The organism is Pandoraea oxalativorans, assembly GCF_000972785.3.
In the GTDB taxonomy this organism is placed as follows: Bacteria; Pseudomonadota; Gammaproteobacteria; order Burkholderiales; family Burkholderiaceae; genus Pandoraea; species Pandoraea oxalativorans.
In genome coordinates this window covers 4,600,168-4,715,510 of record NZ_CP011253.3, presented here as the reverse complement: position 1 = coordinate 4,715,510, position 115,343 = coordinate 4,600,168, and the positions used below count along the sequence as shown (strand labels likewise).

Sequence of the window (115,343 nt, the reverse complement as noted above, 5' to 3'; positions counted from 1 at the left end):
GTCGTTGCAGGCGGTCATGCAGCACCTTTCCGTGCTGGAGAGTGCGGGGCTGGTGCGAACGGAAAAGGCGGGACGTGTGCGCACGTGCCGGATCGAACCTCAGGCGCTGAGCCTTGCAGAGCGATGGATCAACCAGCGCCGTCACGAGTGGGAGGGCCATCTCGACCGATTGGGCGAGTATCTGGCCAGCCTGCCGCCCGAAGGAGACCTTCATGACGACAGCAAGTGAAGCAAAAGCGAGCGCGCAAGCGCGTCCGCTCACCGTTGGCCGCACGTACGCCGTGGCGCGTGACGTGGTGTTTCGCGCATGGACCTCGACCGACGCCGTCAAGCGTTGGTTCTGTCCGACCGGTTACACGGTGCCCGAAGCGCAGATCGACGCTCACGCGGGCGGCGCTTTCGACCTGCGCATGCAGTCGCCCGAAGGCGAATCGCACTGGATTCGTGGGCGTTTCATCGAAGTCGATGCACCGAAGCGTCTGGTCATCGACATGAAAGTGACCGACGAGAAGGGACACGCCTTGTTCAGCGCCCTCACTACGGCGAGCTTTACCGACGTGGCGCAAGGCACGCAGCTCGATGTCGAGCAGCGCTATACGGTGCACGATCCCGCATTCGCGTGGATGCCGGAAGGCGCAGGGCAGGGGTGGACGCAAACGCTCGACAAGCTGGGACGCGAAGTCATGAAGGAAGCCGAAGCGCCGACGCAGCGTAGCGTCGTGCATTCGACGTTTCGTCTCGAACGCCAATACCCGGCATCGCCTGCCCGTGTGTTCCGCGCACTGGCGGAGCGCGAGGCGAAGGACCGCTGGTTTGCGCGCAGCGAAGGTCTGACGCTGATCGAGCGATCGATGGATGTTCGTCCGGGTGGCCGTGAAACGGCGAAGGCTCGGTGGACGAGCGGCATGGTGTCGACTTTCGATGCGCTCTACTACGACGTGGTCCCCGACACGCGTCTGGTCTACGTGTACGAAATGCATCTGGATACGCGCAAGATTTCGGTCTCGCTCGCGACCATCGACATCAAGGCGCGCGATGGCGGTACCCATCTCGTCATGACCGAGCAAGGCGCATTTCTGGACGGTTACGACGACGCAGGATCCCGTGAGCGCGGCACCAATTTGCTGCTCGACGCCCTCGGCGCGTCGCTCACGGACTAAGCCTTCGTCTCTAGCTTTCTCACCGCGTGCGATGCCGCTGCTCGCCGGGTCTTACCGGACGCAGCGGCATTTCCATTTCCCGAATGCCCCGAAGTGGTGCATTTATTCCCATCAAAAGACGCAATAGTTCCTCGACAAATATCGCGTTTTTCATTGTGAGAGCGAGTTCTAGACTTCCTTCCATCGACGGCGCAATTCAAAACAAAGTCGTCGCAACATGACAGGAGTTAGGAAAATGAACCGCAAGAACATCGCAATCGCACTTATCGCTGCTGTGGCTTCCCTTGGTGCCGTGGCTAGCAACGCTGCCGAAAACGGCAACAACTACCCCGAAATCGCTTCGCAAGGTCAGCCGCTCACGCGTGCTGCCGTGCAAGCCGATCTGGCTCAGGCTCGCGCCAACGGCCTGATCCCGCAAGGCGACGCCGACTACCCGGTGTACGTCGCTTCGGGTGAGAGCAAGACCCGCGCCGAAGTGAAGACGGAACTGGCGCAAGCCCGCGCCGAAGGTCTGATGGCACAAAACGATCAGGACTACCCGGTCGCCGTCGTCGCCCAAGGCTCGAGCGTGTCGCGCGCCGACGTCAAGCAAGAGCTGGCCCGTGCCCGCGCTGCTGGCCAACTGAACGAGTTCCAAGGCAGCTGATCGCCGTGCGGCTGATCGTGCCGCAGCAGTAGAAAGTTAAAAAGCCGTCCCGGGCGTGATGCCCGGGACGGCTTTTTTTGTGTTTGCGATCCGTCGCAATTCGTCTGTGTTCGTCGGTGTTCGTCGATGCAGAGGCCGTTCGTCAGGCTTTCATGAAGCGCAGCGCGATGCGAGCGAGCTTCGGCACGAACGTCGGACGCAACAGGCGCTTGTCGTAACCGTCCATGCGCCGGGCGTCCTCTTCAAGGCACAGCAGGATCAGATCGCGCGGCTTGAGCGATTCGCCGATGTCGGCCGTGCCCGTCGCCGGAAAGTTGGCGTCGCGTGCGACGCCGTCGGTGTCGATGCCTCGCGCGATCGCCATGCGATCCCAGATCAGCGTGACCCAGACGGACGCGACACGGGCGTAAAACCACGGACGCTTCCAGAGCGGCAGCGTGCGGCGGTACCAGGCGACCCAGTTTGCGAAAAAGAGGATGTGGCGCGCTTCTTCCTGAATCACCGGTTCGAACGTCTCGACCAGTGCTTCGGGAAAATAACCGGAGCGCTGCGCCGAACGGAACAGACCGAAGGCCACGAAGCTGTCGATGCATTCGCTGAAGCCGGTCTTCATCCATGCCCATTCGGCGTCTTTCGGCGGCGGGTAAGGCGGCTCGGCGGCGAGTTCGATGCCGTAGGCTTCGACGAGTTTGGAGAGCACGACCTTGCGACGCGCTTCTTCCTCGCCGTCCATGACGAGGGCTTCACGCAGCAGCGGGTCCTGAATCGTGGCCGCGTAAGTGGCGACGCGAATCGATGCGCGTCCTTCCGTCTGCACGGCGATGTCCCAGATGGGCAGCGCAGTCAGACGTTTGAGGGCGTCGGGCGGCAGCTTCGGCCACTCGATGACGGACGGCTTGTAGGGATTGTGAGACTCCAGCAGCATGCGGCAGAACATGCGTTTGTGGGAGTCCGAACCAATTTTCACGGAGCCGTCGACATCGTATTGCCAATGCCGCATGACATGGTCGGCCTGCGCTACGGCGGCCGCTAACGTGTCGGACATCTGGTCGGGATATCGCATTCGGTATGAGGTCTGTCGGCGTCGACAAAAATCATATCACCAAGCGCGATGCCTGCGCCGTGCAGATCGCATTCATGGCCGCTCGTACAGCGCTGCCTTGCACTGGCGGAAGGGGGCAGGACAGATTCATCCGCGCGTGGCGGGCGAAATATTTGGTAATTGTTGCGGCGCGTGCAACGCAGGTATTCGCGCGACGCGCTATATCGCGTGCGCGGACGTGACTAGACTGTAGAGCCGCTGTCGCAGTTTTCGCAGCTACCTTGCAATGGACTCATCATGTCGCTGACCCTTGAGCAACTCTTTCCGCAGCATCGTCCCGAAGGTGAAGCCGTGGCTACGGCTCTCGATAGTCACGCTGTCGTACAGGCGTTGTCGCTCGCCGTTGCCGACCATCCGCTCGCACTGCTGCGCATGATGTACCCGACCACCGATGCGAACACGCACCGCAGCCGCGACGAACTCACGGAAGTGCTGCACCGTCACGGCCTGCATCAGGTCGCCGGGCTGATCGAAGAAGAATCGCCGTATCTGATGTTCACGTCGGCCGAACACGCGCATCTCACGCTCGTGGAAATCCGCCGCTACTCGGCGGCCATTGCCGTGCATCTTTATTACCGTGGACTCGCGGGTGTGGAGGCGGAAACGCGTCTGCGCGCCGACGCCCGCGTGCCTGCCGACGGCCACTTCAAGCCGTTCGACTGATTTTCGTCTGATTGGCGGGATGGGGACGCACGCTATCGAGGCGATAGCGTGCGTTAGTGCAGACTGCTCAGGTGCGAGATTCGTCGCCTGAGCGCGATGTCGCAGTCCGGTTCGCGGACATTGCGGCGTCGCCGCTGGCTGGCGCCGGTGTCTTCTCGGGGGCGCTCTCGCCGTCCCAACCAAACGTGACCTGTCGCTGCGCGCGACGCGTCGCCCGTTCGCGCGCCATCTGCTCTTCGAACTGGCGACGCCCTTCCTTCGCGGTGGCGATCATCTTGTTGCGATCCTGGTAGGAGGGATACATTTCGTCCGTCAACTGCAAATTCGCGCGTCTGAACGCCATCGTCGCTTCACGGGCTTCGGATGCCGGCCACCCGAGTGTTTCGAGCACCGAGCGCGCGCTGCGCAGCGACGACTCGAAGACTTCGCGCTCGATGTGCTTCACGCCACGCTCGCGTAACTGGAACAAGTGTCCGACGTTGCGCGCTCTGGCGACGACGGGCACGTCGGGAAAATGCTCGCGCATCAGATCGGCGATTTCGAGCGACTGATCGATATCGTCCACCGCAATGACCACCGCCCGCGCGTCAGCTACGCCTGCAATTCGGAGCAGATCGAGGCGCGTCGCATCGCCGTAGAACACGCGAAAACCGAACTGACGCAGACTCTCGATGGTGTCAGGATCGTGATCCAGCACGGTGACCGACACGCCCTGCGGAATCAGCGTGCGGCCGACGATCTGGCCGTACCGACCGAAGCCGCAGATCACCACGTTCGCCGACTGCGGCTCCGAGATCTCCTCCATGCGCGGCGACCCCTTCACGCTGTAACGTGGCAGCAACCACTTGTCGATGGCCACGAGCAGCAGCGGCGAGAGCAACATCGACAGCGCGACCGCACCGATCAGGAACGACGACACCGCCGGTGGCAACACCTGCGGACCGGCCGACTGGAACACCACGAAGGCGAATTCGCCGCCCTGCGCGAGGAGCAGCGTGAAGATCGGACGCTCCTGATACGGCAATTGCATCAGGCGCGACAAACTGTAGATCGCGAGTCCCTTGAGCGCCATGAAGCCGATCACCACGGCGAGCATGCGCAGCGGTTGTGCCATCAGCACACCGAAGTCGATGCTCATGCCCACGGCGATGAAGAACAACCCCAGCAGCAGTCCCTTGAACGGCTCGATGTCGGTTTCGAGTTCGCGACGGTATTCGCTTTCCGCGAGCAGCACGCCTGCGAGGAAGGCGCCGAGCGCCATCGACAGGCCGACCAGTTGCATCAGCGTCGCGATGGCGACGACCAGCAACAATGCCGCTGCCGTGAAGATTTCGGGCGTCTTGCTGTTGGCAATCCAGCGCAGCAGCGGACGCAATGCGAGACGGCCGCCGAGAATGATGGCGGCAATCACGCCGACGATCTTCAGGGCTTCGAGCGCGCGCGCGGTACCCGTGAGGGCATGGCTATCGACCGAATCGGCGAGCAGCGGCAGCAACGCGAGAATCGGGATCGCGGCGACGTCCTGGAACAGCAGAATCGAGAAGCCTGCCTGACCGCTGGCGGTGGCGAGCATGTTGCGCTCGGCCATCACCTGCAAGGCAATGGCGGTGGACGACAGTGCGAGACCGAGCGCCGCGACGAGGGCGATGCGCCACGGCGCGCCGATCGCGATGCCCGCTGCAAACAGCAACACGGCGCACCCGATGACCTGGGCCGAGCCCCAGCCGAAGATCGGCCGTCGCAAGCTCCACAGGCGACGCGGTTCCAGTTCGAGGCCGACGAGGAACAGCATCAGCACCACGCCGAACTCCGCGAAGTGCAGAACGTCTTCCACACGCGAGACGAGGCCGAGGCCCCACGGGCCGATGGCGATCCCGGCGGCGAGATAACCGATGATCGCGCCGAGACCGAGTGCACGGGACAGCGGCACGACGATGACGGCCGCCGCCAGATAGATGAGGCTGGCGAGCAACCAGGACGGCACGTGTTCCATCAGGCGGCCCTCCCGGGAGCGGTGTCGGTGGTGTTCTGTGGGCTGTCGCCCGTCGCGCAGCGCGGTCTGTCGGTCGACGGGATCGCCTGACATTCGGCGGCGTCGGCCATCGAGATCAGTTCGGGCCAGTGCGGGTAAGTGGCGAGGCGTCCGGCGAATTCGCTCACGTGGGTGTCGAGTGCGGCGGCGTCGCAGCGGCGCGCGCCATAGAGCACGTGCGGTGGCAAAAAGCGCATGCCGCACAGATGCGACGTCTGCTCGTAAGCGGGCAGGAAGGCAGAAAATTCGTGCTGGTTGTACCCTTCGGGACGGTAGCTTTCGAGCGGCCCGCCGGTGCTGGCCACGAGCCAGAGGTCTTTGTTGGCGAGCGCGTGGCCGTCCTGACCGTAAGCCCAGCCCCAGGACAGCACGTCGTCGAACCAGAGTTTCTGCAACGGCGGCATGCTGTACCAGTAGATCGGATGCACGAGCACGATCAGGTCGGCGCGCGCCAGACGTTCCTGTTCGGCGGCCACGTCGATGCTGAAGTCGGGATACGTCGAGTAGAGGTCGTTGACGTCGACACCGTCGATGCCGCGTGCGGCTTCGAGCAGGCGTCGGTTGACGCGCGAGTCGCGCCAGCGCGGATGCGCCACGATAACGTAGACGGCACGCTGCGAGGCACCGTCGCGGGTGTCCTGTGCGGCTTGCTGGAGACGGGAGGAGGCGGGGGCTGTCATGCGGGGGAGGATACTCCATTCGCACGACGCACGGCATCACGCGAAGGTGTGGATTTGGCGCGGTAAGATGCAGGACGCACACGCCACGGTTGGCCGATGAGCGGCCGACGATCCGCTAAAGACTCGGCAACGGGCGCCGTTAGGAGTTAGGTGAGGAATTAAAGGACCGCGATGCGTTTCGATGCGCGCCGCGGAGAAAAATCGAATAACAAGACACTTCGCGCAGGCGGTGCAGTCATGCACACGTCAGTGCTTTTCCGACATGTCGCCGCAAGCCTTTCGCAATACCGTCAATCTGATCTATCACGGACGCAACGTGGCGCTCACGTTGCTGCTCGTCGCCTTGCTCTACAACCAGACGTTCTGGGTGTTCGCGAGTGCGGTGGCGGCGGCGCTCTGCACGGGCGCGCTGCATGAGGCGGGCCGTATGCCGCAGGACGACGAATTGCCGCCGCGTCCGCTCGTCATTCAGATCATCCGCATCTCAGTGCCCCTGCTGCTCACGATGTTCGCGCTGGGCTACGGGGCCGTCTGGCTCAATCGCTACTTCGGCTGACCTGTTGGTGCGGCGGTGCGTCGGCGCCACGCCGCCACGCCGCCACGCCACGTTAGTGACGGGCACGGGGCCGTCAGGCATCTCCGTGCCGAACCGTCATCGCGTCACTTCACCCACTGAATATCGGTCGGGGCCTGCGGCGGCAGCTTGATCGCCAGCACCTTGAACTCGCCGCTGGTGTTCTGCGAACCGGCGTGCACGGTGCCGCGCGGAATCACGATCAGATCGCCCGGATGGACCTCGCGCTGCTGATCGCCCAGCCAGAAGGTACCGCTGCCCGAAACCACGTATTGAATTTCATCGGCATCCTGATGGGTGTGACGCGGCACGTTCCCGCTTTGCACGGCGACGGTGCCGTTTTGCGTGGCGACGAGCGTGCGCGAGCGCAGCGTGCCCACATTGGGGACGAGCTTGCCGATCTGTTCGTCGGTCATCGCGCCGATGTCGATGATTTGCGGTGTGAGGGGCGCGGGCGGTGCGGCCTGCGCCACGGCGTTCGGCATCAGATGGGAAGAGAGCAAGCCCGCAGCGAACGCGGCAGGCACAGCGGCAAGCAGGACATAACGGCGCATGTTTTGATTCCTTGGCTAAGACGTGGGGTGACGACGGCAAGGGGCAAGCACGGACGAATGCGAGAGAGACGAAAGAGACGAAAGGCCTCGGCGGCACACCGATGTGTCCCGCGAGGCCCTGTGCCGGACTATACGCCCACTCGCGACGGCGCGCGAGATGGGAAAGCCGGTGTTGCGGGTATCAGCCGTGTTTGTGCAGCAGCGCGTTGCGGCGGGCGTAGGTGAAGTAGATCACCATGCCGATGGCGAGCCACACCAGGAAGGCGATCCACGTGGTCGCTTGCAGGTGCGCCATCAGGAACAGGCACAGACCCACGGAGATGAGCGGCACGACCGGCGCGCCCGGTACCCGGAACACGCGCGGCAGGTCGGGGCGCGTACGACGCAGCACGAGCACGGCGACCGACACGAGCGCGAACGCAGACAAGGTGCCGATGTTGATCAGCTCGGCGAGCACGCCCAGCGGCACGAAGCCTGCGATGACGGCGAACACCACGCCGATGATCCAGGTGCCCGCGAACGGCGTCTTGTGCGTGGGGTGAATGCGCGAGAGCAGCGGCGGCAGCAGGCCGTCGCGCGACATGGCGTAGGTGATGCGCGTCTGGCCGTAGGTCATCACGAGAATGACGGTGGTCATGCCGAGAATCGCCCCCAGATCGACGAAACCCGCGATCCAGTTCTGTCCGGCATATTGCAGCGCGAGCGACACCGGGTGATCGACCCCGGCGAACTGCGCGAACGGCACGATGCCGGTCATGATCGCGGCGACGGTGACATACAACAGTGTGCAGACGATCAGCGAGCCGATGATGCCGATGGGCAGGTCGCGTCCCGGGTTCCGCACTTCTTCGGCGGCCGACGTGACGGCGTCGAAACCGATGAAGGCAAAGAACACGAGCGCGGCGGCGTTGAACATGCCGCTGGTGCCGAACGGCATGAACGGTGTCCAGTTGGCCGGTTTGACGTGCCACACGCCCACGGCGATGAACAGCAGCACGACACCGATCTTGATGGCGACCATCAGGTTGTTGATGCGTGCGGACTCGCGCACACCGTACGACAGCACCCATGTGACGAGCAGCATGATCACGACGGCGGGCAGGTTGATGAACGTGGTGACGCCGGGGACGCTGCCGGGGGCTGCGGTGATCGCTGCGGGCAGGTGAAGGCCGAAGCCAGCGGCAAGCGACTGAAAGTAGCCGGACCAGCCAACGGACACGGCGGAGGACGCCAGTCCGTATTCGAGCATCAGATCCCAGCCGATGATCCACGCGACGATTTCACCAAGCGTGGCGTAGCTGTAGGTGTAGATGGAGCCGGAGACGGGGATGGTGGAGGCGAACTCGGCGTAGCACAGCGCGGCGAAGCCGCAGGCCATGGCGGCGATCATGAACGAGACGGTGAGCGCCGGGCCGGCGGTCAGCGCGCCGGTGCCGGTGAGAACGAAGATGCCGGTGCCGATGATGGCGCCGATGCCCATCAGGACGAGGTCGACCGGGCCCAGCACTTTCTTGAGATCGCCGGTGCGACCCGCGACCAGCATGTTCTCGATGTTTTTGGTTCGAAAAAGACTCATTGCCTGCAAAAGGTTCCTGCAACGTATGCCCCTGGCGTTCGCGTGGCGAGCGCCATCCGGGGAATCTGCGGGAGACGTGTCCCGCAACCTGGCTGCAAAGGGCACCCGGGCTTGTGGCCGCTCGTTCCCATGCGTGGCGGAAGGCCACAGGGATTGACGAACCACGTCGTTGCGCTAGCGCCGCCCGGACACAATGCACGGGCAATACGGCCGACACCGGCGGGCGCGGGTAGCGCGTGCCGTCGATGGGGGCATGGCGATAGGCATGCCTCGACGCCGCCGCTCGGTGGGAGGGCACGCCGGGGCCGGACGAACACAATCGAGACTTACTGAGGATCCTGTCGGACTGCCGTGACCGCCGCGATGCTTCGCTGCGGGCCACCGGAGATAGGTCTGCTGAAGGGTCTGCAATGTTGATGCACGGGGACGCCGGAAGGCGTCGGTGTGCAAGGGCTCGCTGTCCTGCGGTCCGGCCATCGGCGCCCGTTCGGCACCTCCGCCTGGCCGGAATTGCTCACATTTTAAGCGTTTTTCCCAAAGTGCGTGCAGTCGCTGCTTAATTAGGGGCGGATGTGGGGGCGGATCTCCTCAACACCACATCCCGATAATACCCCCTCGCCCCGGCCACCCTCCGGGCCGCGGGGCTTGCCGGTACCCTGACTGCGCTCCACCTGAAAGTCGCTCCGTCAGGGCACCGACAACCCCCGCCACTCACTTGCCCGAGTTCAAAACCTCGGTCCACATACGCTTTCCCTATCGGTTCGGGCCCCCCGGGCCCCCACCCGGCGGACGTCCCCCACCATGTCCTCCACCGTTTCCTCCACCATGCCCGCCGCCATTTCCGCCCCCCGGAGGACGCGGACCCTGGCCACCCCCGTGTCCGGGCGGACGCGGCCCCGGACCCGCACCGTGTCCCGGCGGTCTCGGCCCCGGGCCTGCGCCATGTCCCGGCGGCCTCGGTCCCGGGCCTGCGCCATGTCCCGGTGGTCTCGGCCCCGGTCCTGCCCCATGGCCCGGCGGTCGCGGACCCGGCCCCGGCCCCCAGTGCGGCGGTCGTGGTCCCGGCGGCGGACGATGCCAGTAACGCTGGTCGTTGTACCAGGGCCGATTACGGTAATAGTTGCCCCAGTACGAACCGATGGAGAAGGTGATGATCGGCAAGCCGATCATCGTCCCATAGTTCAGCACCGGTACCGGATTGCCCTGATAGGGGTAGCTCAGCAATGCGCCGTAGATCCATCCGCGTGCACCCGGCAAGCCGATGTCGCACCACGAATAGCCCGCCACACAGCCGTACACCGTCACCGGCATGCCAGGCCCCGCCTGAGCGACGATCGGGTAGTCCGACGCCGGGCCTGCCCGCACATTGGCCGATGCGTTGATGACGGCCTGCCCGGATTGCGCCGACGCCACCCCGGGTATGGCGGCAAGCGTCGTCAGCACGGTCGCGGTCGCGACGATCAGTGGCAAGGTTTGTTTGTTCATGTTCGTCTCCCTGATTCAGCGGTGCACGGCGATGTTCGGAATCCTTCCGTGCTCGCCATGCCGGTTCGACCTGCTGTTTTGTCAGATGGTTTGCGGTAATGCGTAACGAAACGTTGCCGGAATATTGTCGTCTGTTACGGGCGGGATAGCCGCTGCCGTCCCATGCGCGCGCGGCGCTCAGAAGAGTTGCCGAAAGCCCCAGTACAAGCCGCCCGCGAGCACGATGGCGGCTGGCAGCGTGAGCACCCACGCCAGTAGCAGATTGCGAATGGTGTCCCACCGGAGGCCCGACCCGTTGATGGTCATGGTGGCCGCGACACCGGAGGACAGCACGTGCGTGGTCGACACCGGCAGGCCGTACATGTCCGCCGCTCCGATGGTCAGCATGGCGACGACTTCGGCCGACGCGCCCTGCGCATACGTGAGGTGCTTCTTGCCGATCTTCTCGCCGACGGTCACGACGATGCGTCGCCACCCGACCATCGTCCCGAGACCGAGCGCGACGGCGACCGACACCTTCACCCAGAACGGGATGAACTTGGTCGCCTCGTCCAACTGCCCGCGAAACGCCTGAAGGTCACGGGCGGTGTCCGCCTGAAGATGCACGCCGTGTTGCCGTTCCAGCAGCCGGATGGTCTCGGACGCGATGTACATATCGTTGCGCACGTTGGCCACCGACGTGGCAGGCATGCGCGCAAACGAGCCATGCTCGGCCACCTCTCGGCCGATATCCCCGGTGAGTTCGGACAACGCCGGTACGACGTCGGGCGTGAAGCGCTCGGTGCGTACGAAACGGGTCAGCACGTCGCGGGCGGGAGTACCCGGCGCGGCATTCGATTCATCGGTGTCAGGTACTGCACCCAGCGGCGGGTGCGCCGCGAGCGAGCGTTGCGCGGTCTGCGCGCTGGCGGCGAACTGGGCGACCTGCGCGTCCGGCATGGCATGGTTGAGGGCATAGGCGATGGGCACGGTGCCGACCAGAATCAGCATGATGAGCCCCATGCCTTTCTGTCCGTCGTTCGAGCCGTGCGCGAAGGACACGCCGGTACAGGTGAGGATGAGCATGCCGCGAATCCACCACGGCGGCGGCTTGCGCGGCTCGGGCGAAGCGTACAGTGCCGGATTCCGCACGCAGAATTTGAGGGTGACGAACAGGGCCGCTGCCAGTCCGAACCCGATCACGGGCGAGAGCAGCAGCGAATAGCCGACGGTCGTCACCTGCGACCAGTCGATGCCGCTCGTGCCGTCGCGCCCGTGCATGAGCGCGTTGGCAATGCCCACGCCGACAATCGAGCCGATCAGCGTGTGCGAGGACGATGCGGGTAGGCCCAGCCACCACGTCGCCCCGTTCCAGACGATGGCGGCGATGAGCAGTGCGAAGACCATCGCAAAGCCCGCCGACGTCCCGACTTGCAGGATCAGTTCGACCGGCAGCAGGGACACGACACTGAAGGCCACCGCACCGCTTGAGAGCAACACGCCGAGAAAGTTGAACAGCCCGGACCACATCACGGCGATGCTCGGTGGCAGGGAGTTGGTGTAGATGACGGTGGCGACCGCGTTCGCCGTGTCGTGAAAACCGTTGACGAATTCGAAGCCGAGGGCGATGAGCAGTGCGACGACGAGCAGCAGGAACGGCAGTAGCGCGATGCTGTGCTCGCCTGCCCGGCCGACGTCGCGCACGAGACTGACGGTGGTGAAGATCAGCCCTGCCAGAAGCAGCGTGAGGAAGATCGCGAGACGAATGCGATGACGGCGGCGGCGCGCCCGTGCGAGCGGTCCGCCGACATCGTCGGCGGCGCTTCCGGGCGGGTCGAGCACGCCGCCGCGCATGAGGGGTGTGTGCTAGGTCAGTACAACACGACAGAGCGGATGGACTCGCCGCGCTTCATCAGATCGAAGCCTTCGTTGATCTGGTCGAGACGCAACGTGTGCGTGATCAGATCGTCGATGTTGATCTTGCCTTCCATGTACCAGTCGACGATCTTCGGCACGTCGGTGCGGCCACGCGCGCCGCCGAACGCCGAGCCTTTCCACTCACGCCCCGTCACCAGTTGGAACGGACGCGTGCTGATCTCCTGACCCGCTGCGGCCACGCCGATGATGAACGATTGACCCCAGCCCTTGTGGCAGCATTCCAGCGCCTGACGCATGGTCGTGACGTTGCCGATGCACTCGAACGAGTAGTCCGCGCCACCATCGGTCAGTTGCACGATGGTGTCGACGACGTTCTCCACTTCCTTCGGGTTGATGAAGTGCGTCATGCCGAACTTCCTGGCAAGTTCCACGCGGCCCGGGTTGATGTCGACACCGATGATCTTGTCTGCGCCGACCATCTTCGCGCCTTGGATCACGTTCAGGCCGATGCCGCCCAGACCGAATACGACGACGTTCGCGCCCGCTTCGACCTTGGCCGAATAGACGACGGCACCGACGCCGGTCGTCACGCCGCAGCCGATGTAGCAGACCTTGTCGAAGGGGGCGTCGGAGCGGACTTTCGCCACGGCGATTTCCGGCACGACGATGTAGTTCGAGAAGGTGGACGTGCCCATGTAATGGAAGATGGGCTTGCCGTCGAGCGAGAAGCGCGACGTGGCGTCCGGCATCAGGCCGCGACCCTGCGTGCTGCGGATCGCCTGGCACAGGTTGGTCTTGCGCGACAGACAGAATTTGCACTGACGGCATTCCGGCGTGTACAGCGGAATGACGTGGTCGTCTTTCTTGAGCGTGGTCACGCCGGGGCCGACGTCGACGACCACGCCCGCGCCCTCATGGCCGAGGATGGCGGGGAAGATACCTTCCGGGTCTGCGCCGGAGAGCGTGTAGTAGTCCGTATGGCAGATGCCGGTGGCCTTGACCTCGATCAGCACCTCGCCAGCACGCGGTCCTTCCAGATCGACTTCTTCGATCGTCAGGGGTTTGCCCGCTTCCCAGGCAATGGCGGCTTTGGTTTTCATGGCGTTATTCCTCGTTGCTACGTCGTTCGGGAGAATCCCTTCGCGACGTACCATACCGCGTTCTAAAGTCGCGCGCGAGTCTTGACACGCCATGTCGACAAAAAAGTCGTTGCTGGATACATGATTCGCTCAACGCCGCTCCGCCCCGCTCAGCCCTGCCTAACGACGCCTAACGACGCCTAACGACGCCTAACGACGCTTAACGCCGCGCACCGCTGCCCAGCGGTGCCACCATGTGATAGAAGCCCTGTGCGTCGACTGGCCGAGCGAACCAGTAGCCTTGCGCCTCGTCGCAGCCGAGTTCGGTGAGCCGCTGCGCCTGCCCCTGTGTCTCGACGCCTTCGGCCGTCACACGCAGGCCCAGCGAATGCGCCATGGCGACGACGGCGCTCACGATGGCATGGCTCGGTGCGTGCGTGAGCATGTCGCGCACGAAGCTCTGATCGATCTTCAGGCGATGCACCGGAAAACGCGTGAGATAGGCAAGACTCGCGTAACCCGTGCCGAAGTCGTCCACGGCAATCTCCACGCCCATGTCGTGCAGCGAGCGCAGACAGCCGACGGCGGCGCTGGAGTCGCCCAGCAAGACCGTCTCGGTGATCTCTATTTCCAGATGGCGCGGCTCCAGCGCATGGGCGTTGAGCGCCCGCTCGATCATGCCGACGACGTCCTGCCGCGCGAACTGCTGCGCGGAGACGTTCACGGAGATGCGCGGCAACTGGCCGCAGCGTCGCAGCAACCGGCTCGCCTCCCGGCAGGCGGTCTGCATCACCCACTCGCCCAGCGGCAAAATCAGCCCGGACGTCTCGGCAATCGGCACGAATTCCGCCGGGCCGACCGCGCCGAGAGACGGATGACGCCAGCGCAGCAGTGTCTCCGCGCTGCGGATCTCGCCCGTCGAAAGCGTGACCTGTGGTTGATAGACGAGGTGCAGTTGCGAATGCGACGCCTCGTGCACGGCCACGCGCAGCAGCGTTTCCAGTTCGTTGCGGCGTCGCGCCTGCGAATCCATCTCGCTGCTGAAAAAGCGCAATCCGCCGCCGGCGGCGCTGGCGATGCCAAGCGCCACGTGGGCGCGCCGCAGCAGTGTCTCGGGGGTATTGCCGTGATCCGGATAGCTGACCGCGCCGATGCTCGCATCGAGCGCGACGGAGTTCTGATCGACGTCCACCCACTGTGCTAGTCGCGCCTGAATACGTGCGGCGAGCAGGCGCGCGCCGTCTCCGGTTTCATTGGTGACGATCACGAACTGGCTGCCGCCCAGACAGGCGAGGGCGTCTTCCGGACCGCTGGCCTCGCGCAGCCGCTCGGCCGCGATGCGCAGCGCCAGCTCGGCGGCGGGCGGACCGAAGGTGCTGCGCAGTTTGCGCAGGTGATCGAGTTCGATCAGCATCACCGTAAGCCCGACCTGCTGAACCGCGCAGCGATGGATCGCCAGTTCAAGACGTTCGTCGAGCAGGGTCTGATTGGGCAGGCTCGTGACCGGGTCGTGATGTGTGACATACCAGAGCCGCGACGCCACCTGCACTTGCTGCGACAGATCGAGCGCGATGCCGACCCAGCGACGCTCGCCCGGTGCGTGTTCGACGCAGGAGAGCGCGAGACGGATCGGCAGCCAGCTACGGACGTGCGTGAGCAGGTGCCACTCGTCGTCATACGGCACGGCTTCATGCGCCGACAGACTGGCCAGCGCCGGCAGGCGGCGGCGTGCCAGTTCCGAGGGATCGAGCAGGGAGAGGAAGCTGCGTTTGCCCAGCAGGTCGTCGGGCGTATAGCCGGTCAGGCGCGTGAACGCCGCGTTCATGCGTTCGAGCATGCCGTCGTCGGTACAGACGAACATCGCATACGGCGCGCTGTCGAGCGCGGCACGGCTGAGTTCGCCCTGGACGTCGGGCACCGGACGAGGTACAGGATCGTTCACGTCCGTACCTCCGGAAAGGCGTTCCGGCCGGGATTCAGGAAAGTCATGCAACACCTCCCTGGCGTCGCGATTTTTTATCTCGAAAATCGAGCGATCCGGTCGCCCGATTCCTCTTGTTTTTCAATTGGTTATGAGCGTCATTCTGCCACGATGCAAGCGTCCTCGTGCAAGGGAAAACGCGGGGTCGGAAGGGGGTCCGAAAAGGCCGCGGCGCGCGCATGCTGTGGGCTGGCGTCATCGTTGTAGAAGTGCGTTGCCGCACCCGGTCCGTATGGCTTCGCGGGAAGCCGTTCGGTATCATGCGACCTGTTTGCGCCGGGACGACACCGAAATGGCGTCGATCTCGCGGTGGTGCCGACAGTGCACTTCGACGAGCAAGCGGACGACCGCGAACATTTGGGTACTGAGGGAAGGCGACGTTGCATAGCGTCCGGACAAAGACGACCGGGGTGACACGGGGCTTGCGGCAGGCATGCGGCGCAGGCCGGTCTGTGCGCGCGCGCTCGTGGCTGTGTCCGTTGCGGCGGTGCCTGATGTGCCTGAGCGTTCTCGTGTCCGGACTGGTGGGGCTGGTGGGAATGGCAGGGCAGGCAGCGGCGCAGTCGTCGGCCGCAAGCACTGCAAGCACGGCAGGCAACGCCGGCGCCACTTCCGTCGGCGTGCGCGACGCCAACGTTCGCCAGGTCGTTCTCGGCATCATCAGTTTCACCCGCTGGCCGACGCCGCCCGCGAAAGTGCGTCTGTGCGTGGCGGGCAACACCGACTACGCGCGCGACCTGCTGGCGGCGCAGCCGTCAGGCAGCGCGCCACCGGTGCAAGCGCAGCGCATCGCGCCTCTGGAGCCGGCCATCGGTTCGTTGTGCGACGTGTTGTACCTCGGCGCGACGAGCGACACCGAGCGTCGCCAGGTGCTGGCCAACCTCGCCGGTCATCCCGTGCTCACGATCAGCGAACGCAACGATTCGTGCACCATCGGCACGATGTTCTGCCTGAACGTCGATGCCGACCGGGTGACCTTCGATATCAACCTCGACACCGTCGCGCGCAGCGGCGTGCGTGTCCACCCGAACGTGCTGAAGCTGGCGCGAAAGCCGGCAACGCCATGACAACCCAATTCCCCCCAGCCCATCCACCGCCGTCCGGACCGGGGATACCCGTGGCCGGACTGCTGTCACCGCAGGCCGCGACGGACGCGGCGACCGGCGCAGCGGCGCATGAATCGACGCCGACGCCTGAGCCGTCGCCGGGTACCGCCACCGCAACGTCGACGCCGCGCGCCACGTCACCCGTGCGCCCGCGACGGCCTTCCTTGCAGCGCGTGCTGCGACGCACGCATCTGCGTCTCGCGGTCTCCGCCGTGGTCCTCGCCGCGCTTTTGCTCTCTGGCGTCGCGTGGATCGCGTTGCGCGCCTACGCAGAGAATAATCTGCTGCTGATCGGGCGCTCGCTGGCCTATACCGCCGAAGCGGCGGTCGTGTTTGGCGACAAGGTCGCGGCGCAGGAAGCGATTGCGCTCATCGCCAAAGACGAAGACGTGGTTCAGGTGCGTGTGCTCGATGCGCGCCGCGCGCAGTTTGCGATGTGGCGGCGTCCCGACGGCGGCACGCTGGCGCGTATCGAGCGAACCGTCGCCGACATCGCCATGCCCGGTCCGGTCACGTTGCCGATCCGTCACGAAGACAAGGTCGTCGGCACGATCGAAGTCCAGGGACAGGGCAATCAGTTCTTCGTGTTTCTCATGAGCGGGATCGGTGGCGTGCTCGCGTGTCTGGCCATCACGTTCGGCGTTGCGAACGTGCTCGCCAAGCGGATGCATCGCGATATCGTCAAACCGTTGCGTGCGCTGGCGGAAGTGGCGCATGCGGTGCGTCGCGAGCGGGCGTTCCATCAGCGCGTGGCTGCCACGCCAATTGCCGAACTCAAGGAGCTGGGCGACGACTTCAACGCGCTGCTCGATGAGTTCGAAGGCTGGCAGAACCATTTGCGCGCGCAGAATGCGACGCTCGCCCATCAGGCGAATCACGACCCGCTGACCGGCTTGCCGAATCGCGCGTATTTCGAGTCGCGACTGGTGCAGGCGCTCGACGAGGCGCGGGCGTCGGGCACACACGTCGCGCTGTTGTACCTCGACAGCAACCGCTTCAAAGACATCAACGATCAGCTCGGCCACGACGCCGGCGACGCAGTGCTCGTCGCGATTGCCGAGCGTCTGCGCCAGCCGCTGCGGGAGGGCGATCTGGTGGCACGTCTGGGCGGCGACGAGTTCGCGGTGATGCTGCCCGGCGTGCGGCAGACGTCCAACGCCGTGCGTCTCGCCCAGAATCTGCTCGCCTCGATGGAACGGCCTATTGCACTGCCTGACGGCAGCGAACTGGTCACGTCGATGAGTATCGGCGTGGCGTTGTACCCGACACACGCCGATGACGCGGTCGCGCTGCTGCGCGCGGCGGATTCGGCGATGTATCAGGCCAAGCGTGCCGGTGACGGCACCTGGCATGTCGCGGAAAGCCCCAAGGGTTAAGGCGGCAAGCAGGACCTAAGCTGTAAAAACATAAAGATAAATGACGACCGGATTTCACACCGCAATGGGGATTGGCTTTGGACTTCGCTGCTATCGCTGCTAATACTGCCGACGCCGTCGGCACGGGCAGCTCACAACATTCATCCGCCCGTCGTGGCGACTTTGGTGGCCACTTCGCCGCCGCGCTGAACCGCACTTTCTCGCAATACCGGACGCGCCTGCGTCGCGCGCTCGGGCTGTTGGTGCTGCTTGGCTTCGGTGCGCTCGCCGGTTGCCAGACCACGCCGGTGCACGGCCTGACGCCTGAGCAGATCGCAGCGCTCAAGTCGGAGGGCTTCACGCAGACGGACGAAGGCTGGGAGTTCGGGCTGTCGGATACGGTGCTCTTCGACACCGACAAGTTCGTGGTGCGCGACCCTGCGCGCGAGACGGTCACACGCATCGGGCACACGCTGGTGAAGGTCGGACTCGACGCCGTTCGCGTCTACGGTTACACCGACTCGGTCGGCAGCGACACATACAACGAGCAGCTTTCGGCGCGCCGTGCCGACGCCGTGGCCGGTGTGCTGGCCGAGGCGGGCGTCAGGCGCGCAGGCATCCAGACGATCGGGGCGGGCAAGCGTAATCCGGTCGCCGATAACAGCACCCTGGCAGGACGTGCGCAGAACCGGCGCGTCGCCATCGTGATCTCGACGCGCTGACTTGCCAACGGCCGCAATCAGGCACAATGGCGGTTGCTGCCTGAATCCCCCATGTTGGCCTACGCTGTTTTCATGCTCCCGACGTTGTCTACGTTTACGAACGACCGGTTTCCCGCTGCCGAGGGCTCGCCCCGAATGCAACGCGCCATACGCGTCGCGCTGACCGTGTTCGCGACCACTCTCGCCGGTGTGTGCGCGACGGCATTTGCGCAGAGTGCATCGAATGCGCCGAACGCACGCGTCGGGGCTTGGGCGACGGCGCCGCAAGCCGTCGCGCAGCATCCGGCTGCGCCTTCGTTCAACCGGGCACCGGCCGCAGGCGGGCGCACCGTTCGCCAGATCGTTTATCCGACGCTGTCCGGCAACGATGTCCGCGTGCGGTTCTCGAACGCCTACGGCACACAACCTCTGATCATCGAACGCGCAAGCCTTGCCGTGTCCACACGCGGTGCGGCCATCGACGCGGGCACGGTGCGAGGTCTGACGTTCGGCGGGCAAGCGTCGGCGCGCATTGCGCCGGGCGCATCGCTCGAAAGCGACCCGTTGCCGTTCACCGTGCGCGCCGGAACGCCGCTGGCCATCAGTCTCTTCACACCAGCATCCAGGACACCCACCACGTGGCACAAGATCGCGCAGCAAACTGCCTTTCTGAGCGGCGCGGGGGACTTCGTCGATAACGCGCAGGCGGCGTCGTTCCCCGCGCGGTTCACGAATACGTTGTGGTTGGCCGGATTGAGCGTCGTGCCGGATGCGCCGTCGCACGCCGTCGTCGCCATTGGCGATTCGATCACGGACGGCATGCGCAGCACGCTGAACGCCAATCGTCGCTGGCCGGATGCGTTGGCGCGTCGTCTGGAAGCCGCCGGGCGACGCGATATCGCCGTGCTCAATCTTGGCATCAGCGGCAATCGTCTGCTGCACGACTCGGCCTGCTACGGCGAGCGACTGGTGACGCGCTTTCGTCGCGATGCGCTGGAGCAACCCGGCGTGACGACGGTCGTCGTGCAGATCGGTATCAACGACATCAATTTCGGTTACATGCCGCCGCACGGCGGGCTCGATTGCGACGTGCCGCATGTGATCGTGAGCGCGCCCGAGATGATCGCGGGCTATCAGTCGCTGATTGCGGCGGCGCACGCCCGTAATGTGCGCATCCTCGGCACCACGATACCGCCGGGCAAACTGCCGCCCGAGCGCGAAGCCGTGCGTGAGGCCGTCAATCAATGGGTACGTACCAGCGGCGCTTTCGATGGTGTGATCGATTTCGACGCGGCATTGCGCGATCCGTCGCAACCGACACGTATGCTGCCGCGTCTCGATAGCGGCGACGGCACGCATCCGAGCGACGCCGGTTACGCCGCGATGGCGGACGCCGTGTCGCTGCCGCTGATTCTTGGTAGCGGTGCGAAGACGCAATCGTCCGGCGCTGCGCGCTGACGTCTGTCAGCGCACTACCGTCGCGATCAACGCTCGCGTTTCACACCGACCCTCACCTGTTGCAGTCGGCTGACGTCCGGCGACTGCAGCCATTCCGGATGCGCGAGGCAGTGGCGGAACATCGCCGTCGCATCGTCCCCCCAATACAACGATCCGTCATAAGCAAACGTCGGCACGCCGAACACCCCGGCGGCAATCGCCCCTTCGGTGTTCTCGCGAAGCGCCGCTTTGACCTCGGGCGATTCCGCACGCGCAAGCGCGTCGTCGGCCGACAGGCCCAGACGCTCGCTCAGATCGGCCCAGCCCTGCGGGTCGGTCACGTCGCGCCCCTGCGCCCAGATGAAGCGGAAGATCGTGCGCACGACATCGTGCGTCGCCCCCAACGCCACTGCCAGACGCAACACGCGAACCGGATGGAACGGGTGCACCGGCGGCATCCGGTACGCAATGCCGTCCTGCTCGGCGCGAAACTGCGCCATGCGATAGGTAAAGATGCGCTTGTGCGGCGTTTCGGCCGGTCCCTGCGTCTGTAAGTGCACGAGGATGGCGCCCAGCACGATGGGTTTGAGTTCGATGTCGAGCGTGCGCGGCAGCGTATCGAAGCGCTCGAATTGCAGGTACGCGAACGGGGAAGCGAAGTCGAAATACCACTGGGCGTGACGGGCGCGAGGGGCGTGAGGGGCATGAGGCGCATGAGGGGCGGGGGTGTCGGCAGTCTGCGACATGGGGTGCGGTCTCCTGTAGAAATTTTTCTCGGTGCGTCCGACTTGACGCTCCGGACAGTGTAGCGGGAGCGCGCGTACGACGCTAAAACCCTCATGGAATCAGCGGCTTATCATCGCTCAGAAGATTCATCGGAAATTTGGATGTTTTGTATCCGATATAACGATTTTCATTATTGTGGCGGAGTTTTTAGACTGGCACTCATTCGCAAGGAGTGCCCGACATGACAACAAAAACCCACGCTGCAACGTCCGCTTCGGCCAGCCGTCACGACACGCTGGTGCCGGATCGGCACAATCCCTGGGCGGGCCTCGTTCTCTGCACGGCGATTGCGTTCGTGGCGTTGTTGCTGGGGCGTCAGATGCCGCTCGTTGGCGGTCCGGTGTTCGGTATTCTGCTTGGCATTTTCGTGCGCAATATCTTCGCCCCGGGCGCGCGTTACGAGTCCGGCATCAAGTTCGCAGCGAAGTACGTGCTTCAGTGGTCGATCATCGCGCTCGGCTTCGGTCTCTCCCTGTCGCAGGTGGCGCATACGGGGCTCGAATCGCTCGCCGTGACTGCTGTGACGATCACCGCAGCCGGTCTGTCGGCCTGGGGGCTGGGCCGAGTGCTGGGCGTGCCCGACAAGCTCAAGCTGCTTATCGGCGTGGGCACGGCCATTTGCGGCGGTTCGGCGATTGCCGCCGTCACACCCATCGTGAAGCCGGACGATCACGAAACGGCGTTCGCGATCTCGACCATCTTCCTGTTCAATATCGCCGCCGTGCTGCTGTTCCCGGTGCTCGGTCACGCGCTGCATCTCTCGGATCTGGGCTTCGGCATGTGGGCTGGCACGGCGATCAACGACACGTCGTCGGTGGTGGCGGCCGGTTACAGCTATAGCAAGGAGGCTGGCGACTACGCCACGATCGTCAAGCTGACCCGTGCCACGCTGATCATCCCGATCTGTCTGACGCTGGCCGCTATCGTGGCTTATCGCGCCAAGCGCGCCGGTGCCGGTAACTTCAGCCTCGCCCGCATCTTCCCGTGGTTCATTCTCGGCTTTCTGATCGCCTCGGGCATCCGCACGGCAGGCCTCGTGCCTGCGGCGCTGCAACCGTGGATTCACGACGCTGCCGAATTCCTGATCGTCGTGGCGCTCACCGCTATCGGCCTGTCGTCGAATCTGCGCCGCATGGCCTCGACCGGCGCGCGTCCGATCCTGCTCGGACTGGGTGTCTGGGTGGCGGTGTCGGTGAGCAGCCTCGTCGTGCAACTGACGATGGGGCAACTCTGAGGGCGAGGGAAGGATGACGCCCCGACCCTAGGGCAGACCCGGCGGGCAAGCCGGGTTTCGTCGCCTAGAATGCAATCACGGACGGCCGCCGGTCGTCCGTGATTGCATTTTCGGGAGGCCGTTATGTCAAGCTCATTCGGCGAGATCTGGTACACCGTCGGCGCACTCGTGGTGATCGCCGTGCTTGCGGGCATGGTGTGGGAGATGGGTGTCTGGTGGACACGTCACCCGGACAGTCCAGCGGTGAAGCGTCTCGAGCACGCGTGGGCGCGCATCCGTCACCCTCGGCACTGATTCACGGTTTAACGGTGCTTTCGCGAGGCCGGACGCCTTAGTCCAGCTTCAGATGTTGCGGGACATCGGCGTCCCAGCGCGCGAGGTCTTCGAGCGGGTAGGGCTTGCCGCCGTGCAGCGCGCGTTTGATGCGGCTCTTGCCGCTGGGCGTCGGTACGTTCGGCAGTGCCGCGCCTGCGGGTGTGCCCGCGAGATCGAGATAGTCGCGCTTGAACTCGGCCTGCGTCATCCCCCACTTCATCAGGAATTCGCGACTGCCGCGATTCTTCACCACGCGTCCGGTCGAGCGGCAACCGAAGTGATAGACCACGCTCTTGCCGACGATACGGAACGTCCGGCAGCCCACCAGCCAGAGCTTCATCAGGAAGTCGTCGTCGCTGCTCATGCCGGGGCCGAACTCGATGCTGTAGCCACCCACCAGGTGCCATAGCGCGCGGCTCACGAGCGTGGGCTGCGTCGGCACGCCATTCACGTCACTGCGTCCCAGCGAGGCGGCGAACGCGAGCATCCCGGCTTCGTCGAACGTCTCCGGTGTGGTGCCGAAATCCTTCGAAACAACCTGCTTGCTGACCCCGGCATTGGGCTCGACCATGACCGACGAGAGGTAATAGATCGGCGTACCGAGTGCCTGGAGCGCGCGAGCGGCATCGATGAGCGCGGTGTCCCAGCCGGGTGTGACGAACATGTCGTCGTTCAGGAACAGCAACTGATCGTGCGACGCGAGCGGCGCGAGCTGATTGAGCGCGAGGCAAACGCCCACGTTGCCGCTGCTGTGCGTGTGACGCAAGCCCTGCGCACGCACCCATTCGAGCGTGCCGTCGCTGCCGTCGTTGACGTGCACGAGAATCTCGTGCGCCTCGCCGGAGTGTCGGCGAACGCTATCGATACACAGCTTGAGGAACGGCAGGTTGTTCCAGGTGGGGATCAGGATGCTTAGCATGAGGGAACAGCGCTATCGCTCTGCAACGGGCGATTTGTCGTCTGAGGAGCCGACAGGATAGGCGAACGCGGCAAACAGAGCCAGCATCGTTGCATAAAAGGCGACCGTCACCTTGAGGTTGAAGGTCTCCACGGTCAGTCCGAAGACGGCGAAGGCGACAGCCGTCATCAATCCCATCAACGCCGCACGATTCTTGATGTGGTTGTGTTCCAATTGCGCCGAGCGCACGAAGAAGATGGCCGGGCCAACATAGACGCCGAGAATGCACAGCAGGCCAAGCAATCCGTAATCGACGAAATAGGCGAGGATCTGATTGTGCACCTCGCCCTTGCCAAGGTCGGCGGCCAGCGGCGTCAACTCACCGGATGCCGCCATGGCGGGCATTGCATCGCGATATCCATGCGCGCCGAGGCCGAGCAACGGGTGCTTACCGATGAGTTTGCCTGCGACCTTCCACAATTCGACTCGGATGCCGGTCGAGGTGTTGGGGTTGCCTGCGGAGAGATTGATCAGATCCGACCGGATCATTTCGAAGCGTTCGCGCACGACATGGGAGCTGAACGTGGCGGCCAGCAGCACGGCGACGACGACGCCGATCGCGCCGCGCCGTGCGGCGCTCAGCTGCTGATTGCGCCACAGCAGCCAGACGACCAGCAGAATGGGCAGCACGATCCAGCCCCCGCGGGACTGGCTGGCCCACGACGCGTAGCACCCGGCAGCAGCGCCTAGCAGCTTGAACGCGACGGTCCATGCCCTATCGCGTGACAGCCAGTGAATCGACACGACGGACAGCGTACCCAGCAGGACGGCGATGTCGCCGAAGTGGATCGGATTCAGGAAGGAGCTTTCGGCGCGGGCGGCGAGAATATCCGCAGTCGAATACAAGGCCATGAAGGCTGCAGCGAACGCGCCGGTGGCGAACGATAGATCGGTCCACTTCGGCATGACGTCGACGATCCGGCGCAGCCCGAAGAACACGAAGGTCGCCAGCAGGAAGCGCAGCGGGGAGTCGAGTGTGTTCGCGACAATCCGGCCATGCAGAATTTCGACGAGCAGAATCGCGAAAAACGGCAGCACCAGCGAAATAAGCAGCAGACGGACGTGGGGCCGTTCGCGGACGAGCCTGTAGATTTCACCCCGTTCACGGCCAGTGAAAAGGACGATGGCGCCGAGGGCCACCGTCAGGAACATCGCCGTATTCCCGCCGCGGGGGACGACCAGGGATACGGCTGGGAACAGCATGATCAGCGTGCCGAAAATATTGGCAAAAAGGTGCCGACGGGTCATCGGTGCCGGCGCGGCGGACTTACTCATTGGTTACCAGGCAGACTGCGGGAATTTACTAGGCACGAAGTATGCCAGAAATGCCCGCAGCGCCACGGTTTCCGTCAACGCCACGCAACGTTCAACACATCGATCTGCTCAAATTGCACATTTACAGGTTCATCGCGCCCAGAACGCCGCACAAATGCAAGGCCACGTGCGTCCAGGCCGCTTCGTCGTAGTTCTCACCGTCGCGTGCCAGTTGTTGCGCCTCGTGAAAGGTGCGCCAGATCGCTGCGGCGCTCGACGGTGTGCCGCCTGCCAGTTGATACTGCCGTTGCAGCGCTTCGGCCAGCCAGGGCTGGTCCTGTGCGCAGGCCTCGGCGTACGCTTCGACGGCAACGCGGGCGTAAGGGTCGTCGGCCGGATCGAGAACGACCGGCTCGCGTGCACGTGCGGACGAGGACGAATGGGCCGAGGACGGCATGGCAGCCAGGGCGTGCCGCTCGGCGGCGCTGTGACGGGTGTGGTGATGTTTCATGGTCTCGTCTCGTTGGCCGCGCCAGGAGCACTGGCGCGGAATCACCTACGTGGACTCAGTCGTTTTCCATATTGCGGATAAACAGCATGGCCGCGTGCTTGGCCTGATCGATGCTCGAATACGTTCGGCCATCCATCGGCCAGATGTCGACCAGCACCGCATAGCTGCCGGGATGTTCGGCCTGCATGATGCGGATGTAATGCTGCCGGAACACGCACCGGGCGAGTTCCACTGTCGGATGCGGTCGGCGGAAGTGGGCGCTTGACATGACAGTCTCCAGAGATTTGGCCCTCCGGCCTCGACGGGCCGTTGCAACAGACTCAGCAAATCCCGTGCCAATGCTCTTGATGCCATTAACTGCTTGATTTGTAAGGAGTGTAGGCGAGCGCGTCACACGCCGATATCAAAAAACGTTACGGAAACGAAACACGCCAGGAACGCGCTGCCGTAACAGTGGCCAGCGTGACTCAGCCCGCAGTGGACGAGGGATGCCGAACGTGAGTTGCGTTTCATACGTTTAATACGTAGGTCGACGTCGTTTGTGTTCCCGCTAAAATGGGCATTTACCCACGATATTTGCGTAGGCAAGTCGTTACGTCTACGTGCCTGTGCCGCATGAATCTGCGTTTTCTGGAAACCTTCGTCTGGCTCGCCAAGCTGCGCAATTTCCGGCTGACGGCCGAACGTCTGCACACGACGCAGGCGGGCGTATCGAGCCGGATCGCGTCGCTGGAGCAGAGCTTTGGCGTGCGTCTGTTCGACCGGAGCGCGCGCGAGGTCACGCTCACTGCCGCAGGTCAGAAAGCGTTGGCGTATGCCGAGCGCATCGTCATGCTGGGGCAGGAGATGAAGCGGGAGCTGACCGATCCGGACATGCCGCCGGGCGTGCTCAAAATCGGCGTCGTCGAATCCATCGTGCACAGCTGGTTTCCGGATCTGGCGGCACGTATTCACCGCGAATATCCGCAACTCGAAATCGAGGTCACGAGCGAGACGACCATCAATCTGTGCAAGCAGCTCGAGGCGGGCACGCTCGATCTCGTATTGCAGACGGACATGCAACACGGTGCGGGCGTGGAAAACCTGCCGCTGGCCGAATTCCCGATGCGCTGGGTCGCGAGTCCCAAGCTCAATCTGGAGGGCGAAACGCTCGACGTGGCCGAACTGGCCGCGTATCCGTTGGTGAGCTTCTCGCGCAATTCGGGGCCGCACAAGACGCTGGAGCGCATGTTCTCGGTCGCCGCCGAACGGCCGGTGCGGGTGAACTGCATGACGTCGGTCGCGGCGATCATCCGGCTGGTGGCCGACGGGTTCGGGGTGGCGATGCTGCCGCCCGCCATCATTCAACGCGAACTAGGCGAGCACAGCCTGCATCTGCTGCGCGTGAACGCCAATTTTCCCAATCTGCCGCTGGTCGGCTCGTTTCGCACGGGCGCGCTGCTCGCCGAGAACGTCGCGCGTCTGGCGCAGCGCACGGCCAGCGAGTTCGCCCTGAACATGGGGCCGGATATCGCGATTCCCCCCGCCGCCGCCATGACCGCCCCGACATGGGGCGCGACCGACGCCTGAGCCACCCGGGCACAACGCGGCCTAATGCGGCGCAAAGGCGCGCGAAGGCCCGCCTGGCAAGCGTTTGGGGTCGGTCATAAGAATTTGCTGTTGCCGCGAATTTGATTTCTTGTTGGACGCTCCCTCCATCGTTTTGCACACTCAAATGGACGGTCGGCCTCATGCGTGCTGATGCTTAGCGGCGCACGCCGGCCGGCCCCCGATTGTCGACACCGATGGATGCCTCATGACTGTGAATACCCCGCGCGCCCAACTCTGTATCTGGACGAATATCGATCCGGCCTTCGAAACCGATTTCAATCGCTGGTACGACCGCGAACACATGCAGGAGCGCGTCGCGATTCCTGGCTTCCAGTTCGCGCGTCGCTTCAAGGCGCTGCATGACAGCGCACGTCCGTACCTCGCGCTGTACTGCACGCAGAACGCAGCCGTGTTCACCAGCGAGCCGTATGCGCAGGCTTTCAATCATCAGACGGAATGGTCGCTGCGCAACTTCGCGCGCATGCAGGGCACGCAACGCCGCGTCGGCACGCTCGATGTGGAAGCGGGTGAAGGTCAGGGCGGCATGCTCGCTGCGTTCGTGTTGACGGAAGCGGCCGTGACGCAGGCGCGCCCGCGCCTCGACGCCCAACTGACCGAAATCGCGCAGGGCGATGGCATCGTGCGCGCCACGCTCCAGGTCACCGTGCCCACGCTCTCCGTTTCGCTCACGGCGAAGGACGCCGCGCAGCCGCCGGCCGACGCCGTCGTGCTCATCGAAGGCACCGATCCGGACGCCGTCCGTATCGCCGCCGAAACGCTGGCGGCGAGTTATGGCCTGCCCGCAACCGACGTGACCTGCTTCGCCATGCTGTGGCGTCTCGGTGCGAGCGACGACTGACGTCGCGCCCTTCGTTTTCTTCGTTCTCTTCTCTTTGCTCCCCTCTCATGGCGTCGGCCTACCCGGCTGAGCCTGCGCCCCCCGGAGACATCCATGACAACGTATTCCAACACCCGGAACACCCGGGACACCGGCACCGCATCAGGGGCCGCCGCCGCGCCCGCTAAACAGGGCGCGAACAAGGGGCGGCTGGCCACGGCCAGCATGGTCGGCACCACGCTTGAGTGGTACGACTTCACGGTCTACAACACGCTTGCCGCGCTCGTTTTCAACCATCTGTTCTTCCCGTCGATGGACCCGCTCGCGGGCACCATTCTCGCGTTGTCGACGTACGCCGTCGGCTACGTCTCGCGCCCGCTGGGGGGCTTCGTGTTCGGCAACCTCGGCGACAAGATCGGGCGACGCGCCGTGCTGGTGCTCACGCTCGTCGTGATGGGCCTGACCACGGGCCTGATGGGCTTGCTGCCGACCTATGCCTCGATCGGCATCTGGAGCCCGGTGCTGCTCGTCGCATTGCGTTTCGTGCAGGGAGTGGCGCTGGGCGGCGAATGGGCGGGTGCGGTGCTGCTCTCGGTCGAGCATGGCGATCAGCGCAAGCGTGGGCTGAACGCGTCGTGGACGCAGGTCGGGCCGTCGTTCGGCACGTTGCTCGCGACCGGTCTGATCGCGCTCATCACGCTGTCGATCTCGCCGGACGAGTTCCTGGCCTGGGGCTGGCGCGTGCCGTTCCTGCTGAGCCTCGTGCTCGTGGCGTTCGGTCTTTGGGTGCGTCGCGGGGTGGAAGAGACACCGATGTTCGAAGAGATGCAGCATTCGGACCGTCAGGCGGAAATGCCGATTGCGGACGTCTTCCGCAAGCACTGGCGCAACCTGCTGGTCGCGGGTGGGTCGCGTATCGGCTCAGACGTACTCTACGCCCTGATGGTCGTCTTCACGCTGACGTATGTGACCGGCACGCTGCACCTGTCGCGTCCGCTGGCGCTCACGGCGGTGCTCGTCGGCACCGCATTCAATGCGTTGACGGTGCCGCTGTTCGGTGCGCTTTCCGACAAGCTGGGCCGCCGCCCGGTGTATGGCTTTGGCGTGCTGTGCGCGGTAATCTGGGCCTATGGCTTCTTCGTGTTGCTCGACACGTCGAGCCCGGCGCCGATCGTGCTGTCCGTGGTCATCGGTCTCGTGATCCACGCGATCATGTACGGCCCGCAGGCGGCCTTCGTCACAGAGCAGTTCCCGACGCGCGTGCGCTATGCCGGGTCGTCGCTGGCCTACACGCTGGCGGGCATTCTGGGCGGTGGCTTCGCGCCGCTGATCATCGTGACGCTCTACAAGGAATACGGCACGACGCTGTCGGTGTCGCTGTACGTGACGGCGGCGCTCGCGATCACGGCCATCGCGTTGTTCGCGGCGAAGGAGACGGCTCACAAGCCGCTACGTGACTGAGGTAACCGACGTCAGATAAACCGCGCCGGATAAACGACGGTAGATAAACGACGGCACGCTCTCGGGCGTGCCGTTGTCGTTTGGGGCGTCTTCATGCGGCGTCGTTATCGGCAACGCGCTGCGTGACTGCGTCACTGCGTCGGCGCGCACAACTCGGTGAGACTGGCGAGATCGCCACGCTGTGCGAGTTGATGGACGTGACGGGCGAAGACGTCGTACTGCGGGGCCTGTGTGCCGAGATCGCGCGACCAGTCCATCAGATCGGTAATCGCCCCCAGTGCGATCAACTGACGGGCTTCCGCCAGCCGCTCGCGCGGCGGACGCACCAAGGCGTGCGCCTGTTCCACTTCGCCGGTGGGTGCCTCGACACGCTGCAGGTCGAGCAGACGCGCCAGCGTGTTGCGCAGATCCGCCAGTTCGACGGGCTTGAGCAGACACGCGTCGTAGCCGCGCTCGCTGCCTTCCCCTTCGCTGCCAGCGCCCGCGACCACCTGCGGCGACGCGCAGACGGCCAGCACCGGCACATCGGGCCAGTGGCGGCGTGTGGCGCGTGCCACCGCCAGCCCGTCGGCATTGGGCATCATGTGGTCCGTCAGCACGAGGTCCGGTTGCGGCGCTTTGGCATTGCCCAGCGCGGCGATGAGCGCCAGGCCGTCGCCGAAGGTGCTCACGGTGAAGCCCAGGCTAGCCAGTTCGTCATGCAGGAATTGACGGATTTCGGGGGAGTCTTCGGCAAGCCAGATGTGATACCCCGTGCCGTCGAGCGGCGGTAAGGCGTGCGTGGGCCCTGCGAACGATTGCGGCACGAGATCCGCTTCGCGCGCCACGCGCAGCGGTAGCGTAAATGTCACCTTCGTGCCGACGTCGGGCTGGCTGTCGATCACGATCGTGCCGTCCATGCGCTCGACCCATTGCCTGACGATGGCGAGTCCCAGCCCCACCCCGGGCAGGCGCCGCGCGCGGTCGAGCCGGGCGAACGGTTCGAACACACGCGGCAGGTCCTCCCTTGCGATGCCGCAGCCGGAGTCCTCCACGCCGAAGCTCACATGCACGATGTCCGCGCGGGTTGCATCGGGGGCGGCGGACAACGACAACGTGATCGTGCCGTCGGAGGTGTACTTCGCCGCGTTATCGAGCAGATTGCCGAGCACCTGACGCACCCGCTTGGCGTCGAAGGCGAGCAGCGGCGGCAGCGGCGCACGCACGTCGAGCAGGAAGGCATTGTCGTGCTTGCGCGCGAGGCTCATGCCTTCGTGCGCCATCCCGTCGACGAACGCGTGCGTGTAGACGGGGGCGACGTGCAGGGCGTCGGCCGCGCCGCCGCCCGCGTATTCGATCAGGTCGTTGACCATCGCGAGCATGTGATGCGCGCTGCGACGGATGATGCGGCCCCGGTCGGCGTCTTCGCGTCCACCCGACTGCACCAGATCGGCAAACCCGATGATCGACGTGAGCGGCGTGCGCAGATCGTGGCTGATGCGCGCGAGGAAGTCGCTCTTTGCGCTGTTGGCTTCGTCGGCAGCGATGAGCGCGGCTTGCAACTCGCGCGTGCGGGTGTCGACGGCGTTGGCCAGCCGCACCTGTTCTTCGCGGCGCGTTTGCAGCACCTCGCGCTGCGCGGCGCGTTGCTCGCGCACGAGTTCGCGCGAGCGTCCGGCTACGATGAGGGTCAGCATCAGCAGCGCGGAGATGTTGGTGCTCCACGCCATCGCCGTGTCGGCGAGCCAATCCTCCGGCAGCAGGCCGTAGATGATCGCCAGCCGCCAGAACAGGACGAAACAGCCCGGCGAAAACGAGAGCAGGCTCAGGCGTGCGTTGCTGTACCCGCGCCGCCAGCCATCGACCAGCGAGACGACCCAGATGACGTTGAATACGGTGATTAGCCGCAAATGCGTGAGTGCTGCCACTCGGTGGTCGCCGAACAGCACCCACAGCGCCATGACACTCATGATGCCGATCATCGCGCGATATAACCAGCGCCACAGCGTCAGACGGTCCAGGCAGGCGAAGATCATCAGCATTGCGGTGAACGCGCCTGCGGTCAGCGTCGAGAAGAAGCTCGGCGCGCGAACGATGAAGTCTCCCCCCTGCGGCAGGAAGTAGCGATACAGGAAGCCCTGGAACGCCATGTCTTGCGCCACCTGAGTGACGGTGGTGAGCGCGAGCAGGACAAATACCGGGTCGCGACGGGCGACGCCAAGCACCAGGGCATAGAGCCCGATGGAGAGCATCGAGCCCGCAAGCAGCATGGCGATCATGGCATTGCGCGATTCGGACTGACGGAAGTCGTCCGGCTTCCAGAATTTCGGCACGATGCTCACCGACGAGCGCGTCTCGATGCGCAGGAGGAACGTGAGTCGTTCACCCGGCAGGAGCGTGACGGGGAAGACCGACGTTTCGGACGCGACAGGGTGCTGGTCGAGTGGCACGGTGTGGCCGGCGCGCCATGCATCGGTGGGCTGGGTCGTACCGAACGGCATCGCGTAGAAGCGAACGTCCTCCAGCCGCACGATGCCCACGCTCAGCCAGCGCGTGACGGGTTCGCCGCTGGGCTTCGAGACGTTACCCGTCAGCCAGAACGCTGAGCGGCTGTAACCCGCATTAAGCATGCTTGGCACGACGTTACGCCAGCCGGGTGCGGCGAGTGCCTGCGTTGCGTCGAGGCTGTGCGTGGGATCTTCGAGCAAGCGTAACTGCGTGTCGAGCTTGAGGGGCGAGGGGGCTTCGGAAAGATTGATGAACGACGGGGCTGTATTGGGTGCGGCGGCCGTCGGTGTGGCCGCCACCGCAACGCGCGGCAGACACAGCATGGCGACCAGCGCGACGAATGCGACGCATGCGGCGAAGGCTGGGAAGGCGACGAGCGCAACGAGTGCGAGTGCAGGGGGCGTCGACGATGCAGTGAAGGTCCGGCGCATGTCATGCGCCGATAAACCCGATGGCGCAGCGCTCATGATTTCGTGGGCGACTGCGGATCGTCGTGGGCGAGATACGTCTGGGCGCCCTGTTCGCGGAACCCGCTGGGCGGCATGCCGAAGCGCTCGCGAAAGGCGGTGGCGAAGTTGGCGGCGCTGGCGAAACCCACGGCGCTCGCAATGTCCTGCACGTCGAGCGACGTCTCGGAGAGCAGACGTCGGGCCTCTTTCATGCGTTCTTCACGCAGGAAGTCGAACACCGTCACGCCGACACAGCGGCGGAACGCGAGATTGAGACGGCGTGTGTTGGTGCCGACCGCGCTCGCCAGACCGGCCAGTTCGGGCGTCGTGCCAAGCGCGTCGAGCAGCAGTGCACGCGTGGCGCGAAACAGCACCGCGTCCAGCGTGTGGGCCTGCACGGGCAGCGGCGTGTGCTTGTCGGTGTCGGTCGCAGTGGTGACGGTGGCCGTCGGCGCTGCGCCATGGGCGGACGCAGACGGCGTCGTTTTCAGATGGATCGACAGCCGCAGCCGGACTTCTTCGAAATCGTACGGTTTGGTCACGTAATCGACCGCGCCGGCCGACAGGCCCGCGACGCGCTCGCCGGGCAAGGCGGCGGCCGTCAGAAAGATGAGCGGGATGTGCCGGGTGCCGGGGTCGGCCTTGAGCAGGCGGCACGCGCCGAGGCCGTCGCACACGGGCATGCGGATGTCCATGAGGATCAGGTCGGGCTGCACGGTGCGGGCTTTGGTGTACCCGTCGCGTCCGTCTTGTGCGATATAGACCCGGCAGCCTTGCTGGCTGAGGAAGTCCATCAGCAGCATGCGGTCTTCCTGATTGTCGTCGACGACGAGCACGCGCACACCCGACAACTGACGGGCATGCGGCGACGCAGGCCATGCGCCGCTCTGACGTGGCGCTGCCGTCGCCACAGCAGCCGGCGTGGCGGAAGTGGCTGGCGTGGCAGACGACTGCGGGGGCAGGTGACGATCGCTCATGATGGTCGCCATTCTTCCACATTCGTCTGGTTGCGCCGCATGGACACGGGGCGAATATCGGCGCGCGGGAAATAAATTTCCGCCGGGCAAACGAGAGATGCCGTCGGGCAAAGGTGAAGTCATGGCGCGCCGTACCGGCTCAGGTAAGGTCAACCGTCGGGTTCGCAGCGGCGGACGACCGGCGTGTAGGTGATCGGGGGGTCGTCTGCCGTCGGCGTGTGTCGCAGGGCGAGCCCGGCCCCCCCGGGGGGGGCCGGTGCAGGTCTCGGAGGCTTACTCCGGGGCCGTCCAGACCACGTTCGCGCCGACCGAGCACAGATTCTCTACGAAGCGCGGGTGAGCGCGGCGGATCGGCTGTGCGTTCTTGATGGTCGACTGACCGTCGATGCTCGCGGCCACCATCAGCAAGGCAATCGCCACGCGAATGATGTACGGGCTTTCCACGATGGCGGGCGACAGCGGCACGCCGCCGAACGTGATCAGCCGGTGCGGGTCGGACTGGAACACGTGCGCGCCGAACTTCGACAGCTCCGTCGACCAGCCCATCGCGCCGTCATACACCTTGTTCCAGAACATGGCGCTGCCTTCGGCCTTCACGCCCAGGGCGATGAAGATCGGCAGCAGATCCACCGGGAAGTACGGCCACGGGGCCGCTTCTACCTTCGTCAGAATGTTCTGCGTGAAGGGTGTCTGCACCTTGAGCTTGCCTTGCGCCGTGGCCGTCGACCAGCCGTCGCGGTGCTCGACCTTGATGCCGAACTTCGCAAACGTGCGGTCGATCAACGGGAACTGGTCGGGCGCCGTGTTTTTGACCGTGATCTCACCGCCGGTAATCGCGCCGAGCGCGAGGAACGTGGTGATTTCGTGGAAGTCCTCGGCGAAGCGGAATTCCCCGCCGCCGAAACGCTCGACGCCTTCAATCGCCAACTGCGACGTACCGACGCCTTCGATGGGCACGCCCAGCATCTGCATGAAGCGGCAGAACTCCTGCACGTGCGGCTCGGACGCTGCGTTGTTCAGTTGCGAGCGACCCTTCGCAGTGGCGGCGCACAGCACGAAGTTCTCGGTGGTCGTCACCGAAGCGTAGTCGAGCCAATGATGGATCGCGGGGCGGGCGTCGTCGGCATGAATCAGCAGCGAGCCGGCGGTGCGCTCGACGCGTCCACCAAAATGGCGCAGCACTTCGATGTGCGGATCGATCTCGCGCACGCCGAGCGTGCAGCCCTTGATGTTGTCCTCGATGCGTGCGACGCCGAAACGCGCGAGCAGCGGCGGCACCAGCATGATCGACGAGCGCATCTCTTCGGGCAGATGGTCGGTGCGCGGATCGAACTTCGTATTCCGATGGTGGACGTAGAGAATGCCGGCGTCGAAATCGACGCTCACATCGCTGCCGAGCTGACGAAAGATATCGAGAATCTTGCGAACGTCGGTGATCTCGGGCACCCCGATCAGGCGCACGGGCTGATCGGTCAGCAGCGTGGCGCACAGCACCGGGAGAACGGCATTCTTGTTCGCGGAGGGCGTGATGCGGCCGCGTAGCGGCTGGCCGCCGTGGACTACCAGATGGGACATGGGCTTCCTTCGGGCTTGGTGCCTTAGTACGTTCGAGCGGGGGGCGAAACTGGCAGACGAGCCGCAGGCCCGTCGGGATCAGGCGCAATATACCCCTGAATCACACGTGTGTGCCACGCGACCCCCAAAGGCGTGGTGGGATTGCCGCGCTGTCCCGAGTCCCTTGACGGGGAACGTTGTCGGTGTCGGGGACGCCTTGGTTTTATGCCGGTCAGGACGCCGCACCCGCGAACGCCTCGGCGAAGATCGCGCGGAAGTCCGGTGTCTCGGCGGCAGCGGCCCGCGTGAGCACCCGCGCTTCGAGTTCGTCGAGGTGCGCGGTGGCGAGCGAAATGGCCGCCTGCGTCTTGCCGTCGCGCAACTGGCCGACGAGCTGCGCGTGTTCGGTGGGCGCGCAATGCATGAATTCCGCCGGGTCGTACAGCGCCTTGTACAACTCCGTCTTGGCGACGAGCTGCTGCGCGAAGGCATCGAGTTCCGCGCTGTCGGCCATGCCGATCAACTTCAGATGAAACTCGCCCGCGAGGCGGATCGAGCGCTCATGCGTGCCGTCGGCGTGCGAGTGCGCTTCGGTATCGACGTGGGCGTCGAGCACCGCGAGCTGGGCGTCGCTCAACCGCCCGCAGATGCTTGCGATCACGCCGGTTTCCAGCACGCGTCGCGCCCGGTAGGTCTGACGGATGTCGTCGAGCGAGGGCTGCGGCACGAATGCGCCGCGATTGGGTTCGAGCACCAGCTTGCCCTCGAAGCCGAGCCGCGCGAGCACCTTGCGCACTGCGCCGCGCGTGCAATCGAGCGCCTGCGCCAGATTGCGTTCGCGCAGCGGCATCCCCGGCCGGAGTTTGCCCGAGAGCAATGCTTGCGAAATCGCCGCGTACACGCGCGCCTCGATCTGTTGTCCTGCGCTGCCCGGCGCGCCTTCTTCCTCGACGTAGACCGCTGCCGGGGCCGTGACAGGGGCGGCCTGAGCGCGAGGGACGTCGACAGACGCGGCGGACGAGGGCGGTGCTGCGGTGCGGCTCAAGCCTGATCTCCTGAAATTTGGTGCTTCGCATGAAAGTGCGCGGGCGTGGAGCGAATTGTACCTGCCGCCCCGGGGCGTCCGATATGGCGTGACATCGCACGTCGACATCCACCTTCCCACGATGCCCATTCTCCGGAAAACCCTAGGTTTGGCCCCTTCGTGCGACGCGACCTTGCATTTCGGCAAATCGTTACCGATAATGGTCAACAAAAATGGTTAACTATTTGTTGATGTTTGGTTGATGATATGGCAAAGCGTCATGACGTGCCATCTTCCCCATCTCCCCCGACGTCGACGACATGGGCAAAGCCACCGAACGCATCAGGCCGCCGGGATTGCAAACGAGCGGCCGCCTTATGAATCCCTTTGGGTCTGGAGACGTTATGAAACCCGTCCATTGCCTGGCCGCGCTTCCCATCGCGGCCTTTTACAGCGGCGGCTGGCTCGCCGAACACGTGGGTACCCGGCTGGCCGGGCTGCCCTTTCTGATGACGTGGAACATCGTGTGGTTGTTGCTCACGTCAGTGGTCATGCTCGTGATGTTCCGCTTCGACGGTTCGCGCGATGCGACCCGACGCACGGCGCAGCACGTCGCGAGCGAACGCCGCGACCACGACGGAGCCGCATCATGAACGCCGCGCTTGCCGTCATCGCGGCGTTTCTGGCCTTTGCGCTTTTCGTGGGGCTACGCGCACGTCGCGGGCGCACGATGAGCCTCGAACAATGGGCGGTGGGCGGTCGTGGCTTCGGCACGCTGCTCGTGTTCCTGCTGATGGCCGGCGAGGCGTTTTCGACGTTCACGTTTCTGGGCGCAAGCGGGTGGGCGTACAGCAAGGGACCGCCCGCGTTTTACATCCTCGCCTACGGGGCGCTCGCGTACCTGCTCGGCTACTGGATGTTGCCGGCGGTGTGGCGTCACGCGACGAAGCACAGGTGCGTGTCGTTCTCCGACTTCTTCGCCACGGCGTACCGGTCGCGCGCGCTGGGCGTTGTGGTGTCGCTGGTGGCCGTGTTGGGCATGAGCGCGTTGCTCATCATTCAGCTGCGCGGCCTGGGCATCATCGTGTCCGAAGCGTCGTACGGCACGATCCCCCCGACTGTGGCGATCTGGTGCGGCGCGATCGCGATGGTGGTCTACATCACCGTGTCGGGCATTCACGGCTCGGCGAGCATCGCGATTTACAAGGACATCCTGATTCTCGTGATTGCGATCTTCCTGGGCATCTATTTGCCGCTGCATTACTTCGGCGGTTTCGGCGAGATGTTCGACCGCATCGAGGCGGCGCGTCCGGGCTTCCTGCAAATGCCCACGAGCGGCCTGACGCTGTCCTGGTATAACTCGACGATCCTGCTGACTTCGCTCGGCTACTACCTGTATCCGTACGTCTTCACGTCGGTGTATGCGGCGAAGACGGAGAGCGCCGTGCGCAAGAACACGATCCTGATGCCGCTGTATCAGATGGTCATCGCGTTCATGTTCTTCGTCGGTTTCGCGGCGATTCTGCAAGTGCCGGGGCTGACCGGTGCAGACTCGGATCTGGCGTTGTTGCGTATCGTCAAACAGACGTTCTCGCCGTGGTTCGTCGGCGTGATCGGCGGCGTCGGGGTGTTGACCGCGCTGGTGCCCGGTTCGATGATCCTGCTCAATGCGTCGACGCTGATTGCCAAGAACATCTATCGCGACGGTTTCGCACCGCAGGCGAGCGAAGCGGTGGTCGGTAAGCTGGCCAAGCGCGTGCTGCCGGTCTTCGGTTTGGTGGCGGTGTTCTTCGTGTTGCGTGGCGGCGCGACGTTCGTGGCGTTGGCGCTGTTTGCATCGAGCCTGCTCACCCAATTGTTCCCGTCGTTCGTGGCCAGCTTGCTGCCGCGTCCGTTCGGCAACAAGTACGGCGCGTTTGCAGGGATCGGCGCGGGCGCGCTCGTGTTGCTGGCGGCGGTCGGGTTCGACGTGACGCTGCGTATGTTGCCCGGCGCGTCGGATACCGTGGCGTCGATCAACATGGGGCTGGTGGCGCTGGCGGTGAACGCGGTGACGTTCGTCACGGTGAGCATGCTGACTCGCTCACGCAATGTCGATGGCGATGCCGAAGCAGGACTTTTGAGGAACGTATGACAACACTGGAAATTCGCAACGCACGTGGGCTGGACGGCACATCGGTGGATGTGCGCGTCGAGCGCGGCAAGATTGCGGCCATCGGGCCGTCGCTGCCTGCATCGGCCGACGGCGCTGACGGCGCCCCCCGCAGGATCGACGCGCGCGGCGCTTTGCTGATGCCCGGACTGGTCGAGGCGCACACGCACCTCGACAAGACGACATGGGGCATGCCCTGGTACGTGAACGAATGCGGCTCGCGCCTCATCGATCGCATCGACAACGAGCGTCAGTGGCGCGCCACGAGCGGCCACGACGCGGGGGCGGCGTCGCTGGCGCTCGGCCGCGCGTTCCTCGCGCAAGGGACCACGCGGCTGCGCACGCACGTCGACATCGATACCGACGCGGGCCTGCGTCATCTCGATGGCGTGCTGGCCACGCGCGAGACGCTGGCGGACACGCTCGACATGCAGATCGTGGCGTTCCCGCAATCGGGCGTACTCGATCGCGCGGGCACGGTTGAATTGCTCGATGCGTCGCTTGCGCGCGGGGCCGACGTGCTCGGCTGGCTCGATCCGTGTGCCATCGACCGTGACCCGAAGGCGTCGCTCGACGCCATGTTCGCGCTCGCCGACAAGCATGGCTGCCCTGTGGACATCCACCTGCACGAGCCGGGCGAGATGGGCGTGTTCTCGTTCGAGTTGATGCTTGAGCGCGTTGCGGCGCTCGGCATGCAGGGCAAGGTCGTGGTGTCGCACGCCTTCTGTCTGGGCGAACTCGACGCTGCGCGCGCCGATGCCTTGCTCGCACGTCTGGCCGGTGCCGGGGTGGCGCTCGTCACGACGGCGCCGCCGTCGCGCATCGTGCCGCCGCTCATGGCGTGCCGCCGTGCCGGGGTGACGCTGGCCGGGGGCAACGACGGCATTCGCGACACATGGACGCCATACGGTTCGCCCGACATGCTGGAGCGCGCCATGATGATCGGGCTGCGCTACAACCTGCGTCGCGACGACGAACTCGATATCGCGCTCGATTGTGTGACGCATCAGGGCGCACGCGCGTGCTGGTTCGAGGACTACGGTCTGCACGTCGGCGCGCGCGCCGATCTCGTGCTGGTCGATGCCCTGAACGCGGCGCAAGCCATCGTGACGCGTGCACCGCGTCGCTGGGTGGTCGCGAACGGCCACGTCGTCGTGAACGAGGGCGTGGCGGTATGACGCTTTGGCTGGCCATTGTCGCCGTCGGGCTGACCCTGCGACCCACGCTCACCTCCATCAGCCCCCTGTTGCCGCAGATTCGCGAGGCAACCGGGATGACGTATCCCGTGGCGGCGCTGCTCACGTCGCTGCCGGTGCTGGCGATGGGCGCGGGCGCATTCGCGGCAAGCGGGCTGACGCGTCGCTTCGGTGAGCGTCGCGGTGTGTTGCTCGGGCTGGGGGCACTTGCGCTGGCCTGTGGCGTGCGTTTTTTCGCCGACGATACGGTGACGATGATTGCGACGGCGCTGGCGTCGGGCATCGGCATCGCCATCGTTCAGGCGTTGCTGCCGGGGGTGGTGAAGGCGAACTACAGCGCGGCGCGCATGACGTCGATGATGGGGCTGTACTCCGCTGCGCTCATGGGCGGTGGCGGGCTTGGCGCGGCCGCAAGTCCATGGGCGGCGTCTGAGGCGGGCGACTGGCGCGTCGGGCTGGGCATGTGGCTTGCAGTCGTCGGCGTTGCGGCGTTGGCGTGGTGGCGCGCGCCGCTGAAGACGCATGCCGTCGCCCGACCTGTCGCGCCGGCCGAGCGCATGACCGGCACGCCTGGCACGGCCGAGGATCTGCTTGCGGCGTGCCGCGCCGCATCGCAGCAGGTGGCTTCAAACGCTTCAGCGTCGGCAGCGGCGGTAATGGCGGTAACGGCGGCAACGGCGGCAAGGTCCGGCAAGCCGCCGTCGATGCTCGAGCTGTTGCGCAAGCATCGTGCGTGGACGCTGGCCGTCTACTTCGGTCTCATCAACTGCACTTACACGACGATGGTTGCGTGGCTGCCGCCGTTTTATCAGCAGCGCGGCATGAGTGCGACGCAAAGCGGCGCGTTGCTCGCCGGACTCACGGCGTGTCAGGTCGTGGCGGCGCTGATGTTGCCGTGGTTGGCGCGGCGCAATGTCGACCGCCGCCGGTGGCTGACGCTCGCGCTGGCCGCGACGCTTGCCGGTCTGGCCGGTCTTGTCGTGGCACCGGATGCTGCGCCGTGGTGGTGGATCGGCGGCATCGGTTTCGGACTGGGCGGCACCTTTTCGCTCGGACTGGTGTTGGCCCTCGATCACCATGCGCACCCGCGTCATGCGGCTGCGCTCGCGGCATTCATGCAGGGCGTGGGCTTTTGTATTGCCGCGGTGGCACCGTTCGCGTCTGGCGCGGTGATGGCGATGACCGGCAGTTTCATGCCGTCCTGGATCGGTCTCATCGTGCTCAACGTGGCGCTGATTGCACTGACGTGGCGCTTCGATCCGCAGGGCTACGCGTCTGCGCTGGGCCTGTCGCGCGACGGCCATGCCGGGCGACATCAACGCGCCTGACGCCCGGTGCCGGAGCGTTCTGGCGGTGACGTCGACGAGCGATTGATGAGCGATTGGTGAGTTCGGGCATCGTCCCATGCGTTGCGCACGCGAGACAGGTCGGCGCGATGCAAAAATCATGCGAGCGCCCACGCAATCCGCGCTAAGATGGCTCATCGTGTGATGTCGCAGCGGAGCTTCGTCGCGAGACCGTCGCTCCCGGCCTAACCCGTTCCCTCGGTGGTTCGAGCTTAGCAAGATCAGGGACAAGCGCCCCTTGGGCCAGGTTGGCTGCGTGCTGCCGGAAACCAAGGGGAGAACGGATGCTCGGAAAGTCGCGCAGGGCCGTGGGACGATCGTTCGGGACGTTACGCGTCGCGCTCGGTGCCTGCAGCGTCGGCGCGTCGCTGTTCGTCGCATCGTCGCTTGTCGTTTTCCCGTCTCACGTTTTCGCTGCCGACACCATTCTGCCGGGGGGCGCGCCAGCGAAAGCCGCCCCTGCTGCTGCGGCCAGACCTGCTTCGACGCCCGCCGGTTCCCTATCGTCCCCATCTTCGGCCGCGACCGGCGTCGATCAGCGCGTGATGCGCAGCGACGGCGCGTATGCCAACCTGCACGTCTTCCGTCCTCAAGCGGCCTGTCAAGGCGTCGTCGTCGTGAGCCCCGGCGCGGGCGACGACCGCGACGCGATGTCGTGGCTCGGGCGAGCGCTCTCGCAATACGGCTGGCTGACGGTGACGATGGCGCATCAGGAAAGCGGACGCGACTCGCTGCGCGACCGGGTGCGCAACGGCGGTCTGCGCGACGGATTGCTCGCCCTCACTACGGACCCCGAAGCGTATGACGACCGTCTCGAAGATGCGGGGGCGGCGCTGCGCTGGGCGCGGGGTCAGTGCCACGCAGGGCCTGCGGTGCTGGCGGGACATTCGATGGGGGCGGTGACCGTCATGATCGAGGCGGGCGCGAAGAACAAGCTCGGGCTCGACAGCGACGACCGTTTCGACGCATACATCGCGCTATCGCCGCAAGGCAAAGGCGCGATCTTTCCGGCGGGCGCGTGGCATGACGTGCGTAAGCCTGCTCTGCTCGTGACGGGTACGCGCGACGATCCCCTCGAAGGCAAATGGCAGACGCGCACCGAGCCGTTCGCCGACATGCCCCCGGGGTGTCACTGGCTCGCGGTGGTCGATGGCGCGACGCACTTCAACTTCGCGGGTTTCGGTTACGGGCATGGCGACATCGAAGCGAAGATACTGCCGCTGATCGAGCGCTTTCTCGATAATGTGCGCGGCCACCGGTGTGCCGTGCCCGCGCCGGCGGCCGGCGTGAAGTTCGATACGAAGTAAGACGGCGATGGCAGAACAGGACCTCACACGCGGGCCCATCGGCAAAACCCTGTTCTGGTTCTCGCTGCCGGTGCTGGGCAGCAACGTGCTGCAATCGCTCAATGCGTCGATCAATGCGATGTGGATCGGCCATTACCTCGGCGAGTCGGCGCTCACTGCGGCGTCCAACGCCAACATCCTGCTGTTCTTCCTGCTGGGTGTCGTGTTCGGCATCAGCATGGCCAACACCATCCTCATCGGTCAGTCCATCGGCGCGAAGAACCACGTGCTGACCCAGCGCATCGTCGGCACGAGCGCGACATTCTTCGTCCTGATGTCGACGGCTGTGGCCGTGTTCGGCTACATCTTCACGCCGGAGTTGCTGCGCGCGCTGGGCACGCCGAGCGATGCACGCGAGTTTGCGGTCGCGTATCTGCGCATCATCTTCGTAGCGTTGCCGGTGATGTACTTCTACAACTTCGTGATGATGGCGTTGCGCGGGGCGGGTGACGCACGCACGCCGTTCCGTTTCATGCTGTTGTCCGCCGGGCTGGACGTGGCGCTCAACCCGTTGCTCATCTTTGGCTGGGGCCCGATTCCGCCGTTCGGCATTGCGGGGTCGGCGGGCGCGACGCTCATCGCGCAGACCGTGAGCCTCGCCGCGCTCATGTACACCTTGTACAAGCGGCGCGACCCGCTGTGGCTGACGCGCAAGGATTGGAAGTATCTGTGGATCGACATGGGGTTGCTGCGGCTGATCGTCGTCAAGGGATTGCCGATGGGGTTGCAGATGGTGGTGATCTCGTCGTCGGCGATGGTCATGATGGGGTTCGTCAATGGCTACGGATCGCAGACCACGGCGGCCTATGGCGTCGCATCGCAGTTGTGGACGTACGTGCAGATGCCCGCGCTGGCGATCGGTGCAGGGGTGTCGTCCATGACGGCGCAGAACGTCGGGGCGGGCTTGTGGGATCGTGTGACGAAGATCGGGCGTGTGGGCGTCGGGCTGAACTTCGCCATGACCGGCACGCTGGTGATTGCGATCCTGTTGTTCAACCGTCAGTTCATGAATGCGTTCCTGCCGGACGATGGCTACGCCATTTCCGTCGCGCAGCACATCAATGCAGTCGTGGCATGGTCGTTCGTGCTGTTCGGCGTGACCATCGTGCTCTTCGGCGTGGTGCGGGCGACGGGCGCGGTGACGGCGCCGCTCGTCATCCTGTTCGTTTCGCAGTGGGTGATTCGGCTGCCGTTCGCGTGGCAGATGCAGAAGACGTGGGGCGCGGAGGCCATCTGGTGGAGCTTCCCGCTTGGGTTCGCCGTCTCGCTCGTGATGGCGCTCACGTATTACAAGTGGGGCAATTGGCGTGGCGTACGCATGTTGCCCAAGGGGCCGCCAGCCGTGGCGCAGAGCAAAGATGCGGCGGGCGCTGCTGCCGGCCCGGCCGCTGTACCCGTTCCACCGACCGCGCTGACGTCGCCGACGGCCGCACCGTCACCTACCACTCCCGACGCGCAGAACGACCCGCGTGCCTGACGCGTCTGCCCACGTTTTACCGTCCCTCTTGTCACTGCACATTCGCGATCCAGCGCGATGCGGACTGCGCCAGTGCCGTGCGCAGCCAGTTCAGCAGTGCTGCCTTCGCTGGATTGTCGGCGAACGGTTCGCGCGAGAGCGCGACGTAGCCTGAGCCATCGCGGATGAAGCCGACGGGGGCGACGAGGCGTCCGGCGTTCAGTTCGTCACACACCATGTAGACCGATCCGATGGCCGCCCCCAGGCCCGCGCCAGCAGCTTGCAGACTCAGATAGAAGTGTTCGAACGGCGGCGTTGCCGGGGTGGCGCTCGTCTCGAAGCGTTTCCAGCGTTCCAGGCGTTCGGGCGACGGCGCGGCGCGCATGGCGCGCTGCCAGTCCTGCCAGGCGTGCGCACGCGTGCGCGTGTGGAGATGCGAAATCGGTAGCGCGTCGAAGGCCGTGGGAAGACCGACGGGGCCGATCCATTCGTCGGCGAGCGGCTCGGCAATAAGCGAATGTCCCCAGAAAAAGTCGTTGCGCCGAATGGCGACGTCGACACCGGCGCTTTCGAAGTCGACGGGGCCGCCAGCGGAGTGAAGGTGGAGCGAGATGCCCGGATGCGCTTGAGAGAAGAACGCGAGGCGAGGGATCAGCCACCGCATCGCGAGCGTCGGTTCGCAGGAGACGACGAGCGTGTCCGAGGGCGACGAGGGATGAAGGGTGGCGACGGTAGTGGCGAGTTGCTCGAACATCTGCCGGGTGGTGGCGTGGAGCTTTTCTCCGGCAACGGTCAGGAAGACGGCGCGGTTACGACGTTCGAAGAGCGAGAGGCCTAGGGCGAGTTCGAGGGTGCGGATTTGTCGGCTGACGGCGCCGTGAGTGACGAAGAGCCGGTCGGCGGCGCGGGCGAAGCTGAGTTCTGTGGCGGCGACGTCGAAGACCTGAAGGGCGTTCAGGGGAAGGGTGCGCGCAAGGGGGCGGTGGGAAGATCGCGTCATGCGTGAGAAATTATCACGGATGAGCGGGCCAATTGATCGTTTTTCGGCAGAGACGGAAATGGCGAGAATTCGGCCTGAGAAGCGACAGTGCGGGCAGCAGGCATTGAGGCCCGTTCCGCACCCGGCCCCGCGGGGGACCAGGGCCCTATTCCGCCCCTCAGACATAGACCCAACTCGGTTCAGAACAGGGCCCTGATCCCCCGCTCATCGCACCGCTTCCGTCGATGGGATGACCGGGTACACACAAGATGAGTGAAAGAAAGTCATGCAAGAGCTGATAGCGGTTATGACGATCACGGTATTGGCCGTGATCAGCCCGGGCGCGGATTTCGCAATGGTGACGCGGGAAAGTTGGCGTCACGGGCGCCGCGCAGGGTTATGGGCGGCACTGGGCATCGCGGCGGGTGTGCAGGTGCACGTGGCGTACACGTTGGTCGGGGTGGGGCTGCTGATCGTGCAGGTGCCATGGTTGTTCACGGTGATTAAATGGATCGGTGCCGCGTATCTGGTGTACATCGGATGGCGGACGTTGCGTGACCGGTCGCCGGTCGTAGACGTCACGCAAGAGGAAGGCGCTTCAGCTTCGTCACCGTCACCTGAATCAGGCCGCGCAGACCCCGCCCGCTGGCGCGAGGCGTTGCTCGCATTTCGCACCGGCTTTTTCACCAACGCATTGAATCCGAAGTGCACCTTGTTCGTGGTGAGCACCTTCACGCAGGTCGTGCATCCGGGCACGGGCTGGGCGCTCGGCCTGGCCTATGGGGCGTTCATGTCGTTTGCGCATTGGGCATGGTTCAGCCTTGTGGCATTGGGGTTCTCGGCGGGATGGATGCGCGAGGCGATGGTGCGGCGACAGCACCTCGTAAGACGGACCATCGGTGGCGCACTGATGACGTTGGGCGGATTGCTGGCAATGGCGAGTCGCTGAAGCGCGGGCGGGCAACGGACGCGGTTTCCGGGCGATTCCACCCCGAATGCCATGAAAATGGCGCGGGAATGGCCAGAAAATGACGGAAAACTGGCAGAAATGAGGGTGAAATCAGGCTGAAAAGGGAGCGAAATCCTTTCATTTCGCCGCCCGGTCACAAAAAGTCACAAATTTGTGACGCGCCGGAAGCACCGTCACAGCAGACGATTGGGGTAATGTGAGTGCCCGCTTCGAAGGTTTTGCCGATGCATCTTTAGTCAATCGGTGAATGAACGGGTAAAATTGCGCGTTCGGCGCACGCTGGCTGTGGCCAGCACGCGCGTTACATGCCATTCCCCACTGCCGATGGAATTCCTGCTCAACGCGGTTCCCCGCAAGATTTCCCACCGTGCCCTGCGCCTGGCGATGGCCGGCGTACTCAGCGTCTGTGCACTCGTCTCGGGCGCGGCGCATGCTTTCTCGTTCGACGACGTCGCCAAACAAGCGCGCACGCTGGCGAACAACCGCTATAAGCCCAAGGATCCGAATCTCCCCAAAGAGCTTCAGAATCTGACCTACGACCGCTATCGCAACATTCACTTCAAGCCTGACAAGGCGCTGTGGCGTGCGCAGAAGCTGCCGTTCGAGCTGATGTTCTTCCACGAGGGTTCGTACTACGACCGGCCCGTCAAAATCAATGAACTGAGCGCCAACAGCGTGCGCGAAGTGCGCTACAGCCCCGACATGTTCGATTTCGGCGCACTGAAGGTCGACCCCAAACAACTGCGCGGCCTCGGCTTCGCAGGGTTCCGTATTCACTTCCCGGTCAACACGCCCAAGTACAAAGACGAAGTCATGGTCTTCCTCGGCGCGAGTTACTTCCGCGCACTAGGCAAGAACCAGACCTACGGTTTGTCTGCTCGCGGCCTCGCGCTCGATACCGCGCTGAACTCCGGCGAAGAGTTTCCGCGCTTCACCGAGTTCTGGATTCAGCGTCCCGCACCCGGTGCAAAAGAGCTGATCATCTACGCGTTGCTCGACTCGCCGCGCGCGACCGGTGCGTACCGCTTCACGCTGCGCCCCGGCGTCGACACGACCGTCGACGTCAAATCCGAACTGTTCCTGCGCGAAAACGTCACCAAGCTGGGCATTGCTCCGCTGACCAGCATGTTCTTCTTCGGCGAAAACCAGCAGGCCCCCGTGCCCGACTATCGCCCCGAAGTGCATGACTCCGACGGCCTGTCCATCCAGTCCGGTACCGGCGAATGGATCTGGCGTCCGCTCGTCAATCCCAAGCGCCTGCTGGTGTCGTCGTTCTCGCTGTCCAATCCCGGCGGTTTCGGGCTGGTGCAACGCGACCGCGACTTCAACAACTATCAGGACCTGGAAGACCACTATGAATTACGTCCGAGCGCCTGGGTCGAACCGAAGGGCAAATGGGGGCAAGGCCGCGTGGAGCTGGTCCAGATTCCCACGCCGGACGAAACCAACGACAACATCGTCGCCTATTGGGTGCCCGATGCCCCGCCCAAGCCCAAGCAGCCGCTGTCGCTCGAATACCGGCTCTCGTGGCAAAAGGATAACGATAAGCGCCCGCCTCTGGCGTGGGTGACGCAAAGCCGCCGGGGACACGGCTACCGGGGAAAACCAGACGACAGTCTGCTCTTCGCACTCGATTTCGAAGGCCCGGGGCTCAAGAAGCTGCCGGACGATGCCACGGTCGAAGGCAATGTGTCGATCGACGGCAACGGCAAGATCCTCGAAGTGCAGACGCAGCGCAATGACGTCACGGGAGGCTATCGCGTCATGCTTCGCATGCGTCGCCTCGATTCCGAGAAACCCGTCGAAATGCGCGCTTACCTGCGCAACGGCAGTAACACCCTATCCGAAACGTGGAGCTACCTGTTACCCCCCGAGTGAGCGACCGCTCCGACATTCCGGTCGACGAACTTTACGTCGACCGGTTGCCCCTGCCCGCCGAGAAACGTCGTGCGCTGCTCGCACAAGCGAAGCGTGACGGTGGCGATTCGCTCGACGTTCTGACCCGCTTGCAGCGCTTGCTCGCTGCGCGCGGGTCGAACGTCGCAGGCGAGGCAATCGATACGGTCGACGCGTCTGCGACGGCTTCCGAAGAGACTGAGGCCGCTGAGCCTGCCGGTCAGAGCGACGGCGCCACCACAACGGTGGCGACGGCGGCGTGGCACGGCCACGATCTTGCCGAGATCGAGTCCGACAGCGACGCGGTGCTCGCGTCGCAACCCGTGCGGCTCGCGCTCACGGAAGGCGGCTCGCTGGCCGCCGCCGCGGGCTTGAATGAAGTGCGGGGTGTGCAGACGCTGCGTGTCTCGCCGCCGGTGCGCCGCACGTCGCTTATTCCGCGTCCGTGGTCGCTCAATCCGCTCGCACGGCTGTGGCGCAAGCTCATCGGCCGCAAAGACCTCGATCCGCTCGTGCGCGACGCCCCCGATCCCAAGGGGCGCTGGTCGCAGGCGGGACGCCGCCGCCGCTGGATGCTGCTCGCGCTGATGATCGCGCAGACGGCGCTTGCCACGCACTTCATGGCCTCGGTGCTGCCGTATCACGGCGCCGATCCGCTGGAGTTCTCGGTGCTCGTGCTGTTCGTGCTGCTCTTCGGCTGGGTCTCGGCCGGTTTCTGGACGGCCATCTTCGGCTTCTTCGTCCTGCTGGTCGGTGGCGAGCGGCACATGATCTCGAAGATGGCGGCGGGCGACGCGCCCATCGAGCCCGATGCGCGCACGGCCATCGTCATGCCGATCTGCAACGAAGACGTCGGCCGTGTGTTCGCCGGTTTGCGCGCGACCTACGAGTCGCTGGCCAAGACCGACTCGCTCGAACGCTTCGACTTCTTCATCCTGTCGGACTCCAACGAGGCCGACAACTGCACCGCCGAAGTCGACGCATGGCAGGCGCTGTGCCGCGAGGTCGGTGGCTTCGGCCGCATCTTCTATCGCCGACGTCAGCGTCGCGTGAAGCGCAAGAGCGGCAACCTCGACGACTTCTGCCGTCGTTGGGGCAGCGACTATCGCTACATGATCGTGCTGGACGCGGACAGCGTCATGAGCGGCGAATGCCTGACCAAGCTCGTGCGCATGATGGAGGCGCATCCGAGCGCGGGCCTGATCCAGACCGCACCGCTCGCCGCAGGCCGCGAAACGTTCTATGCGCGTTTGCAACAGTTCGCGGGGCGCGTCTATGGCCCGCTCTTCACTGCCGGGCTTCACTACTGGCAACTCGGTGAGTCGCATTACTGGGGCCACAACGCGATCATCCGCCTCAAGCCGTTCATGGAGCATTGCGCGCTTGCACCGCTGCCGGGCAAGGGCGCGATGTCCGGCGCGATTCTCTCGCACGACTTCGTGGAAGCCGCGCTGATGCGACGCGCGGGTTGGGGCGTGTGGATTGCCTACGATCTGCCGGGCAGCTACGAGGAAATGCCGCCGAATCTGCTCGACGAACTCAAGCGCGACCGCCGCTGGTGTCAGGGCAACCTGATGAACTTCCGGTTGTTCCTCGCGGAGGGCATGCATCCGGTGCACCGTGCGGTGTTCGTCACGGGCGCGATGGCCTATGTGTCCGCACCGCTGTGGTTCATCTTCCTGATTCTCTCGACGTGCCTGCTCGCCAAGCACACGCTGGTGGTGCCGGAGTACTTCACGGCGCCGCGTCAGTTGTTCCCCGTGTGGCCGGAATGGCACCCGGAGCGCGCGCTGGCGTTGTTCTCCGCGACGGCGACGCTGCTCTTCCTGCCCAAGATTCTGGCGGTGCTGCTGATCTGGGTAAAAGGGGCGAAGCGCTTTGGCGGTGCCTTCGCGGTGACCGTCAGCATGTTCATCGAGATGGTGTTCTCTGCGGTGCTCGCACCGGTGCGCATGCTGTTCCATACGCAATTCGTACTCGCGGCGCTCACGGGCATCGCCATTCAGTGGAAGTCGCCGCCGCGAGAAGACGCCGAGACGCATTGGGGCGAGGCGATTCGCCGCCACGGACTGCAAACGGTGATCGGCATGGCGTGGGGCGGTGTCGTCTACTGGCTCAACCCGGACTTCATCTGGTGGCTGATGCCGATTGTCGGCTCGATGATGATTTCGATCCCGGTGTCGGTCTTCTCCAGCCGCGTGTCGCTGGGGCGCGGTCTCAAGCGTGCGCGCCTGTTCCTGATCCCGGAAGAGTCGTGGCCGCCCAAGGAGCTGCGCATGACGGAGAAGTACACGAGTGAGGCGGGCAAGCACGTGGACTTCGTGGACGCCGTGGTCGATCCGATGGCCAACGCGCTGGTGGCGTCGAGCGTCAAGCCGACGCTCGACGATGCGAAGCGCGACGCTTTGCGCGCCGACCGTGTCGAGACGGCTCTGCTGCGCGGTCCGACCAAACTTTCGAACACGCAGAAGTGGGAGTTGCTCAACGATCCGCGTGCACTGGCGGCGCTTCATCTGCTGGTGTGGACCGATCCACGCGCGCACCCCGAATGGTGCGATGCACGTGCCAACGGGTTGTCGCAGGGATTCCTCGCGTCGGCCTGAGGGCTTCGAGCAGGTCTGTGAGATTAAAAAACGGCAAGGCTCGCGCCTTGCCGTTTTTTTCATGGGTGCTGCGAATGCCGGGGGGCGGATCAGCGCGGCGGCAGGAAATCGTTCGGATTGAACGGCGTGCCCTTCTGACGCACCTCGAAGTGCAGCTTCACGACGCCATGCGAGTCGGTGTCGCCCATCTCGGCAATCTGCTGGCCCTTGCCGACCGACGCCCCTTCCTTCACCCGCAGCGCGCGGTTGTGGGCGTAGGCAGTGAGGTAGCCGTTTTCATGCTGAACCATCACGAGATTGCCGTAGCCGCGCAGTCCGTTGCCCGCATACACGACTTTGCCCGCCGCAGCGGCATAGATCGGATCGCCAGCCTGGCCGCCGATGTCGATGCCCTTATTGCTGCTGCCGTTGTAGTTGGCGAGGATTCTGCCGGTCGCCGGCCACGTCATCGGAATCTTGTTCGTCGCCGTACGTGGCGCGGCGGGTGCAGGCGCGGGCTTCGGTGCAGGCTTGGTCTGGGCACGAGGACGTGCCGCACCCGACGACGCACTGCCGCCGGAGGACGCCACAGCCGCCGGGGCACTCGACGATCCGGGCGGTGGCACGACCCGCAACACCTGACCGACCTCGATCTTGTCGGCGTCGGCCAGACTGTTCCAGCTCACCAGATTGGCGGTGCTGGTGTTGTTGGCGCGGGCGATGCCGTACAGCGTGTCGCCGGACTGCACCCGATAGCTGCCGGCCGGCACGGGGCCGTAGCTCGGCGTTCCGGCGCAGGCGGCCAGTGTGGCGCAAACGGCCAGGCCGATCAGGTGGGTACGGCAGCGAGCAAGCCAGCGCGGCTGGCCGGACATGCGAATTTCAGATTGCGATCGCAGGGATCGCGCGAGGTGAATAGGCTCCATCCGTGGGCAGATTGAAAAAAACTTGAGGGTGGAGGCCCGCTGACGGTCGCGAAACGCGGTGGCCGGCCAACTTTCGCTGGAATGTGCGTAGTAGGGGAAAAGCGTCGGAAAACGGTTTCACACGGCACAAACCACGGGCCAAACGGGCGACAACGGCATGGGCGCGGGACAAAACGCCTATTGTACGGGCTGCGATTGCCGGTCGGACATTCAAACAGTGCCCAAATTCCCCGCTATTTGCGGAAATTGTTACTCTTTTTGCTGCATTTTCCCGGTTGACAAGCATCGGGCCAGCGCGTATAAAACAGCTTGCAGATTGTCAAGCCGCGAAGTTGTTGTCAGACGTAGTTTTCCTGCTTCTCGCTGGTTTCTAGTCCTTCATTTTCCCTTGATTGTCAGCGCTTCACGAGGTCAATTCCGACCTCAGGCTATTGTTTTATTAGGAAAAAACATGGAAACCGGTACCGTTAAGTGGTTCAACGACGCAAAGGGCTTCGGCTTTATTACCCCGGACAACGGTGGTGAAGACCTGTTCGCTCACTTCTCCGAAGTGAAGGTGGACGGCTTCAAGTCGCTGCAAGAGAACCAAAAAGTGTCGTTCGAGGTCAAGACTGGCCCGAAGGGCAAGCAAGCTGCGAACATCAAGCCGGTTTAAGGCTGATTCGCTTCACGTGATGCCGCGCTAGCCTTCGGGCGGCGCTGCGTCCCGCGACCGACAGGCCCGGTGACGAAAGTCATCGGGCCTGTTTGTTTTTCGGCACGCTGTCGGGCGTTTCGACGAGATCCCGCAGATTCGCATGAGACGTGCACGCGAACGATGCCACCGTCCCGGTTCGACGCTACAATGCCTGATCGAATTCGCGTAAGCATTTTTCCGGGGCAATCATGAGCCTGCAAACGTGGTGGCTATTTGTTGTCACCGTTTTTTTCGTCTCCGCCACGCCGGGCCCGAACATGTTGCTCGTCATGACGCATGGCGCGCGCCACGGGCTGCGTGCATCGCTCGGCACGATGGCCGGTTGCATGACGGCGCTGATCGCGATGATGTCGATTTCCGCCGCCGGTCTGGGGGCTGTCCTCAAGGCCTGGCCGATGCTGTTCGACACGCTGCGCTATGTGGGCGCGGCCTATCTCGTCTACCTCGGTTACAAGAGCTGGCGCTCGCCGGTGAACGCTCAGGACGAAGCTGCCAAGCTCGCAACGCCGGCGCTGGTGGCCGAGTCGGGCTTCGGCAAGCTGTTCAAGTCGGGCTTCCTCGTCGCGGCCAGCAACCCCAAAGCTATTCTTTTCGCGGCGGCATTCCTGCCGCAGTTCATCGATCCGACGGCCGCCAAGCTACCGCAGTTCTCGATCCTGCTCGGCACGTTCGCCGTCATCGAGATGAGTTGGTACATGGTCTACGCCACGGGTGGGTTGCGCATTGCACCGTATCTGCGTGAAGCACGTGTGCTCAAGGCATTCAACCGCATCAGCGGTGGCGTGTTCATGGGCTTCGGCGCGTTGATGGCCGCAGTGCATCGCTGATCGGAGGACGTTGCGAGGCCAGGCCGGAAAGGCTGGCGGCCAGACTGCGTCAAGCGGGAAAGGTAAGGAAAGGGCGTGGAATGGCCCGAGTGTGGCGCACGGCACGGGGAGCGGTAAGCTCGTGCGCCGGGGCACTCAATATTTCCAGCCAGTGACCGTTAACGTTCATGACCAGATGCATGAGACGGCAAGTGAGCACCGACGGGTGCCCGCTCACGTCGCGGTGCCGGAGCCGATCGCTTCGACATGGCGCGTCGCAACGGCTTTATTACGTACGGTGGGCGTGGTTGTGCGCGCGCCGTCACGGGGACAAATAGAAGATCAGGTATGGAAACGACAGAACCGCAGGTGACACCGGCGCCCACGGACGAAGAGTCTCAACTGCATGACTCGTATCGCATCAGCAACCCGCTGGAGATCGGCGGCGTGCTGCGTCATCTGGCGACCCGCGGCGACTTCATGACGGTGTACTTCGCGAACGGCCAGCGTCAGCTCGTCACGCGACTGCTCAAGGTCGAACCGCAAGCGCGCGGTTTCTATTTCGACTGGGGCGGCATCGAAACCGAAAACCGGGCACTGCTCGCCAACAAGCGCGCCTTGTTCGTCGGAGTGCCCGAGGGCATTCAGGTGCATTTCCCCATCGGCGACGTGGAGGAGCGCGAGTACGAAGGCTATCCCGCGTTCTATTCGTCGTATCCGGAAACCCTCGTGCGTTTGCAGCGTCGCGACTATTTCCGCGTAAAGACGCCGATCCTCGATCCCTATCCGTGTACGGTCAGATTCCCGGACGACACGCCGATGCGCCTCGCGGTGTTCGATCTGTCGCTGGGCGGCGTGGGGCTGCGCACGAAGGCCGAAGCCGCCGCCGAGATCCCCAAGGGATCGATGCTGATGCACGTCGAGATCGAACTGCGTGACTACGGGACCGTGCAGGTCGATCTGGAAGTGTGCGCGGTGCGCGCCGTACCGCTCGCCAAGGACATCGAGTATCACATCGGCTGCCGCTTCATCGCGCTGTCGCGCGCGGCCGAGTCGCGTCTGCAAAAGCTGATCACCCAACTCGAACTCAATCGCAAGGCGTTCGCCCGGGCCTGAGTCTGCGGCGAAGGCAGCAACACAACCGACAAAAATGGGCGGCCTTTCGGTCGCCCTTTTTGTCTCCTCGTCGCCCGCTCGGCACGTTGCCCATTGTGCCGATATCACCCCGGCGCGTGAATCCGCAGCGCCGGGATGGCGTGCAGCACACGCAGCAAATCCGTCTGCCGACGGCATCCCGTTTTGTCGAAGATATGCCGCAACTGCGTGCGCGCCGTATTGATGGCGACGTTGGCGTTCTGCGCGTATTGCGTGAGCTCGCAGCCCTCGGCCAGCGCCTGCGCAAGACGCGCTTCCGCCGGTGAGAGCCCGAACAGCACCTTGAGCGTGTAAGGACCGAGCGTGACGCGCCGGTCGAGTTCACCGATCGTCAGCATCGCCATGGGCTTTTCCCACGGCGCAGCGCAGGTATGCGACTCGCGCAACGGTAGCACCGTGACGACCCAGTGTTGCTGATTGTCGCCTTGTAGACGATGGCTGCCAGCGACCGGCATGGGGGCGGTCGCATGGGTAATGAGACGCCGCACGGCCTGCTCGTCGTTGGGCAGTACGGCAGTGAACTTCCCGCCGCGAATGCACACGTTGCGCGTCGCCCCGAGACGTTGATGCGCGGCCACGTTCAGATAGTGCACATGTCCCGTCTCGTCCGTAATGACGATGGCCATGTCCAGATGGTCGAGCACTGCCATGCCGATCGCCGCCTGCGCCTGCAAGTGACGGGTGCCCGCCCGCAGACGTGCCGCCCGCGCGATGTGCTTCGTCAAAATCTCCAGCTCGGGTGTGTCGTCGGCGTCTTCGAACGGCGCATGATCGGGCGCGCGGAATACCGCGAGCAACTCGCTGGTGCCGTCGGCCCCGTCGAGATGCATGCCGTACGTGTAACGCACGCCGTGAGGAATCAGAAAGTCGTTGTATAGCTCGCTACGGGACACGTAACGATCGCTCAGGTGATGGTGGCAGCGCATGGCGCGACCGACGGGCTGTTGCAGCATCAGCGCGACGCGCGGATCGGTCGGTGCGAGCTTTTCGACGAACTCGCGGATGAGGTCGGGGGAGGCGTCAAGCGAGTTGGAATCGCGCGTCGCGCAGTGACGCGCGCGATCCCACGTGACCGAATGAAAGCCGATGCCACCGGCCCACCGGTTGAATTCGCGTAATGCCTGATCCCAACGCGCTTCGTCGAGCACCCCATCGTAGCAAGTGCCGATCAGCGCATCGAGCGACAATTTCCCCGTGTCGTCCATCATCGCCTCCCCTGGCTTTGTTTTGACGAACTTGTGTCCTGCCATGCCTGCGCCAACCTACGTAACCCTTGTTGTTGCCTCTGACGGGCATGTTACGCATAGTGGGTATTCTGGCAAGCGACCTGACGGGGATCAATCGGGGTCAATGCTCGCGTTGTTGCACCGCCACATCGGGCGGTTCCCCGCGGGCTTCGCGTACGCCGTCCGGGTAAATGCGCACGAGCACGATACGCGGCCCCTGCATCTTCTTCACGACCACCGAGAAGCCCTCGAAGTCGATCTTCTGGCCCTCGCGGGGCAGATAACCCAGCGCGTTCATGATGAGTCCGCCCACCGATTCGGCGTGCTCGCTCGGGATATCCAGGCCGAGCGCGCGCTCCAGCGTCAGGATCGGCAAGCTGCCGCGCCCGATCAGCGTGCCATCTTCCATGCGGGTCCAGTCGTCTTCCGTTTGACGGAATTCGTCGCGAATCTTGCCGACCAGCGCCGAGAGCAAGTTGTCCAGCGTGAGGAAGCCGATGGGCTTCTGGTCCGGCCATCCCACGATGGCAAAGTGCGGTGCGCCCCGACGGAAGCGACGGAACAGCTCGCGCGCGGGCATATCGGGCTTCACGCGCTCGACCGGACGCGCCATGCTGCCCAGATCTTCGATGGACTGGCCATGATGCTCGGCCAGGAACAGATCCTTCAGGTGGACCACGCCAAGGACGGTTTCACCGTCGTTGTCGAAGAACGGATAGCGGCTGTAGCGATGGCGGTAGGCCGTGTCCATGTTCTGCACGAACGTGGCGTTACGACGGAACGCCGCGACTTCGCTCATCGGGCGCATCAGATCGGACACCGTCAGATCGCTGAAGTCGATGGCGTAGGCGACCACGTTCCAGTCGTCGCGCGAGAGCTTTTCGCTCGACGCGCCACGACGCAGGATCAGCTTGATTTCGTCGGTCGAGTAGTGGGCGTCGGTGCCGTGCGAGGGGTCGAGGCCTGTCCAGCGCAGCAGGCGGTTGGCGCTGTGGTTGAGCACCCAGATGGCCGGGTACATCAGCCAGTAGAAGCCGTACAGCGGCGCGGCCGTCCACACGGACACGGCTTCGGGCATGCGCAGCGCCATCGACTTCGGCGCGAGTTCGCCCACGACGATGTGCAGATACGAGATCGTGAAGAACGCGATGAAGAAAGCGAGCGCGTGGATCAACTCGGGAGAGCTGACGCCGGCCAGTTCGAACAGCGGCGTGAGAATGCGGGCAAACGCGGGCTCGCCGATCCAGCCGAGCCCGAGCGAGGCGAGGGTGATGCCGAGCTGGCACGCAGAAAGGTAGGTATCGAGCTGGCTGTGGACCTTGGCCAGGATACGGCCGCGCCAGCCTCGCTGGCGGGCAATGACATGAACGCGCGTCTGGCGCAGTTTGACGAGGCCGAATTCCGCCGCCACGAAGAAGCCGTTGAGCAATACCAGCAGGATCGCGGCGACGATCAGTAAGAAGTTTTCCAAAATATAAGGAGTGGGACGACAGGCCCGACAGTATAAGTGACAAACACTTAGGGACGATTTAGCAGGCGCCAACCCGGCATGGCAAAGGCGTCTACGAGGAAATCGACCATGGCGCGGACCTTGGCGCTCAGGTATTTACGTGACGGATAGACGACATAGATGCCGCGCTCGCCCTGCGTGTACTCGGGCAGGAATTCGACGAGGCGACCGTCGCGTAGCGCGTCCTGCACGAGAAACGCCGGTTGCAGGATGATGCCGCCCCCGGCCAGCGCCGCCGCCATGCACGTGTCGCCGTTGTCGGCAATGAGGCGGGCGTGCGTCTGCACGGAGACGGGGCCGTCCGGCCCGTCGAAATGCCATTCGCGACGGTGCAGAAAGTAGCTGTAACCGACCGTCTCGTGATGGGTCAGTTCGCTCGGGTGCTTTGGGGTGCCGTGTTGTGCGAGATAGCCGGGCGACGCACACAGCACCAGACGCGTGCCCGCCAGCCGCCGGTGCACGAGCGACGAATCGGGCAGCCGCGAGATGCGAATCGCCAGATCGTAGCCTTCGTCCACGATGTCGACGAGCCGGTCGCTCAGCGTGATGTCCAGTGAGACTTGCGGGAATTGGGCGAGAAATGCGGGCCAGAGCGGGGCGAGATGCAGTACCCCGAACGTGTGCGGGGCGTTGATCCGCAAGGGCCCTGCGGGTTCGCCGTCCTGCTCGCCGGCCATGGCGTCGGCTTCGTCCAGCTCAGCGAGGATCCGACGGCAGCGCTCGACGTATCGCTGACCGGGTTCGGTCAGCGACAGGCGGCGTGTGGTGCGCTGGATCAATCGGGTGCCCAGCCGCGCTTCGAGGTCCGCGACGTATCGCGAGACCGCCGTCTTGGAAATGCCCATCGCGTCGGCCGCCTTGACGAAACTGCCCGACTCGACCACGGCGATGAAGCATTCGATCTCGCGAAGTTTGTTCATGCCGGGTCCAGGGGTGTCGATGGCGTTATTGTGCCAGCGCGCCGACTTCCGCGAGCGAAGGGGCGGCGCTGCCGAATGCGAAGGCGTCCATGCGCAGCGCACCGTAGGTCGAGCCGGTGTCGAAGTGCGTCTGACGGGGGGGATCGTCGGCTGCGCCGAGGGCCACGTAGATCGGCAGCAGATGCTCGTCCGTCGGGTGGGCGCGCTCGGCGTGCGGTGCGCGGGCCCGGTAGTCGAACAGGGCGTCGAGGTCCATCGCCGCCAGACGCTCGGTGAACCACGTCGAAAACTCGGCCACGTATGGCGCTTCGGGGGCCGCTTCGCGTGCGCCGCCCGGGGCGCGGAACACCTCGTGCAGGTTGTGCGTGAAGCTGCCCGACGCCACGATCAATACGCCCTCGCGAGCGAGCGGCGCGAGCGTCTGCCCGACTTGGTACTGATGTTCGGGACGCATATGCCGTTGCAGCGACAACTGCGTGACCGGCACATCCGCATCGGGATACAGATAGCGCAACGGCACCCACGCGCCATGATCGAGACCCCACTGATCGTCGGTGACGGCGGGCAGGCCGACGTCCTTGAGCATCTGCACCGTGCGCTCGGCGAGCGCCGGTGCGCCCGGTGCGGGATACTTCAGCCCATAGAGTTCGCGCGGGAAGCCGCCGAAGTCGTGGATCGTGCGTTGCTGCGCGAGGTTGCCCACGCGCGGTGTCGGCGTCGACCAGTGCGGCGAGATCACAAGGATCTCCTTGGGACGCGGCACCGCACGCCCCAGCGCCGTCAGCAACGGGCCGGTGCGGCCCGGTTCGACCGCGAGCAACGGCGAGCCGTGGGAGACGAAGAGGGTGGGAAGGGCAGGCATGGCATTCACTCCGGCAAAACAAACGCTAAACGACATCACGACAGGATAGGGCGACGCACGACTCGGCAGGCTTAGCGCGTCAGGCGGCGCGATTGCGGCGAATCGCGAAGGCGCCATCGCCCAGTAACGCGACCACCAGCAGGCCCACGACCCAGAACGCCGGGAATTCCCAGCCGCCGCCCTTGTTGGTGAACAACCAGCCGTTGTGGCCGTGCACCGACACAATCGTGCCGAGCATCAGTGCGGCGAGCGGCAAGGCGGCCCAGCGGGCGTAGAAACCGCTGATCAGCATAAGGCCGCCGATCAGTTCCAGTGCCATCGTGACATAAGCGACGACCGGCGGCAGGCCAAGCGAGCCCATGAAGCCGACAAAGCCGGGCACGGTGAAGACGAACACTTTGAGCGACAGGTGCGAAAGGAACAGGATACCCAGCGAGACGCGCAGCAGCAGGGCAGCGTACGGGGCGGTTTTGGTATCGATCATGACAAGCTCCGGTGAGGGAATCGGAATACGGGCTAAGGGTCGGCTCGGCCATCGGCGGATTTCCACGGCGATTGAACGATGGATTGAACGATGACGTGGCGTCGACGACTGACTTAACCCCAATTCTAGGGAGCGGGATCGTGCAGATAAACGAGCGGTGAAGGGATTGATTGTCCCGTCGAAAGGGATAATAAGCGTGTGGTGGTGGCGATGCAGGCCACTCCGGTCGCCCCGAATGGCTTGCGTCGCGCAGGATTGCCCGGGTCGTTCAGGCCGTTGCGATCATCCGGTCGAGCAATTCGACCCAGTGTTGTACCGGGGCGTGGTCGCGGGCGTGTTCGCCCTTGGTGGTCGCCTGTAGATGACAGATACAACCGACGTTGGCCGACACGACCAGTTCGGGTTCGAGGGCGTCGAGCGACTTCCATTTGGCGTCGCGCAACTGATGCGACAGGTCCGGTTGTGTGACGGAATAGGTCCCGGCCGAGCCGCAGCAGATGTGACTGTCCTGCGGCAGCGTGACGTTCACACCCACACCGGCGAGTACCTTCTCCACCACCCCCTTGAGTTGTTGGCCGTGTTGCAGCGTGCAGGGCGGGTGATAGGCGATCTTGCCCGCTTTACGGTTAGGTACGCGTTTTTGCAGCGCTTCCAGATTGTCGAGCAGCACTTCGGACAGATCGCGCGCAAGTTCGGACACGCGCTGTGCCTTGCCCGCGTACTTCGGATCGTGACGCAGCAGGTGGCCGTATTCCTTGATCGTTGCACCACACCCCGACGCGTTGATCACGATGGCTTCCGTACCGGCTTCGATCTCCGGCCACCAGGCGTCGATGTTGCGGCGGGCATCGTCGAGACCGTCGTCGTGATAGTTCAGGTGCAGACGGATCGCGCCGCAGCAGCCAGCGGACGAAGGGCGCACCATCTCGATACCGAGGGCGTCGAGCACGCGGGCGGTGGCCTTATTGACGTTCGGCAGCATGGCCGGTTGCACGCAGCCTTCGAGCATCAGCATGCGGCGCGCGTGCTTCGCTTGGGGCCAACTGCCGGAGCGTTGACGGTGCGGGACTTTCTCGCGCAGCGAACGCGGCAGGAGCGTGCGGAACTGCTGGCCGAGGCGCAGGGCGGGGGAGAACAGGGTGCGGTTGGGTAACACGTGGGCGAGGGTCCAGCGCACGGCGCGCTCGCCCGCAGGACGGCCGACCTTGGCGTCGATATGACGACGGCCGATGTCGGCCAGACGCCCGTACTGCACGCCCGAGGGGCAGGTCGATTCGCAACTGCGGCAGGTCAGGCAGCGATCGAGGTGACGCTGCGTTTCGCGCGTCACGCTCTGGCCTTCGACCATCTGCTTGATCAGATAGATACGTCCGCGCGGACCGTCGAGTTCGTCGCCCAGCAACTGATAGGTCGGGCAGGTTGCGGTACAGAATCCGCAATGCACGCATTTGCGGAGAATGGCTTCGGCTTCGTCGCCGTCCGGTGTCTGACGAAGGAATTCTGCGAGGTTCGTTTGCATCGTTCTGTAGTTAGCGAATTACCGGTACAACCGATGACGGTTGAAGATGCGGCTCGGATCGAATGCTTGTTGCAGACGCTCGCCGATAGCTCGCAGCGCAGCGCTCTGAGGCGTAAACACGCGCTCGACGCCGGCCGACTTGCTGCCGTGGCGAAACAGCGTAGCATGCCCGCCGACCGCTGCGGCGATTGCGCGAATTTCGTCGGCCGGGCGCGGCGTGATCCACCACCGTTGTGCGCCACCCCATTCGACGAGATGCTCGTCGCCGCCCGTCAGCGGCGGCGTGGTCGGCGGCAGCGACAGACGCCACAGCGGCTGCCCGTCGCCTTGTACCGGCGCGGTGGCGAAGAACGGGTGCGTTTGCTCGCGCAGCGACGTCCAGAAGGTATGCGCTTCGAGGGCATCGACGTGACGGCCGCCCATGGTCGCGCGGGCGGCGTCGATGGCGGCGGCAGCCCCGCCGAGGCGCACCCTCAGCACACCGTCGTGCCACGCCGAGCCCATGAGCGGCAGCGGCTGACCGCCCCAGCGGTTGAGTTGGTCGATGGCCTGCGCCTGCGGCAGTTCGAAGTGCAACGTCGCTTCTGCGACCGGACAGGGCAGTACCTTGATCGAGAGTTCCAGCAGGATACCCAGTGTGCCGAGCGCACCGGCGAGCACGCGCGAGACGTCGTAGCCCGCCACGTTCTTCATCACCTGTCCGCCGAAATGCAACACCTGGCCGTGTCCGTTCATCACGACAGCGCCGAGCACGAAGTCGCGCGGCGCACCGACATGCGGGCGGCGCGGCCCGGCGAGACCGGCGGCGATGCATCCGCCCAGCGTCGCGCCGGGGCCGAAGTGGGGCGGCTCGAACGGCAGCATCTGGCCACGCTCGGCGAGCGCGGCTTCGATCTCCGCGAGCGGGGTGCCCGCGCGCGCGGTGATCACCAGTTCGGCCGGATCGTACGAGACGATGCCGCGATAGGCGCGCACGTCGAGCGGCTCGCCCACTGGCGTCTCACCGTACCAGCGTTTGGTGCCGCCACCCTGAATGTCGAGCGGCACACCGCTAGCGGTCGCGGCGAGCACACGCTCGCGGATCGTCGCGAGCGCTTGTGCGGCGCAGCTCGCTTCGCTGTCGGGGGATGACCATGGAGACGGTGGCGTAAGCGGCACAACCGACGCCGTCTGAAGGGCTTGGGACATCAGAACCTCGGCAATTCGGGATGGGGGAGCAGGCCGCCGCGCACATGCATCTTGCCGTACTCGGCACAGCGCGCGCGCGTGGGAATGCCTTTGTCGGCGTTGAGCAGACCCGCGGGATCGAAGGCGCGCTTCACGGCGAAGAACGCGTCGCGCTCTTCTTCGGAAAACTGCACGCACATCGAGTTGATCTTCTCGATGCCCACGCCGTGTTCGCCGGTCACCGTCCCGCCCAGTTCCACGCACGCTTCGAGAATGTCGCTGCCGAACGCTTCGGCGCGGTGCCATTCGTCCAGATCGTTGCCGTTGAACAGGATCAGCGGGTGCATATTGCCATCGCCCGCGTGGAAGACGTTGATGCAGCGCAGACCGTACTGCACCTCCATCGCCTCGATGCGCTTGAGTAGCGTGCCGATCGTGCGACGCGGAATGGTGCCGTCCATACAGTAGTAGTCGGGCGAGATGCGCCCGGCGGCGGGGAAGGCGTTCTTTCGGCCGGACCAGAAGCGCAGACGCTCCGCTTCGGAGGCCGAAACCTGAATGCGGGTCGCGCCCGAGGCGCGCAAAACGGCCGAGACGCGGGCGATTTCTTCAGCGACTTCCTCGGGCGTGCCGTCGGATTCGCACAGCAGGATGGCGGCAGCGTTCAGATCGTAACCGGCGTGCACGAACTCTTCGACGGCCTGCGTCGCCGGTTTGTCCATCATCTCCAGACCCGCCGGGATGATGCCGGCAGCGATGATCGCGGCGACCGCGTTACCGCCCGCTTCGACGTCGTCGAAGCTCGCCATGATGACTTGCTGGACTTGCGGCTTGGGCACGAGCTTGACCGTGATTTCCGTCACGACGCAGAACATCCCCTCGCTGCCGATGAACACCGACAGCAGGTCGAGGCCGGGCGAGTCGAGCGCGTGGGAGCCGAATTCGACGATCTCGCCGTCCATCGTCACCGCGCGCACGCGCAGGACGTTGTGCACGGTGAGGCCGTACTTCAGGCAGTGCACGCCGCCGGAATTCTCGGAGACGTTGCCACCGATGGTGCAGGCGATTTGCGAGGACGGATCCGGCGCGTAGTAAAGCCCGTAGGGCGCAGCGGCTTCCGAGACGGCAAGGTTGCGCACGCCCGGTTGCACGGTGGCAGTGCGGGCGTAGGCGTCGACTTCCAGAATGCGCTTGAACTTCGCCAGCGAAAGCACGATGCCGTCTGTGATCGGCATGGCGCCGCCGGACAGGCCGGTGCCCGCGCCGCGTGGCACGACGGGGACGTTGTTCGCGTGGCATGCCCGAAGAATGCGGCAAACCTGATCTTCGTCGGCGGGCAACACCACGGCCAGCGGCAGCTTGCGATAGGCGGCCAGACCGTCGCATTCGTACGGCGTGATCTGTTCGCGGTCGGTGAGCCACTGGGCGTCGGGCACGGCGGCGCGCAATGTGGCGAGCCGGGCCGTGCGGGTGGCGTCGTTCAGCGTGTCGAAGACCGGCTCGTTGGCGCGGGCGGTATCGAAGGCGGCGGACACCACCGCAGAACCCGACGACGTCGGCGTTGCAGGTGTCTGCGGCGGCGCTGACGCGGGAGAAGGAAGGGGCGACGCATTCGATGCCATCTGGCTTGCTCTCGGACGATCGTTGACGTGTAATGACATTGACGGGGCGTGGTCTACTGGTAGACTGGTCGACCAGTTGTCGGATGACGTCATCGTAAAGGGAATGATCTGATTCCGACTAGCGGGTTAACCCTAGGTTTAACGTCGATCCTCTAGTGCGGCCGAGCGGTGGGCGGTCGGTGCGCCCTGAGCGAAGCCGCATCCTGTATCGTGGCGTCTGTGATTTTTCCGTCGAGAGCCGAAGCCGACATGTCGTCCAACGAGTCGTCCTTGCCTATGTCCACTTTTTCCGCCAGCGAGCCTTCGGGCACGGTTGCGAGCTTTGCGCCGGTCACGCCCCCGCCGCGCCTGCGTCTGTCCGACATGGTCTATGAGCAACTGGAGACGATGGTCGTCGAAGGTCGGCTCGCGCCAGGCTCGGCGCTGCCGTCCGAGCGGGATCTGGCGCAGCAGATGGGGGTGTCGCGCCCGTCGTTGCGTGAAGCGCTGTTGCGGCTGGAGTCGCGCGGGCTGATCGTCGGCCGGGCAGGCGGCGGTTATCTCGTGGCCAACGCGAGTCAGCCGCTGCTCGCCGAGCCGTTGTCGCAATTGATGTCGCGACACAGCAAGACCGTCGACGATGTGCTGGAGATGCGCGAAGTGCTCGAAGCCAAGGCCGTGGAGCTGGCGGCCGAGCGCGCGACGCCGGAAGACATCGCTCGTCTCGCGCAGGCGCTCGAAGCACTGGAAGCCGCCTATGCCGCTGGCCGCGACGGACTGGACGGGGAGGGCGACGCACGCGGCCAGTCGTTACTCACGCGCGTGCCCGAGCTGGATGCACATTTCCATTTGGCGCTGGCCGAGGCGACGCATAACCTCGTGCTGGTGCATCTGATGCATGCGATCTTCGAACTGCTGCGCGGCTCGGTCGTCGACAATTACCGCGCCATCGTCGGGCACGGCGCCGATCTGGCAGAGCTGATCGATCAGCATCGTCGCATCTTCAATGCAGTGGCATCGCACGATGCCGGTAGTGCACAACGTTCGCTGCGCGAACATCTCACCTTCATCCGCAACAATTCGGGCGACGTCGAGCCGGTCTGACCCCGATTTATCGTATCGGCGGGGCCCTCGTCCGAGGGCAAACCCCACCCGCGAAAACCTCATCGTTTTCCCTGACCCTCTCCTGCGGCGACGTACGTCGCCCGGGGGCGGCTGTGCCCATGTCAGCACACCGCACGCCCCGCAATGGCGCGGTTTACCTCGGTTCCCGAGTTATCGAGCGCTTACGTCTGCCGCCACTGCTAAACGCCTTCACCGCACGCCCGACGCCGATATACGGGCGCTTTCGGGTTGACAGTGGTTCGGCCATCGACTAATTTTGGAACCATAAAAAATACTTAATTCGATATATTGAATCTTGTATATCAGATTCAAAGTGTCGAACCGGCCCCGACAGGACCTGTGAAATTTCCGGGTGGGCGTCGGCGCGGCACGGTAGTCATCGGAGACATCAGTGGGTAAGTACACATTTCCTTTCGGGCAGTCTTCGTGCGACGTTGAGTCCGCACCGGCTGTCCAGTCCTATCCGCCGCCAGTGGTCACGCAAGACATTCGTGCCCTGGGGTGTCCCTCATCTGCCTGCCGCCCGTTGCGGGCAGGCGATCTGGCGATCACGCGTCCGCGAGGCGCGCCCGCCTGAGTGAGGGGACTTGGTCTGCGATGCGATCCGTGCGGTCCATCGCGACACGCCGACAGCGCAGGCCAGTCCGCACTCGAATTTATTCACCAGTCACCCTTCGGCAGCCGGCAACTTGCCAGCGCGGACCCTCAAAAGTCTGCGTCGCCGCGCCGAGGAGGGGACCGGAAGGGTCCTTTGGCACTTCCGAGAGTCAGTCAGCCGGGGCCTAAGCCCTGCGAGCCTGCCGCCAGGCAGTGCTCCACGATCAAGCGGCCAGCATGAGCCGCACGCAACGCCAGGAGGCGTGCCGTTTGCGCGACATCCCCAGTCTCTTTGGGGGCGCGCGACAGCACGCGATGACGGCGGGCACCGCACAACGAAAACGCGGGCCGTCGTCAATCGTCTGACAGGAACAGGAGGCAAGTCATGCAAGCAGCTGCGCAACCGGAGGAGAAGACCTCTTTTCTGGGAGGGCGCTGGTCACAACTGGTGATCGGCATCATCTGTATGGGCCTTGTGGCCAATTTGCAGTATTCGTGGACGTTGTTCGTCGAGCCGATGCAAGCGAAGCACAACTGGGGCGTCGCGGCGATTCAGGTGGCGTTCTCGATATTCATCGTGGTGGAAACGTGGCTGGTCCCGATCGAGGGCTGGCTGGTGGATCGCTTCGGGCCGCGTCCCGTGGTGGCCGGCGGTGCGGTTTGTGTCGGGCTGTCGTGGATCATGTATTCCTACGCCGAGTCGCTGACCGTGCTCTATACGGCGGCGGTCATTGCCGGTATCGGCGCAGGTTGCGTATATGGCACCTGCGTGGGTAATGCCCTGAAGTGGTTCCCGGACAAGCGCGGTCTGGCGGCCGGTCTGACGGCGGCGGGTTTCGGTGCGGGCGCTGCCATCACCGTGATTCCGATCGCGAACATGATCAAATCGTCGGGCTACGAGGCGGCGTTCTTCAACTTCGGCATTGTGCAGGGCGTGGCGATCTTCATCCTCGCGCTGCTGCTGGTCAAGCCGCGTGCACCGAAGGGTGTGACGGTGTCGCGCCGCAATCTGGCGACGAAACAGGACTACACGTCGGGCCAGATGATTCGCACGCCGGTGTTCTGGGTGATCTACATCTGCTTCGTTGCGGTGGCGGCGGGTGGTCTGATGGCCACGGCGCAGATCGGTCCGATCGCGAAGGACTATGGCATTGCTTCCATGCCGATGACGCTGTTCGGCGCAACGCTGCCGCTGCTGACGATGACGCTGTCGATCGACAATCTGTGCAACGGCTTTACGCGTCCGCTGTGCGGCTTCGTCTCGGACAAGATCGGTCGTGAGAACGCCATGTTCATCATCTTCCTTGGGGAAGGCGTGGCGATGCTCGGTCTGATGCACTTCGGTCAGAACCCGTACATGTTCGTGTTCTTCGCGGCGATGACCTTCCTGTGCTGGGGCGAAATCTTCTCGATCTTCCCGGCGCTATGTGCGGACACGTTCGGCAGCAAGAACGCCGCATCGAACGCGGGCACGCTGTACACCGCCAAGGGCACGGCCGCGTTGCTGGTGCCGCTGGCTTCGGTGCTGGCTGTCGGCGGTCACTGGGATCGTGTGTTCATCGCAGCGGCAAGCATCAGCATCGTGGCGGCCGTGGGGGCGAAGTTCCTGCTCGCGCCGATGCGCCGTCGCTGGATCGAATCCGAAAACAGCAACAGCGCGAAGACCTCGACGAGCCCGTCGGTGGCGATCGGTGCGCCTGCAAGCGAGTAACGTCGCAGCAGGTCGTCGTATCGAGTCTTTGCGGTATTGATGACGGGAAAACGGGGTGCCGGAAACGGTGCCCCGTTTTTTATTGCTCGAGGGCCTGTTGTTTGCTGATATCGATGTCGATCGATTCGGCCGCAGAAAACAAAAAAGCCCGTCGATGACGGGCTTTTTGCGTTCTGGCTCCTCGACCTGGGCTCGAACCAGGGACCTACGGATTAACAGTCCGGCGCTCTACCGACTGAGCTATCGAGGATCAAACTTGGCAGTCGCACAACGCTGTAACGATGTGCCGACTAAAACAAAAGCCTCGCGGGAGCGAGGCCATCGCTTCGGTATTCTTGGCTCCCCGACCTGGGCTCGAACCAGGGACCTACGGATTAACAGTCCGGCGCTCTACCAACTGAGCTATCGGGGATCAAAAGAGAAAGCGATTATAGTGGCGGTTTTTACACACTGTCAACACTCAGGACGCATTTTTTATGCGTCCGTTATGCGAATTCCGCCAGTCGCGCTCGCGGCTTAGCGCTCGAGCAGATGGAGCTTTTCCTTGACGTCTTTCCAGTCGTCCGCATCGGGGAGCGACGGCTTCGTCTTGGTGATGCTCGGCCAGCCCGGCGAGAGCTCGGCGTTGAGCTTGATGAATTCCTGCTGGTCGCCCGGCACGTCCTCTTCGGCATAAATGGCATTCACCGGGCACTCGGCCACGCAGACCGCGCAATCAATGCACTCGTCCGGATCGATGGACAGGAAGTTAGGGCCTTCGCGGAAGCAATCCACGGGGCAAACGTCCACACAGTCGGTGAATTTACATTTGATGCAGCTTTCGGTGACAACGTGCGTCATGCCAACTCCAGAGTAGGGCGCAAAACGGCTTCGATCGGCCGTTAAAGCGGATATTGTAACGCAGCCCGCCATTGCTGGTGCGAGAGCCGAACGGCCGTTGCCCTCGGACGTCGGACAAGCCTCGCAAACCGCCTCGACCCTATCGCAAGGCACGCCGCGATCCCCGCTGTAATCCCCGTCCCGATCCTTTATTGCAGTGGGGGCGATGTGATGCGTGACATCGCTTTGCGGTACGATGCCAGGTGTTCCTGTGCGCTGCCCGTCAATGAGCTTTCCGAGCGTATGAAAGTACGCGTGAAGGTTCGGCAGCGTTCGATGTTTTCTCGTGAGTGCTCCGCATGGAGCCTGTCGTCATGATCATCACGTCGCTGCTCGATACCGATCTTTACAAGTTCACGATGATGCAGGTCGTTCTGCATCACTTTCCTGCGGCCCAGGTCGAATACCGCTTCAAGTGCCGTACCGAAGGCGTCGACCTCACGCCCTACGTCGATGAGATCCGCGACGAAATCCGCCTGCTGTGCGGGCTTCGCTTCACGGAGTCCGAGCTGCGCTATCTCGGCGCGATGCGCTTCATCAAGAGCGACTTCATCGACTTCCTCGACCTGTTCCATCTGAACGAGAAGTACATCACGGTCACGCCGTCGCCCAAGGGCAACGGTGAAATCGACATCGAAATTCGCGGGCCCTGGCTGCACACGATTCTCTTCGAGATTCCCGTGCTTGCCATCGTCAACGAAGTGTATTTCCGCAATACGCAGCGCACGCCCGCGTACGAGGAAGGGCGTCAGCGGCTCAAGGACAAGATTTGCATGCTGGCGGAGCCGGCCGATTACCGCGATTGCAAAATCGCCGATTACGGGACGCGCCGCCGTTTCTCGAAAGAGTGGCACGAGGAAGTGATTCACACGTTGCGCGACGAACTCGGCGAGCAGTTCGCGGGCACGAGCAATGTGTACTACGCCTCGAAGCTCGGGCTCACGCCGCTGGGCACGATGGCGCACGAGTATCTTCAGGCGTGTCAGGCGCTGGGGCCGCGTCTGCGCGATTCGCAGATTTTCGGTTTCGAGACGTGGGCGAAGGAGTATCGCGGCGACCTCGGGATTGCGCTCTCCGACGTCTACGGCATGTCCGCCTTCCTGCGTGACTTCGACATGTACTTCTGCAAGCTTTTCGACGGTGCGCGCCACGACTCGGGCGATCCGTTCGTTTGGGGCGAGCGTCTGCTGGAGCACTACGCGCAGAATCGCGTCGACGCGCATACCAAGACCATGATCTTCTCGGACGGTCTGGACATTCCGAAGGTGCTGCAGCTTTTCGAGCGCTTTCGCGACCGCTGCAAGCTGGCTTTCGGCGTCGGGACGAATCTGACCAACGACCTCGGCTATCAGCCGTTGCAAATCGTCATCAAGATGGTGCGTTGCAACGGTCAGCCGGTGGCCAAGCTGTCGGATTCGCCGGGCAAGAATATGTGCGAGGACGACGCTTATCTGGCGTATCTGCGTCAGGTGTTCGAGATCGCACCGCTGCCGGAAAAGGCGAAGTGAAGTGACGGTGCGACAAAGGCGGGGCGAAGCCGATGCGCCGCTGTCCGAGCGCACAGGCAGACGATTCCGATAATGCGCGAACGCCCATCGCGCCGACAGACCCAGCCGTTATAATTGCGCATCGCCCGCCAGACTCAGGTCCGGTGGCTTCGAGAGACGACACAGTGACGACGTCGGCCGCAGACCGGCGCGTCGGTTTCACAGGACAGCCCATGGATACCTCCGACGCCCGCAATCGCATCTTCGCCCGCATTCGTAACGCCCAGCATCGTCCCGATGCGGCCCGCGCGAACGAGCAGGCGGCGGCCGAGGACTATCTGGCGCGGCACCCGCAGGGGCCGCGTCCGGCGATGTCGGGCGACATCATGGCGACGTTCATCGCCAAGGCCGAAGCTCTCTCGACGACGATCAACCGCGTTCCCGCCATGAGCGACGTGCCGGCGGCGGCCAGCACATATCTGCAGGCGAACGGCCTGACCACCCGCGCGGTGGCATGGCCGACGCTGCGCTCGCTCGATTGGGCGAGCGCAGGCTGCGAAGTGGAATTTCGCAAACCCCATGGCGACGATCTCGTCGGCATCACCGGCTGCTTCTGCGCGATTGCCGAGACCGGCGCGCTGATGATGATGTCGGGGCCGGAGACGTTTGCTTCGGCAACGCTGCTGCCCGAAACGCACATCGCCGTGGTGCCCGCGTCGCGCATCGTCGCCGGCCACGAAGACGGCTTTGCACTGATGCGCAGCGAGCGAGGACAGCTTTCGCGCGCGACTAATTTCATTGCGGGTCCGTCGCGGACTGCCGATATCGAACAGACGCTGGTGCTGGGCGCGCATGGGCCCTACCGTGTCCACCTCATCATTGTCGACGGCGCTTAAGTAGCGCCGTGTCGCGCGGACGATCGATCCGGGGCGCGACGCATCGACTTCGACTTTCCCACTCGCCCGCGGAGACTCGCAACGGCGGGGGCGCAGACTTGCGGAAAGCGACCGAATACCGAAGGCATCGGTCCTTTCGGGGAACACACATCATTGTTTTGGGATTTATCCCAAGGTCGTGCCGTTAGGGGCACTCCGGCGCTGACGGCGACTCGTACGCAGTCGACCATCAATCACTAGGAACCAGAAACAATGCATAAGGGGATTTGGGGAGCACTGACCGCGACGGGGCTGGCATTGGCAAGTCCGGCGGCCTTCGCTGCCGGACCGGACGGCGCACAACTCGTCGCCTGGTGGGGTGTGCCGTTTGCCGGACTGTTGCTGTCGATTGCGTTCGGGCCGCTGCTGGCGCCCGCATTCTGGCACCACCACTTTGGCAAGATCGCGGCGTTCTGGAGCACCGCGTTCCTGCTGCCATTCGCGCTGGTCTTCGGTGCAGGGGCGGCGTGGTACGGGGCCGTTCACGCGGTCGTCGGGGAGTACATTCCGTTCGTCGTACTGCTCACGGCGTTGTTCACGACGGCCGGTGGCATCTGCGTGCATGGCAACCTGCGCGGCGGTCCGTGGCTCAACACCGGGCTGCTGGCGCTGGGTACCGTGCTGGCGAGCATCATGGGGACGACCGGCGCGGCCATGCTGCTGATTCGTCCGCTGATTCGCGCGAACGATAACCGCAAACACAACGTGCACGTCGTCGTCTTCTTCATCTTCCTCGTGGCCAACGCCGGTGGTTCGCTGACCCCGCTGGGCGACCCGCCGCTGTTCCTCGGTTTCCTGCAAGGGGTCGATTTCTTCTGGACGACGGCGCATATCTGGCCGGAGACGCTGTTCATCTGTGGCGTATTGCTGGTGCTGTTCTTCATCATCGACGCTTACCATTTCCGTCAGAAAAACGAACGTCAGATCGACGAGCTGGACCCGACGCCACACGCCGCGCCGCTGCGACTCGAAGGCAAGCGTAACTTCATCCTGCTTGCGGCCGCCGTCGGTCTGGTGCTGATGAGCGGTATCTGGAAGCCGGGCGTCTCGTTCGACGTATTCGGCACGCCGGTCGCCTTGCAGAATCTGGCGCGCGACGTCGGTCTGGTGGTGGTGACGCTGATCTCGCTGGCGATCACACCGCGTACGGCGCGCGAAGGCAACGGCTTCAATTGGGAACCGATGAAAGAGGTTGCCAAGCTGTTCGCAGGCATCTTCCTGACGATCATTCCCGTGGTGGCGATTCTGCGTGCGGGCGAAGCGGGAGCGCTGGGCTGGGTGATTCGTCTCGTGACGGGGCCGGGCGGTGCGCCGGATAACGTCATGTACTTCTGGGCGACGGGACTGTTGTCGTCGTTCCTGGATAATGCGCCAACGTACCTGGTGTTCTTCAATACGGCGGGCGGCAACGCGGCGTCGCTGATGACGAGCGGCGCCGCCACGCTGGCGGCGATCTCGGCGGGCGCTGTGTTCATGGGCGCGAATACCTACATCGGTAATGCGCCGAATTTCATGGTGAAGGCCATTGCGGAGCAACGCGGCATTCGCATGCCGAGCTTCTTTGGCTATATGCTGTGGTCGGGCGCGATTCTGCTGCCGCTGTTCGTTGTGATGACCCTGATATTCTTCTGAGCCGCAATAAGCCCAAGCAGCCACGCGGCCAACCTTGACGAGACAACTGGTGAAACCGAAGATCCTGGTAGCCCGAGCCATTTTCCCCGACGTGATCGAGCGTCTGGCGCAGTACTTCGACGTCGAGCGTAACGACGCCGACACGGTGTTTTCGAGCGACGAGTTGCGTGCGCGTCTGGCCGACAAGGCAGGTGCGATCACTACGGCGAGCGAGCGCATCGATGCGTCGGTGCTCGCCGGTGCGCCGAATTTGCGTGTGGTGGCCAACATGGCCGTGGGCTACAACAACTTCGATATCGAAGCGATGACGGCTGCGGGCGTCATGGCGACGAACACCCCCGACGTGCTCAACGAGACGACTGCCGATTTCGGCTGGGCGTTGCTGATGGCGACGGCGCGTCGCGTGACCGAGTCCGAGCGCTGGTTGCGCGAGGGGCACTGGGACAAGTGGGCTTACGACATGTTCCTGGGGGCCGATGTGCACGGCAGCACGCTGGGCATCGTCGGCATGGGACGCATCGGTCAGGCGATCGCGCGTCGCGCCATGGGCTTCAACATGCGGGTCGTGTATCACAATCGCTCGCGTCTCGATGCCGCGACGGAAGCGGCCTGCAAGGCGAGCTACGTCGACAAGGACACGCTGCTGCGCACGGCCGATCACGTCATTCTCGTTTTGCCGTATTCGAGCGCAACGCATCACACCATCGGTGGCGCAGAGTTGGCGCTGATGAAGCCGACGGCCACGCTGGTGAATCTGGCGCGCGGCGGCATCGTCGACGATGCCGCGCTCGCAACGGCGCTGGCGAAAAAACAGATCGCGGCTGCCGGCCTCGACGTGTTCGAAGGCGAGCCGAAGGTGCATCCCGATTTGCTGACGGTGCCGAACGTCGTGCTGACGCCGCACATCGCGAGCGCGTCGGCGGCGACACGCCGGGGTATGGCCAGTCTGGCCGCCGACAATCTGATCGCGGCGCTGGGCTTCGGGGCGGCCGCAGGCAAGCCGCCTTGCCTGCTCAATCCGGCGGCGCGCAAGTCGTAAGCGACGTTGGCAGCGAAGTGGGCAGTATAGAGAACGAATCAACGGGAGTCGCAACGCGATGGTCGAGATGGTGTTGCTAGCGCTGGCGGCGCTGAATTTGCTGGTGATGATCGCGATTGCGGTGAAGGTCTGGCAGCGCGGCGGCGACGCGTCGCTGCGCGCAACGCTCAATGACTCGCTCACCAAGGTGCGTGACGATCTGCTGCACGCGGCGGATCGCAGCGAACGTGGGTTGCGTCAGGAGTTCGCCGAAACGGCGCGCGCCGGTCGCGGCGAACAGAACGCGCAAATGGCCCAGTTCCAGCAAACGCTCGCGGCGCAGATGACGAGCGTCGCCACAGTGCAGAACAATCAGATCGACGGCTTTGCCCAGCAACTCGCGAAGCTCACCGAGTCCAATGCGGCACAGCTGGAAGCGGTTCGTCAGAGTCTGGTGCTCAACGGCCAGCAGATGCGCGAAGAGCAGACGTCGACGCTGCGTCGCTTCGGCGAAGCGCAGCATCAGCAATTGACGCAACTGTCCGAAGGCAACGAGCGGCGTCTGGCGGAAGTGCGTGCCACGCTTGAGCAAAAGCTCAAGGACATCGAAGTCAACAACGCGGCAAAGCTGGAAGAAATGCGTCGCACGGTCGACGAAAAACTGCACGCCACACTCGAACAGCGGCTCGGCGAATCGTTCAAGCTGGTGTCGGATCGTCTGGAGCAGGTGCATCGCGGACTCGGCGAAATGCAGACACTCGCCGCAGGTGTGGGCGATCTCAAGCGCGTGCTGACCAACGTGAAGACGCGCGGCATCTGGGGCGAAGTGCAGTTGCAGGCGCTGCTCGAGCAATTGCTCACGCCCGAGCAGTACGCGAAGAACGTGGCGACGCGTCCGGGCAGCACCGAGCGCGTGGAATTTGCGATTGCCTTGCCGGGGCAGAGCGGCGACAGCAACAAACCGGTCTGGCTGCCGATCGATGCCAAGTTCCCGCGCGAGGATTACGAGCGCTTGCTCGACGCGCAGGAGCGGGCAGACCCGGTCGCGGTCGAAGAGGCTTCCAAGGCGTTGGAAGCGCGCATTCGTCTGGAAGCGAAGACGATTGCAGACAAGTATCTGGCACCGCCGCACACCACCGATTTCGCCCTGCTGTTCCTGCCGACGGAAGGGTTGTACGCCGAAGTGCTGCGGCGTCCGGGATTGTCGGATCTGCTGCAACGCGAATATCGCGTGACGGTGGCGGGTCCGACGACGCTGACGGCGTTGCTCAACAGTCTTCAGATGGGATTCCGCACGCTGGCCATCGAGCGGCGTTCCAGCGAAGTCTGGCAGGTGCTGGGTGCGGTGAAGACGGAGTTCACCAAGTTCGGCGACGTGCTTGCCAGGACAAAGTCGCAGTTGGAGACGGTGACACGCTCCATCGACAAGGCGGAAGTCCGTACCCGGGCGATGGCGCGTCAGCTCAAGGCCGTCGAAGCATTGCCCGGCGAGCAGGCCGTCGAACTGTTGGGCGTCGAGATGGAGCCGGACGAAGAGAACTGAGCGTCGATGCGCCCGACGGTACCGCCATTGGGCTCGCCGGGCGGCTTCGTCAAATGCAAAGCGCCCTGAACGTGAAATGACCCCCGCGGGTTGGACATGCATCCAACGCTTGAGGGTCTTTCGATGTTCAGGCGCTTTTTTATTCAGGGCGCTTCAATACGCTTCAGGCCCCAATCACTTTCCCACCTTCGGCAAACTGTGTGAGGGCGTCGCCCGTCATGCGGACCACGCGCCAGTCCGGCAGGACCGTTGCGCCCTGCGCCTCGTAGAAGTCGATGGCCGGTTGATTCCAGTCGAGCACCGTCCATTCGAAGCGTCCGCAATTGCGCTCGATGGCGATGCGTGCGAGTTGACGCAACACCGCTTGTCCCACGCCACGGCCGCGCATCGTCGGCTGCACGTAGACGTCTTCCAGATACAGACCCCGGCGGGCGAGGAACGTCGAGAAGTTGTGGAAGTAGATTGCGTAGCCGACCGGCACGCCATCCCACTCGGCCATCAGGCATTCGGCGGCGGGCGTCGCGCCGAACAGCGCCTCGTGCACGCTCTCAGGCGTTGCCTCGAAGATGTCCAGCAACTTTTCGAAGACAGCCAGTTCTCGCATCAGGCCGTGGATAGCGCCGACATCGTCGGCAGTCGCAGCGCGCAGGGTCAGGGACATCGCTTAGTACTCTTCTTCCGGGGCGTCGCTCAGCGCGATCTCGATGCCGCCGAACTTCACCGCCACCCAGTTATAGAGGTGGCATGCAATCCAGAGCAGCACGAAGCCGACGATGGCGTTGAGCACCAGCGCGGAAATGATCGCGAGACCCGGCAGTTCACCGTAGCGGATGAACGCAGCCAGAAAGGCGAGCAGAACCAGCGGAATGCTGAAGGTGAGGTAGACCAGCACCAGCGCTTTGGCCGTCTGGCCGGGACTGATATACGTGATCTGTTTTTTCGTTGTCATTGCCGTGTGCTTTCGGTTTGTGTGGTGCGGGCATCGTCGAAGCGCCGACGCCCGCGATATTTCGTTGTTGCGTTGCTTCGCTTTTTGGGGGGATGCTGAACCGCTTTAATCTTGCTTTAATTGCGTTATGCCGGGCTGACCGTCAGGCGTCTTCCACATCGTCATGGATCGTCGTTACACCAGACCGTCGAATGCGATGACGTCGACCAGTTCTCCGGCGGCGACGTCGCCACGTTCGGTGCCCAGCGTCACGAAGCAGTTGGCTTCGCTCATCGTGCGCAAAATGCCCGCGCTTTGTGCGTCCGCGACCGTGACTTGCCAGCGGCCCTGAGCATCCACCGCGAGAACGCCGCGCAGAAACTCGGTACGCCCCGGGCGCTTGGCGATGGCGGTGGCGGTCGGCACGGGCAGGCACGGCGTGACTTGCGGCTCTGCACCCATGAGCACGAACAGGCCGTCGCGCACCAGATGGTAGAACGACGCCATCACTGCGGCCGGGTTGCCAGGCAAGCCGAACAGCAGGGCGCGCTTGCCCTCGCTTTCCAGCTCGCCGAAGGCAAACGGGCGCCCCGGGCGCATCGCCATCTTCCAGAACACGACGTTACCCAGACGCGTCATCATTTCTCGCGTGAAATCCGCTTCGCCAACCGATACGCCGCCCGAGGTAATGACGGCGTCCGCCTCGCGGCACGCGGTGCGCAGGGTGTCTTCGATGGCCTGAGGATCGTCGCGTACGACGCCCAGATCCAGCACTTCGACGCCCAGTCGTTGCAACATGCCGAAGAGCGTATAGCGATTGCTATCGTACAAATTGCCCGGGGCGAGGGGTTCGCCGACCGAGCGGAGTTCGTCGCCGGTCGAGAAGAAGGCAACGCGAACGCGTCGGCGCACCGGGACTTCCGCAATGCCCAGCGACGCCAGCAAGCCGAGCGCTGCCGGTCGCAGTCGCTTGCCTGCATGCAGGGCGGTATGGCCTGCGGCCAGGTCTTCCCCGACATGACGCACATGACGCCCTGGCGTGACGGCCGCCGCATCGAAGGTGACGATTTCGGTGTCGCCTTCGCGTCGAACCTGTTCCTGGGGGATGACGGTGTCGCAGCCGACAGGCAGAAGCGCGCCGGTCATGATGCGCACGCATTCGCCATTGGCCGTCACACCGTCGAAGGGGTGACCGGCGAACGAGCGGCCCGCGACACGCAGACGGACTTCGCCGCCCGCGGCCAGCGCGCTGCCTGCAAACGCATAGCCGTCCATCGCGGCGTTTTCGAAAGCGGGGACGTCGAGCGGCGATACGACGTCGCGACCGAGCACGCGGCCCAGTGCGCTGCGTACCGCGATCTGCTCGATGGCGGATACGGGACTCGCGGTGCGCGCAATGATGGCGCGCGCCGCTTCGACCGTCATGTGGTTAGGGTCGTAGTCCGGCAAGTCGGCCAGGGCTTCGTCAAGTGTTGTCATCGGTATGGCGTCGTCATCCGGCACGTATCCGGTATGAATCCCGTAAAAGCGGTGGCGACGGATCGGGCTGCGTCGGCACCCGGCACTTCAGGGCGCGCGCGGCGAATCGGTAAGGAGGTCGTCCAGCGTGTTGACATTGTAAAACGGACGCTCGTCACCGAAGTGAACTTGTACGGCCTTGTGGCGTGCGAGCCACGCTCGCACACGGCGTTCCCCGGCCGCCAGCGTCGCCGCCAGATCGTCGGCCAGTAAACGGTGCACAAGCGCGAATACCGGATGCGGACCTTGCGCCGTTGCGGCATAGGCAGCCAGTGGGTGCGCGCTGTCGGGCGCGTCGGGATCGGCTTCCGGCAGCGCGTTCAGCGCGGCGCATAGCCGCTCGGCCAGATCGTCGGGAAGGTAAGGGGCGTCGCACGGCACGGTGAGGACATAGTCCGCACATGCCGCACGCAGTCCGGCCAGCATGCCCGCGAGCGGTCCGGCGAAATCCTGAATTTCGTCGCTTATTACGCTGTCCGCACCGTCCGCACCGTCCGCGCCATCGCTGCCGAGGGCGGCCGCATAGGCATCGCGATTCCGATTGGCACTGATCAGCAACGCGCCAACCTGCGGGCGCAGACGGGCTACCGCATGCTCGACCAGCGGCCGTCCGGCAAAGGGCTGGAGGCCTTTGTCACGCCCGCCCATACGCTGACCGCGCCCGCCCGCGAGGATCAATCCAGTGATGTCGCTGCGGCGGATGGGCGGGGTCGTCATGGGGTCTGGTGTCAGGAACGGTTCAGGGCGATGACACGCCCGGTCGCATCGAACCAGACGGCGCCGTCGCCGAGCATCACCCCCTGATCGCGAGCGAACATCAGGCGAGGCACGGCGGCGCCGATGGTCCGTACGTAGCCATCGGTGAAAATCTCGTTATAGCGTGAAAGCAATGACTTCGGGTTCCGAAGAATGATCGTTTTGCCACGCAAAGACACATGCAATGGGTAACGGATCGATTGTGCGACGACATCGCGCCGGTCGTCGAGCACGCCCTTGCGGAACTGCGTCGCCGCGCGATTGATGGTCTCGTCGTCGTTCACGCCCGCCACGCCGTACAAATGGTCGATCTTTCCGCTCTGGATACTGGCAAGCGACAGATCGAACGGCACAGTGCGGCCGCTGCGCAGGTCTTTCCACTGGCCGGAGATCACTTCGCACGACGACGATGCGCCGCGTTGACGATTGACGTCGTCCGCTGCGGCAAATTCGCCTTCGAAGGTGGCGCGCGGCATGCCGCCGGCGTCGAATTCGGTCAGGTGCAGGTGCGACTTGTTCTCCAGCTTGCCGGTGAGTGCCGTGTCGCCCTGCGAGGACGCGTTGGCGTACCGGCCGTCGAGCTTGCCGCCGGAGGTCGAACGAAGCACCAGTCGCAGCGGATTGCGTTCGCCGAGTTGGCCGGTGTACGTCATGACGCGGTTGGCAATGTTGCGATCGGACGGGTCGCAATCGGCATGGGCGACACTCGGCGCGAAGGAGGTGACGAGCATCGTCAGGACACTCAGGCCGATGGCGATAAGGCGCGACGGGAAGGGCATGCGTGTGCTGCCTATGTGCAGAGCGTCACGTCGAGCCACACTCGGAAGAGCAGGCGAGGAGTCTCGGGCGCAACTAGCGTCCGGGGCAACAGAAATCATGAGTCGAGAAGGAATTCGGTAAATCGAAAGCGGTGTAGACGACCCGCACGGCGCAGAGGCAATCGGGCAAGCAAGCCCAAGCAACTATCCGCCGATGTAGGACATCTCCACTTTCGGTGGTGCGTCTTCAGGCAGCCCAGTGGCCGCCGTGCGCAAGGCTGAGTAGCGGTCGGTGCGCTTGTGCCAGATGTCGCCGATGACGGTCGAAATCTGCGCGTCGCTCGCGCCGTTACGCAGCAGCGTACGCAAGTCGTAACCCGAGCTGGCGAACAGACACAGATACAACTTGCCTTCCGTAGACAGACGGGCACGCGAACAAGTGCCGCAAAATGCGCGGGTGACCGAGGAAATGACACCGACTTCCCCGCCACCGTCGCGATATTGCCAGCGCTGTGCGGTCTCTCCCGCATAGTTGGCTTCGAGCGGTTCGACCGGCAGGGCGTCGTTCACCCGGGCGATGACGTCGGCGGACGGCATGACTTCATCCATGCGCCAGCCGTTCGACGTGCCGACGTCCATGTATTCGATGAAGCGCAGCACGACACCGCTGCCGTGGAAATACCGCGCCATCGGCACGATCTCGGAGTCGTTGGTGCCCCGTTTGACGACCATGTTGACTTTGACCGGGCCGAGACCGACGTGCTGCGCCTGCGCGACGCCTTCGAGCACATTGGCGACCGGGAAGTCGACGTCGTTCATCTGCCGGAAAATCGTGTCGTCGAGGCTGTCGAGACTGACCGTTACACGGGTCAGTCCGGCATCCTTGAGCGATTGCGCGCGACGTGCCAGCAACGATCCATTGGTCGTGAGCGTGATGTCGAGCGGTTTGCCCGACGGCGTGCGCAAGCGGGCCAGCATCTCGATCAGCCGCTCGATGTGCTTGCGCAGCAGTGGCTCGCCGCCCGTCAGACGCAGCTTCTCCACGCCATGTTCGACGAACAGGCGCGCAGCGCGCTCGATCTCTTCGAAAGACAACAGGGAGGATTGCGGCAGGAAGGCATAGTCCTTGTCGAACACGTCCTTCGGCATGCAGTAGACGCAGCGGAAGTTGCATCGGTCCGTCACCGAAATCCGCAGGTCGTGCAGCGGCCGTGCCAGCGCATCTTCGAGATGGCCGGTGGCAGCGCGCACTTGTGCGGGAACCTGCGGTGCATGCGTCGCATAACGCGCGTCGCTACGCAGATCGGTGAGTCGGATGATCGTTTCAGTCATGGTGGGGCCTTAACTTGCGTCTCCATTCTAACGAATTGGCCTGATGGCCGCCGAAGTCGGCCTAATTCAGCCGACCTTAGCGATCGGGGCATCGGATATCGGTACCGAGGCCTTCGTTGTGAGACGTCAAACCCGTACTAAGGAAGAAGATACGGGTACGGCGAAACGGGCACAAGTCGGGACAACGCGGGGTTGCAAAGGGCGCGAGCGTCCCAAGGGCACCCCCATGAAAAAAGGAGGCCGAAGCCTCCTTTTTCTGGCAACACGCGGATTTCAGGTCAGTCGGGCGGGCAGTGCACCAAGAGGTGCCGCCGCCCGGACGTTACATGAGACCGACGTCCTGCGCTGCCCCGTCACGAGCGCGTTTCCACCTGCTCCATCGGACCGCTGTTGAGCGGCGTGGACGGGCGGCGTTCACGCGGCACGTGCGGTGCCGGTGCAACCTGCGCAGCGGCTTCCTTGGCGGCACGGTGCTTGTCGGCGTCCGTATGGACCCAGACCAGGCCCACGCTTTCCAGCGTCGATTCCAGTGCACCGCGCTCCAGCGTCGGGGCAACCGCCACCGGGGTCGCCTTCTGCGTCACGACTTCCGTCACCGCCGCGGCGGCTTCCATCACGACCGGTGCCGCAGGGGCTGGGGCTGCCGGTGCGACCGGGGCTGGTGCGACTTCCACCGGCTTGGCAGTTTCAACCGTCTGGACCGGTGCCGACGGCGTCGATTGCGTCGTCGGTTGAACCGATTCGGCAACCGGCGCCGGTGCGGCTTCTGCCGGGGCGCTCGACGCAGCGACCGTGGCGGCAATCTCCGTCAGGGCTTCGGCCGGAACCGTCGGCTGAGCCGGGGCAGGTGTCGCGACCGGCAGCGGGGCGCTGACCGGCGGCACGACCGGTGCGGCAGCGACTGCAGCCGTCGGCAGCGGTGCGACGTTGACCGGTGCGACCGGCGCGATCGTCGGTGCCTGCGTGACAGGTTCCGAAATCGGCTCCGAAATCGACTGCGCCGGCACTTCCGGCGTTGCGGCCGGGGCGGCTTCCGTCACCGTGGCGACAGGTGCCGGGGCTTCGACCGGCGCGGCACGTGCCGGCGTCGGTTCTGCGTGAGCCACCGGTGTGGCCGCTGCCGGTGCCGGAATCGCCGGCGTCGTTGCGTGGACCAGCGCATCGGTCGCAGCGATTTCGGCGGATTCGTCCGTCAGCGTCGGGGCACGACGCGTGCCTTCGACGGCTTCCAGGGCATCGCCTTCGACTTGTTCGCCATCGGCGTTCAGTTGCGATTCACCGGCTTCGCGCTCACGACGACCACCACGACGACCACGACGACGGCTGCGGCGACGCTCTTCACCGCCTTGTTCGCCTTCTTCACCGGTTTGCGGCGCGCCTTCGACCTGAGCCGTCAGACGATCCTGATCCAGTTCTTCCTGCTCGGCATTCAGCGGTGCGGCCGGGACGGCGCGTTGCGTGACGGCTTGCTGACCCTCGGCCCCTTCGGCCTGACGACGGTCACGACGCTCGCCACGTTCGCGGCGGCTGCCGCGTTCGCGCCCTTCACGCGGTTCACGACCTTCCTCGGCACGCACGTCTAGCGCCGGTTGACGCTGTGCGTCGTCGCGCTCGCGCTTGTCGCGGCCTTCCTGACGGTCCTGACGTTCGTTGCGGTCACCACGCTCGTTGCGTTCATTACGATCGCCACGGTCGTTACGCTCATTGCGCTCACCACGGTCCGCACGTTCTGCGCGTTCCGGACGTGCGCCACGACCGTCGCGGCCCTCACGACCCTCGCGACCCTCACGGGCTGGCTGGCCGGCGTTGTCCTTGCCCGACTTGTTCTCGTCGCGGGCATTGCCGCGGCGATTGCGGTTTTGTTGATGCGGACGCTCATGGCGCTCGCGCGGCGGACGTGCCGTCGGCTTGGCCGGCTCTTCGGCCTTGGTCGGTGCAGGCGCGGCTGCGCCGACACCGAACAGGCGCTTGATGAAACCGAAGAAGCCACCGGTGGCCGGCGCTGCTGCGGCAGGCACGGTCGCGGCGACAGGTTCCGGACGCGGTTGCGCGGCCGGTGCCGGCTGCTCGGGCGTGATGCCCTTGACGGCGGCTTCCTGACGCGGACGCGCATCTTCCTTCTTCTTGCTGTAGCCGGCCGGATCTTCTTCCAGCGAACGTGCAGCCTCTTCGGCGAGCGCGTAGCTAGCCTTCGGCGCATCCAGACGCGGATCGTCGAAGCGCAGGCGCTCCAGCTTGTAATGCGGCGTTTCGAGATGCTTGTTCGGGATCAGCAGCACGCCAACCTTGAAGCGCGCTTCGATCTTGTTGATTTCCTGACGCTTTTCGTTGAGCAGGAACGCCGAGACTTCGACCGGCACCTGGCAGTGGATCGCTGCCGTGTGCTCCTTCATGGCCTCTTCCTGAATGATGCGCAGGACTTGCAGTGCCGACGATTCCGCATCGCGGATGTGGCCGGTGCCGTTGCAACGCGGGCACGTCACGTGCGTGCCTTCGGACAGCGACGGACGCAGACGCTGACGCGACAGCTCCATCAGGCCGAAACGCGAGATCTTGCCCATCTGGACGCGTGCACGGTCGTGCTTGAGCGCATCCTTCACACGTTGTTCGACTTCACGTTGGCTCTTGGCCGACTCCATGTCGATGAAGTCGATGACGATCAGACCGCCGAGGTCGCGCAGACGCAACTGGCGCGCGACTTCGTCGGCAGCTTCCAGGTTGGTGCGCAGGGCGGTTTCTTCGATGTCGGCGCCCTTGGTGGCGCGTGCCGAGTTCACGTCGATGGAGACGAGCGCTTCGGTGTGATCGATCACGATCGCGCCGCCGGAGGGCAGCGGCACCTGACGCGAGTAAGCCGTCTCGATCTGGTGTTCGATCTGGAAACGGGAGAACAGCGGCACGTCGTCGCGGTACTGCTTCACGCGGTTGAGGTGATCGGGCATGACCACCTGCATGAAGTTGCGTGCTTGTTCGGAGATTTCTTCCGTGTCGATGAGGATTTCACCGATATCCGGCTGGAAATAGTCGCGGATGGCGCGGATGACCAGGCTCGATTCGAGATAGATCAGGGCCGAATCGCGCGGCAATTCGATGTTGTGGGCGGCGCCTTCGATGGCGTGCCAGAGTTGCAGCAGGTAGTTCAGGTCCCACTGCAGTTCTTCGGCCGAGCGGCCGATGCCTGCGGTGCGGGCGATGATGCTCATGCCTTCCGGCAGTTCGAGCTGGCCCATCGTCTCGCGCAGTTCCTGACGGTCTTCGCCTTCGATACGACGCGAAACACCACCGCCACGCGGGTTGTTCGGCATCAGCACCAGATAGCGGCCAGCCAGTGAAATGAACGTCGTGAGTGCTGCGCCCTTGTTGCCGCGTTCTTCCTTTTCGACCTGAACGATGAGTTCCTGGCCTTCGGAGAGGGCGTCCTGAATGCGCGCATTTCGCACATCGGCACCTTCTCGGAAGTACGCGCGGGCGACCTCCTTGAACGGCAGGAAGCCGTGGCGGCCTTCGCCGTAGTTGACGAAGCAGGCTTCAAGAGAGGGTTCGATACGGGTGATGACACCCTTGTAGATATTGCCTTTACGCTGTTCGCGGCCGGCCGTCTCGATATCGATGTCGATGAGTTTTTGCCCATCGACGATTGCCACGCGCAGTTCTTCCTGCTGCGTGGCGTTAAACAACATGCGTTTCATGAAAACGACTCCCACCCGCCGCAGTTGCCAATGCGCAGTGCGTCGGGCACGTATCACTCGAGTTATCCAACACGCGAGGTTCGAGCCGGGAGTGGAAGAATTGCCGGGGGGTCCGGGCGATGAGGCCGACGGACGCTATGGCGCCAGGAATACGTTTTCGCGCTCACCCGGATCCGCCGGGCCACCGGAAAACACCGGCTCGGCGCGGATCACTTCGGGCTTGCAGTCCATACCAATAGAAACTGGACGAGAAACTTCATCAGCGTTTTCTCGGGGCGCCTGCCGACACTTATTCTTCTTGTGACGGCGCCTCACTTCGACTTTTTGCGCGAACGATATTCACAAAGCGATCAGCTCTGACAATGGAGTCCGGGCTGATCGCCAAAAAATTCTATAACCACCAACTCTATCCGCGTCACACGCGCTCGACCGAAGCGGCCTATGGGCCCACTTCCTGCCGTCGCTGCGTGACGTGCGTGCGCTCGCTGCTCCAGGGTCACCGGACGAGCAGCCTGCCCGGGGTGCAAGTAAAATACCGTTTTGGGGTATGCACCGACAGAGGTGGGGATTTGGCATGATTCCCGCTACCACCACCTCTGTCGGACAAATTATATTCATAATGAATGAGTTAGGCAAAAGTCGGCAGAAAATGGTTGCGCCGGCGTCCGCACCGCAGGTCCGTCTCGTCGAGGTTGACGATGGTTCGGCCGGTCAGCGTATCGATAATTTCCTGTTGCGTGAGTGCAAAGGGGTACCGAAAAGCCACGTCTATCGCATTCTGCGTAGCGGGGAAGTCCGCGTAAATAAAGGGCGAGTAGACGCAGCCTATCGACTTGTCATCGGCGATAGCGTCCGCATTCCGCCGGTCCGAATGGCGACGCCCGACCCCGAGGCCAAGGCCCATGTCCCGGCCGCCACTTTCCCCATCCTGTTCGAAGACGACTACCTCATGGCCATCGATAAGCCGGCCGGTGTGGCCGTGCACGGTGGCAGCGGGGTGTCCTTCGGGGTGATTGAGCAATTGCGTCAGGCGCTGCCGCAACTGAAGTTCCTGGAACTGGTGCATCGACTCGATCGTGAGACGTCCGGCATTCTGTTGCTCGCGAAAAAGCGAGCGGCGCTGGTCGGCATGCACGAGCAGATCCGTCACAACCGGATGGACAAGCGCTATCTCGCCTGCGTCACGGGCGAATGGCGCGACCCGAAACGCGCAGTCAAGGCGCCGCTATATAAATACGTCACCGCTGAGGGCGAACGTCGGGTGCGGGTGCAGGAAGACGGGCAGGCATCGCACACCGTATTTCGCATGGTGGAATCGTTCCCGCCTTATACGTTGCTGGAAGCGGAACTGAAAACGGGGCGGACCCATCAGATCCGGGTTCACCTGGCGCATGGCGGTACGCCCATCGTCGGCGACGACAAATATGGCGACTTCACGCTGAACAAGAATCTGGCGCGGCCCGGCGTTCGTCCCGGTATCAAGCGGATGTTCCTGCACGCCTACCGGCTGAAGTTCACGCACCCCGTGCTGGATACGCCGATTGCGTTGGAAGCGGCGTTGCCGCCAGAATGTGAGCAATTCCTGAATCAACTTCGAACCACCACCGCTGATGCCAAGCCCTGAATTTGACCTGGTCGTGTTCGACTGGGACGGGACGTTGATGGACTCGACGCCCACGATTACTCGCTGTATCCAGGCGGCGTGCCGGGACCTCGGTCTGCCGGTGCCGACCGACGAGCTGGCCAGCCACGTCATTGGACTCGGGTTGCGCGATGCGCTGCAAATGGCCGTCCCCTCCCTCGATCCTTCGCATTATCCGCGCCTGTCGGAGCGCTATCGCTTTCACTATCTGATAGGCGATAAGGAGACGGTGCTGTTCCCGGGCGTTCGCGAACTGCTCGACGAGTTGCGCTCGCGTGGACGTTTCCTCGCGGTGGCGACAGGAAAATCGCGGGTTGGACTGAACCGGGCGCTCGAATCCGCCGGTCTGATGCGGATGTTCGATGCGACCCGTTGCGCGGATGAGACATTCTCCAAGCCGCACCCGGCCATGTTGCAAGAACTGACGCGCGAACTCGGTCAGGATCTGCGCCGTACTGTCATGATCGGCGACACCACCCACGATTTGCAGATGGCGCGTAGCGCTGGCGCGGCGGGCGTGGGCGTGGCCTACGGCGGCGCGCATCCGCGCGATCAGTTGGTCGCGCTCGAACCGGCATATTGTGCCGGCACCGTAGCCGAGCTGCGCGACTGGTTGCTGGAGCGTGTGTGAGCGACGCTGCACTTCCGCTGCCGATCTGTCCGGGCGATGCCCTGGAAGATGGCGGACTCGGGGTTCGCTTCGAGGTGCTCGTCGGTGGACGGCCGACACCGGCTTTCGTGATTCGTTACGACGGGCGCGTCTACGGCTACCTCAATCAATGCGCCCACGTGCCGATGGAACTGGACTGGTCCGAGGGCCACTTCTTCGAGACGGGCGGCTTATACTTGATATGCGCCACGCATGGTGCGACGTACGAACCCGATACCGGGCTTTGCGTTGGCGGGCCTTGCCGTGGCGGGGCTTTGCAGCCCGTACGCGTCGAGGAAAAGCCTGCCGTATCGGGCGAATCCGGGGCGCCGACGACCGTCGTCTGGTGGCCGGAGGCCGGTATCGCCGCACCTGAAACGCCAACGTCCTGACAAAACATCCGCATCTGGTGCTAAGTTGCTTCAAACGTTGCTGAGCGGTCCAATGTCTGTCTCGCCCGTCTCGTCTTTCACCCAAGTCTCTGGATAACGTATGGCCGACTCCCTGCCGCCCGATTCGCCGCGCTCCGAACCCGGTTTCACGCCACCTGGCGGGCGTTCGCCGCAGGCGTCCGGTGCGGGCCGTGATCCCCATGAGGTCAAGCCGTGGGAACGCGAAATGCTGGAAAAGGTCTTGATGGCGGGCATTCGCGAGCAACGCGCCGCGCGACGCTGGAAGATCTTCTTCCGCCTGCTGATGCTGGCGATCATCGCCTTTGCGGTGTGGTCGATCTTCGATTTCGACGGCGGGAGTACGACATCTGTCGGATCGAGCGCGGGGAAGCACACTGCGCTTGTCACGCTGAATGGCGAAATTTCGGCGGACGGTCAGGCGAGCGCGCAGAAGATCAACGCGGCACTGGAATCGGCGTTCGAAGACAAATCGGCTGCCGGGGTGATTCTGCGGATCAACAGCCCGGGCGGCAGTCCGGTACAGGCGGGCATGATCTACGACGACATCGCTCGTTTGCGTGCGAAATACCCGAAGAAGCCGATTTATGTGGTGGTCGAGGAGATGTGCGCTTCCGGCGGCTATTACGTGGCGGCCGCCGCCGATAAGATTTACGTCGACAAAGCAAGCATCGTCGGCTCCATCGGCGTACTGATGGACGGCTTCGGCTTCAGCGGGTTAATGGACAAGCTGGGCGTGGAGCGCCGTCTGCTGACTGCGGGCCGCAACAAGGGCTTCCTCGACCCGTTCTCGCCGCAGACCGCTCAACAGAAAACGTACGCGTTGGACATGCTCGAACAGGTTCACCAGCAGTTCATCACGGCAGTCAAAAAGGGCCGTGGTAACCGTCTGAAGGACGATCCGGACCTGTTTAGCGGCCTGTTCTGGACGGGGCAGCGCTCCGTCGAGCTGGGGCTGGCCGACGGTCTCGGTACGGTCGACTCCGTGGCGCGCGACGTGCTGAAGGCTCCCGATCTGGTCGACTACACCGTCAAGGAAAACCTGCCCGAACGTATGGCGCGGCGCTTTGGCGCGGCAGTGGGTGCAGCGGCGATGAAGACGATGTTCATGGGCACCGCGCTGACGATGAAGTAATCGTTACGCTGCACCGTCCGTCGATAGACGGCGCAATGGTAAGAACCGAAAAACCCCACGGAAGCCGGACTCCCGTGGGGTTTTCTTATCTGCGTCCGGTTATTGCGCCAAAAACAGAAAAATCGCAGGCCGTTTATGCAGGTCGACGCGGGTGTGCGGCCATCCCTTGACTCGGTGCGTCACGATTTGCTCTGCATCCTGCGTGACATCGACGGCCACGCAAAGGAGTGTGGAGGCGTCGCAGCTTTGCAGCAGCGCGTCGAGCATCGCCTTGTTGCGGTAGGGCGTCTCGATGAAGATCTGCGTCTGTTTTTCCTTGCGCGAGCGTTGTTCGAGCTCGCGCAGACGCTTGATGCGTTCACCCGCATCCGTCGGCAAATAACCGTGAAAAGCGAAGCTTTGACCGTTAAGTCCGCTGGCCATCAGGGCGAGAAGAATCGAGCTGGGGCCGACGAACGGCACCACCCGCACCCCTTTTTCATGGGCACGACGCACCAGCAGCGCGCCCGGATCGGCGACCGCCGGGCAACCCGCCTCCGACACGAGGCCGCCATCCGCGCCTGCCAGAATCGGCGCGAGCAGGGCATCGATGGCCGCATCAGGCGTATTGACGTTGAGCTCGCGGATGTCGATTTCCTGAATCGGCGTGCTGACGCCCACCAGTTTCAGGAAGGCGCGCGTGCTCTTGGCCTGTTCGCCGACGAAGTATTTCAGTCCGGCGGTCACTGTGCGGACTTCTTCGGGCAACACGGACGGTAGCCCGCCTCGGGTGCTCGTGCCGAGCGTGTTGGGAATCAGATACAGCGCGCCGCTCATGCTGCGCTCCCTTGTTGTCCCACGCCGGGCCCGGGCAGGGCGATACCGGCACGCATCAGCATGGTCGTGAGCGCGACCAGCGGGAGGCCGATGAGTGCCGTCGGGTCGTCGTTTTCAATCGTTTCGAGCAGCATGATGCCGAGCCCTTCGGATTTGGCGCTGCCCGCGCAGGCATAGGGCGTTTCTGCGTGAAGATAAGCGGCCAAAACGTTATCGGGCAGATCGCGGAACTTCACCCGCGTGACGACGTCTTTGGCCTGGCTCTCGCCGTTGCGGGCGTCGTAGACGCACAGGGCGGAGTGGAACTCGACTACCTTTCCGCGCATGTCGCGTAGTTGCGTCATGGCGTTCTCGAAATTGCCGGGTTTGCCGACCTGGCGGCCTTCGAAGGTGGCGACCTGGTCGGAGCCGATGATGACGGCGCCGGGGTGGCGGGCCGCGACGGCCTGCGCCTTCTGGCGGGCCAGCCGCAGCGAGGTGTCGTGCGGCGTTTCACCGGCGGCGGGCGTCTCGTCGATGTCCGGGATGTCGACCGAGAACGGCAAGCGCAGGCGCTCGAGCAGTTCGCGGCGATAGCGTGATCCGGAGGCCAGGATCAGCGATGGCAGGGGCTGTGCGGTCATCGGGTTTAAGTGTTTGACGAGAAACGAAAAACTATTTAGAATTCACGGCTTTTGCAATCTGGCGCTCGGTCTCGCCAGCCTGCGCGACACCGGTTCAAGTGCCTGAAAGGCGCGTCGAATCAGGGCGCTGCGAGTGGCAGGGGACATGAAATGCGGTCAGATGCGCCAAGGCAAGGATGAGCGTGATGAACGAATATATCGTCGATCTGTTCGAATTCGCGCGTACCGGCCGGGTGGCGGAAGGTGACGTGCAGCTTGCGGCATTGCCGCGCATGGTAACCGAAGTGCCCGCCGAAGTCTCGGCCTCGGGACATGCTCAGGGCGTGTTTCACTGGCGTGCGGAAGGGGCGGAGAAGCCCGTGCTGCGTGCGGACGGCAAGCCCACCGTCAAGCAGTTTCTGACGCTGACGGTCGAAGGTCCGATGTGGCTCGAATGCCAGCGTTGCCTCACGCCTTACCAGGAGTCGCTCGACTCGGAGACGACGTTCGAGATCGTCCCTGACGAAGCCGCTGCGGAGGCGCGTCCTCTCGATGAAGACGAACTCGAAGCGCTGGTCGGCTCCAAACATTTCGATTTGCGCGAGCTGATCGAAGAAGAATTGCTGTTGGCTCTGCCTATCGTCCCGAAACATGAGGTTTGTCCGAGTGTTCACGATAGTCTGGCCACCGGAAGCGACGGGTTGGCAGCGCCGGCTCCGGAGCCCGAAGAAGAGGATAAGCCGTCTCCGTTCGCGGCGCTGGCAGCGCTCAAGCGCTCGCCGGACAAGGACGGAAAGTAATGTGCGGCCGGATTTCCGGCTCACCAAAGTACATGTTTGCGTTAGTCGCACAGGTCGGGCCGACAGGCCGACACCGTAGGGCGGCGCTCGAACTGTGTTAAAATTTCGCGATATTTTGAGGAGTTATCATGGCCGTTCAACAGAACAAGAAGTCGCCGTCGAAGCGCGGTATGCACCGTTCGCACGATTTCCTGACCGCACCGTCGACCGCCGTCGAACCGACGTCGGGTGAGACGCACCTGCGTCACCACATCTCGCCGAACGGTTTCTACCGTGGTCGCAAGGTCATCAAGACCAAGAACGACTAATTCGGCCCTCAAGGCGATACGCGCCCATCATGGCGCTGTTTGATCGTCCGATGTGGCAAAAGCGGCACTTATCCTGCCGCTTTTTTTGTTACCTGTACCGCAAGCCAATCACGTCGACATGACAGTCACCCTGACGATCGATTGTATGGGCGGAGACCACGGCCCATCGGTGACGGTGCCGGCCTCGGTTCGCTTCGTACAATCCACCGACGATGTCGAACTTGTGCTGGTCGGGCAGCAGGAGATCATCAACGCGCAGCTCGCGAAGCTGCGTGTGACGGATCACCCGCGCCTGTCCGTCGTCAATGCGAGTGAAGTCGTCGCCATGGACGACTCGGTCGAGACTGCGCTGCGCAAGAAGAAAGACTCTTCGATGCGCGTGGCGCTCAATCTGGTCAAGGAAGCGCGCGCGCAGGCCTGCGTGTCCGCCGGGAATACCGGTGCGCTGATGGCCGTCTCGCGTTACGTCCTCAAGACGCTGCCCGGTATCGAGCGCCCGGCGATTGCCACGGTGCTGCCGAACGAGAAGGGTGGCTACACGACGATGCTCGATCTGGGCGCCAACGTCGACTGCGAACCGACTCACCTGCTGCAATTCGCCGAGATGGGCCACGCGCTCGTCGCGGCGGTCGACGGGAAAGAACGTCCGTCGATCGGCCTGCTCAACATTGGCGAAGAAGTCATCAAAGGCAACGACGTCATCAAGCAGGCGGGCGAGCTGCTGCGCGGCTCCACGCTGAATTTCTACGGCAACGTGGAAGGCAACGACATTTATCGCGGTACGACGGATATCGTCGTTTGCGATGGTTTCGTCGGCAACGTTGCGCTCAAGACCTCCGAAGGCCTGGCACAGATGCTCGGCGACATGATCCGCGAAGAGTTCACCCGTACCTGGTGGACGAAGGTGATTGCCGTCATCGCACTGCCGATTCTCACTCGCTTCAAGAACCGCGTCGACCATCGCCGTTACAACGGTGCTGCGTTGCTCGGGTTGCGTGCGCTCGTCATCAAGAGCCACGGTTCCGCCGATGCCTACTCGTTTGAATGGGCCATCAAACGCGGCTATGATGCAGTTCGCAACGGTGTGCTCGACCGTCTGTCGCACGCCATGCAAGAGAATCAGACCCAGCTCCAGGACAACAAACCGGTGAGCGCCATTCCGGCGCTCTGAAGCCGGTCCCGCCCCGGTGCGCTAACCGACTATAAGATGACCCAGTCCGCGATTTATTCTCGTGTCGTCGGCACCGGCAGCTACCTGCCGGCACGACGCGTGACCAATCAGCAGTTGGCAGACGAGCTTGCCACCCGAGGCATCGAGACGAGCGACGAGTGGATCGTCGCCCGTACCGGCATTCAGGCGCGCCATTTCGCCGCGCCCGACCAGACGAGCAGCGATATGGCGGTGGAAGCCGCCAAGCGTGCACTCGACATGGCAGGGCTGAGCGCCGACCAGATCGACCTGATCATGGTGGCCACGTCCACCCCCGATTTCGTGTTCCCGAGTACCGCTTGCCTCGTGCAGAACAAGCTCGGCATCACCAACGGTTGCGCCGCGTTCGACATCCAGGCCGTTTGCTCGGGCTTCGCTTATGCGATGGCGACGGCCGACAACTTCATTCGCTCGGGTGCCTACCGCAACGTGCTTGTGATCGGTGCGGAAACGTTCTCGCGCATTCTCGATTTCAATGACCGTACGACGTGCGTGCTGTTTGGCGACGGCGCGGGTGCGGTCGTGCTGCAAGCGTCCAGCGAGCCGGGCATTCTCTCGAGCGCGCTGCACGCAGACGGCAGTCACTCGAACATCCTCTGCGTGCCGGGCAATGTGAGCGGTGGCGCGGTGCAGGGCGAGGCGTTCCTTTATATGGATGGTCAGGCGGTGTTCAAGCTGGCCGTCAAGGTGCTCGAAAAAGTGGCTCACGAGGCCCTCGAGAAGGCTGGGCTGGAAGCGTCGGCGATCGACTGGCTGATTCCGCATCAGGCCAATCTGCGCATCATGACGAGCACGGCCCGCAAGCTGGGCGCCGAAGCGAAAATGGTCGTGACCGTCGACCAGCACGGCAATACTTCCGCTGCATCGATTCCGCTCGCACTCGACGTCGCCGTTCGCGACGGTCGTATCAAAGCCGGCCAGAACGTCATGATCGAAGGCGTGGGGGGGGGCTTTACGTGGGGCGCGGTGCTTTTCCGCATGTGACGTCACGGCGCCGGAGCGCCACGCGAACTTGCCCCGCGTTGTGAAGTGCGGTGTAAGCGAAGCGCGTGGGAACGCTCTCGTGCGCGTCGTTACGGCGCGCCAGGATGCGCCGCCATGTTTCTGAATCTGACTGTAAAACCAGCCGCTATGACATTCGCTTTCGTTTTCCCGGGACAAGGATCCCAATCGGTGGGCATGCTCGACGCATTCGCGGACAACGCCGTCGTGCGCGAAACGCTTGCCGAAGCTTCGGACGCCCTCGGCCAGGACATCGCCAAGCTGATCGCCGCTGGCCCCGCCGAAGAACTCAACCTCACGACCAACACGCAACCGGTAATGCTCACCGCCGCCTACGCAATGTACCGCGCGTGGTTGGCCGACAGCGGCGCAAAGCCGGCTTTCGTCGCTGGCCACAGCCTGGGTGAATACACCGCGCTTGTGGCTGCAGGCGTCATTGCGTTCAAAGATGCCGTGCCGCTCGTGCGTTTTCGCGCGCAAGCGATGCAGGAAGCCGTGCCGGTCGGTCAGGGCGGTATGGCGGCGATTCTCGGTCTGGACGACGACACCGTTCGTACCGTCTGCGCCGAGGCGTCGGCGGCGGGCGTGGTCGAGGCCGTCAACTTCAATGCGCCGGCTCAAGTCGTGATTGCCGGTGCCAAGGCGGGTGTTGAAAAAGCTTGCGAACTGGCCAAGGCCGCAGGCGCCAAGCGCGCGCTCGTGCTGCCGGTGTCCGCACCGTTCCATTCGTCGCTGCTCAAGCCTGCGTCGGACCGTCTGCGCGAGTATCTGGCGAGCGTGACGTTTAACGCGCCGCAGGTCTCGCTCGTCAATAATGTGGATGTGGCCGTCGAAACCGAAGTCGCTCGCATCAAGGACGCGCTGGTGCGTCAGGCGGCCGCCCCGGTGCGCTGGGTTGAGTCGGTCAAGTGGCTCGCGGCGCAAGGCGTGACGCAGGTGGTCGAGTGCGGTCCGGGCAAGGTGCTGACCGGCCTGACCAAGCGCATCGACGGCAATCTCACGGGTTTGGCAATCACCGATCCGGCCTCACTGGCCGACGTGCGTGCCCAACTCTCGTAAGCCATAGGCAAGGGTAATTCTTTCATGAGCAAGCAACTCGAAAACCTCGTGGCGCTGGTGACCGGCGCCTCGCGCGGCATCGGTCGTGCCATCGCCCTCGAACTGGCTCGCCAGGGGGCGACAGTCGTGGGCACCGCCACCAGCGAAGCCGGTGCGCAAGGCATCGATGCGTATTTCGCGGAAGCCGGCGTCGCGGGCAAGGGCATTGTCCTGAATGTGACCGACGCAGAGGGCGTGGCCGCCGCGCTGGACGACATCCTCAAGCAGCATGGCAAGCTCGACATCCTCGTCAATAACGCTGGTATTACTCGCGATAACCTCGCGATGCGTATGAAGGACGACGAGTGGGATGACGTAATCGACACGAACCTCAAGGCGATTTTCCGTCTGTCGCGCGCGGTCATAAAGCCGATGATGAAGGCGCGTAGCGGCCGGATCATCAATGTGACGTCGGTCGTCGGTTCCGCGGGCAACCCGGGACAAGCCAATTACGCCGCCGCGAAGGCGGGCGTGTCGGGCATGTCGCGTTCGCTGGCCGCCGAGATCGGCAGCCGAAACATCACGGTCAATTGCGTGGCCCCCGGTTTTATCGACACCGATATGACCAAGGCGCTGGGCGAAGCACAGCACGAAGCGCTCAAGGCGCGCATTCCGCTGGGCCGTCTGGGCGCGCCGGAAGATATCGCTAATGCGGTGGCGTTCCTCGCGTCTCCGCAGGCTGGTTACATCACCGGCACTACGCTTCACGTGAACGGCGGCATGTTCATGAATTAAGGAAGATGTGCGCGGATTGTGGTGAAAATGCACGATTTTGCGCGACATTGAACATTATTTGGCGCATGCTAACTTTGCTTGGCAAACCTGTTAAAATGCGCGCACTTGTCTGAACTAACTACCCCGGAGGGTTTGAATGGATAACATTGAGCAACGCGTCAAGAAGATCGTCGCCGAACAACTTGGCGTCGCGGAAGCCGACATTAAGAACGAATCCAGCTTCGTGAACGATCTCGGCGCTGACTCGCTCGATACGGTTGAGCTGGTGATGGCACTGGAAGAAGAGTTCGAGATCGAGATCCCGGACGAAGAAGCAGAAAAGATCACCACCGTGCAACAAGCTATCGATTTCGCCTCGTCGCAGAAGAAGGCGTAATTCGTACGGTTAGCCTGATTGGCCGGGATGCCGACCGGCTCCTGGCGTCGGGCATGCCTGTCAGCCGCAGGGAGCGCAGGGTCGGACCTTGTCGCCTCTGTGGCTTTTGTTTTGTATGACCCAGCAGAAGAAGGGGAGTATCGTGAGTCGTCGTCGCGTCGTCATTACCGGTCTGGGCCTGATCTCGCCGGTCGGCAACACTGTTGCCGAAGGTTGGGAAAATCTGGTCGCGGGCCGTTCGGGCATCGCCAACATCACGAAGTTCGATGCGAGCGAGTTCAAAGTTCGCTTCGCAGGCGAAGTCAAAAACTTCGAGACAGAGAAGTATCTGTCGACCAAGGACGCTCGCCGTATGGATACGTTTATCCATTACGGTCTGGCGGCCGGCATTCAGGCGTTTGAGGATAGCGGCCTGCAAATCACCGCAGAGAACGCAGAGCGCATCGGTGTCCTCGTTGGCTCCGGGATTGGCGGTCTGCCGATGATCGAGGATACGCATGACGATCTGATCAAGGGCGGTCCGCGCAAGATTTCTCCCTTCTTCGTGCCGGGCTCGATCATCAACATGATCTCCGGCCATCTCTCGATCAAGTACGGCCTGAAGGGCCCGAACCTTGCCATCGTCACGGCTTGCACGACCGGTCTGCACTGTATCGGTCAGGCTGCACGCATGATTCAGTATGGCGATGCAGATGCTGTGCTCGCCGGCGGCGCCGAATCGACGGTGTCTCCGCTGGGCATCGGCGGTTTCGCTGCGATGACCGCACTGTCCACGCGTAACGACGACCCGGCGACGGCCAGCCGTCCGTGGGACAAGGATCGCGATGGCTTCGTGCTGGGCGAAGGCGCCGGCGTGATAATGGTCGAAGAGTATGAGCATGCCAAGGCGCGCGGCGCCAAGATCTACGCCGAACTCACGGGCTTCGGCATGAGCGCCGACGCGTACCACATGACCGCGCCCTGCGAAGACGGCGACGGCGCACTGCGTGCCATGACGAACGCGCTGCGCGACGCCGGTCTGAACGCCGACACGGTGAACTATGTGAATGCGCATGGCACGTCGACGCCGCTGGGCGATATCGCCGAGACGGTGGCGGTCAAGCGCCTGATGGGCGATGCGGCCAGGAACGTCGTGGTGAATTCGACCAAGTCGATGACCGGCCACTTGCTGGGCGGCGCGGGCGGCCTGGAGTCGGTGTTTACCGTGCTGGCCGTTCACCATCAGAAGTCGCCGCCGACGATCAACATCTTCAATCAGGATCCGGCTTGCGACCTCGACTACTGCGCAAATACGGCCCGTGACATGAAAATTGATGTTGCGTTGAAGAACTCTTTCGGATTTGGCGGGACTAACGGCACGCTGGTCTTCCAGCGAGTCTAAGTTCGCGGGACGCCCCGCAGGCGTCCCGTCCCGCTGACCCACGCTCCGGTGAGTGTGCCCGGGCGTGCGGCGTCAAAGACACTTCCAGCTGTGGTGGTCAGTGCTGCCACGGTGCAATTGGGCCCGTTCGGGCCCGGCAGCCAGAGAAAATACGGATCCATATCAGGTGAGTGAACGAGAAATCGACCAGGCGCTCGTCGAGCGCGTGCAGAAAGGCGACAAAGCCGCCTTCGAGCTGTTGGTCGCGAAATATCACCGCAAGATCATCCGCCTCGTATCGCGGCTCGTGCGCGACGCCGCCGAGGTCGAGGATGTGACGCAGGAGGCCTTTATCAAGGCCTACCGCGCCTTGCCGCAATTTCGCGGCGAGTCGGCGTTCTATACCTGGTTGTATCGTATTGCTGTCAACACGGCGAAAAACCACCTGGCGACCCAGGGACGTCGTGCACCGACTTCGACTGAAGCGAACGCTGAAGAAGCTGAAACTTTTGCCGAGGCCGATCAACTAAGGGATATCAACACGCCTGAGTCGATGCTGATGAGCAAGCAGATTGCTCAAACGGTCAACACAGCGATGGAGGCTTTGCCCGATGAACTTCGAACGGCAATTACCCTGCGAGAAATCGAAGGGTTGAGCTACGAAGAGATCGCCGAAGCCATGGGGTGCCCGATCGGAACGGTCCGTTCGCGAATTTTCCGGGCGCGTGAAGCGATTGCCAGCCGGCTCAGGCCGCTGCTGGACACGCCTGACGGTAAGCGCTGGTGAGCGCGCCGCCGGGAAAGTTATTTTCGTTGGGGGATATCATGGGATCAGCGACGGTGCAAACGCAGCGGGGGCTGCAAGCCGAGCGGATTTCCGCGTTGATGGACGGGGAATTCGATCCGGACGAACTGGCCGCCCTGCTGGACGAGGCTGACACCTCGGGCCGGCCTCTGTGGGACGACTACCATCTGATCGGGGACGCATTGCGTTCCGATGAACTGACGCTGCCGCGTTCGGAGTCTGCCTTTATGGCCTCCTTCGCCGCACGCCTCAAAGCCGAGCCGCACCTGCTCGCGCCGGCCGCACTGGCTGACGCTCAGGCCGCGACTGCTGCGGGTGGCAAGGCCGCCGCCTCGCGTGTCGCGCGAATCAATCCTTTCCTACGCGTTCGCCGCGTCCTGCCGACGGCGGCTGCCGCCGCTGCAGTCGCTGCGCTGTCGTGGGTCGTGGTGCCGCGTCTGCAGGATCATCCGGCAGGGGGCGCGCAACCGCAGGTGTTCGCTCAGACCGCAGCACCGACTGCCAGCGGTTCGAGCCTCACGCGTGTGGCGCTGTCGCAGCAGCCGCAAGCCGCTGTGGCCGCCAACGGTGCGGGTGCGCCGAACGATGTGATCGTGCTGCGCGATGCGCGTCTCGACCAGTATCTTGCAGCTCACCAGCAATATGCGCCGGCCCCGATCGGGCAGAGCGTTTCCCCTTACATGCGAGCCTCGGCGCAAGCGGACGAATAAATGCAGCGCCTGAGTATCGAATCCTTGCCGCGTGCGCCCTTCGGGCGCACTTTCTTCTTGTTTGCATTCCTGCTGGCGAGCACCCTGCAAACGCAGGCGTGGGCGCAGGCCTCCGCGTCTACCGACCCGCTGGTCGAGAAGCGCGAAGTCGGTGCGTGGCTCAACAAGATCCACCGTGCGGCGCAAACGCAAAACTACATCGGCACCTTCGTGTATCAGCGTGGCTCGACCATGCGTTCGTCGAAGATCAGTCACTTCGCCGAGAAGGGTAACGAGTACGAAGAACTGGAGACGCTCGACGGCCGTCAGCGCCGCATTCTTCGTCAGAACGAAGACGTCTACACGCTGATTCCCGAGCAGAAGACCGTTTTTCAGGAAAAGCGCGAGAGCAAGGATTCGTTCCCCGCATTGCTCGCGACGCCCAATCGTGACGTGCTCGACTACTACGCGCCGAAGCTGCTACCGAACGAACGGATGGCGGGCTTCGACTGCATGGTGATCGAGCTCACGCCGAAGGACGATTACCGGTTTGGCTACCGCTTATGGGCCGATCGCAACACCGGCTTGTTGCTGCGTGCGCAGACGCTCGATGCGGAGGGCCATCTGCTGGAGCAGGCGGCGTTCTCGCAAATCTCGATCGGCGTTCCGAGCGAGAAGGTGCGAATCGTCCATGCGATTCAGGCCACGCACGGCTGGCATGTCGTGAAGCCGCAGATTGCGACGACGCGTCTGTCGGACGCTGGCTGGAGCATCGACGTCGACAAGAAGGTGCCGGGTTTCAAGGCCGTTCGGGAAGTGCGTCGCACGATGCGTTCGACGGCTGACGGCAAACCGCTGGAAGTCCAGCAGGTGGTATATTCCGACGGCATGGCCGGACTTTCGGTGTTTATCGAACCGGCCACGCGTGAGCGCAAGGAAGGCCACGGTAGCGCCGGAGCGACGAACATCCTCATCAAGCGCTATGGCGACTTCTGGCTGACCTTGCTCGGCGAAGTGCCGCAGGCCACGCTGCAACAGTTCGCATCCAGCATCGAGTACAAACAGCCGGCGAAGTGACCGGCTGTCGGGTGGGCCGCAACCGGTAACGGTGCGGTCCGGGCAGCGAGGCAGACGTGACGCGACGGTGCGTCGGATGCCAGACTGTCCTCAGGGATTCCGAGACTTTCGCGCACCACGATCTTCCAATGAAGAAGACTCTCCTGCTTCGTGTCATCCTCGGCGGCGCCATTGCCGCCCAATTGGCGGGAGTTCCCGCTGCCTTTGCTGCGCCGGCCTCGGCACCGAGCGGCGGTTCGACGACGTCGAACGCACCGCTTGTCAGCAATCTTCCCGATTTCACTCAGCTCGTCGATCGCGTCGGCCCGGCCGTCGTGAACATTCGGACGACCGAGCGCGTTGCCCGCAATCAGCGCGGGTTGCCGCCCGGTATGGACGATGACATGGCTGAGCTGTTCCGCCGCTTCTTCGGTGTGCCCATGCCGCAGCAGCCGGGCCCGAAGGGCGGCACGCCGAGACGTGGCCAACCTCAGCCGGACGAAGAGCAGAACAGTGGCGTGGGTTCGGGCTTCATCGTCTCGAACGACGGCTACATTCTGACGAACGCGCACGTGGTCGATGGCGCGGACAGCATCTACGTCACCCTGACCGACAAGCGCGAGTTCAAGGCGAAGCTGGTTGGCGCGGACAAGCGTACCGACGTCGCCGTCGTCAAGGTGGAAGCCAAAGACCTGCCGACGGTGCCTGTCGGCGACTCGAACAGGCTGCGCGTGGGCGAGTGGGTGGTGGCGATCGGATCGCCGTTCGGTCTTGAAAATACGGTAACGTCGGGTATCGTGTCGGCTAAGGGCCGAGACACGGGCGATTATCTGCCGTTCATCCAGACGGACGTAGCCGTGAACCCGGGTAACTCGGGCGGCCCGCTGATCAATATGCGTGGCGAGGTCGTGGGCATCAACTCGATGATCTATAGCCAGACCGGCGGTTTCATGGGCATTTCGTTTGCGATTCCGATCGACGAAGTGATGCGCGTGGTCGATCAGCTCAAGAAGACGGGCAAGGTCGTTCGCGGCCGTATCGGCGTGGCGATCAGCGAAGTGAGCAAGGACGTGGCCGATTCGTTGGGCCTGCCGCGTGCTCAGGGCGCATTGGTGCGCAGCATCGAGCCGGGCAGCCCTGCCGAGAAGGCAGGTGTGCAGCCGGGCGATATCATCATGAAGTTCGAAGGCCGTCCGGTCGATCACGCGACGGACCTGCCGCGCATGGTCGGCGAGACCAAGCCGGGTTCGAGCGCAACGCTGCAAGTCCTGCGCAAGGGCAAGAATCAGGATCTGAAGATCGCGATTGCCGAGGCCGATACCGATGCGCCGAAGGCGTCGAAGGCCCAGGGCGGCAGCGCCGAAGCGCCGCATCCGAACGCGTTGGGTCTGGTCGTCTCCGATCTGACCGATGCGCAGAAGAAGGACTTGAAGCTGCGCGGCGGCGTGCAGGTCGAACTGGCTGAAGGCCCGGCGGGCCGTGCGGGGCTCCAGCAGGGTGACATCATTCTGCGAGTGGGCGACGCCGACATCGCCAACGCCAAACAGTTTGAAGAGGTGGTGAAGGCGCTCGATCCGAAGCGTCTGGTGCCGATCCTGGTGCGCCGTGGCGACGCGACGCAGTTCGTACCGCTGCGCCCGCGTGCAGCGGGCAGCAAGTAAGCCAGCCCATGACCGCGCCGGCGCTCACGCTCTACGGCCGCAAGTGGTGTCATCTGTGCGATGACATGCTTGCGGCGCTCGAAGCGATGCGTCCGGCGTGGAATTTCTCGGTCACTGTGATCGACGTCGACAGCGATCCGGTGCTCGAAGCGAAGTACGACGAGATCGTGCCGGTGCTTGCCCTGGGCGAGCGCGAGTTGTGTCGGTATCGTTTCGACGTCGACGCTGTCGCCACTGTTTTTCCCCGGGGCTGACGCTTCGTCCAGTCCGGATGCCCAGAACGAAACCGGCGCCTGCCCATCATTTCCACTGAATCCCGCTTATTTCAGCGATACGGCCGCGATGCCTTCGATTCCGGACGGAATCGGTGCGCTTTCGGCTAAAATGTCGTGTTTGCCGATTCTCTCGAAAGTCGCTGCCGAGCCGAATCCGATGGCACCGACTTTTCTATAGCCCCGCCTCATGGACCATATTCGCAATTTTTCGATCATCGCCCACATCGACCACGGGAAATCGACCCTGGCCGATCGCATCATCCAGCTGAGCGGCGGTTTGTCCGATCGTGAAATGGAGTCTCGCGTCCTCGACTCGATGGATCTCGAGCGTGAGCGGGGCATTACCATCAAGGCCCAGACCGCCGCGCTGCAATATAAGGCACGTGATGGCAAGGTCTACAACCTCAACCTGATCGATACGCCGGGACACGTCGACTTCTCGTACGAAGTGAGCCGTTCGCTGTCCGCTTGCGAAGGCGCGCTGCTCGTCGTCGACGCCTCGCAGGGCGTGGAAGCGCAGACCGTCGCGAACTGTTACACCGCCATCGAGCTGGGCGTGGAAGTCGTGCCGGTGCTCAATAAGATCGACCTGCCGTCGGCCGAGCCGGAAAACGCGATCCAGGAAATCGAAGACGTTATCGGCATTGAAGCGACCGACGCCGTGCGCTGTTCGGCCAAGACCGGTCTGGGTGTGGAAGACGTTCTCGAAGCGCTGATCGCCAAAGTGCCCCCGCCCAAGGGCGACGCCAATGCGCCGCTGCAAGCGCTGATCATCGATTCGTGGTTCGATAGCTACGTCGGTGTGGTGATGCTGGTGCGCGTGGTCAACGGCACGCTCAAACCGAAGGAAAAGATTCACCTGATGGCCACGGGCTCGAGCTATCTGGTCGAACAGGTGGGCGTGTTCACGCCGAAGTCCAAGCAACTCGCGTCGCTGTCTGCCGGTCAGGTGGGCTTCATCATTTCGGGCATCAAGGAACTAAACGCGGCGAAGGTGGGCGATACCGTCACCCACGCCGTGACGACCACGACCAAGCCGGCCGACGCACCACTGCCGGGCTTCAAGGAAGTGAAGCCGCAAGTGTTCGCCGGTCTCTATCCGGTCGAAGCCAACCAGTACGACGCCCTGCGCGACTCGCTCGAAAAGCTCAAGCTCAACGATGCCTCGCTGCAATACGAACCGGAAGTTTCCCAGGCGCTGGGCTTCGGTTTCCGCTGCGGTTTCCTGGGCCTGCTGCACATGGAAATCGTGCAGGAGCGTCTGGAACGCGAATTCGACATGGACCTCATCACCACGGCCCCGACCGTGATTTATGAGGTGACGGAGCGCGACGGCACGATCGTCTCGGTGGAAAACCCGGCAAAGATGCCGGACCCGGGCCGCATCGAGGAGGTTCGCGAGCCGATCGTCACCGTGAATCTGTACATGCCGCAGGAGTACGTCGGTTCGGTCGTCACGCTGTGCCAGCAAAAGCGCGGCGTGCAGATCGATATGCAGTATCACGGCCGTCAGGTGCGTCTGATTTACGAAATTCCGATGGCGGAAATCGTGCTCGACTTCTTCGACCGTCTGAAGTCGGTGTCGCGCGGTTACGCGTCGATGGATTACGAGTTCAAGGAATATCGCGCGTCGGACGTGGTCAAGGTCGACATGCTGATCAATAACGACAAGGTCGACGCGTTGTCGATCATCGTCCACCGCTCGGAGAGCCGTCGTCGCGGTGCGCAAGTCGCGTCGAAGATGCGGGAAATCATTCCGCGTCAGATGTACGATGTGGCGATTCAGGCAGCCATCGGTGCGAACATCATCGCGCGTGAAAACATCAAGGCACTGCGTAAGAACGTGCTGGCGAAGTGCTATGGTGGCGACATCTCGCGTAAGAAGAAGCTGCTCGAGAAACAGAAGGAAGGTAAGAAGCGCATGAAGCAGGTGGGGAGCGTTGAAATTCCCCAGGAAGCGTTCCTTGCCATTTTGCAAGTCGAAGACAAATAACGTAGCGACAGGTCCCGCATGAATTTCGCCCTGATTCTTTTGATCCTGGTGCTGGTGACCGGGGTGGCCTGGGTGGCCGACAAGTTGGTGTTTCAACCGGCGCGCCGCCGGGCTGCACAGAATGCCGTGGCGCAATTCGATCAGCAGCAACTTGCGTTGCAGGGATCCGGTATTCAGGGCTCTGGTTCGCAGGAAGGCAATGCGCTGGCGAGTGCGCGCGCGAAGTTGCGTGACGACAAGCTGCGTCAGCCGTGGTGGCTGGAGTACTCGGCCAGCTTCTTCCCGGTGATTCTGGCGGTGTTCGTCCTGCGCTCGTTCGTGGTCGAGCCGTTCAAGATTCCGTCGGGCTCGATGATTCCGACGCTGCTCGTCGGCGATTTCATCCTCGTGAACAAGTTCGATTACGGCATTCGTCTGCCGGTGGTCAACAAGAAGATCATCGAGTTGGGCGAGCCGAAGCGTGGCGACGTCGTGGTGTTCCGTTACCCGAAGGATGAGTCGATGGACTACATCAAGCGTGTGATCGGCGTGCCGGGCGACGTGGTCGCCTATCAGAACAAGAAGCTGACGATCAACGGTGAACCGGTGCCGGAAACCGCGCTGCCGGATTACTTCGACGACGAGCACATCGCGTACTTCAAGCAGTTCGAGGAGACGGTCGGCGGTGTGAAGAACCGGATTCTGAACGACCCGAACGTGCCGCCGTACATCATTGGCGCGGACGACTTCCCCAACAAGCAGAACTGCCAGTACAACAGCCAGGGCGTGATCTGCAAGGTGCCGCCGGGCACCTACTTCATGATGGGCGACAACCGCGATAACAGCGCGGACAGCCGCTACTGGGGCTTTGTGCCCGAGCAGAACATCGTCGGTCGGGCGTTCTTCATCTGGATGAACTTCTCGAACCTGAAGCGTCTGGGCGGCTTCCAGTAAGTCAGCCGTTTCACGGGGGCGAACACATCCCCGCCAAAGATTGAATTAATGCGGAAATTGACGTCTTTTCGTCAATTTCCGCATTATTGTTTAAAAATAAGAAATAAAAGGCGTGACGGACGATGGCCGCCGGGGGAACTGATCGGTCCAGGCCTCGGAATTGTCCGATCCACCGATCTCACGCCAGTCCGAAAAGCCCGTCAGACGGCGGTAAAGCCCGTCGTTTCTTGGCGACGACCCGCGCCGGGGCGGGAGCGTCGCGCTATACTTGCGCCATGTCTCAATCACTGAATCAACTGGAAGAACGTCTCCAGTATCGTTTCCACGATGCGGAATTGCTTTGCCAAGCACTGACGCACCGTAGCCACAGTGCCGCCAACAATGAGCGGCTGGAGTTTCTCGGCGATTCCATTCTGAACTGTTCGGTGGCAGCGATTCTGTTCCGTCGCTACGGCAAGCTCGACGAAGGCGACCTCTCACGTGTGCGCGCCAATCTCGTGAAGCAACAATCGTTGTACGAGATCGCGCAGACGCTTGGCGTTTCCGATTTTCTTCGCCTGGGCGAAGGCGAGCTCAAGAGCGGTGGTTTCCGTCGTCCCTCGATTCTGGCCGACACGCTCGAAGCGTTGTTCGGGGCGATGTACCTCGACGGCGGTTTCGAGAAGGCCTATGCGGTGATCGAGCGGCTGTACACGCCCGTGCTCGAACATGTCGATCCGAAGACGCTCGGCAAAGACGCCAAGACGCTGCTTCAGGAATACCTGCAAGGCCACAAGATCGCGCTGCCACAGTACACGGTGATCGCCACCCACGGGGCGGCGCACAACCAGCAGTTCGAGGTCGAGTGCACCGTGCCGAAGCTCGACATCAAGGTGGGTGGTTCGGGGGCCAGCCGTCGTGCGGCCGAGCAGGCAGCGGCCAAGAACGCGCTGGAAGAGGTGCAGAAGATGCCCGCGCTGGCGAAGCCGAAGGCCGAGAAGAGTGCGAAGGCGGCGAAGAAGCGTGCTGCCAAGGCGGCGGCCTCGGAGGCGAAGAAGGCCGGACAGGTGGGGCAGGCCGGGCAACTGACGGTGGCGTCGCAGGCCGAGTCGAAAGACGCGAAGGAGTCCCGCGAGCCGAAGGAGGCGCGTGATGGCGCGGTCGGGGCGACCACGGCGCCGGCCATGACCGCGTCGAGCCACAATGCGCCTCGCAACGCGGCCGCATCGCCCGAGAAGTCTGCCGATAAGTCCGCTGAAAAGCCCGCCGAAAAGCCGACCGACAAGGCCGACGCCGCCAAGCAACCTCCGGCAGCTGCCTGAGTTCCATTCAGGGAGAGAGCAAGCGCTGCTGTCCCCCTTTCAAGAGAGTTTCCAATCATGAACGATAAGACGGATTTTCGCTGCGGTACCGTGGCGATCGTCGGGCGTCCGAACGTCGGCAAGTCGACGCTGCTCAACGCCCTCGTCGGTCAGAAGATCAGCATTACGTCGCGCAAGGCGCAGACCACGCGACATCGCATCACCGGCATCAACACCACCCAAGACGCGCAGTACATCTTCGTCGACACCCCGGGCTTTCAGACACGTCATGCGACCGCACTCAACCGCTCGCTCAATCGCGCGGTGACGTCCACGCTGTCGAGCGTCGATGTTGTGATGTTCGTGATCGAAGCGGGCAATTTCGGCCCGGACGACGAGAAGGTACTCAAGCTCCTGCCGGAAAACACACCGGTGCTGCTGATCGTCAACAAGCTGGACCGTATCAACGATAAGGCCGAGATGCTGCCGTTCCTGCGCAAGCTGGGCGAAGTGCGTGATTTCCGCGAAATCGTGCCGATGTCGGCCAAGCGCGAGGACGACATCAAGCGTTTGCTCGGCGTGTTGCGTCCGTATCTGCTCGAAGGCGACCCGATTTACGGCGAGGACGATCTGACCGATCGCAGCGAGCGCTTCATGGCGGCGGAGATCCTGCGCGAAAAGGTGTTCCGCTGGACGGGGGACGAATTGCCGTACACGAGTACGGTCATCATCGACAAGTTCGAAGTCGAAGGGAATCTACGCCGTATTTTTGCGACGATTCTGGTCGATCGCGATAATCACAAGGCGATGATCATCGGCAACAAGGGCGCGAAGCTCAAGCAGATCTCCACCGATGCACGCCTCGATATGGCGAAGCTCTTCGACGGTCCCGTGTATCTGGAAGTGTGGATCAAGGTGAAGGGCGGTTGGGCCGACAACGAAGCCAGCCTGCGGGCATATGGCTACGAGTGAGCTGGATACGTCGCGTGACGATGTCGACGCGCCGGACGCCGTAACGTCGGCGGGTGGCACGTCGCAAGCTACGCGATCCCCGCGAGCTGCCTCGGAGGCAGTAGGGGCGCGGCCCGCGCGTCCGATGAGCACGCGCACGCGTGCCGTCGACGACGATGCTTCGGAAGCCTTCCAGCAAGCCCAGGCCAACGCCGATACCGTCAAGCGCGAAACCAGGCGCACGCGACGCGCGCCGTCCCCCGCCCGGGTGGCCGAGCGCGAACAAAGCCGGGTGACGGAACAACCCGGCTTCGTGCTTCACAGCTATCCCTACCGCGAAACCAGTCTGATCATCGATGTGCTCACGCGCGACCACGGGCGAATTGCGCTCGTCGCCAAGGGGGCGAAGCGTCCGCATTCCGCACTGCGCGGCGTGCTTCAGACATTTCAACCACTCTCGCTCGCGTGGCTCGGCAAAGGCGAGTTGCGCACGTTGACGAAGGCTGAGTGGGTGGGCGGCTTGCGTCCCCTGGAGGGCGACGCGTTGCTCTCGGGCTTTTACCTGAACGAATTGCTGGTGAAGTTCTGCGCGCGAGACGACCCGCACGACAAGCTGTTCCAGCACTATCTGACGACGCTGCATCATCTCGCGCACGGCGAACCTGCGGGCGTGATCCTGCGCGCGTTCGAGCGCGTGTTGTTGCGCGAGACGGGATATGCCGTGGCGTTCGACCGTTGCACGCAAACGCGTGGCAAGGTCGTGCCGGATTGCCGCTACGTGTTTCACCCCGACCGAGGCGTGCGCCCGGCGCGCGGCGACGAACCGTCGGACTGGCCGGTTGTCGGCGGGCAGACCCTGCTCGATATGGAACAAGACGATTACTCGCGGGCGCAGACCGTGCAGCAAAGCAAGTTGCTCATGCGCTTTCTTCTCAACCACCATTTGGGCGGCGTGCCGCTCAATACCCGGCAGATCCTGCTCGACCTGCAAAAACTATGAGCCTCTTCTTCCAAGGCAACGCCCTCGACCTCGGTGTCAACATCGATCACGTCGCTACGGTGCGCAACGCGCGCGGCACGAAATATCCGGATCCGATCCGGGCCGCTTTGCTGGCCGAAGAGGCGGGCGCGGATGTAATCACGCTGCACTTGCGTGAGGACCGTCGCCATATTCGCGACGACGACGTGACGAATCTGCGCGACAAGCTGATCACGCGCATGAACCTCGAGTGCGCGGTGACGGAAGAGATGCTGGCAATCGCCTGCCGCGTGAAGCCGCACGATGTCTGCCTGGTGCCGGAGAGCCGTCAGGAGCTGACGACCGAAGGCGGGCTGGACGTCGTCGGGTTGTACGACCGTATCGCCGCCGCGACGCAACGGCTTGGCGAAGCCGGTAGCCGTGTGTCGCTCTTCATCGATCCGGATGAGGCGCCGATTCGCGCCGCCGCCCGCATGGGCGCACCGGTCGTCGAGCTGCACACAGGGCGGTACGCCGAGGCACACGACGAAGCGACGCGCGAGGCCGAGTTCGCCCGCATCGAACGTGCGGTGGCGCTGGGGGTCTCGCTGGGACTGCGCGTCAACGCCGGTCACGGCCTGCACTATGAGAACGTGCAGCCCATCGCAGCCATCGAGGGTATTGCCGAGCTGAACATCGGACACGCCATCGTCGCTCACGCCCTCTTCGCTGGCTGGGAGAATGCGGTTCGCGAGATGAAAGCCATCATGGTCGCCAGCCGCATCGCGGCGCGCGGCTGAGCGGCGGCGTCCCGTCCGTTTATCGCCGCATCGAGCCGTGACACGATTCTTCTCATGAGCGATCCGAATCTCCCGTCCTCGCCGTCCGCCGCGCATAACCCGACGGCAGCCTCCGGCGTCGCGCCGCCGGGGCCGACGACGATCTACGGCGTGGGCACCGACATCCTGCAAATCAGTCGCGTCGTGGGCGTGATGACACGCACGAAAGGCCGATTCGCGGAGCGCGTGCTCGGGCCTGAGGAACTCAAGGTTTATTGCGCTCGTCAGAAGCGCTCCGAGGTGCGCGGGCTGGCTTATCTGTGCACGCGGTTCGCCGCGAAAGAAGCTGTCTCGAAGGCCATCGGTCTCGGGATGCGCTGGCCGATGACATGGCGTGCCGTGCAGACGCTGAACGCGCCCTCGGGCAAGCCGGTGGTGGTCGCGTCGGGTGAGTTGGTGCAGTGGCTTGCCGAGCGGCAATTGTCGATCGAGATTTCGATCACGGACGAAAAGGAATACGCGGTTGCCTTTGCAATCGCGTCACGTAATTTAGGCAACATTGGCAATATTGCATCGGAGAAAACGCAATGACGAAGCGCAGGCCGGGCCCGGTGATGCTGGACGTTGTCGGGCTGACCCTCAGCGAAGACGATATCCGTCGCATCGATCACCCGTTGACCGGGGGTGTCATTCTGTTCGCCCGCAACTTCGACGATCGCGCGCAACTGTGCTCGCTCACGAAGCAGATTCGCGACGTGCGCGACGACATTCTGATCGCCGTCGATCATGAAGGCGGGCGCGTGCAACGCTTTCGCACCGACGGGTTCACCCATCTGCCCGCGATGGGCAAGCTGGGTAAGCTCTGGCATGAGGACGTATTCGAGGCAACGCGCGTCACGACGGCCGTTGGCTATGTGCTTGCGTCGGAACTACGTGCCTGCGACATCGACCTGAGCTTCACGCCGGTGCTGGATCTGGACTACGGAACGTCTGCCGTGATCGGCGACCGTGCGTTCGACGCGGACCCGCGCGTGGTGGCGATGCTCGCCAAGAGCCTCAACCACGGCCTGTTGCTCGCAGGGATGGCGAACTGCGGCAAGCACTTCCCGGGGCATGGCTTTGTGGCGGCGGACTCGCATCACGAGATTCCCGTGGACGAGCGTTCGCTCGACGAGATTCTGTCGATCGATGCGCAACCGTACGACTGGCTTGGCATGTCGCTCGCAGCGGTCATGCCGGCGCACGTGATCTATCCGCAGGTCGACCCGAACCCGGCAGGCTTCTCGGCCAAGTGGCTCAAGGAGATTCTGCGCGGCAAGTATCGTTTCGACGGCGTGATCTTCAGCGACGATCTGTCGATGCAGGGCGCGAGCGCGGCGGGCGACGTTGTGACGGCCGCGCATGCGGCGCTGGACGCTGGCTGCGACATGGTGCTCATCTGCAACAGTCCGGAAAAGGCGGACCGACTGCTGCGCGAAATGAAGCCGGTGACCGACACCGTCTCGCAGCGTCGCATCAAGCATTTGCCGGGTCGTGGCAAGGTGCACGGCTGGGAGAAGATGCTGGCGCAGCCGGAGTATCAGGCGGCGAAGCGTCTGATCGCGGAGACGTTCGGCGGTTAAGACGAACGGACTGGGCGCAACCCTCGGGTCCTGTGTGTGGGTTGTTTCAACCCCAGAGGTGATCGATCGGTGACGCGCAGCGCAAACCATCGCCCCAAACAAAAAGCGCTCGACCCCGAAGGGACGAGCGCTTTTTTGTTACCCGACGAACCGCACCGCCCCAGAGCGCTGCGGTCGCAAGCCAGCGCTTAGGCGCGGCTCTTGTATTCGTCGGTACGCGTGTCGATTTCGATCTTGTCGCCGGTGTTCACGAACAGCGGAACCTGAACTTCCAGCAGGTCGTTGATCTTGGCGTTCTTCAGCACACGGCCAGACGAAGTGTCGCCCTTGACTGCCGGCTCAGCGTATTCGACGGTGCGAACGAGCGTCGTCGGCAACTGCACCGAGATCGCTTTTTCCTGGAAGAAAACGACTTCGCAGGGCATGCCGTCTTCCAGGTACTTGATCGCGTCGCCCATGTTTTCGGCTTCGACTTCGTACTGGTTGTAGTCCGCGTCCATGAAGACGTACATCGGATCGGCAAAGTACGAGTACGTCACTTCCTTGCGATCAAGGACGATGTCTTCGAACTTGTCGTCGGCCTTGTAGACGTTTTCGGAGTTGCCCGTACCCAAAAGCTTCTTGAGCTTCATCTTCACGACGCTGGCGTTGCGGCCCGACTTGCTGTATTCGGCCTTCAACACAACGTTCGGCTCGCCGGCGATCATAACGACGTTGCCGACGCGGAGTTCTTGAGCGGTTTTCATAAAAAAACGAGATCCTGTGACGAAATAAGCGATTTGCCGCTTGTTGAGCGCTTCCACGCGCTCATTCGCCGCTTGATTCCCGCGTCCGTTCGAAGAGAATTGGGCAGCAGGCTCAGCAGCAAAGCGTTGAAAAACCAGCTATTTTACCTGATTTTCGGCGAAGCTTGCCAGTTGCCGAGCAAGGTCAGGGAGTGTTGCCTGCGCGCTGGCCCAGGCCTGCGCATGAGGCTTTAGCTTGGGCAATGCCAACGCCAGAGCGGCCCAATCCGGCGGCGTGCTCGCATATCCGTTCCAGAGGTGCCAGAACGTGCGCAGCGCCTCGCGCGCGGTGTGTCCCAATGCTGGGGAGCCTGCGGGCAGATCGTCCAGATACAGGTCGAGAAACGCGTCGAGCTTTTCGTGATGTGCATTATCCTCCTGCGCATAGATATGCCAGACGAACGGCTTCGCCGCCCATTGCGCGCGCACGAAAGAGTCTTCCCCTCGCACGAAATTCAGATCGCATGCCCAGAGCAGGTTATCGAACTCGTGTTGCGGCACGAACGGCAGGCCGTAAGCCGTCAGCGCGCCGCGTGTCCCCGATTCGCGCGGCGCGAGCGTCTCACGTCCGAGCCATTCGCCGACAGCCGGGGCAATTCGACCTTGGGGAACGAGGCAGACCACGGGCGTGTCGCTTGCCGCCCATTGGGCAAGTAACGCCGGCAGTGCGACATTCTCATACGCAAACAGCGACACAATCAGCACATCTTGCGGCGCCGCAGCCAAGCCTAGCGTTCGTTTCCACCAGGCGTCGCGCAGCTCGGAAGACGCAAGGAAGGCGTCGCGCCGGGAAAACAGCTCCCGTTCGCGAATCAGTCCGCCGGTGCGATGCGTGAACCCTGGCAGGAAAAAGGTCTTGAGAAGTCCCAACTGCGGATGGATCGACTTCTGCAGGTGGACGTCTTCAACCCAATTTTCTGCACTCAGATATTCCAGATTGACCCAGGTCGGCGCGTTGCCCGCCCCTTGACGCTCGTGCATGGCCTGGATGTATGTGTCCGGGAGATGGCAGGCGAACCCCTCGATCACGATGTCGCCCGGCGCGTTGTCATGCGTGATCGGGCCGAAGTCGGCGTCCCAGTGCCGCACGTCGACGCCGTCGCAGCGCTGCCGAGCCTGCGTTGGCTCGATATCCGGGCGCAGATATCGGAAGCTCGCGAGATCGTCGACCCAGAGCCGCACCGACCATCCGTGCTCCCGAACGAGTTGGCGGGCCAGTCGCCAGCACACGCCGATGTCGCCGAAATTGTCGACAACGGTGCAGAAAAGGTCGCAGCGCGGCACCGGCGGAAGGTGGCTGGCGCTCGTGGTGGCGGGCGAGGGGGCCGGTGGGGACGCCGGTGCGGATGCGGTGGACAGGGGCATTGAGAAGCCGTAACGCGGATTGGTCTAAACTTCTAATTTTAGTCCCTCCTTGTATCAGTCGAGGCACACAAGGGACGCTCAGATCGCCAGAGTTCATGACCGAAGACGCCCACGACGTCACGCCACCGCGTAAGTCCCGCAAATCCAAAGCCACCGACGCCGGAAAGCCGAAGCGCGAGCGCCGCAACGGTAACGACGGGCCGCAGATGCCAGCGGATGACGCCAGCGACGCCAACGACGCGCCGTTGTTCGATGCGCGCAAAGCGCTCGCGCAGTTGCCGAATCTGCCGGGCGTCTATCGCTACTACGATGCGGCGGGCAACGTTCTTTACGTGGGCAAGGCGCGCAATCTGAAGAAGCGCGTATCGAGTTACTTCAACAAGACGCAGTTGTCGCCGCGTATTGCGTTGATGGTCGCGCGCATTGCGAAGCTGGAAACGACGGTCACGCGCTCGGAGACGGAAGCGCTGCTCCTTGAAAACAATCTGATCAAGGCGCTGCATCCGCGCTACAACATCCTGTTTCGGGACGACAAGTCCTACCCGTTCCTCAAGCTCACGCAGCACAAGTACCCGCGCATGGCGTATTACCGTGGCTCGGTGGATCGTCGTGGTCAGTATTTCGGACCGTTCCCGAGTGCTTGGGCCGTGCGCGAGAGCATCCAGATTCTGCAAAAGGTCTTCCAGTTGCGCACCTGCGAAGACTCCGTCTTTTCGAATCGCACGCGTCCGTGTCTGCTTAATCAGATCGAGCGGTGCAGCGCGCCGTGCGTGGGCGCGATTCAGGACGAGGACTACGCGCGTGACGTGAACAACGCCGCCGCGTTCCTCTCCGGACGTCAAAAGGAAGTACTCGGCGCACTCGAAGACAAGATGATGGCTTACGCCGAAGCGCTCCAGTTCGAGCAGGCGGCGGTCGTGCGCAATCAGATGCAGGCGCTCTCCGGCGTGTTGCAGCAGCAGTCCGTCGAAACGGCGGGCGATGTCGACGCCGACATTCTTGCCGTAGCCTACGCTGGCGGTCGCGCTTGCGTGAACCTTGCGATGGTGCGCGGCGGACGTCACCTGGGCGACAAGGCGTATTTCCCGGCGCACGTCGAGCGGGGTGTCGAAGGCGGGATCGCGGACGAATTCGAGGAAGACGAAGTGCTCGCCGAGTTGCCGTCCGAGGATGATTCGGGCGATTCGGCCGCTGCCGTGGCAAAGCCGGAAGAGGGCGGCAACGATCCGTCCGCGCAAGTCGCGCAAGCCCCGTCCGCGTCGCTCGAATCGCGTCTGCTCGAAGCGTTCGTCGCTCAACACTATCTCGGCCAGTCGGTGCCGCCGGTGCTGGTGGTGAGCCATGCGCTGCCGAACGACGAGTTGCTCACCGCGCTCTCGGAGCAGGCGGGCCGCCGTATCGCGTTGGTGCGCCAACCGCAGGGCCAGCGACGCGCATGGCTCGACATGGCGTTGCAAGGGGCGCAGCTTGCGCTCACGCGTTTGCTGACTGAGCAGGGCAGCCAGCAGGCGCGCACCGGCGAGCTGATCCAAACCATCGGTCTCGACATCGACGATCCCGCGCTGCTGCGCGTGGAGTGCTTCGATATCAGCCATACGCAGGGCGAAGCCACACAGGCCTCGTGCGTGGTGTTCCATCATCACAAGATGCAGACGAGCGAGTACCGGCGCTACAACATCACGGGTATTACGCCGGGCGACGACTATGCCGCCATGCGTCAGGTGCTCACGCGCCGGTATGGCCGTTTGATGGAGGCGGCTGCTGCGACGGTGAGCGACGCCGCCGATCCGTCGTCCGTGGCCGCCGACGTCGCTCGTGCGGAGGCTGACACTTCCGTCGTGGCGGAAGGTGACGCGACCGAATCGACCGCACCGAGTGCATCGGTCGCCCCCGATGTCGCCGACGTCGAAGCCAATCTCCCGCAACTGGTGCTGATCGACGGCGGCAAGGGGCAGGTGGAGGTGGCGCGTCAGGTGTTCGTCGAGCTGGGGATCGATATTGGTCGCCTGGTTGGCGTGGCGAAGGGCGAGGGACGCAAGGTGGGTCTCGAGACGCTGATTTTCGCCGACGGACGCGCGCCGCTCGAACTTGGTCGCGAAAGCGCGGTGCTGATGCTGATCGCGCAGATTCGGGACGAGGCGCACCGGTTCGCGATCACCGGCATGCGGGCCAAGCGTGCGAAGGCGCGTCAGACGTCGCGCCTCGAGGAGATCGAAGGCATCGGTGCGAAGCGCCGTCAGCGTCTGCTGATGCGCTTCGGCGGTTTGCAAGGTGTCGTGTCGGCCAGCGTCGACGAACTGGCGAGCGTCGAAGGTATCTCGACAACGCTTGCCGAGCAGATCTATCGCCAGCTTCACTAGTTCAGTCCGTTCACCGGGGACGCCGGGCCGCTGCCTTCGCCGGAGGCTGTCGTCCCCCCTCGCTCCCCTCGCCCCCCTCATCATCCATCGTCACGTATCGCCGTGAAACAGCAAACGCATGACGGTGTCGTTATCGACGGTTTCCCCGGACAGCGTGCGGGCGAGCAACTCACCGCCGACGACCGGCGGCGCAAAAATCATGTCCGGCTGCACGCGCTTGAGTTTGCTCAGGTGCTTGCTGTCGTTCACTGAGGCGATGGTGCGCACGCTCGGTGCGATCTCTTTCGCGGCGAGCACGATGAACGCATTTTCGGAATCGTCCGCCCGCAGTGCGAGCACGGCTTTGGCATGGCCGATGCCCGCGTGGGTCAGCACGGTGTTGTCGCTGGCGTCGCCGTGCATGACGTCCGCTTCTCCCGGATAGGGATTGTCCGCGCCGCTGGCGATGACGACCGTCACCGGCCAGCCGCGTTTGGTGAGTTCGTGGTGGACGTTGACGGCCAGCGGCGATGCGCCGGCCACGATGAAGTGGTTTTTCCGTATCACGTGCGTGAATCTCCCCGCGAGAATTTTCTTGAGGTTGCCGCCGACGAGCGGGCCGATGACGACGGAGAGCGACGTCGCGAACACGCTGATCCCGAAGATGATGACCGACGCGGTGAACAGGCGCGCGTCGGTCGATACCGGCACGATATCGCCGTAGCCGACCGTCGTCATCGTGACGATGGCGAAGTAGAACGCGGTGGCGAGGTCGCCGACGCTCGGCTTGAACTCGCGCCCCAGATACATCGTGCCGAACGTCGCGTAGATCACCAGGGCGAACACGGCCACCAGCGTGTAGAGCGTGGCGGCGGCGAAGCTGGCCCGGTCGAATTCGGGCCAATACCAGAGCAACAGTCCGAAGCAGACGAGCGAGAGAACGAACGTCACGTCGAAGCGGATGTCGAGGTGGAAGTTGATGGCGGCGGCAAGGGCGAGCATGACCAGCGTGAATGCCCACGCAGTGCGCGCACGAATCACCAGTCCGCAGGACAGTGCGACGAGCGCCGTGCCGACGAGCGCGCGGGGCAGATGCGAGAAGTCGATGCGCTCGATGGCGTTCAGTCCGAACAGCAGCCGGGGCAGGTGCGTGGCTTCGATATGTTCGAGGGCCGAGAGGTCGCCGCGCACGAAGAGGTCGATGAGCAGTGAGCCGGGCACGCGCAGCAATACGGAGGCGACGAGCAGCAGGCCGTCGATGCCGACGAGTCCTGCGATCAGCACGTGCCGGGGAACGAGTGACCCGAGGGGCGGCCGGTGCAGGGCACTGCGCAGGGTTGACAGGGGCGAGTGCAGTTTCACGAGATCGGCGCTATTGGCGGGATGTTGCGAGCAAGATAGGGGCACACTGGCGCACATGTCAACCGGTGTGCGGTGCCGCGGCCTTGTCGCTAGGGGGCAGACACGGCACAATGCGGGTCTGGTACGGTTGCCGAGTGCGCCGTGTGTCGACGTTTGCCGAACTCATGCTGCCATGCCTTTTAATGTCCCCATATTCCTGACCTGGCTTCGGATCGTGCTGATCCCGCTGGTGGTCGGCGTCTACTATTTGCCGACGACGTGGTTGTCGTCCGTCGAGATGAACTGGGTGGCGTGCGCGGTGTTCGTGCTGGCGGCGCTGACCGACTGGTTTGACGGGTTTCTGGCGCGCCGCTGGAATCAGACGTCGGCGTTCGGGGCCTTTCTGGACCCGGTGGCCGACAAGCTGATGGTAGCGGCGGCGCTGCTGATGCTGTTGCAGATGGGACGGATCAACGCGTTGGTGGCGCTCATCATTATCGGGCGGGAAATTACGATTTCGGCGCTGCGGGAGTGGATGGCACAGATTGGCGCGTCGCGCAGTGTGGCGGTGCACCAGTTGGGCAAGATCAAGACGGCGGCGCAGATGGTGGCGATTCCGCTGTTGCTGTTCAACGGCACGGTGGCGTGGAACGGTTTGCGTTTCGACTCGCGATTCTGGGGCACGTGGCTGATTTACGTGGCGGCGGTTCTCACGTTGTGGTCGATGCTGTATTATTTGCGCCGCGCGTGGCCGCAGATTCGCGAGCGTGGCGGCGCACAGATGTGAGCGTAAGTCTCTGAATATGCGGGAAGTGCGCGGGATCTGTGCGGTGGAGGAGAAAAAACTTCACAAATTTTCAGTGCAGGTGCTTGACACTGAATCGACGTTTAGACATAATCTCCTTCTCGCTGCTACGGCGCTAGTCCGGCAGCGAAGTTTTTAGAAGTTGATGGATTGGTAGTACGCATGACAATGCGGGAGTAGCTCAGTTGGTAGAGCGCAACCTTGCCAAGGTTGAGGTCGCGAGTTCGAGACTCGTCTCCCGCTCCAGTTTTCACACTGGACATTAAGTGAGTAATCCTTGGTGTTCGGTGTCATGCGGGAGTAGCTCAGTTGGTAGAGCGCAACCTTGCCAAGGTTGAGGTCGCGAGTTCGAGACTCGTCTCCCGCTCCAAATCCAGAGGGAGGCCTGGCTTCCCTTTTTATTTGCCGAAAAGCCCACGGCGATCGATCCGACGGGCGCCCTCGATGGCAACAGCGAGTGGTTACAACGCGGCAGAGTATCCCGACGGCGGGATAGCAAAATGGTTATGCAGCGGCCTGCAAAGCCGTTTACGTCGGTTCGATTCCGTCTCCCGCCTCCAAAATTCAAAAGCCCTGACTTGTCAGGGCTTTTTCTTTTTCTGCACCGGTTTTCTCGTCCCCGAACATCCTCTCAGGCGCAATACAAGCACAGGCCCCCGGCCCGACATCACAACACCATCGCGCGCATGATCCGGCCGGTCGCTTCGTCGGCCGGGTAGAACGCTTCGAGCGCCATCTCGGCGAGCGTTACATCCACCGGGGTGCCGAATACCGTGGTCGTGCTGAAGAACGACAGCAGACCCTCGTTCGTGCGCAACTAGATTGGCGATGCGCGGTGCGAGACCGTCCGGGTGTAGCGACAGACGCAACACATTCACTGCGCCGCTCAGCAACGACGGGTCGACGCCCGCGAGCAGCGGCATCACCGCGCGATTTGCCGCGAGCAGGGTCCAGTGCCGGTCGACGGCCAGTGCCGGGTAAGGCTCGTGACCATCCAGTACCCGCTGGACGGCTTCACGCGCGACGCTCATGTCGGGGGCGTCGAACGCACGGGCCTCGAAGCGGGGCGCGAAGCCCGCCGCGACTAGCAGCGCGTTGCGCTCACGCAATGGAATGTCGAGCGCTTGCGCGAGATGCAGGAGCATCTCGCGGCTCGGTTGTGCGCGGCCCGTCTCCACGAAGCTCAGATGACGGGTGGAAATCTCGGCTTCCAGCGCGAGGTCGAGCTGGCTCATGCGTCGACGCTGGCGCCAGTCGCGCAACAAGGTTCCGATAGCAGGTGTCGTCATGAAGCGGAGTATGGGGCGGTTGGAGAATGGCAGCCATTACCTCGCAGGTAATCGACGGTGCGTCGCGCAATCGAGAAGATTATAGCCAGCGAGACACGATGTCTCGTCCTCCTGAGCATCACAGCTACCGCTGGGGTGTCGGGA

Annotated in this window: 100 protein-coding genes, 5 tRNA genes and 2 pseudogenes (1 of these 107 running past the window's edge); 63 read left to right on the top strand and 44 right to left on the bottom strand. The window is 63.7% G+C overall.

Going from position 1 to position 115,343, the window contains the following annotated elements:
* The 3 genes from MB84_RS20755 to MB84_RS20745 form a co-directional block, all read left to right on the top strand.
* Positions 1-229: the 3' portion of an ArsR/SmtB family transcription factor gene (locus MB84_RS20755; protein ID WP_039401336.1), read on the top strand. The gene continues 128 nt to the left of window position 1, outside the view; the window shows 229 of its 357 coding nt (coding positions 129-357); its start codon lies beyond the left edge, outside the window; its stop codon occupies positions 227-229.
* Complete coding sequence (locus MB84_RS20750; RefSeq protein WP_046289722.1) at positions 213-1,160, top strand: SRPBCC family protein; 948 nt, start codon at positions 213-215, stop codon at positions 1,158-1,160. The genes MB84_RS20755 and MB84_RS20750 overlap by 17 nt, the downstream gene beginning before the upstream one ends.
* Positions 1,161-1,395: 235 nt before the next feature.
* Positions 1,396-1,806 carry a DUF4148 domain-containing protein gene (locus tag MB84_RS20745; protein ID WP_084009907.1) on the top strand — a complete coding sequence of 137 codons (411 nt, stop codon included), beginning with the start codon at positions 1,396-1,398 and terminating at the stop codon, positions 1,804-1,806.
* A gap of 142 nt (positions 1,807-1,948) precedes the next feature.
* On the opposite strand, the gene MB84_RS20740 is transcribed toward MB84_RS20745, so the two are convergent.
* Positions 1,949-2,851 (bottom strand): hypothetical protein, encoded by a 903-nt coding sequence (locus MB84_RS20740; protein ID WP_046289721.1) that lies wholly within the window; start codon positions 2,849-2,851, stop codon positions 1,949-1,951.
* Positions 2,852-3,145: 294 nt separating this feature from the next.
* Here MB84_RS20740 and MB84_RS20735 point away from each other — a divergent pair, with 294 nt between their 5' ends.
* Entirely contained in the window at positions 3,146-3,571 is a 426-nt protein-coding gene (locus tag MB84_RS20735) for a hypothetical protein (RefSeq protein ID WP_046289720.1), read from the top strand.
* 67 nt (positions 3,572-3,638) lie between these two features.
* Here MB84_RS20735 and kefC read toward each other — a convergent pair whose 3' ends face one another.
* Entirely contained in the window at positions 3,639-5,564 is a 1,926-nt protein-coding gene (kefC, locus tag MB84_RS20730) for a glutathione-regulated potassium-efflux system protein KefC (protein ID WP_046289719.1), read from the bottom strand.
* On the bottom strand, positions 5,564-6,283 hold the full coding sequence (kefF, locus tag MB84_RS20725) for a glutathione-regulated potassium-efflux system oxidoreductase KefF (RefSeq protein ID WP_084009906.1): 720 nt from the start codon (positions 6,281-6,283) through the stop codon (positions 5,564-5,566). The genes kefC and kefF overlap by 1 nt, the downstream gene beginning before the upstream one ends.
* 262 nt (positions 6,284-6,545) lie before the next feature.
* Here kefF and MB84_RS20720 point away from each other — a divergent pair, with 262 nt between their 5' ends.
* Positions 6,546-6,839 (top strand): hypothetical protein, encoded by a 294-nt coding sequence (locus MB84_RS20720; RefSeq protein WP_046289718.1) that lies wholly within the window; start codon positions 6,546-6,548, stop codon positions 6,837-6,839.
* Between the two features lie 104 nt (positions 6,840-6,943).
* Here MB84_RS20720 and MB84_RS20715 read toward each other — a convergent pair whose 3' ends face one another.
* The 6 genes from MB84_RS20715 to MB84_RS20685 form a co-directional block, all read right to left on the bottom strand.
* A complete protein-coding gene (locus MB84_RS20715; protein WP_046289717.1) occupies positions 6,944-7,411 on the bottom strand; it encodes a cupin domain-containing protein in 468 nt (155 codons plus the stop codon).
* Between the two features lie 181 nt (positions 7,412-7,592).
* A complete protein-coding gene (gene bcaP, locus MB84_RS20710) occupies positions 7,593-8,987 on the bottom strand; it encodes a branched-chain amino acid transporter BcaP (RefSeq protein ID WP_046289716.1) in 1,395 nt (464 codons plus the stop codon).
* A 753-nt stretch (positions 8,988-9,740) separates the two neighbouring features.
* Positions 9,741-10,472, bottom strand: a complete 732-nt coding sequence (locus tag MB84_RS29125; protein WP_084009905.1) for an SH3 domain-containing protein — start codon at positions 10,470-10,472, stop codon at positions 9,741-9,743.
* Positions 10,473-10,649: 177 nt separating this feature from the next.
* Positions 10,650-12,305: an inorganic phosphate transporter gene (locus MB84_RS20695; RefSeq protein ID WP_046289713.1), complete on the bottom strand. Its 1,656-nt coding sequence runs from the start codon at positions 12,303-12,305 to the stop codon at positions 10,650-10,652.
* A 17-nt stretch (positions 12,306-12,322) separates the two neighbouring features.
* Complete coding sequence (locus MB84_RS20690; protein ID WP_046289712.1) at positions 12,323-13,429, bottom strand: S-(hydroxymethyl)glutathione dehydrogenase/class III alcohol dehydrogenase; 1,107 nt, start codon at positions 13,427-13,429, stop codon at positions 12,323-12,325.
* 199 nt (positions 13,430-13,628) lie between these two features.
* Complete coding sequence (locus MB84_RS20685; protein ID WP_046289711.1) at positions 13,629-15,350, bottom strand: putative bifunctional diguanylate cyclase/phosphodiesterase; 1,722 nt, start codon at positions 15,348-15,350, stop codon at positions 13,629-13,631.
* A 533-nt stretch (positions 15,351-15,883) separates the two neighbouring features.
* Between MB84_RS20685 and yfiR the strand changes: the two genes are divergently transcribed.
* The 4 genes from yfiR to MB84_RS20665 all read left to right on the top strand — a co-directional run bounded on the left by yfiR (position 15,884) and on the right by MB84_RS20665 (position 20,009).
* Positions 15,884-16,456 carry a regulatory sequestration protein YfiR gene (gene yfiR, locus MB84_RS20680; RefSeq protein WP_245725424.1) on the top strand — a complete coding sequence of 191 codons (573 nt, stop codon included), beginning with the start codon at positions 15,884-15,886 and terminating at the stop codon, positions 16,454-16,456.
* A gap of 182 nt (positions 16,457-16,638) precedes the next feature.
* Complete coding sequence (gene dgcN / locus MB84_RS20675; RefSeq protein ID WP_046293087.1) at positions 16,639-17,871, top strand: diguanylate cyclase DgcN/YfiN; 1,233 nt, start codon at positions 16,639-16,641, stop codon at positions 17,869-17,871.
* Positions 17,872-17,948: 77 nt separating this feature from the next.
* Positions 17,949-18,572, top strand: coding sequence for an outer membrane lipoprotein YfiB (yfiB, locus tag MB84_RS20670; protein WP_342672616.1), 624 nt, complete (start codon positions 17,949-17,951; stop codon positions 18,570-18,572).
* A gap of 135 nt (positions 18,573-18,707) precedes the next feature.
* Positions 18,708-20,009, top strand: a complete 1,302-nt coding sequence (locus MB84_RS20665) for an SGNH/GDSL hydrolase family protein (protein ID WP_084010073.1) — start codon at positions 18,708-18,710, stop codon at positions 20,007-20,009.
* Between the two features lie 26 nt (positions 20,010-20,035).
* Here the strand turns inward: MB84_RS20665 and MB84_RS20660 are convergent, their stop codons facing one another.
* On the bottom strand, positions 20,036-20,734 hold the full coding sequence (locus MB84_RS20660; RefSeq protein WP_046289709.1) for a 2-hydroxychromene-2-carboxylate isomerase: 699 nt from the start codon (positions 20,732-20,734) through the stop codon (positions 20,036-20,038).
* A gap of 221 nt (positions 20,735-20,955) precedes the next feature.
* On the opposite strand from MB84_RS20660, the gene MB84_RS20655 reads away from it, so the two are divergent.
* Positions 20,956-22,008, top strand: a complete 1,053-nt coding sequence (locus MB84_RS20655; protein WP_084010072.1) for a YeiH family protein — start codon at positions 20,956-20,958, stop codon at positions 22,006-22,008.
* Positions 22,009-22,131: 123 nt separating this feature from the next.
* Entirely contained in the window at positions 22,132-22,302 is a 171-nt protein-coding gene (locus MB84_RS30030) for a hypothetical protein (protein ID WP_157122800.1), read from the top strand.
* Positions 22,303-22,339: 37 nt separating this feature from the next.
* Here the strand turns inward: MB84_RS30030 and MB84_RS20650 are convergent, their stop codons facing one another.
* From MB84_RS20650 to MB84_RS30025, 4 genes are all read right to left on the bottom strand, one after another.
* Positions 22,340-23,242, bottom strand: a complete 903-nt coding sequence (locus MB84_RS20650; protein ID WP_046289708.1) for a glycosyltransferase family 2 protein — start codon at positions 23,240-23,242, stop codon at positions 22,340-22,342.
* A 12-nt stretch (positions 23,243-23,254) separates the two neighbouring features.
* Positions 23,255-24,556 carry an O-antigen ligase family protein gene (locus MB84_RS20645; protein WP_052652628.1) on the bottom strand — a complete coding sequence of 434 codons (1,302 nt, stop codon included), beginning with the start codon at positions 24,554-24,556 and terminating at the stop codon, positions 23,255-23,257.
* Positions 24,557-24,677: 121 nt separating this feature from the next.
* The gene (locus MB84_RS20640) at positions 24,678-25,046 is read right to left on the bottom strand and encodes a hypothetical protein (RefSeq protein WP_052652626.1); all 369 of its coding nucleotides are present in this window, start codon (positions 25,044-25,046) and stop codon (positions 24,678-24,680) included.
* Positions 25,047-25,101: 55 nt separating this feature from the next.
* On the bottom strand, positions 25,102-25,314 hold the full coding sequence (locus MB84_RS30025) for a hypothetical protein (RefSeq protein ID WP_039392977.1): 213 nt from the start codon (positions 25,312-25,314) through the stop codon (positions 25,102-25,104).
* Between the two features lie 347 nt (positions 25,315-25,661).
* On the opposite strand from MB84_RS30025, the gene MB84_RS20635 reads away from it, so the two are divergent.
* The 3 genes from MB84_RS20635 (at position 25,662) to MB84_RS20625 (ending at position 28,935) form a co-directional block, all read left to right on the top strand.
* Positions 25,662-26,615, top strand: a complete 954-nt coding sequence (locus MB84_RS20635) for a LysR family transcriptional regulator (RefSeq protein ID WP_046289707.1) — start codon at positions 25,662-25,664, stop codon at positions 26,613-26,615.
* Positions 26,616-26,841: 226 nt separating this feature from the next.
* The gene (locus MB84_RS20630; RefSeq protein WP_046289706.1) at positions 26,842-27,495 is read left to right on the top strand and encodes a DUF4286 family protein; all 654 of its coding nucleotides are present in this window, start codon (positions 26,842-26,844) and stop codon (positions 27,493-27,495) included.
* A gap of 93 nt (positions 27,496-27,588) precedes the next feature.
* Positions 27,589-28,935 carry an MFS transporter gene (locus MB84_RS20625; protein WP_084009903.1) on the top strand — a complete coding sequence of 449 codons (1,347 nt, stop codon included), beginning with the start codon at positions 27,589-27,591 and terminating at the stop codon, positions 28,933-28,935.
* Positions 28,936-29,066: 131 nt separating this feature from the next.
* Here the strand turns inward: MB84_RS20625 and MB84_RS20620 are convergent, their stop codons facing one another.
* From MB84_RS20620 to MB84_RS20605, 4 genes are all read right to left on the bottom strand, one after another.
* Entirely contained in the window at positions 29,067-31,889 is a 2,823-nt protein-coding gene (locus tag MB84_RS20620; RefSeq protein ID WP_052652624.1) for a hybrid sensor histidine kinase/response regulator, read from the bottom strand.
* On the bottom strand, positions 31,886-32,674 hold the full coding sequence (locus MB84_RS20615; protein ID WP_245725582.1) for a response regulator transcription factor: 789 nt from the start codon (positions 32,672-32,674) through the stop codon (positions 31,886-31,888). Before MB84_RS20615 ends, MB84_RS20620 begins: the two co-directional genes overlap by 4 nt.
* A gap of 447 nt (positions 32,675-33,121) precedes the next feature.
* Positions 33,122-34,423: a UDP-N-acetylglucosamine 1-carboxyvinyltransferase gene (locus MB84_RS20610; RefSeq protein WP_046289705.1), complete on the bottom strand. Its 1,302-nt coding sequence runs from the start codon at positions 34,421-34,423 to the stop codon at positions 33,122-33,124.
* A gap of 211 nt (positions 34,424-34,634) precedes the next feature.
* The gene (locus MB84_RS20605) at positions 34,635-35,447 is read right to left on the bottom strand and encodes a GntR family transcriptional regulator (protein WP_245725423.1); all 813 of its coding nucleotides are present in this window, start codon (positions 35,445-35,447) and stop codon (positions 34,635-34,637) included.
* A 383-nt stretch (positions 35,448-35,830) separates the two neighbouring features.
* Between MB84_RS20605 and MB84_RS20600 the strand changes: the two genes are divergently transcribed.
* The 6 genes from MB84_RS20600 (at position 35,831) to MB84_RS20575 (ending at position 42,943) form a co-directional block, all read left to right on the top strand.
* The gene (locus tag MB84_RS20600) at positions 35,831-36,079 is read left to right on the top strand and encodes a DUF3311 domain-containing protein (protein WP_046289704.1); all 249 of its coding nucleotides are present in this window, start codon (positions 35,831-35,833) and stop codon (positions 36,077-36,079) included.
* Positions 36,076-37,560, top strand: a complete 1,485-nt coding sequence (locus MB84_RS20595) for a sodium:solute symporter family protein (RefSeq protein ID WP_046289703.1) — start codon at positions 36,076-36,078, stop codon at positions 37,558-37,560. The genes MB84_RS20600 and MB84_RS20595 overlap by 4 nt, the downstream gene beginning before the upstream one ends.
* The gene (locus MB84_RS20590) at positions 37,557-38,756 is read left to right on the top strand and encodes an amidohydrolase family protein (RefSeq protein WP_046289702.1); all 1,200 of its coding nucleotides are present in this window, start codon (positions 37,557-37,559) and stop codon (positions 38,754-38,756) included. The genes MB84_RS20595 and MB84_RS20590 overlap by 4 nt, the downstream gene beginning before the upstream one ends.
* Positions 38,753-40,102 (top strand): MFS transporter, encoded by a 1,350-nt coding sequence (locus MB84_RS20585; protein ID WP_052652622.1) that lies wholly within the window; start codon positions 38,753-38,755, stop codon positions 40,100-40,102. The genes MB84_RS20590 and MB84_RS20585 overlap by 4 nt, the downstream gene beginning before the upstream one ends.
* A gap of 326 nt (positions 40,103-40,428) precedes the next feature.
* Positions 40,429-41,427 carry an alpha/beta hydrolase family protein gene (locus MB84_RS20580; protein WP_157122799.1) on the top strand — a complete coding sequence of 333 codons (999 nt, stop codon included), beginning with the start codon at positions 40,429-40,431 and terminating at the stop codon, positions 41,425-41,427.
* A 7-nt stretch (positions 41,428-41,434) separates the two neighbouring features.
* A complete protein-coding gene (locus MB84_RS20575) occupies positions 41,435-42,943 on the top strand; it encodes an MATE family efflux transporter (RefSeq protein ID WP_065225811.1) in 1,509 nt (502 codons plus the stop codon).
* Between the two features lie 31 nt (positions 42,944-42,974).
* Here the strand turns inward: MB84_RS20575 and MB84_RS20570 are convergent, their stop codons facing one another.
* On the bottom strand, positions 42,975-43,922 hold the full coding sequence (locus MB84_RS20570) for a LysR substrate-binding domain-containing protein (protein WP_046289701.1): 948 nt from the start codon (positions 43,920-43,922) through the stop codon (positions 42,975-42,977).
* A gap of 265 nt (positions 43,923-44,187) precedes the next feature.
* Here MB84_RS20570 and MB84_RS20565 point away from each other — a divergent pair, with 265 nt between their 5' ends.
* The 3 genes from MB84_RS20565 to mdoH all read left to right on the top strand — a co-directional run bounded on the left by MB84_RS20565 (position 44,188) and on the right by mdoH (position 49,370).
* Complete coding sequence (locus MB84_RS20565) at positions 44,188-44,850, top strand: LysE family translocator (protein ID WP_046289700.1); 663 nt, start codon at positions 44,188-44,190, stop codon at positions 44,848-44,850.
* A gap of 345 nt (positions 44,851-45,195) precedes the next feature.
* Complete coding sequence (locus tag MB84_RS20560) at positions 45,196-46,749, top strand: glucan biosynthesis protein G (RefSeq protein ID WP_425415873.1); 1,554 nt, start codon at positions 45,196-45,198, stop codon at positions 46,747-46,749.
* Complete coding sequence (mdoH, locus tag MB84_RS20555; RefSeq protein WP_157122798.1) at positions 46,746-49,370, top strand: glucans biosynthesis glucosyltransferase MdoH; 2,625 nt, start codon at positions 46,746-46,748, stop codon at positions 49,368-49,370. Before MB84_RS20560 ends, mdoH begins: the two co-directional genes overlap by 4 nt.
* An 89-nt stretch (positions 49,371-49,459) precedes the next feature.
* Here the strand turns inward: mdoH and MB84_RS20550 are convergent, their stop codons facing one another.
* Positions 49,460-50,224 (bottom strand): peptidoglycan DD-metalloendopeptidase family protein, encoded by a 765-nt coding sequence (locus MB84_RS20550; RefSeq protein WP_052652618.1) that lies wholly within the window; start codon positions 50,222-50,224, stop codon positions 49,460-49,462.
* A gap of 502 nt (positions 50,225-50,726) precedes the next feature.
* On the opposite strand from MB84_RS20550, the gene MB84_RS20545 reads away from it, so the two are divergent.
* The 3 genes from MB84_RS20545 to MB84_RS20535 all read left to right on the top strand — a co-directional run bounded on the left by MB84_RS20545 (position 50,727) and on the right by MB84_RS20535 (position 52,894).
* Complete coding sequence (locus tag MB84_RS20545; protein WP_039392958.1) at positions 50,727-50,930, top strand: cold-shock protein; 204 nt, start codon at positions 50,727-50,729, stop codon at positions 50,928-50,930.
* Between the two features lie 230 nt (positions 50,931-51,160).
* A complete protein-coding gene (locus MB84_RS20540) occupies positions 51,161-51,799 on the top strand; it encodes a LysE family translocator (RefSeq protein WP_046289698.1) in 639 nt (212 codons plus the stop codon).
* Positions 51,800-52,126: 327 nt separating this feature from the next.
* Positions 52,127-52,894, top strand: coding sequence for a flagellar brake protein (locus MB84_RS20535; RefSeq protein WP_052652616.1), 768 nt, complete (start codon positions 52,127-52,129; stop codon positions 52,892-52,894).
* Positions 52,895-52,998: 104 nt separating this feature from the next.
* Here MB84_RS20535 and MB84_RS20530 read toward each other — a convergent pair whose 3' ends face one another.
* From MB84_RS20530 to MB84_RS20495, 8 genes are all read right to left on the bottom strand, one after another.
* Entirely contained in the window at positions 52,999-54,183 is a 1,185-nt protein-coding gene (locus tag MB84_RS20530) for a helix-turn-helix transcriptional regulator (RefSeq protein WP_157122797.1), read from the bottom strand.
* A 97-nt stretch (positions 54,184-54,280) separates the two neighbouring features.
* Positions 54,281-55,630: a hemolysin family protein gene (locus MB84_RS20525; RefSeq protein WP_046289696.1), complete on the bottom strand. Its 1,350-nt coding sequence runs from the start codon at positions 55,628-55,630 to the stop codon at positions 54,281-54,283.
* A 47-nt stretch (positions 55,631-55,677) separates the two neighbouring features.
* Positions 55,678-56,589, bottom strand: a complete 912-nt coding sequence (locus MB84_RS20520) for a LysR family transcriptional regulator (RefSeq protein ID WP_046289695.1) — start codon at positions 56,587-56,589, stop codon at positions 55,678-55,680.
* A 25-nt stretch (positions 56,590-56,614) separates the two neighbouring features.
* On the bottom strand, positions 56,615-57,451 hold the full coding sequence (locus tag MB84_RS20515; RefSeq protein WP_046293071.1) for a dioxygenase family protein: 837 nt from the start codon (positions 57,449-57,451) through the stop codon (positions 56,615-56,617).
* A 79-nt stretch (positions 57,452-57,530) separates the two neighbouring features.
* Positions 57,531-57,935, bottom strand: coding sequence for a DoxX family protein (locus MB84_RS20510; protein ID WP_046289694.1), 405 nt, complete (start codon positions 57,933-57,935; stop codon positions 57,531-57,533).
* A 268-nt stretch (positions 57,936-58,203) separates the two neighbouring features.
* Positions 58,204-59,454 carry a glycolate oxidase subunit GlcF gene (gene glcF / locus MB84_RS20505; protein WP_046289693.1) on the bottom strand — a complete coding sequence of 417 codons (1,251 nt, stop codon included), beginning with the start codon at positions 59,452-59,454 and terminating at the stop codon, positions 58,204-58,206.
* A gap of 18 nt (positions 59,455-59,472) precedes the next feature.
* Positions 59,473-60,642, bottom strand: coding sequence for a glycolate oxidase subunit GlcE (glcE, locus tag MB84_RS20500; RefSeq protein ID WP_084009898.1), 1,170 nt, complete (start codon positions 60,640-60,642; stop codon positions 59,473-59,475).
* The gene (locus tag MB84_RS20495) at positions 60,642-62,243 is read right to left on the bottom strand and encodes an FAD-linked oxidase C-terminal domain-containing protein (RefSeq protein ID WP_245725422.1); all 1,602 of its coding nucleotides are present in this window, start codon (positions 62,241-62,243) and stop codon (positions 60,642-60,644) included. The genes glcE and MB84_RS20495 overlap by 1 nt, the downstream gene beginning before the upstream one ends.
* Positions 62,244-62,519: 276 nt before the next feature.
* On the opposite strand from MB84_RS20495, the gene MB84_RS20490 reads away from it, so the two are divergent.
* A complete protein-coding gene (locus MB84_RS20490) occupies positions 62,520-63,326 on the top strand; it encodes a FadR/GntR family transcriptional regulator (protein ID WP_169835032.1) in 807 nt (268 codons plus the stop codon).
* A gap of 1,003 nt (positions 63,327-64,329) precedes the next feature.
* Complete coding sequence (gene oxlT / locus MB84_RS20485) at positions 64,330-65,655, top strand: oxalate/formate MFS antiporter (protein ID WP_046289692.1); 1,326 nt, start codon at positions 64,330-64,332, stop codon at positions 65,653-65,655.
* A gap of 174 nt (positions 65,656-65,829) precedes the next feature.
* Here the strand turns inward: oxlT and MB84_RS20480 are convergent.
* The 3 genes from MB84_RS20480 to fdxA all read right to left on the bottom strand — a co-directional run bounded on the left by MB84_RS20480 (position 65,830) and on the right by fdxA (position 66,495).
* A tRNA-Asn gene (locus tag MB84_RS20480) sits at positions 65,830-65,905 on the bottom strand.
* 86 nt (positions 65,906-65,991) lie between these two features.
* A tRNA-Asn gene (locus tag MB84_RS20475) sits at positions 65,992-66,067 on the bottom strand.
* A 104-nt stretch (positions 66,068-66,171) separates the two neighbouring features.
* Complete coding sequence (fdxA, locus tag MB84_RS20470) at positions 66,172-66,495, bottom strand: ferredoxin FdxA (RefSeq protein WP_039401283.1); 324 nt, start codon at positions 66,493-66,495, stop codon at positions 66,172-66,174.
* Positions 66,496-66,848: 353 nt separating this feature from the next.
* Between fdxA and pncB the strand changes: the two genes are divergently transcribed.
* The 5 genes from pncB (at position 66,849) to MB84_RS20445 (ending at position 73,149) form a co-directional block, all read left to right on the top strand.
* Positions 66,849-68,042, top strand: a complete 1,194-nt coding sequence (gene pncB, locus MB84_RS20465) for a nicotinate phosphoribosyltransferase (protein WP_046293067.1) — start codon at positions 66,849-66,851, stop codon at positions 68,040-68,042.
* Positions 68,043-68,254: 212 nt separating this feature from the next.
* On the top strand, positions 68,255-68,917 hold the full coding sequence (locus tag MB84_RS20460; RefSeq protein WP_046289691.1) for a LutC/YkgG family protein: 663 nt from the start codon (positions 68,255-68,257) through the stop codon (positions 68,915-68,917).
* Positions 68,918-69,169: 252 nt separating this feature from the next.
* Positions 69,170-70,588, top strand: coding sequence for a sodium:proton antiporter (locus MB84_RS20455; protein ID WP_046289690.1), 1,419 nt, complete (start codon positions 69,170-69,172; stop codon positions 70,586-70,588).
* 46 nt (positions 70,589-70,634) lie between these two features.
* On the top strand, positions 70,635-71,627 hold the full coding sequence (locus tag MB84_RS20450) for a 2-hydroxyacid dehydrogenase (RefSeq protein WP_046293066.1): 993 nt from the start codon (positions 70,635-70,637) through the stop codon (positions 71,625-71,627).
* 58 nt (positions 71,628-71,685) lie between these two features.
* Complete coding sequence (locus tag MB84_RS20445) at positions 71,686-73,149, top strand: DNA recombination protein RmuC (protein ID WP_046289689.1); 1,464 nt, start codon at positions 71,686-71,688, stop codon at positions 73,147-73,149.
* 163 nt (positions 73,150-73,312) lie between these two features.
* On the opposite strand, the gene MB84_RS20440 is transcribed toward MB84_RS20445, so the two are convergent.
* The 7 genes from MB84_RS20440 to MB84_RS20410 all read right to left on the bottom strand — a co-directional run bounded on the left by MB84_RS20440 (position 73,313) and on the right by MB84_RS20410 (position 82,130).
* The gene (locus MB84_RS20440; protein WP_046289688.1) at positions 73,313-73,810 is read right to left on the bottom strand and encodes a GNAT family N-acetyltransferase; all 498 of its coding nucleotides are present in this window, start codon (positions 73,808-73,810) and stop codon (positions 73,313-73,315) included.
* Positions 73,811-73,813: 3 nt separating this feature from the next.
* The gene (locus tag MB84_RS20435; protein ID WP_039401268.1) at positions 73,814-74,098 is read right to left on the bottom strand and encodes a hypothetical protein; all 285 of its coding nucleotides are present in this window, start codon (positions 74,096-74,098) and stop codon (positions 73,814-73,816) included.
* Positions 74,099-74,272: 174 nt separating this feature from the next.
* A complete protein-coding gene (gene moeA, locus MB84_RS20430; protein WP_046289687.1) occupies positions 74,273-75,556 on the bottom strand; it encodes a molybdopterin molybdotransferase MoeA in 1,284 nt (427 codons plus the stop codon).
* A gap of 87 nt (positions 75,557-75,643) precedes the next feature.
* Positions 75,644-76,312, bottom strand: coding sequence for a molybdenum cofactor guanylyltransferase MobA (gene mobA / locus MB84_RS20425; protein WP_046289686.1), 669 nt, complete (start codon positions 76,310-76,312; stop codon positions 75,644-75,646).
* A gap of 11 nt (positions 76,313-76,323) precedes the next feature.
* Positions 76,324-77,130: a hypothetical protein gene (locus MB84_RS20420; protein WP_046289685.1), complete on the bottom strand. Its 807-nt coding sequence runs from the start codon at positions 77,128-77,130 to the stop codon at positions 76,324-76,326.
* Between the two features lie 183 nt (positions 77,131-77,313).
* Positions 77,314-78,441: a GTP 3',8-cyclase MoaA gene (moaA, locus tag MB84_RS20415; protein ID WP_046289684.1), complete on the bottom strand. Its 1,128-nt coding sequence runs from the start codon at positions 78,439-78,441 to the stop codon at positions 77,314-77,316.
* Between the two features lie 353 nt (positions 78,442-78,794).
* Complete coding sequence (locus MB84_RS20410) at positions 78,795-82,130, bottom strand: Rne/Rng family ribonuclease (protein ID WP_046289683.1); 3,336 nt, start codon at positions 82,128-82,130, stop codon at positions 78,795-78,797.
* Between the two features lie 619 nt (positions 82,131-82,749).
* Between MB84_RS20410 and MB84_RS20405 the strand changes: the two genes are divergently transcribed.
* From MB84_RS20405 to MB84_RS20390, 4 genes are all read left to right on the top strand, one after another.
* Positions 82,750-83,754: an RluA family pseudouridine synthase gene (locus tag MB84_RS20405; protein ID WP_046289682.1), complete on the top strand. Its 1,005-nt coding sequence runs from the start codon at positions 82,750-82,752 to the stop codon at positions 83,752-83,754.
* On the top strand, positions 83,741-84,403 hold the full coding sequence (locus MB84_RS20400; protein WP_046289681.1) for an HAD family hydrolase: 663 nt from the start codon (positions 83,741-83,743) through the stop codon (positions 84,401-84,403). Before MB84_RS20405 ends, MB84_RS20400 begins: the two co-directional genes overlap by 14 nt.
* Entirely contained in the window at positions 84,400-84,813 is a 414-nt protein-coding gene (locus tag MB84_RS20395; protein WP_046289680.1) for a Rieske (2Fe-2S) protein, read from the top strand. Before MB84_RS20400 ends, MB84_RS20395 begins: the two co-directional genes overlap by 4 nt.
* A 100-nt stretch (positions 84,814-84,913) precedes the next feature.
* The gene (locus MB84_RS20390; RefSeq protein WP_046289679.1) at positions 84,914-85,966 is read left to right on the top strand and encodes a S49 family peptidase; all 1,053 of its coding nucleotides are present in this window, start codon (positions 84,914-84,916) and stop codon (positions 85,964-85,966) included.
* Between the two features lie 99 nt (positions 85,967-86,065).
* On the opposite strand, the gene MB84_RS20385 is transcribed toward MB84_RS20390, so the two are convergent.
* Together MB84_RS20385 and MB84_RS20380 are read right to left on the bottom strand one after the other, a co-directional pair.
* The gene (locus MB84_RS20385; protein ID WP_046289678.1) at positions 86,066-86,782 is read right to left on the bottom strand and encodes an SAM-dependent methyltransferase; all 717 of its coding nucleotides are present in this window, start codon (positions 86,780-86,782) and stop codon (positions 86,066-86,068) included.
* Positions 86,779-87,405: a Maf family nucleotide pyrophosphatase gene (locus MB84_RS20380; RefSeq protein WP_046289677.1), complete on the bottom strand. Its 627-nt coding sequence runs from the start codon at positions 87,403-87,405 to the stop codon at positions 86,779-86,781. The genes MB84_RS20385 and MB84_RS20380 overlap by 4 nt, the downstream gene beginning before the upstream one ends.
* A 176-nt stretch (positions 87,406-87,581) precedes the next feature.
* Here MB84_RS20380 and MB84_RS20375 point away from each other — a divergent pair, with 176 nt between their 5' ends.
* From MB84_RS20375 to nagZ, 21 genes and pseudogenes are all read left to right on the top strand, one after another.
* Positions 87,582-88,184, top strand: coding sequence for a YceD family protein (locus tag MB84_RS20375; RefSeq protein ID WP_046289676.1), 603 nt, complete (start codon positions 87,582-87,584; stop codon positions 88,182-88,184).
* A gap of 128 nt (positions 88,185-88,312) precedes the next feature.
* Positions 88,313-88,492, top strand: a complete 180-nt coding sequence (gene rpmF, locus MB84_RS20370) for a 50S ribosomal protein L32 (protein ID WP_023594409.1) — start codon at positions 88,313-88,315, stop codon at positions 88,490-88,492.
* Between the two features lie 118 nt (positions 88,493-88,610).
* Complete coding sequence (gene plsX / locus MB84_RS20365; protein ID WP_046289675.1) at positions 88,611-89,663, top strand: phosphate acyltransferase PlsX; 1,053 nt, start codon at positions 88,611-88,613, stop codon at positions 89,661-89,663.
* Between the two features lie 36 nt (positions 89,664-89,699).
* The gene (locus MB84_RS20360) at positions 89,700-90,686 is read left to right on the top strand and encodes a beta-ketoacyl-ACP synthase III (protein WP_039401236.1); all 987 of its coding nucleotides are present in this window, start codon (positions 89,700-89,702) and stop codon (positions 90,684-90,686) included.
* A 147-nt stretch (positions 90,687-90,833) separates the two neighbouring features.
* The gene (gene fabD, locus MB84_RS20355; protein WP_046289674.1) at positions 90,834-91,763 is read left to right on the top strand and encodes an ACP S-malonyltransferase; all 930 of its coding nucleotides are present in this window, start codon (positions 90,834-90,836) and stop codon (positions 91,761-91,763) included.
* A gap of 24 nt (positions 91,764-91,787) precedes the next feature.
* On the top strand, positions 91,788-92,537 hold the full coding sequence (gene fabG, locus MB84_RS20350) for a 3-oxoacyl-ACP reductase FabG (RefSeq protein WP_039401231.1): 750 nt from the start codon (positions 91,788-91,790) through the stop codon (positions 92,535-92,537).
* A 136-nt stretch (positions 92,538-92,673) separates the two neighbouring features.
* Positions 92,674-92,913, top strand: a complete 240-nt coding sequence (acpP, locus tag MB84_RS20345) for an acyl carrier protein (RefSeq protein WP_039401228.1) — start codon at positions 92,674-92,676, stop codon at positions 92,911-92,913.
* A 142-nt stretch (positions 92,914-93,055) separates the two neighbouring features.
* Positions 93,056-94,294, top strand: a complete 1,239-nt coding sequence (gene fabF / locus MB84_RS20340) for a beta-ketoacyl-ACP synthase II (protein WP_046293065.1) — start codon at positions 93,056-93,058, stop codon at positions 94,292-94,294.
* 166 nt (positions 94,295-94,460) lie between these two features.
* Positions 94,461-95,060: an RNA polymerase sigma factor RpoE gene (gene rpoE / locus MB84_RS20335; RefSeq protein ID WP_010805230.1), complete on the top strand. Its 600-nt coding sequence runs from the start codon at positions 94,461-94,463 to the stop codon at positions 95,058-95,060.
* A gap of 38 nt (positions 95,061-95,098) precedes the next feature.
* A complete protein-coding gene (locus MB84_RS20330; protein WP_046289673.1) occupies positions 95,099-95,788 on the top strand; it encodes a sigma-E factor negative regulatory protein in 690 nt (229 codons plus the stop codon).
* A complete protein-coding gene (locus tag MB84_RS20325; protein WP_046289672.1) occupies positions 95,789-96,844 on the top strand; it encodes a MucB/RseB C-terminal domain-containing protein in 1,056 nt (351 codons plus the stop codon). It abuts the gene before it with no gap.
* A 128-nt stretch (positions 96,845-96,972) separates the two neighbouring features.
* The gene (locus MB84_RS20320) at positions 96,973-98,484 is read left to right on the top strand and encodes a DegQ family serine endoprotease (RefSeq protein WP_046289671.1); all 1,512 of its coding nucleotides are present in this window, start codon (positions 96,973-96,975) and stop codon (positions 98,482-98,484) included.
* A gap of 8 nt (positions 98,485-98,492) precedes the next feature.
* Entirely contained in the window at positions 98,493-98,738 is a 246-nt protein-coding gene (locus MB84_RS20315; RefSeq protein WP_046289670.1) for a glutaredoxin family protein, read from the top strand.
* Between the two features lie 208 nt (positions 98,739-98,946).
* On the top strand, positions 98,947-100,752 hold the full coding sequence (gene lepA, locus MB84_RS20310; RefSeq protein ID WP_046289669.1) for a translation elongation factor 4: 1,806 nt from the start codon (positions 98,947-98,949) through the stop codon (positions 100,750-100,752).
* Between the two features lie 18 nt (positions 100,753-100,770).
* Positions 100,771-101,685 (top strand): signal peptidase I, encoded by a 915-nt coding sequence (gene lepB / locus MB84_RS20305; RefSeq protein ID WP_046289668.1) that lies wholly within the window; start codon positions 100,771-100,773, stop codon positions 101,683-101,685.
* 275 nt (positions 101,686-101,960) lie between these two features.
* Positions 101,961-102,983 (top strand): annotated as a pseudogene (gene rnc, locus MB84_RS20300) (ribonuclease III); the annotation flags it as partial.
* Between the two features lie 60 nt (positions 102,984-103,043).
* A complete protein-coding gene (gene era / locus MB84_RS20295; protein WP_046289666.1) occupies positions 103,044-103,937 on the top strand; it encodes a GTPase Era in 894 nt (297 codons plus the stop codon).
* Positions 103,938-104,061: 124 nt separating this feature from the next.
* Entirely contained in the window at positions 104,062-104,916 is an 855-nt protein-coding gene (gene recO, locus MB84_RS20290) for a DNA repair protein RecO (RefSeq protein ID WP_157122796.1), read from the top strand.
* Positions 104,913-105,674 (top strand): pyridoxine 5'-phosphate synthase, encoded by a 762-nt coding sequence (pdxJ, locus tag MB84_RS20285; RefSeq protein WP_046289664.1) that lies wholly within the window; start codon positions 104,913-104,915, stop codon positions 105,672-105,674. The genes recO and pdxJ overlap by 4 nt, the downstream gene beginning before the upstream one ends.
* Positions 105,675-105,866: 192 nt before the next feature.
* Positions 105,867-106,244: a holo-ACP synthase gene (gene acpS, locus MB84_RS20280; RefSeq protein ID WP_245725581.1), complete on the top strand. Its 378-nt coding sequence runs from the start codon at positions 105,867-105,869 to the stop codon at positions 106,242-106,244.
* Positions 106,241-107,275 carry a beta-N-acetylhexosaminidase gene (gene nagZ, locus MB84_RS20275; RefSeq protein WP_046289663.1) on the top strand — a complete coding sequence of 345 codons (1,035 nt, stop codon included), beginning with the start codon at positions 106,241-106,243 and terminating at the stop codon, positions 107,273-107,275. Before acpS ends, nagZ begins: the two co-directional genes overlap by 4 nt.
* A gap of 188 nt (positions 107,276-107,463) precedes the next feature.
* Here nagZ and efp read toward each other — a convergent pair whose 3' ends face one another.
* Complete coding sequence (gene efp, locus MB84_RS20270; protein WP_046289662.1) at positions 107,464-108,021, bottom strand: elongation factor P; 558 nt, start codon at positions 108,019-108,021, stop codon at positions 107,464-107,466.
* 138 nt (positions 108,022-108,159) lie between these two features.
* The gene (earP, locus tag MB84_RS20265; protein ID WP_052652612.1) at positions 108,160-109,425 is read right to left on the bottom strand and encodes an elongation factor P maturation arginine rhamnosyltransferase EarP; all 1,266 of its coding nucleotides are present in this window, start codon (positions 109,423-109,425) and stop codon (positions 108,160-108,162) included.
* Positions 109,426-109,631: 206 nt separating this feature from the next.
* Here earP and uvrC point away from each other — a divergent pair, with 206 nt between their 5' ends.
* Positions 109,632-111,785 (top strand): excinuclease ABC subunit UvrC, encoded by a 2,154-nt coding sequence (uvrC, locus tag MB84_RS20260; RefSeq protein ID WP_046293062.1) that lies wholly within the window; start codon positions 109,632-109,634, stop codon positions 111,783-111,785.
* A gap of 90 nt (positions 111,786-111,875) precedes the next feature.
* Here the strand turns inward: uvrC and kch are convergent, their stop codons facing one another.
* Positions 111,876-113,048: a voltage-gated potassium channel protein gene (gene kch, locus MB84_RS20255; RefSeq protein ID WP_245725421.1), complete on the bottom strand. Its 1,173-nt coding sequence runs from the start codon at positions 113,046-113,048 to the stop codon at positions 111,876-111,878.
* A gap of 250 nt (positions 113,049-113,298) precedes the next feature.
* On the opposite strand from kch, the gene pgsA reads away from it, so the two are divergent.
* The 4 genes from pgsA (at position 113,299) to MB84_RS20235 (ending at position 114,470) form a co-directional block, all read left to right on the top strand.
* Positions 113,299-113,892 carry a CDP-diacylglycerol--glycerol-3-phosphate 3-phosphatidyltransferase gene (pgsA, locus tag MB84_RS20250; RefSeq protein ID WP_046289661.1) on the top strand — a complete coding sequence of 198 codons (594 nt, stop codon included), beginning with the start codon at positions 113,299-113,301 and terminating at the stop codon, positions 113,890-113,892.
* A gap of 188 nt (positions 113,893-114,080) precedes the next feature.
* Positions 114,081-114,156, top strand: a tRNA-Gly gene (locus tag MB84_RS20245).
* A gap of 48 nt (positions 114,157-114,204) precedes the next feature.
* Positions 114,205-114,280: transfer RNA gene (locus tag MB84_RS20240), tRNA-Gly, on the top strand.
* Between the two features lie 116 nt (positions 114,281-114,396).
* A tRNA-Cys gene (locus tag MB84_RS20235) sits at positions 114,397-114,470 on the top strand.
* A gap of 107 nt (positions 114,471-114,577) precedes the next feature.
* Here MB84_RS20235 and MB84_RS20230 read toward each other — a convergent pair.
* Positions 114,578-115,199 (bottom strand): annotated as a pseudogene (locus MB84_RS20230) (helix-turn-helix domain-containing protein).
* Positions 115,200-115,343: the final 144 nt, after the last annotated feature.

Excerpts from the sequence above, each read along its gene's own strand:
- MB84_RS20750 (WP_046289722.1), top strand. The coding sequence starts at position 213 with ATGACGACAGCAAGTGAAGCAAAAGCGAGCGCGCAAGCGCGTCCGCTC.
- MB84_RS20745 (WP_084009907.1), top strand. The coding sequence starts at position 1,396 with ATGAACCGCAAGAACATCGCAATCGCACTTATCGCTGCTGTGGCTTCC.
- MB84_RS20740 (WP_046289721.1), bottom strand. The coding sequence starts at position 2,851 with ATGTCCGACACGTTAGCGGCCGCCGTAGCGCAGGCCGACCATGTCATG.
- MB84_RS20735 (WP_046289720.1), top strand. The coding sequence starts at position 3,146 with ATGTCGCTGACCCTTGAGCAACTCTTTCCGCAGCATCGTCCCGAAGGT.
- kefC (WP_046289719.1), bottom strand. The coding sequence starts at position 5,564 with ATGGAACACGTGCCGTCCTGGTTGCTCGCCAGCCTCATCTATCTGGCG.
- kefF (WP_084009906.1), bottom strand. The coding sequence starts at position 6,283 with ATGACAGCCCCCGCCTCCTCCCGTCTCCAGCAAGCCGCACAGGACACC.
- MB84_RS20720 (WP_046289718.1), top strand. The coding sequence starts at position 6,546 with ATGTCGCCGCAAGCCTTTCGCAATACCGTCAATCTGATCTATCACGGA.
- MB84_RS20715 (WP_046289717.1), bottom strand. The coding sequence starts at position 7,411 with ATGCGCCGTTATGTCCTGCTTGCCGCTGTGCCTGCCGCGTTCGCTGCG.
- bcaP (WP_046289716.1), bottom strand. The coding sequence starts at position 8,987 with ATGAGTCTTTTTCGAACCAAAAACATCGAGAACATGCTGGTCGCGGGT.
- MB84_RS29125 (WP_084009905.1), bottom strand. The coding sequence starts at position 10,472 with ATGAACAAACAAACCTTGCCACTGATCGTCGCGACCGCGACCGTGCTG.
- MB84_RS20695 (WP_046289713.1), bottom strand. The coding sequence starts at position 12,305 with ATGCGCGGCGGCGTGCTCGACCCGCCCGGAAGCGCCGCCGACGATGTC.
- MB84_RS20690 (WP_046289712.1), bottom strand. The coding sequence starts at position 13,429 with ATGAAAACCAAAGCCGCCATTGCCTGGGAAGCGGGCAAACCCCTGACG.
- yfiR (WP_245725424.1), top strand. The coding sequence starts at position 15,884 with ATGTGCCTGAGCGTTCTCGTGTCCGGACTGGTGGGGCTGGTGGGAATG.
- MB84_RS20665 (WP_084010073.1), top strand. The coding sequence starts at position 18,708 with ATGCAACGCGCCATACGCGTCGCGCTGACCGTGTTCGCGACCACTCTC.
- MB84_RS20660 (WP_046289709.1), bottom strand. The coding sequence starts at position 20,734 with ATGTCGCAGACTGCCGACACCCCCGCCCCTCATGCGCCTCATGCCCCT.
- MB84_RS20655 (WP_084010072.1), top strand. The coding sequence starts at position 20,956 with ATGACAACAAAAACCCACGCTGCAACGTCCGCTTCGGCCAGCCGTCAC.
- MB84_RS30030 (WP_157122800.1), top strand. The coding sequence starts at position 22,132 with ATGTCAAGCTCATTCGGCGAGATCTGGTACACCGTCGGCGCACTCGTG.
- MB84_RS20650 (WP_046289708.1), bottom strand. The coding sequence starts at position 23,242 with ATGCTAAGCATCCTGATCCCCACCTGGAACAACCTGCCGTTCCTCAAG.
- MB84_RS20645 (WP_052652628.1), bottom strand. The coding sequence starts at position 24,556 with ATGAGTAAGTCCGCCGCGCCGGCACCGATGACCCGTCGGCACCTTTTT.
- MB84_RS20640 (WP_052652626.1), bottom strand. The coding sequence starts at position 25,046 with ATGAAACATCACCACACCCGTCACAGCGCCGCCGAGCGGCACGCCCTG.
- MB84_RS30025 (WP_039392977.1), bottom strand. The coding sequence starts at position 25,314 with ATGTCAAGCGCCCACTTCCGCCGACCGCATCCGACAGTGGAACTCGCC.
- MB84_RS20635 (WP_046289707.1), top strand. The coding sequence starts at position 25,662 with ATGAATCTGCGTTTTCTGGAAACCTTCGTCTGGCTCGCCAAGCTGCGC.
- MB84_RS20630 (WP_046289706.1), top strand. The coding sequence starts at position 26,842 with ATGACTGTGAATACCCCGCGCGCCCAACTCTGTATCTGGACGAATATC.
- MB84_RS20625 (WP_084009903.1), top strand. The coding sequence starts at position 27,589 with ATGACAACGTATTCCAACACCCGGAACACCCGGGACACCGGCACCGCA.
- MB84_RS20620 (WP_052652624.1), bottom strand. The coding sequence starts at position 31,889 with ATGAGCGCTGCGCCATCGGGTTTATCGGCGCATGACATGCGCCGGACC.
- MB84_RS20615 (WP_245725582.1), bottom strand. The coding sequence starts at position 32,674 with ATGCTGCTGATGGACTTCCTCAGCCAGCAAGGCTGCCGGGTCTATATC.
- MB84_RS20610 (WP_046289705.1), bottom strand. The coding sequence starts at position 34,423 with ATGTCCCATCTGGTAGTCCACGGCGGCCAGCCGCTACGCGGCCGCATC.
- MB84_RS20600 (WP_046289704.1), top strand. The coding sequence starts at position 35,831 with ATGAAACCCGTCCATTGCCTGGCCGCGCTTCCCATCGCGGCCTTTTAC.
- MB84_RS20595 (WP_046289703.1), top strand. The coding sequence starts at position 36,076 with ATGAACGCCGCGCTTGCCGTCATCGCGGCGTTTCTGGCCTTTGCGCTT.
- MB84_RS20590 (WP_046289702.1), top strand. The coding sequence starts at position 37,557 with ATGACAACACTGGAAATTCGCAACGCACGTGGGCTGGACGGCACATCG.
- MB84_RS20585 (WP_052652622.1), top strand. The coding sequence starts at position 38,753 with ATGACGCTTTGGCTGGCCATTGTCGCCGTCGGGCTGACCCTGCGACCC.
- MB84_RS20575 (WP_065225811.1), top strand. The coding sequence starts at position 41,435 with ATGGCAGAACAGGACCTCACACGCGGGCCCATCGGCAAAACCCTGTTC.
- MB84_RS20570 (WP_046289701.1), bottom strand. The coding sequence starts at position 43,922 with ATGACGCGATCTTCCCACCGCCCCCTTGCGCGCACCCTTCCCCTGAAC.
- MB84_RS20565 (WP_046289700.1), top strand. The coding sequence starts at position 44,188 with ATGCAAGAGCTGATAGCGGTTATGACGATCACGGTATTGGCCGTGATC.
- MB84_RS20560 (WP_425415873.1), top strand. The coding sequence starts at position 45,196 with ATGGAATTCCTGCTCAACGCGGTTCCCCGCAAGATTTCCCACCGTGCC.
- MB84_RS20550 (WP_052652618.1), bottom strand. The coding sequence starts at position 50,224 with ATGTCCGGCCAGCCGCGCTGGCTTGCTCGCTGCCGTACCCACCTGATC.
- MB84_RS20545 (WP_039392958.1), top strand. The coding sequence starts at position 50,727 with ATGGAAACCGGTACCGTTAAGTGGTTCAACGACGCAAAGGGCTTCGGC.
- MB84_RS20540 (WP_046289698.1), top strand. The coding sequence starts at position 51,161 with ATGAGCCTGCAAACGTGGTGGCTATTTGTTGTCACCGTTTTTTTCGTC.
- MB84_RS20535 (WP_052652616.1), top strand. The coding sequence starts at position 52,127 with ATGGAAACGACAGAACCGCAGGTGACACCGGCGCCCACGGACGAAGAG.
- MB84_RS20530 (WP_157122797.1), bottom strand. The coding sequence starts at position 54,183 with ATGGCAGGACACAAGTTCGTCAAAACAAAGCCAGGGGAGGCGATGATG.
- MB84_RS20520 (WP_046289695.1), bottom strand. The coding sequence starts at position 56,589 with ATGAACAAACTTCGCGAGATCGAATGCTTCATCGCCGTGGTCGAGTCG.
- MB84_RS20515 (WP_046293071.1), bottom strand. The coding sequence starts at position 57,451 with ATGCCTGCCCTTCCCACCCTCTTCGTCTCCCACGGCTCGCCGTTGCTC.
- MB84_RS20510 (WP_046289694.1), bottom strand. The coding sequence starts at position 57,935 with ATGATCGATACCAAAACCGCCCCGTACGCTGCCCTGCTGCTGCGCGTC.
- glcF (WP_046289693.1), bottom strand. The coding sequence starts at position 59,454 with ATGCAAACGAACCTCGCAGAATTCCTTCGTCAGACACCGGACGGCGAC.
- glcE (WP_084009898.1), bottom strand. The coding sequence starts at position 60,642 with ATGTCCCAAGCCCTTCAGACGGCGTCGGTTGTGCCGCTTACGCCACCG.
- MB84_RS20495 (WP_245725422.1), bottom strand. The coding sequence starts at position 62,243 with ATGGCATCGAATGCGTCGCCCCTTCCTTCTCCCGCGTCAGCGCCGCCG.
- MB84_RS20490 (WP_169835032.1), top strand. The coding sequence starts at position 62,520 with ATGTCCACTTTTTCCGCCAGCGAGCCTTCGGGCACGGTTGCGAGCTTT.
- oxlT (WP_046289692.1), top strand. The coding sequence starts at position 64,330 with ATGCAAGCAGCTGCGCAACCGGAGGAGAAGACCTCTTTTCTGGGAGGG.
- fdxA (WP_039401283.1), bottom strand. The coding sequence starts at position 66,495 with ATGACGCACGTTGTCACCGAAAGCTGCATCAAATGTAAATTCACCGAC.
- pncB (WP_046293067.1), top strand. The coding sequence starts at position 66,849 with ATGATCATCACGTCGCTGCTCGATACCGATCTTTACAAGTTCACGATG.
- MB84_RS20460 (WP_046289691.1), top strand. The coding sequence starts at position 68,255 with ATGGATACCTCCGACGCCCGCAATCGCATCTTCGCCCGCATTCGTAAC.
- MB84_RS20455 (WP_046289690.1), top strand. The coding sequence starts at position 69,170 with ATGCATAAGGGGATTTGGGGAGCACTGACCGCGACGGGGCTGGCATTG.
- MB84_RS20445 (WP_046289689.1), top strand. The coding sequence starts at position 71,686 with ATGGTCGAGATGGTGTTGCTAGCGCTGGCGGCGCTGAATTTGCTGGTG.
- MB84_RS20440 (WP_046289688.1), bottom strand. The coding sequence starts at position 73,810 with ATGTCCCTGACCCTGCGCGCTGCGACTGCCGACGATGTCGGCGCTATC.
- MB84_RS20435 (WP_039401268.1), bottom strand. The coding sequence starts at position 74,098 with ATGACAACGAAAAAACAGATCACGTATATCAGTCCCGGCCAGACGGCC.
- moeA (WP_046289687.1), bottom strand. The coding sequence starts at position 75,556 with ATGACAACACTTGACGAAGCCCTGGCCGACTTGCCGGACTACGACCCT.
- mobA (WP_046289686.1), bottom strand. The coding sequence starts at position 76,312 with ATGACGACCCCGCCCATCCGCCGCAGCGACATCACTGGATTGATCCTC.
- MB84_RS20420 (WP_046289685.1), bottom strand. The coding sequence starts at position 77,130 with ATGCCCTTCCCGTCGCGCCTTATCGCCATCGGCCTGAGTGTCCTGACG.
- moaA (WP_046289684.1), bottom strand. The coding sequence starts at position 78,441 with ATGACTGAAACGATCATCCGACTCACCGATCTGCGTAGCGACGCGCGT.
- MB84_RS20410 (WP_046289683.1), bottom strand. The coding sequence starts at position 82,130 with ATGAAACGCATGTTGTTTAACGCCACGCAGCAGGAAGAACTGCGCGTG.
- MB84_RS20405 (WP_046289682.1), top strand. The coding sequence starts at position 82,750 with ATGAATGAGTTAGGCAAAAGTCGGCAGAAAATGGTTGCGCCGGCGTCC.
- MB84_RS20400 (WP_046289681.1), top strand. The coding sequence starts at position 83,741 with ATGCCAAGCCCTGAATTTGACCTGGTCGTGTTCGACTGGGACGGGACG.
- MB84_RS20390 (WP_046289679.1), top strand. The coding sequence starts at position 84,914 with ATGGCCGACTCCCTGCCGCCCGATTCGCCGCGCTCCGAACCCGGTTTC.
- MB84_RS20385 (WP_046289678.1), bottom strand. The coding sequence starts at position 86,782 with ATGAGCGGCGCGCTGTATCTGATTCCCAACACGCTCGGCACGAGCACC.
- MB84_RS20380 (WP_046289677.1), bottom strand. The coding sequence starts at position 87,405 with ATGACCGCACAGCCCCTGCCATCGCTGATCCTGGCCTCCGGATCACGC.
- MB84_RS20375 (WP_046289676.1), top strand. The coding sequence starts at position 87,582 with ATGAGCGTGATGAACGAATATATCGTCGATCTGTTCGAATTCGCGCGT.
- rpmF (WP_023594409.1), top strand. The coding sequence starts at position 88,313 with ATGGCCGTTCAACAGAACAAGAAGTCGCCGTCGAAGCGCGGTATGCAC.
- plsX (WP_046289675.1), top strand. The coding sequence starts at position 88,611 with ATGACAGTCACCCTGACGATCGATTGTATGGGCGGAGACCACGGCCCA.
- MB84_RS20360 (WP_039401236.1), top strand. The coding sequence starts at position 89,700 with ATGACCCAGTCCGCGATTTATTCTCGTGTCGTCGGCACCGGCAGCTAC.
- fabD (WP_046289674.1), top strand. The coding sequence starts at position 90,834 with ATGACATTCGCTTTCGTTTTCCCGGGACAAGGATCCCAATCGGTGGGC.
- fabG (WP_039401231.1), top strand. The coding sequence starts at position 91,788 with ATGAGCAAGCAACTCGAAAACCTCGTGGCGCTGGTGACCGGCGCCTCG.
- acpP (WP_039401228.1), top strand. The coding sequence starts at position 92,674 with ATGGATAACATTGAGCAACGCGTCAAGAAGATCGTCGCCGAACAACTT.
- MB84_RS20330 (WP_046289673.1), top strand. The coding sequence starts at position 95,099 with ATGGGATCAGCGACGGTGCAAACGCAGCGGGGGCTGCAAGCCGAGCGG.
- MB84_RS20325 (WP_046289672.1), top strand. The coding sequence starts at position 95,789 with ATGCAGCGCCTGAGTATCGAATCCTTGCCGCGTGCGCCCTTCGGGCGC.
- MB84_RS20320 (WP_046289671.1), top strand. The coding sequence starts at position 96,973 with ATGAAGAAGACTCTCCTGCTTCGTGTCATCCTCGGCGGCGCCATTGCC.
- MB84_RS20315 (WP_046289670.1), top strand. The coding sequence starts at position 98,493 with ATGACCGCGCCGGCGCTCACGCTCTACGGCCGCAAGTGGTGTCATCTG.
- lepA (WP_046289669.1), top strand. The coding sequence starts at position 98,947 with ATGGACCATATTCGCAATTTTTCGATCATCGCCCACATCGACCACGGG.
- lepB (WP_046289668.1), top strand. The coding sequence starts at position 100,771 with ATGAATTTCGCCCTGATTCTTTTGATCCTGGTGCTGGTGACCGGGGTG.
- era (WP_046289666.1), top strand. The coding sequence starts at position 103,044 with ATGAACGATAAGACGGATTTTCGCTGCGGTACCGTGGCGATCGTCGGG.
- recO (WP_157122796.1), top strand. The coding sequence starts at position 104,062 with ATGAGCACGCGCACGCGTGCCGTCGACGACGATGCTTCGGAAGCCTTC.
- pdxJ (WP_046289664.1), top strand. The coding sequence starts at position 104,913 with ATGAGCCTCTTCTTCCAAGGCAACGCCCTCGACCTCGGTGTCAACATC.
- acpS (WP_245725581.1), top strand. The coding sequence starts at position 105,867 with ATGACACGCACGAAAGGCCGATTCGCGGAGCGCGTGCTCGGGCCTGAG.
- nagZ (WP_046289663.1), top strand. The coding sequence starts at position 106,241 with ATGACGAAGCGCAGGCCGGGCCCGGTGATGCTGGACGTTGTCGGGCTG.
- efp (WP_046289662.1), bottom strand. The coding sequence starts at position 108,021 with ATGAAAACCGCTCAAGAACTCCGCGTCGGCAACGTCGTTATGATCGCC.
- earP (WP_052652612.1), bottom strand. The coding sequence starts at position 109,425 with ATGCCCCTGTCCACCGCATCCGCACCGGCGTCCCCACCGGCCCCCTCG.
- uvrC (WP_046293062.1), top strand. The coding sequence starts at position 109,632 with ATGCCAGCGGATGACGCCAGCGACGCCAACGACGCGCCGTTGTTCGAT.
- pgsA (WP_046289661.1), top strand. The coding sequence starts at position 113,299 with ATGCCTTTTAATGTCCCCATATTCCTGACCTGGCTTCGGATCGTGCTG.